The following is a 115,343-nucleotide window of genomic DNA, read 5'->3' as shown; positions in this document are numbered from 1 at the left end:
ATTAGGACCGATTCCGACCCAATATCTTCTAAAGCCATTTCTGGCCTGCACTAAACTCGGCTTCATCATAGAAACTGTACTGCTTACCGTATTATTACCTGCATTAGGATTACTTGTTGCATTTAAAATACATTGTGCCAAATCAGCATTATTCGTTATTCCCTGACACTGTGGATAGGTATTTTGGGTTGTAACTTCTGAGGTAAATGCAGTTGACTGTATAGCAGGACCGTAAGTATAATCACTAAAGCTTCCGGGCTGATACAGGAATTGTCCCCAGTTATTGTAGAACAAAGATTTTGTATTATACATTGCCGTGTTAACCGCTGTTGCAGAAGTACTTGAATAAACATTTGCTGAATCATAGTAAACCACAAACGGTTTACCTTGGAAATGAGCATTATAATTATTAAATAATGCATAATCACCACCCGTTTTTGTATATACCTGAACCGTCACCAGATCATTGCTATTTCCGAATGCTGGATCACCTGTATAAAAAATAATTGGAGATACACCGCTCACCGCCTGTCCGTTAGACATATCCTGTTCTTCAATTAGGCTATTGCCGGCTGCAACCGTTATTTTGCGTTTAGCAAGAATGTTATTTCCTTTTTTTATGATATAATAGAATGATCCCGTTCCAAGACCTGAGAAATTCGAAACATTCTTATTGATTTGAATTCCAAAATTATGACTTCCCGAGATACCAGGATTAGCTAGTTGGCTAATATTTAATTTATTACTAAGCTGTGTAACTGCAAATGACGGATACTCAGGAACTGGTGCATGTCGTACAAAGATATTTGGATTGTAACTTGTAGATGCCTGATAGTCTACTGATATTTGTCCATTCCAGTTGACACCGTAAAAATTAGTATGGGAATCAGATTCTACCATAAATTTTAAATGTACCGGAGCAGATGCACTTGTGGTAAGAGTAAGTGAATGAGCTGTAGTGGTTAGATTCGTAGAATCGTACACCTCAGGATTAATTAAATCCGTAATCGTTCCGGAAGCATCTTCAGTAACAACTCTAAATGTAACCTTATCTGTTAAATACGAAAAATTCAGACTTGGTATTTGGATAGTAGCTGTTCCGTTGGCATCAAGATAGATAGGCGCTGATATGTTGTTCAAGAATAGATTGTCCGCATAGCTCCCATTATTTAGATGGAATTGATCTTGTTCCAGCAACGCATTATTTGGAATCTCAGCACCAGAATTGGGATCAACATAAGTAATAACCGGATTAGAACCTATCTGATAATTTTGGTTAATATTTTTATGCAACCTTACATAAATTTTTTCACCGCTTTTTACAAATAACCTATTACCATTATTAATACCATAATGGCTGTTTACCCCATTTTGAGGTAGGTTCTGAATTTGACTCAAATAATCGTTATACCTTTCAATCGATATATTTTGAGTCATCGCTCCCGCAACGATTTCTGATAAATAAATTCTTCCATTATTGTAAACCAAAGGATTGCCCGTCGGCGTTGGATTTAGTATTTCTACAGAATAATACATTTTCTGTGGAGGAGATTGCAGCTGACCATATGCCGTCATCGTCACATCATCCCTAAATCTAACATAACCATCCTTTGGAGCTATCCAAATTTTAACAACATCAGTAATCGGAACCGGTGGAAGCACAGGATCCTGCGGACACCTTTTAGGATCAGGGCACGCACTTAAAGGGCTCTGAACTGCTTTTGCTTTCACGATCATATTTTCGGTGTGCTCAGAATGTTTAGTCATTTCAGACTTTCCTGTAGTCCGGTCAAATCTATTGAACCATACTTCACCGTTATGCACTATATCTGTAAGGCCGTCTGAATTGGCATCAATGAGATATGTTTTTGTTGTACTAGTCGAAGAAGAGCTTATTTGTGATTTACTATAAATAATAGCTCCCATATCCCATCCCGAATTAGTGGTTTTTGTTTCGGTGAATGAGAAATCACCACTATAGTTTCCTATAGGTTGTGAGGAATTAAAAGCCAAATTACCTAAGCCATCTAAAGTTCCGGTTCTTAAAAAAAGTCCTTCATCAGGTACCCTGTAGATCATATCCTGAATACCATCGCCGTTAAAGTCAGAAAGTTGTTGAGCATTTCTTGCTTCCGCATTTGAGTAACCAAAAGGAAATCCAAACATCAAATGTCCGTACGCATCATTCGAAGGATAGTAGAAGTTTAACCCTGCAGCAATTCTGAAATTCAAGCCTTTCTCAGAACTGATATTCCCGTTGATTTTAGATGGAGTAAGCAGGCTATTTACTATTCCGGGATAAGGCTGTTTGTCATTTTGTAATCCTACATGAGTATCCGGACCGTACATTCTCACATTTCCTTGACCGTCACGAACATCGTTGTAATAGTCGAAAGTATAGCTGTCAGTAATTTCATTACAAGTCGGATCAATCCCGCCACTAGTACCACCACCGCCGCCACTTCCGTCATCAATATCTCTAATTTCAGATTTGCTTGCCAACGTTGTAGAACAAGGATTATGAGGGACAATATAAATACGCTTTAATAATGTTTTATAAAACTCACCATCAATATAATCCATTTTATAGGTTCTGATCAGTTCAGTTTTATACTTTACTTCGACGCTTTTCAACAAATAAGGTTCTGATCTTGCAAAGCCCTGTTTAGCATTGATACTGATATCTTTTCTTGTTATACTCGTCTCTTTAATAAAGTTAACGGTATAATCCTTATTCTTTCCATAGGCAATCTTTTTGATCTGATGGAACTGACCACCGCCACCGCCTTCATTATAATAGGTAAATTCCATAGTATTGCCATGTGCATCCTCTACCATTCTTAGGCTCCAATGTGAAATTCCACCTACTCCGGAAAGCATTGAATCGGGTGACCCACCATAATATCTTTTTGTTCCATCGGTAGAAGTTACCTTCCATGTGTAACCACCAGGAGAATTTCCTATGCGCTCAATCAATGAAAAATCATGATTTTTTCTAAGATAGAATTTCTTTACCAAACTGCTGTTAGGATCTGTAAAAGCTGTTCTCAACTGTTTTTCAGTAGTAATCGCTGTATTATTTTCGCTGACATCATTATGTCTGTGAGGCAAATATTGATTCGGATAAACCAGCATTTCTCCGTCTAGGGAGTAAAGTTCCGTTTCACCTGCTGCATCGAATTCAGGAGTTCCCCATCTTGTATCTACCGTTATGGATGACAAACCACTGATATTCCATCCATCTCCCATCCAACCGTTACCACCTCCACTGCTATATCCGATAGATAGTGATGGTTGAAGACCGCCAAGACCACTTGGAACACGAATTGGATAATTTGCATTGGCATCTCCCTTTTGATTTGCGCTAGGAACACCCATCAATTGTAATCCAGCCGTCGGATCCGCTGCTTTTAAACCGCTAATGCTTGTTGGAGCGAAAGATTCCAGTTGCGAAGATTCCGGAACTGATATTACACCATTAATATAATCTGTATCACCATCTCCTTCTACAGTAACTACTTTCTTCTCTGCATCAACCTTACTTGTCGGATCTACTTTCCATTTCTTGGACGAATAATCAAAATAGAAAGCTTTGATTTCTTTTGACGATCTTGCTCCCAATTTTTTATCGTCATAAGGAATAGATAATTTGACCTTTTTTGACAATACACCACTTTTAATAGATAGACGGTAAGCTGACGAGTTCGCAGTCATGCTCTTAATTTCCCTTGAAACAGCAGGATAGTCTTTTTTTCTCAATTTTAAAATCTGTACCTGAGCTGATGACTCCACAGAGTTTTTATCAATCGCTACTGTTGTATTTTCATAAGTTTCGTTGTACTCGTTATCTTTTGAAATATTAATAATTAAAGGTTCATAGCTGCTTTCATTTAATGTTTTAAATGAGGATTTGCCTACAGGAATTTTGTATTCCTGTATACCATTTAAATTCTTGATCGTAATACTTCCTTTAGCTTTATTTTCTTCAGTCAGCTCTATCAAACTTTCAAATTCTCCATTTGCTGTCAGTAAAGATTTATTATCTACTGAAACTGAATTTGAAAAATTTGTATTTTGAATACCTTTAATATAAAGCTGATTACCTGAAAGTAGTGATGAAATATTCTCCGGAGAACTTACTCCTTTTTCAAAAACAATTTTTACATCTCTAACTTTATACTTTATCCCGTTGATAGATGAAGTAAAGAGAATGCTGTTTTTGCCTTCTTTCAATGAGCTTAGACTGATTTCCTCTCGCTGCACATTCCATTTGCTGCTGGGTAAAATAATATTTCCTCCAAATGCAATATTTCTATTGATTGATCTTGACACTGAGTGATAAGATTCTAACCCAAATAAGTCATACACTAAATATGCTTTTGTATTTGATGTGTTAATTGCGGGAATACTGATGGTGAAAAAATTATCAGAGGGGTTATCCGACTCATCGTCAGAAAACTCACCGATCATCCCCTGCTTTTCTTCAGAATCGAAAACCTGATCAGGATTATTATTGATTAAAACATTCGGGATCACATTAAATTGTCCAGCGTGATTTACGTTTTTATTTTCGCTCGTAGAAAATATGGAAGTAGAAGCTGCAACAGTATTTGGATTATCATTATTTGTTTTTCCCTCTTTAGTTTCCGGTTTATCTTCAAAAATATAATGATCAAAATATTTCTCCATCATCTTCAATTTGAAGGCTCTTACCTTATATCGGTCTTCTTTCGTAAAACTTGCGAAAAGAAACATTGTAGCAAAAAAGCACACCAAAAGAGCTGACTTCTTTGTAAAAGGAAGTTTTAGTGATTTTATTTTCATGATTTGGTTTTTAGTAAACGATTAATTTGAATGTTTTGATTACTTTTCCGTTCTGCGTTAAGGTGATCAGATATGAACTTTGAATTCCCAACGAACTGCTGTAAGATCTTGAATGATGGCCGATTTTTTCCAGTTTAACCAGTCTTCCGCCTCCGTCATAAATTGCAATAGATAAATTTTCCATTTCCGGGAATTTCACTGTAAAGCTTTGTCCTTTTTTAACAGGATTTGGATAGAGAACAATTTGAGTGAGATCTAATGAAAGTTGGTTTTCATTGATAATTGATGAACCTGAGCTTGTCTGATCTTCTGTTTTAGTATCTTGCAGAGGACTTACTGCAAATGTAAAATACTGAAGGTTTTCATCATTTTTATCTCCTGAGAAATTTACTTTACTAAAGTCTACATGATCTTCGTTTTCAACTCCTTGCAACTTCGTAATGTCTCCAGCTGAATTTTTTAAAAACATCCAATATACTATTGGAAGCGAGTCGGGATTGATTGTTTTCTTATTAATCCTCACTTTATACTCTTTTCTAGAAATTGTAGAACCTACAAAATCAATTTCCCAGTTTCTTTCGAGAACATTGAAATTTCCGTCCGGTTTCATAGTCATTCCTTTATTATTATCAGACCAGATCACAAAATTATTATGATCAAAGAGACTTGTATTTTCTACATTCGTTTTTTTAATATCTGTCTTCCCGATTGTCAAGAATTGATCTTCTACATTGGATGACTGCTTTTGATACAATTCATTACCGTCATCTCTGCCAAGACCTGTCGGTCTGTGTACAAATTCTTTATGCTTTTCAGGATCCCAGATCACTTTTCCATCACTGTCGTAATATTTTCCTCTCTGTAAAGAAATTCCATATTTAATCGATAAATAAGAATGAATCTTATTCAAATCCATTGCTTTTGCCTTTCTGGGTATGAAAATCATCTCATATAGATTTTGATCTTCAAACCTGATTTTTATACTGTCTGATTTTCCGTCCGGGTTTTCAGCATTCCCAGTAAAAGTGAAAATACTGGGTTGCTTCTGAATTTTTGTCGTCTTCTTAGACTCCTTACTTTCATATTTGGTGTTGCTTAAGGATATTTTCTGATCATCATTTTCCCATATTTTTTCATCATCCTTTGCTGTATGAACCATACTCAATGTATGACTCTTATTTTTACTGTGTTTGATGTATTTTTTAATAGACCTATCTTTAATTCCATAATGGAAATTTAGCAATTGATCATTTTTGGAATTAGAAGCTTCCCGGATTGTTGGAGTAGATTTTTCCCATATCTGGATATCAGATCCAATCAATTGGGAATAGGTGTTGGCTGAATATAAAAATACCGCTACCATAACCGCTTTACAGTATAGAAATTTTGACATAATAAAATGAATTATGTGAGAGAAAATAAATAAAGAAATAGATTTTTAATTTTCAGGATTCTGAAAATTGAGGAATGAATTAAATCATTAATTAGGGAAATTTAATGTGTTTTTTCATATTGTTTTGGGTTATTGTTTTATTTGGTACGACAAAACTATTAAAAAAGGATTAAAAAACACAAATAAATCTTAAAATTTATTAAAATTTCTTAAAACGCTTTTGATATATCAATTCAAACAAATAAAAACTAATCTAAAAATCACCAAAGTTGTTATAAACAGTCTTAATTATACAAAATCGATTAACATTTACCAAGCTCTCAGAAATTAATATTTATTAAGCTCTATCTCATTTCAAATTCTGGAATGGTTTATTTGTAGAGTTCGATTTGAAGTACTATTTTGTAGCATTGTAATTGTGACTAAAATTCAAATGAGATATAAATTAGAAATAAAGTTTCTTTTTGGTATTTTAAAACAGCAATATGCACTAAATCTTCTCTTCGGTTATTGGTAAAATACAGGTCGAACAATTTAATGACTAAATATTACAATTGTATTTGCTTCGAATTTTAGAGATTAAATTGATAAATATTACAATATTTATATTTAATGGAAATTATCTGTAAAAAATAAGCTTTGTAATTCCTGTTTAATTTGGCTCAATCGAACCAAATCATCGATAAACGTGTTTGAAGATACGCTCGTCTTGGTCCCTTGACAGGATTATTCCTAGACTCTTTGTATTTTAACTATTCAACACAAGCTATTTAAGCAAGCATGAAGACAGTTATTTTTTTTCTTCCTCAAGTTTGCTTCTTAGGCTCAACATATCATCGCTCACTTTTTGATCTAAAATCCTAGCATATTGTTGTGTAGTTTTTATATTGGTATGGCCAAGCATTTTGCTAACGCTTTCGATCGGTACTCCATTAGACAATGTAACAGTAGTGGCAAAAGTATGTCTTGCGATATGAAAGGTTAATTCTTTATTAATTTCACATAAATCTACAATTTCTTTGAGATAGGAATTCATAGTCTGATTGCTAATAACAGGAAATAAAAAACCTGAATTTACACAACTCGGATGATTCTCATATTTTAAAACTAATTCTTTTGCTAATGGTAATAAAGGAACTCTCACTGACGTATCGGTTTTTTGACGACGTGTAAATATCCATTGTTCACCATCGACACCAATATTGACATTATTTTTGGTCAAATTTTTTACGTCACCATATGCAAAACCAGTATAACAGCAGAAAAGAAAAATATCCCGAACCTGGCGCAATCTGTCCGACACAAATTCTTTTTCATAAATCACCTGAATTTCCTCCTTTGTTAGATAAGGACGTTCTACTACTTTAAGCTTTGCTTTGTAGCCCAGAAAAGGATATTTTAAAAGCCAGCCATTCGCAATACATGACCGAATGATCTTTTTAAAATTCTTGATATATTTTACTGCAGTATTGTTAGCACATTTACGTACACTACGAAGCCAGAAATCATAATCCATTATGAAAGCGTGGTCAATTTTTGTAATGTCAATGTCGGAGGTCTTATATTTCCACTTAATAAATTCCTGAGTATGTTTTAATGATGTTTTGTATCTTTCCAACGTTCCTGGTGCGAAATCTTGACCAACCAATGCTTCAATTTTATCATTGTGCTCTTGAAATATGGGAATTAACATTCTCTTTTCAATGTCGGTTCCGAGCAGTTTAGATTTTAAACTAACAGCTGTTACATCGTCTTCCTCTTTTAACATCAGGTAGTGTGAATTGTAAACATCTTGTTCTAAAGTCTTAAGATAAATATTCAATGTTTTAGCCTCTTGCGAATTACCTGTTGCTTTGCGCGCTTTACTATCCCATTTGTGTGGCTCTATATATCTTTTAGCAGCAATATCCGAAACCTTCCCGTCTATTGTGATTCTTAAGTATATCGGAGCGGTTCCATTTGTTCTAATTTTATTCTTTTTTATTATGAATAAAAGATTGAATGTTTTGTTCATTATGTGATAACTTTAATTGTTTAATAATTTAATATTTGTTACCACTTTTTGCAAGATGTATAACCATTGAACTGGCTATTGGTCAGGTTTTTTGAGTTTTTCGTGACCTCTTTTCATGTTTTCACGATAGGTCACAAAAAGGTCATAAAAATCGTGACCTATTTTGATTTTTTTTTTGACTCTAGCGCAAACAAAAAACGCTGTAAACATTGATGTTTACAGCGTTTTAGCTTATTTTAGTTTCTCAACCAGCGGAGAGAGAGGGATTCGAACCCCCGGACCTGTTACAGTCAATAGTTTTCAAGACTATCGCAATCGACCACTCTGCCATCTCTCCTGATTTGCGACATTACTGTCGTTTTCAGTGGTGCAAATATAAAACTCTTTCTAATATCTGCAAAACAATTTTATGTTTAATTTAAACTTAGATTAATAAATCATTAAAAATCAGATGACTTATTTTTAAAACAAATTAAACTAATGCAATAAAACCTGAGATTTCATCCCCGCAATAACTGCAACAAAACCTAAAATAACACTTAAAGCCACATACAAAAGTAAAGTTCCATATTCCTGATTTTGCCACAACGAATAATTCTCAACCGAAAAAGTAGAGAACGTTGTAAAACCCCCACAAAAACCTGTAATCAAAAGGTATTTTAAATAATTATCATTTTTCATAAAGTAAGAAGTCAAAAATCCAATCATCAAGCATCCAACTATATTTACCAAAAAAGTGCCCATCGGAAATGAATTGATATTCCAAAGTTTTTGGGTATAATTTGACATTAAATATCGTAAAATACTTCCGAAGCCGCCTCCGACAAAAATGAATAATATATTTTTCATATGTAGATATGTCTTGTTTTTAAAAGTCATCCCTAATAGTCGGGACAAGTAATGCAGTTGATGAAACTTATTAATTGTTTATGTTTCCAAATCATGGCAACTTCATCATAAAAACAAACGCACCAAAAAAGGTGCGTTTCTATATTTTAAAATTGAATATTAATGCAATTCAGCCAAATATTTTTCAGCATCCATTGCTGCCATACAACCACTTCCTGCCGCTGTAATTGCCTGTCTGTAAATATGATCCTGAACATCTCCTGCAGCAAAAACTCCTGGAAGATTTGTTCTTGTAGATCCTTTTTCGGTTGCGATATATCCGTTTTCATCTAAATCAATCTGACCAACAAAAATATCAGTGTTTGGTTTGTGACCGATCGCAATAAAAATTCCGTGAACATCTACTGTCGATTTTTCCTGAGTCTGGTTATCAATAACAACAGCTCTTTCAACCAGATTATTCTCGCCTTCAATTCCAATTAATTCATGGTGAAATTTCACTTCAATATTCGGTGTATTTTCAACTCTGTGAATCATTGCTTTTGACGCTCTGAACTCATCTTTTCTCACCAACATTGTCACCTTATTCACAAGCTTTGCAAGATAAGTCGCTTCTTCAGCAGCAGTATCACCTGCTCCGACAACCACAACATCCTTTCCTCTGTAGAAAAATCCATCGCAGGTCGCACAGGCAGAAACTCCTCCCCCATTATATTTTTTTTCGTCGTCTAAACCAAGATATTTTGCAGTCGCACCTGTAGAAATAATGACCGTTTTTGCAAATAGCTCCTTATTCCCTGCATATAATTTATGAACTCCGCCAACTTCTGTAGAAAATTCGGCTTTTGTTATCATTTCGTAATGCACTTTCGTATCAAATCTTTCTGCCTGTTTTTGTAGATCCATCATCATTTCAGGACCTGTAATTCCAGCAGGATAGCCTGGGAAATTATCAACTTCGGTAGTTGTCGTTAATTGTCCACCCGGCTCAAGACCTGTGTATAGTTCAGGTTTTAAGTCTGCTCTAGCTGCATAAATTGCTGCTGTGAAACCAGAAGGTCCAGATCCTACGATGATACAATCTAAAATATTTTGCTCCATAATTAGCTATTCAAAAAGATTTAAATTTTAAGTGGACAAAGTTCGGAATTTTTAATATTTAATTAAAGAAAAATTAATGATAGTTTTCAATAATAAATATGTTGATTGTCAATTGAGACTGCCAATAAATAAAAGTTAATTATAATGGTCAAGTTTATCAAAGGATTTACTAGTAAAGCAAACTTACTCATCATTCTCATTTTAAACTTTCATTTTAATTTTATCAACATTGATAATCTTGTAAACCAGTTCTTTAATCAATTCCGCTTCACTCATATTGACTGCTCCCAAACCTTTTCCTTTCATATCGAATTCTCTTAAAATAGAAATTACTCTTGTCGAATGTTTTAAAGGATATAATCTCGCTGCTTCTGCATAATCTTTTAGAAAATAAGGATTTACACCCATTTGCGAAGCAATAACTTGCGGCGACTGACCAATCATTGTACTGTAAACAATTACATTCGAAAAGTAATTATAAAGGCTTGAAAGCAACATGACAAAAGGATTGTTTTTCGGATTTTTACCCATAAAATGAGCAATCTTGAATGCAGCATTCGTATTTTTTGTTCCTAAAGCTTTCTGGAGTTCGAAAACATTGAATTCTTTGCTGATTCCTATGTGATTTTCAACAATTGTTCCGTCTAAAACCTGCCCTTCTTTAAGGATAATTTTCAATTTACCAAGCTCGTTCGAGATTCTGGAAAGGTCATTTCCGAGATATTCTGCGAGAAGATGAGAAATATTCGGGGCAGTTTTTATTTTTAGTCTGAGACATTCATCTGCAATCCATTTCGGGAGATTGTGATCTTTAAAAGACTCGCTCAAAAAAAGTGCATTGATTTTACCTAAAGTTTTTGTAACCTTCTTCCGGCTGTCTAACTTCTTGTGTTTGTGAGCAAAAACCAAAACTGTCGAAGGAACCGGATTTTCAACATACATTTCCAATGCCCGGCTTTCTTCATCATTAAATTTTAAATCCTGCGCTTCCTTTACGATAATTACCTGCTTATCTCCCATCATCGGAAACTGTCTCGCCAAAGACAAAACTTCCTGATAAGTGGTATCTTTTCCGTAAGTTACAGTTTGGTTGAAAGCTTTTTCGTCTTCCTCCAGAAAGTCGTGTTCAAGGGCTTTTACAGCAACGTCAATAAAGTAAGGTTCTTCTCCGTGGAAAAAATAAATCGGTAAAACTTCTTTATTTTTAATATTTTTGAGGATTAAATCTAATTCTTTCATCTCTATAAATGGAACTTCCCAAACTGAATTTTCAGGAAACTTTTGATTTTAAATTCAAGAAAGACAAAGATAAGTTTTTTATCTATGATTTGGTGCGCAAAACTTACCTTTTGCTTACTCCTGAAGAATGGGTGAGACAACATTGGATTCATTATTATCTCACCGTAAAATCCTACTCTGCATCAGCTTTAATCACAGAAAAAAAGATTGTTCTTAATGGTTTGACGAAAAGAATTGACCTTTTAATTACGGAAAAAACACAACCCATTATTCTGATTGAATGTAAAGCTCCGCAAATAAAACTGACTGAAAAAACGTTCGAACAAACTGCACGATATAACTCAATTATCGGAGCAAAAGAAATTGTTTTGACAAATGGATTGCAGCACATTAATGCTTATTATGATAACGGAGAATATCAGTTTTATAAACCTTGAAACCTTTTATAACATTTTATTAATCTCATTGTAAGTTATTTTCGTTAATTTAGATAAGAGTTTATTTCAATTATCATTTAGGCATACTCTTTGTCATTCCGTAGGAATCTAGAAACGAATCTTTAATATTATTTCTAATAATTTTGAATAGATTCATACGAAGTAACAAAAAGACTGTTGATTTCATGATAAAATTTGAAAATCCGACAAATCTTCTAGCCCCGATTGTAGTGAAAATCCTTTTTTGAAAAAAAAGATTGCAACGGAAAGCGGGAAAAAGCTCCTGAAAAATTAAATTACAAAATATGATAAAATCAATTTTCATCACTGCAACTTTGCTGATTTCTGCAACAGTTTTTAGTCAATATTTAAAACCTGTTTCTTATCAGGACGGTTCTCAAAAACTGAACGGTTTGGTAACCTCAAACGCAGGAAAAAAACTTCCCGGAGTTCTCATTCTTCCGGCCTGGAAAGGAATTGACGATGAAGCAAAAACTGCGGCGGCAGATTTAGAAAAACAAGGATATGTTGCCTTTATCGCCGATATTTATGGTGAGGGAAATGTGCCGAAAGACAATGATTCGGCAGGAAAAACGGCAGGATTTTATAAGAAAGATTACGCTGCCTACCAAAAAAGAATTTCGCTGGCTTTGGAACAACTGAAGAAAAACGGTGCCATTCCAGAGAAAATTGCATTGATCGGATATTGTTTTGGCGGAACCGGAGCTCTGGAATCCGCAAGAGGAAAATTACCGGTTGTCGGAGTTGTTTCTATTCACGGAAGCATCGGAAAAGATCAATCTAGACCGAATGAAGCGATTTCAACTAAAATTTTAGTAGAAAATCCTGCAGAAGATAAAGGCGTAATTCCTGAAGATTATAACAATCTGGTAAAAGAAATGAATGAGGGAAAAGCTGACTGGCAAATTATTACTTATGCCAATTCAAAGCATACGTTTACTGATCCGAAATCGCCCGACTACAATCCTGTAATGGCAAAAAGAGCATGGAATCATACGTTGATGTTTCTAAAGGAAATTTTGAAATAATTAAATTTTATAAATGAAAATAACCTCAAAAAATTGAGGTTATTTTCTTATACTTCACTGGTTGTATTACAATTAGAACACCACCAATATTCACTTTCCCGATCTTTCAGCTTTACTTTTGTTTTCTCTTCACAATTTTCACATACAAGCTCATCGCTGACAGTTTGCTTTGCTTCATAATCACAGTTAAAACAACTCCAACTCGTCAGATAAGTCTTTCCGTTTATAAACCAAGTAAAAGAATTTTCTTTACACTTTGGACAAATTTGTAACGCCATATTTAATTTTTTTCTTCTTCTCTATTCACCAGTTCCATCGAAAAAGCAGGAAGACAAATTGCAATATATTCGCATGATTCAGAAAACGGATTACTGTAACGAATTCTTGCTCCTTTTTCAATCAAAATACTTTGCCCTTTTTCTAAAACTACAATTTCGCCGTCAATTTCAAATTGTTTTTTACCTGAAATAATGATGGTAAACTCATCAAATTCTGGAGTTTGGTGAGGTTCGCTCCAGTTTGGCGGAGCAACCATGTGTGCAATTGAAATATTTTGATTTTGGGTTGAATTTCCCCAATGTTCCTCTATTAACTTTCCGTCATTTGTTGGAACAACAAAAGGTGATTTTTGAATTTTATATTTTTTCATATTATTTTTATATTTTTTGAACATAGAGTACACAAAGATTTTTGACTACTAATTGTTATTAATTTACACAAAGCCGTTTGACTTCTTCTAGTCTTCGATTTCACATATAAAAACTCAAAAAGTTCTTTTATTTAAAATAAATTCTCTTCCATATTTAGCAGATTACGCTGATCTTTTCAACATTTAAAATTTGCTCAATCAGAAAAATCTGCGAGAAATTTAAGTTTAATTAAGATCATTTTCCTTTTTGATTTCATACACGAAATTGGTTCTTGTAGGTTCTCCAAAATAGGCCACTTCTTCCTCCTTAATTTTGTTTCCGCCAAATCTTTCTAAAGCGATTTGTGATCGGAAATTTTCTTTTCCAATATGAAAGTAAACTTTATCTACAAATTGGAAAATATAATCTAACATCAGTTTTTTAATCTGTGGATTGATTCCTTTTCCCCAAGAGTTTGTTCCGTAAAATGTGTAACCGATGAAAATACTATTTTTAGATTTATCAAAATCATAAAAGCGTGTGCTTCCCAAAATTTTACCAGAAGATTTTTCAACGATTTTAAAAGCTCCTTTGCTTTCCATTGCTCCTTTAAAAAAGTTCTCGAAAACATCTCTTTTGTAACGGTCTTTATTCGGATGCTGTTCCCAAACTTTCGGATCTGAAGCAACTTCGTATAATAACTCAAAATCCCCTTGTTGTAAGGGGATTATTTGATATTTTTCGTTTTCTAAAACAGGTTGAATAGAAAAATTCATTTTTATAAAAATTATTTCTTAGCTTTTTGCTTTTGCAGCGTCAGATTCTATTTTTTTGATTTCTTTCAATTTCTCGGCAATTTTTGTAACTGCTTCTGGTTTTGCAGGTTTTAAACCAATTTCAGCTTGAGCCATATCCCATTTGATCACTAAGTTTCCTGAATTTTCGTCAGTCGGATTTAAAGTAATCTCAAACCACTCTTGTTTGTCTGCCAATTTATTAACGGGAACCGTGACATCTACAACATCCTGTTTCGGGTCATAAGTGTAGGCGCCCCACTGTTGGAAATCTTTATTTAAAATGACTTTCCATTCTTTTTCTGTTGGTACGATAAATAATCCGTAAGTTCCTGCAGGAACCATTTTTCCGCCAAAATTCACAGACTGTCCGAATGTAATCTTGGTTGATGAGTTTGCACCCGCTCTCCAAACCTGTCCGTAAGGAACCAACTCTCCGAAGATCTTTCTTCCTTTCACACCCGGTCTTCCGTAATCGATGCTGATTTTAGACATAGAAAACTGCTGCTCAACTTTCTGACGCGGACTTGCTGCCGGTACAGAATAATCCTGGGCAAAACTGAAAGCCGAAGCCGAAATGCAAACTGCGAATAATAATTTTTTCACTTTTTTAAATTTTGCTAAAATTACAAAATCGAAGTTATAAATTATTGGCTGAAGTTGCTAAATTTTGTTAAAGTAGCATTTAAATTAAATACAAAACTTTACAAAAAACTTATCATGCTGTATGATTTTTACATTCCCATCATCATCGACATATAGTAGTTGGCACAGTGTAAAGAAATGAGGAGCAAAATATTTTTTTCGTCAAATGTTTCTAAAATTTCGGATGTTGTAATCTGATATCCATAATTCAAACTATTCCACTTAAAATTTGGTTTCATTATCAAAAGTTCAGTTCCTTTTGGGTCTGTCAGGATAAATGATTCTTTGAAAAAACCCGCATGTTTAAAAGTATAGCTTTTCTCATGATCTAAATACGTTTGTAATAAAATATTCCCATCCCAATTCATTGTAAATTTCAAAATCATCTTTTTGCCGTCTTTTACCTCCACCGTCGTTCCCCAAAAACCTTTGGGCTCAACCTGATATTTTGAATTTAAAATATCAATTTCAGCATTGAATTTAAACCAGTTTTTATAGTTCAATTCCCCGATTACTTTATCTCCTTTTGCTAATTTGAAACTTGTGAATTTTTCTGAGGTTGCAAGATATTCCATATTATTTTTTCAGCTGTATTTTGAATCTAAATTACATTTTTTCACTTTAAATTAAATATGAAATCAATTTAAAATTATTATTACAACTTATATCTAGTATTTAAAAGTTACATTTTTCATTCATTTAAAAATTTCGTCAATAATATATCAAATTAATAAAAAAATCACCTGCTAACCGAACTGTCTTGTACCATCCTGTACTGTTAATTTTTTATTGCTAAAATTTGTATACTTTTAAAAGATCAGAATTATTTTAAATCTTTATGAATAATCAACAAATTCCTTAAAGTAAAAATATTGCGCAATCGATTAACCATTATGTTGTAGGCAAAGACAAATAATTTGTAAATAAACAAATACATGAATAATAACCCTTCAGAAAACTTAATTTCTTCTATCCCCAAAAAAAGAAATTACAGCCTTCCACTCATTCTTATCACGAGTTTGTTTTTCTTCTGGGGATTCATCCATAATCTGGATCCAATTTTAATTAAACACCTTCGAAGTGCTTTTCAATTGAATCATTTCCAGGCTTCCTTAGTGGATTCATCTGTTTTTGCCGCATACTTTTTATTGGCAATTCCGGCAGGGATGATCATTCAGAAATATGGTTACAAAACAGGAATTCTGGTCGGATTATTCTTCTTTGCAGCAGGATGTTTTCTGTTTGTTCCGGCGGCCAATACCGTCAGTTACCCATTTTTCCTCGGGGCTTTATTCGTTTTATCCTGTGGTCTGGCCATTTTAGAGACTGCAGCCAATCCCTACATCACCATTTTAGGACCGCCTGAAAAAGCCACACAGAGATTAAACTTCGCACAGTCTTTCAACGGTTTGGCGGCGTCGATAGCTCCAATCGTTGGCGGAATTTTCATCTTGAGTGAAGAACCAAAATCGCAGGAAGAACTTGCGACGCTCAGTCAGGCAGCAAAATTAGCTTACATTCAGGCTGAAACTTCGCTGGTAAAAGGACCTTACATTATTTTAGGACTGATTCTTTTATTGGTCATGTTTCTATTTCTATTCATCAAACTGCCTGATGTAACGGAAAGCGGTGAGAAATCTACAAAAAACTACTTTCAGGTTTTAGGCGTGAAAAATGTAGGATGGGGAGTTTTAGCACAGTTTTTTTACATTGGTGCGCAGATTTACATCTTCAGTTTCCTTTTGGTTTTTGCTGAAGACGCCATTGATATGAAAGGTCAGGAAGCCAAATATTACGCTGGAGTAGCAGGATTTTTATTTATGGTCGGCCGTTTTGCAGGAACCTTTTTGATGAAATATATTTCGCCACAAAAACTCTTAAAAGTTTACAGCGTGATCAGCATTGCTCTTACGGTTTGGGTCATCTTCGGATCAGGAATTTCGACTTTGTACGCATTGGTTGGCTTAACATTCTTTATGTCTATCATGTTCCCAACGATTTTTGCTTTGGGAATTGAAGGTGCAGGATCAGATACAAAACCCGCTTCAAGCTTACTGATTATGTCGATTGTCGGAGGCGCAATAATTCCTCCTGTTGCGAGTAAAATAACAGATATTTCGGGGAATATTCATTTTTCTTATGCAGTTCCTCTTTTATGTTTTGTAATAGTTTTACTGTTTTCTTTAAGATTCAGAAATATAAAGTCTTCATAAAAAATATCGATGATCTTGGTTAAGTGAAACGCCTTTGTAAAACTAAAAAAACAGTAATCAGAAAAAAAACTTAGAGAACTTTGTGTTCGAAAAACCAACACAGCAGACATTCAATTTTAACTAAAAATGAGCAATTTAATTTTAAAAATAAATCCAAAAGACAACGTTTTGGTCGCACTTCAGGATATTCCTGCGGAAACTGAAATTGTCTTTGAAGGAAATACATACACTACTCTGGAAGCCATCCCTGCCAAACATAAATTCTTTATGAATGATATGAAACAGGGCGATGAAATATTCATGTACGGTGTTTTGGTCGGGAAAGTTCAATATGATCTGGCATCAGGAACGAGAATGACGACGGATAATACAAAGCATGCTGCCGATCCGTTTTACTATCGTGATGTAGATTATCAATGGACAAAACCTGATGTTTCCAGATTTCTGCATAAGACTTTTAAAGGATACCACCGTTCAAATGGCGATGTGGGAACAGCCAATTACTGGCTGTTTATTCCAACCGTTTTCTGTGAAAACCGTAATCTTGATATCATTAAAGAATCTCTGTACGACAGTTTAGGGTATGCGGTCGATGCGAAGTACAAGGATTACACGCAACAATTAGTAGAAGCGATTTCTAAAGGAGATAATTTGGATGAGCTTGATTTTTCGCCATCCAATATTCCGGCGAAAGAAAGAATTTTTAAAAATGTAGACGGCATTAAATTTCTGAATCACACCGGCGGTTGCGGCGGAACCAGACAGGATTCGGATTCCCTGAGCAAACTTTTGGCAGCTTACGCAGATCATCCCAATGTGGCAGGAGTAACTTTGTTAAGTCTCGGCTGTCAGCATCTTCAAATCGATAATTTCAAACGGGATTTGTATAACCGCAATCCTGATTTTGATAAACCTTTACTCGTTTTCGAACAGCAGAAAGCGGTCAGTGAAGAAACCATGATTAAAAATGCGATTTTTGAAACACTGAAAGGTCTTCAGGAAATTAATACAATCGAGCGTGAAGATGCACCGATCAGCAAACTCTGTGTTGGTGTGAAATGTGGCGGAAGCGATGGTTTCAGCGGCATATCGGCAAATCCGGCGGTCGGACATCTTGCAGATATTCTTTCCGTTTTAGGAGCAAAAGTTTTGCTGGCAGAATTCCCTGAATTATGTGGAGCCGAACAGGAATTGATTGACAGGGCTGTAGATCAGCCGACCGCAGAAAAATTCATCAGGCTGATGACAGAATATGATGAACTGGCGCACGCTGTCGGCTCAGGATTTTACATGAATCCATCGCCCGGCAATATTAAAGACGGACTGATTACCGATGCCATCAAATCTGCAGGAGCAGCAAAAAAAGGCGGTTCATCGCCTGTTGTAGATGTTTTAGATTATACTGAGCCAGCAACAAAACCAGGATTAAGTTTAGTCTGCACGCCTGGAAATGATGTGGAAGCAACCACGGGAAAAGCCGCTTCGGGAGCGACTTTAATATTGTTTACAACTGGACTTGGAACACCTACTGGTAATCCGGTTTGTCCCGTGATCAAAGTGGCGACCAATACGGTTTTGGCTACGAAAATGTCGGATATTATTGATATTGATACCGGTGCAGTTGTTCGTGGCGAAAAAACCATTCAGGAAATGGGAGAAGATATTTTGGATTTCTGTATTGATGTGGCAAGTGGAAATATTATTCCTAAAGCCGTGGCATTGAATCAGGATGATTTTATTCCGTGGAAACGAGGGGTAAGTTTATAGTGAAGAGCCAAGTAAAAAGTAGGAAGAGCCAAGGTAAAAATATGCAGTCAACAATTCCCCTCCTTTGGAGGGGTGTCAAAAATTCTTTGAATTTTTGACGGGGTGGTTTTGACTGTTAAATTTATCATCACTAAAAATATGCAGAACAATATTAAAAAAATCTTAGCGCCCTTTGCGTTAAAATAAATTATCAATAAAATTTAATATAAAATGTTTTCATTAAAAAATAAAAAAGCCGTTGTGACAGGCGGAGGAAGCGGAATTGGACAGGCGATTTCTGTTCAGCTTGCTACTAATGGTGCGGAAGTTCATATTCTTGAAATAACAGAACAGAATGGACAGGAAACTTTAGAAAAAATCAAATCAGCGGGAGGAAATGCGAAAGTTTATGCCTGTGATGTTTCAAAACAGAAAGATGTTTTGGAGATTTTTGATCAGATTGGAGCGATCAATATTTTAGTCAATAATGCAGGAATTGCCCATATAGGAAAAGCAGACACGACTTCTGAAGAAGATTTTGACAGAATTTATAATGTCAACATTAAAGGAGTTTACAACTGTCTGTTTGCTGCGATTCCACAGATTAGAAAATCTGGTGGCGGTGTGATTATCAATATGGCTTCCATTGCTGCATTGGTGGGAATTCCTGACCGTTTTGCGTACAGCACAGCAAAAGGTGCGGTGAAAGCAATGACGATGAGTGTTGCCAAAGATTTTATCAGTGAAAATATCCGTTGTAATTCTATTTCTCCTGCGCGGGTGCATACGCCTTTTGTGGATGGATTTTTACAGAAAAATTATCCTGATAATATTGAAGAAATGTTTGAGAAATTATCGAAAACACAACCCATCGGAAGGATGGCTCAGCCTGAGGAAGTTGCCTCGTTGGCGCTGTATTTATGCAGTGATGAAGCATCATTTATTACGGGTGTAGATTATCCTATCGACGGTGGTTTTACGACTTTGAACAATTAAAATTTGTAAATTAAGCTAAACCTTTTATTCGGGCTACACTACCCTAGCCCCGATAGAAACGGCATCCTTTTTTGTCATTGCGGTGGCTAAAAAGTACAACAATCAATCACGTTGATCGCAATGACAAAAAAGATATAGTGGATAGCGGGATTAGCTTCAAATAGAATTATACCTTCTAAAAAAAATAATATGAAATTAATAAAATTCGGAAAACCGGGACAGGAAAAACCGGGAGTCATTATTGATGATAAAAGATTTGATGTTTCTCATCTGGTAAAAGATTATGATGAAAACTTCTTTTCCGGTGACGCTATTGAAAATTTAAAATCGGAAATTAACACACAGAATTTACCCGAAATTTCTGCCGATGAAAGGCTGGGATCACCTTTGGCGAGACCATCCAAGATCATCTGTGTAGGATTGAACTATAAAGATCACGCAGCAGAGACTAATGCTCCGATTCCGCAGGAGCCTATTTTGTTTTTTAAGGCAACGACTGCAATTGTGGGTCCGAATGACGACCTGATTATTCCAAAAACCAGTACAAAAACCGATTGGGAAGTTGAGTTGGCCATCGTCATTGGAAAAAAAGCGAGCTATGTTTCTGAGGAAAATGCGCTGGAACATGTTGCAGGCTATGTTCTGCACAACGATTACAGCGAAAGAGCCTTTCAGCTGGAGAGAAACGGACAGTGGGTAAAAGGAAAAAGCTGTGACACTTTTGCGCCGATCGGCCCTTTCATTGCGACGCCCGACGAGATTGAAGATGTTCATAATCTGCGTTTGTGGCTGAAGGTAAATGGAGAAATTTTGCAGGACGGAAATACTTCCAATCTGATTTTTGATGTGCCTTTCATTGTCAGCTACATCAGTCAGTTTATGACTTTGCTTCCCGGGGATATTATCAGTACGGGAACGCCTGCCGGTGTCGGTTTGGGGCAAAAACCTGAGCCCTGGTATCTGAAACCAGGCGATGTGGTGGAATTGGGAATTGACGGTTTGGGAAGCAGTACGCAGAAAGTAAAAGCATACAACGAATGAAAAAATTCTGTCTCGCTCTAGACTTAATTGATGACCCCGAACTGATTGCTGAATACGAAAATTATCATCAGAATATCTGGCCAGAAGTCAGACAAAGTATTTTGGATTCCGGAATTATAAACATGGAGATTTACCGTGTTCAAAATCGGTTATTCATGATTATTGAAGCTGAGGACAGTTTTTCTTTTGAGGCTAAAAATGATGTGGATCAAAACATCCGAAAGTTCAGGAATGGGAAGAATTGATGTGGAAATTCCAGCAGCAGTTGCCTCATTCGAAAGCTGGAGAGAAGTGGCGGTTGATGGACAGAATTTTTACGTTATAAATAAGATTTGAAATAGATGATTATAGATTCTCACGTACATTTTTGGAATTTTGATCCGGTGCGGGATGCCTGGATCACGGAAGAGATGACCGCAATTCGGAAGGATTTTCTGCCTGAAGATTATTCGTTGCTTTTAAAAGAAAATCAGGTTGATGGATGTATTGCTGTTCAGGCTGACCAAAGTGATAAAGAGACTGCTTTTCTGGTAGATTTGGCTAAAGATAATCCGATGATCAAAGGTGTTGTCGGCTGGATTGATTTGGCTTCTGACAAACTTGAAGAGTCACTTGAAAATTATCAGTCTGAAAAAATCATCAAAGGTTTCAGACACGTCGCTGAAGGAGAAGAGATCGGTTTTTTACTAAAAGAAAATGTTCTTAATGGAATTTCGAAACTTCATCAGTTTAATTATACTTTTGATATTTTATTGAGACAGGATCAGCTTTCGGATGCTGTAAAACTTTCGGAAAAATTACCAATTCAACCGTTCATTCTGGATCATTGCGGAAAACCGGATTTGAGAACCAACGGACTGAAAGATTGGAAAGAAAATATTTCAGAACTGGCTCAAAACCCAAATGTTTACTGTAAAATTTCCGGACTATTGACACAGGGAAACTGGAATTTAATTGATGAAAAATCGATTTTTGAAATTTTAGATTTTGTTTTTGCAAAATTTGGAATTCAACGATTGGTTTTTGGAAGCGACTGGCCGGTGATGTTGCTGGGTGGAAATTATAAAGTTTGGCTGGAATTGATTTCAAAATATTTGGAACAATTTTCAAAAGAAGAACAGGAACAATTTTTCTATGGAAATGCTGTGGAATTTTACAGACTATGATTTTTAAACCACAAAAGACACAAAAGATTCTAACACATCAGTCACATTAGATTTAAGTTTAAAGGTTTGAGCATATCTAGAGCACATAAGTTTTAAAAATCAAAGATTTTTATTGGTGTGAAAAAGAATCTTAAAACTTTGGGCTTGGCTAAGTGAAATCGAAAATTCGATGTAATCAAACGCTTTTGCTTCAATTATATAATTAATTTTATTTGAATCGGTGAAACTTCGTTTTGCAAACGAAAAATATAAAGAACAATTATCAAAAATCCTTGCGACCATTGTGCTTAAAAGACTTTTAAAAAATTACGTTTAAATTATGAATTTACATCTTGATCATAAAGTGATTATTGTAAGTGGCGGTGCGAAGGGCATCGGAAATGCAATTGCGAAAATATTAGCCGAAGAAAATGCTTTGCCCATCATCATCGGCAGAAATGAAAATGACAATAAAAAAGCCGTTCAGGAAATCCTGGAAAATGGTGGAAAAGCCGGTTTTGTGACCGCTGAACTTTCTCAACCTGAAGAATGCAAAAAAGCCATAGATGAAGTCGTGAAAAAATATGGCAAAATCGATGGGATTGTAAATAATGCAGGGGTGAACGACGGTGTCGGTCTTGAAAATGGTTCCTACGAAGGTTTCATTTCATCCTATCATAAAAATGTGGTGCATTATTATCTTTTGGTGCATCACGCACTTCCCTATCTGAAAGAAAGCAAAGGTTCCATTTTAAATATCGGGAGCAAGACTGCAGAAACCGGGCAGGGCGGAACATCAGGTTATGCCGCAGCAAATGGTGCCAGAAATGCCCTTACAAGAGAATGGGCGGTGGAACTTTTGCCTTACAGCATCCGAGTGAATGCCATCATCGTTGCAGAAGCATGGACTCCACTTTACGAATCGTGGATTTCAACTTTTGAAAATCGTGATGAAAAACTGAAAAGTATTACTTCAAAAATACCTTTGGAAAACCGCATGACGACCTCAGAAGAAATTGCAAATATGGCAGCGTTTCTTTTATCGGAAAAGTCTTCGCATACGACAGGGCAATTGATTCACGTGGATGGCGGATATGTGCATTTGGACAGGAGTTTGGGGTAATGACAAGTATAATTTTATTAAATTCAAATAAATTTATAAATTTGTTTAAAACAAAAAAATGGAATCTGCTACACTAAAAAAAATCAATAAAATTCTTAAAGAAGCACCAGAAAATGTTTTGGAAAGAATTTTAGGATATATTGAAGGTCTTTTGGAAGAAGAAGACAATAATTTTAAACTTTCTGATGAACAAAAAGAAAGTCTTCAAAAAATAAAAAAAAGGTCGTACGAGCAACATACAGAAATTGATACTTTTCTTAATGAAATGAGTTCAAAATATGAAATTTAAGTTGATCATATCTGACGAAGCAAAAGCAGATGTTGAGCATTCCTATCTTTACTACAGAACTAAAGTCAATAAAAAAGTTGCAGATAATTTTTTCAAAGATTTTAAATCAAGTTTAAAAACAATTTCTAAAAATCCTTATTTTAAAATTTGGTTTGATGATTTTCATGGAAATTTAATGAAGAAATATCCTTTTCTTATATTTTACACAATAGATAAAAATGCTAAAGTCATTGTTATTTCAAGAGTTATTCATACTTCACAAAATCCTGAAAAATATCCATAAAAAAAGCGGAAGAAAAAATCTCCCGCTTTTACTTTATCTCAATCCGAAAACTACATCGTCTCCATCTTAAAGCTCATACTTTCAATCACTTTCAGAATCGCTTCAACTGTATCCATTGAGGTTAAACAAGGAACTCCGTTTTCAACGCTCATTCTTCTGATCTGGAAACCGTCTCTTTCAGACTGTTTTCCTTTCGTCATCGTGTTGACAACGTACTGAACTTTTCCTTTTTGAATCAAATCGATTAGGTTGACACTTTCCTCTCCGATTTTGTATCCAATTTTGCAAGGAATACCTTTTTCTTCGAAGAATTTTGCAGTTCCTTCTGTTGCCCAGATTCTGAAACCAACTTCGTGGAATCTTGAAGCCAGATCAGCAGCTTCCTGCTTGTGTTTGTCAGCTACCGTGAACAAAATTGAACCGTGCATCGGAACTTTTCTTCCGGCTGCAACCAATCCTTTGTACAAAGCTTTTTCCAAGGTCGTGTCTTTCCCCATCACTTCTCCTGTAGACTTCATTTCTGGGCCTAATGAGATATCAACTTTCGTTAATTTTGAGAAAGAGAACACAGGAACTTTTACGAAAACACCTTCTTTGTTTGGAACCAATCCGTTTTTGTAGCCTAAATCTTTCAGTTTCTGACCTAAAATCGCTTTCGTAGCAAGATTTGCCATCGGAACATCCGTAATTTTAGATAAGAAAGGAACGGTTCTCGACGAACGTGGATTAACTTCAATCACATACACATTTCCTTCAAAAAGAACGTATTGGATATTCATTAAACCAATTACATTCAATCCTTTAGCTAATCTTTGAGTATAATCAACCAAAGTATCAATTTCTGCCTGAGAAACATTCTGTGGCGGATACACCGCGATTGAGTCACCGGAGTGAACTCCTGCTCTTTCGATGTGTTCCATAATTCCAGGAATAATTACCGTTTCGCCGTCACAAATTGCATCGACTTCCACTTCTCTTCCCGTAATGTAACGATCTACCAAAACCGGCTGATCCGGACTTGCATCTACCGCAAATTCCATGTAGTGCGCCAATTCTGCTTCTGTGTACACAATTTCCATGGCTCTACCTCCTAAAACGTAACTCGGACGAACCAATACCGGATAACCAATTTCGTTAGCAATGACAATCGCTTCTTCTTTTGAAGTCGAAGTTTTTCCTAAAGGCTGAGGAATTCCCATTTCCTGAAGGGCTTTTTCGAACTTATCTCTGTTTTCAGCTCTATCCAAATCTTCTAGTGAAGTTCCTAAAATTTGAACACCATAAGCAGCTAATTTATCTGCTAAGTTAATCGCTGTTTGTCCACCAAACTGTACAACAACTCCTTTTGGTTTTTCAAGGTCGATAATGCTCATCACATCCTCTTCCGTCAAAGGTTCGAAGTATAATTTGTCTGAAATCGAAAAGTCTGTAGAAACTGTTTCAGGATTATTGTTGATGATAATCGCTTCGTAACCCATTTCTTTGATCGCCCAAACCGAGTGAACCGTTGCGTAATCAAATTCAACTCCCTGCCCGATTCTGATCGGACCTGAACCTAGAACGATGATTTTTTCTTTATCAGTAACTACTGATTCGTTCTCTTCTTCGTAAGTTCCGTAGAAATATGGAGTTTCAGATTCAAACTCAGCAGCACAGGTGTCTACCATTTTGTAAACCGGGACAATTCCGTTTTCTTTTCTGAAATTGTACACCTCTCTCTGTGTAGATTCCCATAAGTGAGCGATATTCTGATCTGAGAAACCTAATTTTTTAGATTCAATTAAAATATTTTTATCGAATCTGTTAGCTGCAATTGTCTTTTCGAAATCAACTAATTTCTTTAATTTCCAGATGAAGAATTTGTCGATTTTACTCCATTCTACAATTTGCTCCCAGTCGTAACCTCTTCTCAAAGCGTCACAAATGATGAACAGTCTTTCGTCATCACAAACTCTGATTCTTCTTTCGATATCTTCGTCAGTTAAAGCTGCAGCCTGTTTTGTTTTTAAACCTAAATGTCTCAAACCTGTTTCCAGAGAACGTACCGCTTTCTGTAGAGACTCTTCGAAGTTTCTTCCGATGGCCATTACTTCACCAGTCGCTTTCATTTGAGTTGACAGTCTTCTGTCCGCAGTTTCAAATTTGTCGAAAGGGAATCTTGGGAATTTAGTTACCACATAATCCAAAGCCGGCTCGAAACATGCGTAAGTTTTTCCTGTAACCGGATTCATAATTTCATCTAAAGTCAATCCCACAGCAATTTTAGCAGCGATCTTAGCAATCGGATAACCAGTTGCTTTTGATGCTAATGCTGATGAACGGGAAACTCTTGGGTTTACTTCGATAATATAGTAATCGAAAGAATGTGGGTCTAAAGCCAACTGCACGTTACATCCACCTTCAATTCCTAAAGCTCTGATGATTTTCAGTGAAGCGTTTCTCAGCAGTTGATACTCTCTGTCTGAAAGAGTCTGGGAAGGCGCCACAACAATTGAATCACCTGTGTGAACTCCCACCGGATCTATGTTTTCCATGTTACAAACCACAATCGCGTTGTCGTTTGCATCACGCATTACTTCGTATTCAATTTCTTTGAAACCTGCGATTGATCTTTCGATCAGACACTGCGTCACCGGACTGTATTTCAATCCTAATTCAGCAATTTCTTTCAATTCAGTTTCGTTGGCAGCGATTCCACCACCAGTTCCACCCATTGTAAAGGCAGGACGAACAATCACCGGATAACCGATTTCGTCAGCAAAACGGAGTGCTCCTTCAACTGTTGTTACAATATCAGATTCCGGAACCGGTTCGTTTAATTCTCTCATCAATTCACGGAACAGATCTCTGTCTTCCGCTCTGTTGATAGCAGAAAGTGTAGTTCCTAAAACTTCCACTTTGCACTCTTCAAGAATTCCTGATTTCTCCAATTCTACGGCCATGTTCAAACCTGTTTGTCCACCAAGAGTCGGTAAAAGTGCATCCGGACGTTCTTTTCTGATGATGTGACTTACAAACTGAAGTGAAATCGGCTCGATGTAAACTTTGTCAGCGATTTCAACATCCGTCATAATCGTCGCAGGGTTTGAATTGATCAAAATTACCTTGTACCCTTCTTCTCTCAGTGAAAGACAAGCCTGCGTTCCTGCGTAATCAAATTCCGCCGCCTGACCGATGATAATTGGGCCGGAACCGATTACTAAAATTGTTTTTATGTCGTTTCTTTTCATTTTTAAATTTATCCTTTTGTTGTTGAACCCTTTCGGGTTCGGATGATGATTGTTTCACCAATACCATAGGTTTCACCTACGGCTATTTATATTAAATCCTTCGGATTCTTCTAATTTCCACCTTTTTAATTTGCAGCGAATTGCCCGCAGCCCGACTTGAGTGGAGCTCTTTTTGTGAGGAGGAGATCCTTCGACAAGCTCAGGACATGCTTACAAAAAAGCGGGAACGGAAGGCGGATAAGCTGCCCAAATAATTAATCTCCTACTTTTTAAAATCCTCCATCATCGTGATGAAATCATCAAACAAATAATTCGCATCTTCAGGACCCGGACTCGCTTCAGGGTGATACTGAACTGAGAAGCAAGGATGAATCTTATGTCTAAGACCTTCATTTGTTCTGTCATTCAATGCGATATGAGTCTCTATTAAATCTGTTTCTTTAAGGCTATCCTGATCAACTGCGTAACCGTGATTCTGAGAAGTGATCGCTACTTTATTTTTTTCCAAATCCAAAACAGGGTGATTTCCACCTCTGTGACCGAATTTTAATTTAAAAGTTTTTGCACCGCAAGCCAAGCCAATCAACTGATGTCCAAGGCAAATCCCGAAAATTGGAACTTTACCAAGCAATCCGCGGATCATTTCTAAAGCTTTTTGGTTGTCTTCAGGATCTCCGGGACCGTTGGATAACATAATTCCATCCGGATCCATCAGCAAAATTTCTTCTGCTGTAGTATCATGAGAAACAACAATGATGTCGCAGTTTCTTTGAGATAACTCTCTGATTATTCCTAATTTAGATCCAAAATCCACAAGTACTACTTTTAGTCCTCTTCCCGGATTGGCGTAAGAAGTTTTTGTCGAAACCTGCTCCACCTGATTGGTTGGGAAAGTAGTTGATTTTAATTCTTCAACGGTAATATTTTCGTCTGCATCTGCATTGACGATTTTTCCTTTTACCACACCTGAGTTACGGAGAATTCTTGTCAGCCTTCTGGTGTCAATTCCTGAAATTCCTGAAAGATTTTTCTTTTTAAACAGCTCCTGTAAAGTAATCTGAGTTCTGAAATTGGAAGGTAAATCGCAAATTTCCTTTACAATAAGCCCTTTAATTGCAGGTTCGATGCTTTCGTAGTCATCACGGTTAATCCCGTAATTTCCGATCAGCGGATACGTCATGCAAACAATCTGACCGCAGTATGACGGGTCAGAAATCAATTCCTGATATCCTGTCATTCCGGTATTGAAAACCACCTCTCCTGCTGTCTCCAAATCTGCTCCGAAACCTTCTCCATGAAATACTTCACCGGACTCCAGTATTAATTTTTTCTTCATTTTAACTTTTATCTTTATTTCTATTTTTTAATCTTTTCCAACCTATCAGATTTTTGATTCCGCCCTTTCAGGGCTCACGGACATCAATTTTTTCTTTAACTCCATGGGCTTCACCCATGGCTATTGACAGGTCGCCGTTTCAGGGCTTTTCTCAATGATAATTCTTTTTTAAAATTCGCCTTAATGAGTTAATTTGTCATTAAATATCAAAAAGTAAATCACTTGGCTCTTTTTACTTTTACCTTTTTACTTAAAAGAGAAACCTTTCTCCTCCAAGGCATTTTTCAGAATCGCCATTCTTGCGAAAACTCCATTCTGCATTTGTTTGAAAATTCTTGAGCGTTCACATTCCACCAGGTCGGTATCGATTTCTACACCTCTGTTGATGGGTGCGGGATGCATTATGATGGCTTCCTTTTTCATCGTTTTTTCTCTGGCTTTCGTCAGACCATATTTTTTATGATATTCGGACGCTGAGAAACTCATTTTTGAATCGTGTCTCTCGTGCTGGATTCTCAGTAACATCAAAACATCCACATCGTGAATCATCTCATCTACAGAAAGATACGTCCCGTTAATTAAAGCTCCTTCGTCAAACCACTGTTCAGGTCCTGAGAAGTACACTTTAGCACCTAATCTTCTTAAAGCTTCTGCATTGGAATTAGCAACCCGGCTGTGTTTAACATCACCAACGATTCCTATTTTCAATCCTTCAAAAGTTCCGAATTCCTGATAGATCGTCAGCAAATCGAGCATGCACTGTGAAGGATGATTTCCTGTTCCGTCACCACCGTTGATTACAGGAATGCTAATATTTTTTAATTCATCAAAATAACGGTCTTTCTTATCTCTGATCACGACAAGATTTACCCCTATGCTTTCAATCGTTTTTACGGTATCATATAAACTTTCACCTTTGTTGACAGAACTGTTGGATGCATCAAAAGGAACGACCTGCAAACCCAATTTTCTTTCGGCAACATCGAAGCTTGTTTTCGTTCTTGTGCTGTCTTCAAAAAACAGATTTGAGCAGAACACTTCGCCCTCAATTTTGGCAGTTTTTCCGTTGGCAAAAGCTAAAGCTTCCGTCAGTATCTTATTGATTTTCTCTGTACTTAGTTCGGTAATCGTAAACATAAAATCTTAATTTTTGAACATAAAAAAAGCGAAGAAAATATCTTCGCTTAAAATAAATAAATATCGTAAAGGGCGTCTACGCCCGGTAATTCTAATGATATAAATACTGTGTTATTCATTAGGTGCAAAGATATAACATTTGTGTAACATGACAAAGTGAAAGCCAAAAAAAATTAAAAAACTTCAATCGCTGGTTATTCTCATTTATTCTTAATATTTTTGTTAGAATTCAAATACAGTTTATGGACGCAAAAGACAGGATGATTCTCAGCATAATTCAGGAAGACTCTACCTTCTCGGTGAAAGAAATTTCAGAGAAAATAGGTTTAACCTTTACCCCAACCTACGAACGCATCAAACAGTTGGAGAAACAGGGGATTATTGAGAAATATGTCGGTCTTCTGAACCGTGAAAAACTCGGTTTAAATATTGTCGTTTACTGCAATGTTCGTCTTAAAGAACAGTCAAAAAAAGTTCTGGAAACTTTCGAGAAAAATATCATGCAACATGATGAAGTGCAGGAAATCATCAGCCTTTCGGGCGAATATGATTATATGCTGAAAATAATTGCAAAAGATATTAATTCTTATAATGATTTTACCGTCAACGTGATTTCAAATATTCCCAGTATTGGGCAATATCACAGTTCTATCGTGCTACATGAGGTGAAGAAGTCGACTAAGTTTAAAATTGATTTGGGGTAATACTTAAAATTGAACCATTTAGATTATTTATAATTATTAATCAATTTCAATAAAGCAACATCACTAATTTTTGGATAACAATGAACCATAATTTTAAAATTAATAATACTGATTTAAATTTGCAAGAACAAAAAACATTGACAAATTTTTTGTTTTCAATTACTCGTAAGACAAATACAAAGCTGTTATTTAGAGGTGAGAGCAGATGTAATATCAGCAAAAAATTAGATATTAAAGGTTATGATGATTTTATTGTAAAATTAAATTACTTCACATTTCAAATTGGAGAAAAAGGTCGAATTTATCAACAGGAATTTTCTGCTAAAATTAGTAATAAAGTACGTTTTCGATAAAAGATATTAGTGATAAGTTTTTCAGTTACATATTTGACAAATTAAATAATATAATAAATAAATCAAAAAACACTGAAATAATTAATTTTAAACGAGCAAACTTTACTTTTACAAATTATTTTAAAGATAAAGAACTAAAAAAAGATTTTCTATCAAAAATACAAACTCTATCTATTGAGGAAAAATTAATGGTTAGAGATTATTACCTGATTTTCTTACATAGAGTTGGTTATATTGGCTTCCATTACAATACATTCTTTATATCTACGACCCTTTCAGAAGATGTAGCAAAAAAATTTACTGACTCAAAAGATATCATTTTTGTTTCATGGAAAACACTCCCCATTAAAAGAAAAATTGATAACATTCTATCAAAAAGAGATTTACCCATAATCATCAAAAATATCTACATTAAGCAAAACGAAATATCAGTAAAAGGAGCATTGTTTCCACAAGATATTTTAGGCTTTATTGATAAAAGCACAAATAACTTTCATGTAAATCCTAATTTATTTAATTATCCTGATTTAATTGATTATATGATTGTTAATGGAATTCCTACTGACCAAAGTAATTTTTTTGAAGTACTAAAGAAAACAAATCATAGTGGCTATACTGTGAAAGATGAAAAAAATTATAACGACAATTTATAATTCTTTTTACAGATAATACCTCTTTTACCCTAACAACTTACCTTTCAACTTATTAAACTGATATTCAATTTTATCCAAACACAAATTTCCGATACTTCCCTGATGAGTATGATTTAATTTTTTTATTTCAAAATCAAACTCGTTATTTTCAATCTCCTGCCCTACTTTAACATAAGCATCACGGAATGAACTTCCGCTTTTTACTTCTTCATTGATTTTCTCTACGCTGAAAAGATATTTGTACTTTTCATCTTCCAGAATTCCATCTTTCACCTGAATATTAGGTAACGTATAGCTTAAAATTTCGAGACATTCTTTCAAAGAATCGATTGCAGGGAAAAGAATTTCCTTTGTCAGTTGCATATCTCTGTGATAACCCGACGAAAGATTATTCGTCAATAATATAAATTCATTCGGCAATGACTGAATTCTGTTGCAACGCGCACGAACCAACTCAAAAATATCCGGATTTTTCTTGTGCGGCATAATGCTGCTTCCTGTCGTAAATTCTTTTGGAAAACTTATAAAATCAAAATTCTGACTTAAGTACAGGCAAACATCATACGCGAATTTCCCCAACGTTCCTGCCAAAGTTGCCATTGCCATCGACAATATTTTCTCTGACTTTCCGCGTGTCATTTGAGCATATACTGAGTTATAATTCATCGATTGAAAACCTAAATTATATGTCGTACTCTCACGGTCAATCGGGAAAGATGAGCCATAACCTGCCGCCGATCCTAATGGATTTTTATTAATGATATTTTTAACCGAGAAAAGCATTTCCAAATCATCCAACAACGCTTCTGCATAAGCTCCAAACCATAATCCAAAAGATGAAGGCATTGCAATCTGTAAATGCGTATATCCGGGAAGCAAAACATTTTTATGCTGGTCTGCCAATTTGATTAATATTTGAAAGAATTCATCCGTCAATGTTGTGATCTCACGGATTTCATCCAGTAAATACAGTTTTATATCCAATAAAACCTGATCATTTCTAGAACGTGCGGTGTGAATTTTCTTTCCTGTGTCTCCTAATTTTTCAATTAAAATAGATTCAATCTGCGAATGTATATCTTCCGCATTTTTATCAATTTCAAAAGTTCCGTTTTCGATTTCTTTTAAAACTTCTTTCAATACAGATAACATCTGCACTGATTCCTCATTGGAAACAATTCCAACTTCTGCCAGCATTTTACAGTGCGCCATCGAACCCTTAACGTCGTATTTTGCTAAACGTTCATCGAAATCAAGATCTTTCCCAACTGTAAATTTATTGACTAATATGTTAGTTGCATTATCGTCTTTTTGCCATATTTTTTTCATAACTTTTTTCTTTAAAACATTAATTTTCTTTTGTCTTGAAATCGAAGATTCGACGTAGTCAAACAAAAGAAACAATCCCGAAGCTTCGGGACAAGACTTGGAAACTCCGGCTAAAATTTTAAATTATTTCCTAAAATTTCCAAAACTCGGGCGGGAAGTATTATTTGAAATAATTAGCTTATTTTTTGCCGCCACTCAGACAGTGGAAATTTTTTAACGGAAATAATATAAAATTTCTTAACGCCTCCGTTTCCTAAGTCGTTATTTGCAGACTTCATTTTCAATCTTCCCTCTTCCAGCTTCCAGTCTATAAAACTTTTTCAAGTATCTTAATATAAATCTCAATTCCCTCCGCAATTTCTTCGATAAAAATAAATTCATCTGCAGTATGAGAGCGCCTGCTGTCACCAGGACCGAGCTTCACCGATGTACACGGAATAATTGCCTGGTCGGATGATGTTGGTGAACCGTAAGTTGTTCTCCCGATTTCCAAACCTGCCTTCACAAATGGATGATCCTTTTCGATTTTTGAAGAATTTAGCCTGAAAGATCTTGCCGTTAAAGTTGATTTCATCTGTGACTGGATGATTGCAAACGCTTCCTGATTAGAATATTCATCAGTAACTCTCACATCTAATGTGAATTTACACGATTCCGGGACTACATTATGTTGAGCTCCCGCATGAATTCCCGACAAAGTCACTTTAACTTCACCCAAATAATCTGAAACTTTTGAAAATCTGAAATTTAAAATCTGCTGTACATCTTCCATACATTTCACAATCGAGTTATCATCGTTCGGATGAGCGGCGTGAGAAGGAGTGCCTTTCATTTCTCCGTCAATAACCAACAATCCTTTTTCCGCAATGGCCAGATTCATCTGCGTTGGTTCTCCCACAATGGCAAGCTCGATATTTGGTAGTTGGGGAAATAAAGCCTCTATTCCGTCAAATCCCGAAATCTCCTCCTCCGCAGTTAAAGCAATCACTAAATTATATTTTAAATATTCTTTATCAAAAAAATGCAGAAAAACCTGAGCCATTGATACCAAAGAAGCTCCTGCATCATTACTTCCCAATCCAAACAGTTTCCCATCTTTTTCAACTGCTAAAAACGGATCCAAAGTGTAAGCTTTATTTGGTTTTACCGTGTCGTGATGGGTATTCAGCAAAATTGACGGCTTGAAAACGTCGAAATTTTTATTTACCGCCCAAATATTGTTTTTAAAACGTTTAGTAGAAATATTGTTCTTTTTAAAAAAGCTTTCAATCTCCACCGACGTATTATATTCATCTTTGCTGAATGACGGAATTTCAATCAGTTTTTTCAACAAATCCACTGCGTTATTCAGTAATTCTTCTTTACTATAAACAGATTTCAGTTCCTGCATGCTTGTTTTCTATATGGTTTTTTAGTTCAGTTTCTTTAATTAAGAACACCTTACTTACATTATTTTGTACGGCTCCAAGAGCATTTTCTAATTTTGGTAAAATTCCTTTGTGTAATTTCCCTTCATTTTTTAAAACAGAAAATTCACCTTCAGAAATATTTTTTATAACAGATTCAGGATTTTCGACATCTTCCAAAACCCCTGATTTATCAAAGCAATACAATAATTCAACATCATATTTGGAAGATAAAGCCTGAGCAATTACCGAAGCAATCGTATCTGCATTGGTATTGAAAAGATTACCTTTTCTATCGTGTGTGATTGCTGAAAACACCGGAACAAGTTTAAGCTTAATTAATTTTGAGATTAATTTTCTGTTCACGCTTTTCTTCTCAATATCACCCACAAACCCGAAATCTATTTCTGCATGTTCTCTTTTTTTGGCTTTAATTAAATTCGCATCAGCGCCTGAAAATCCTATTGCCTTGCATTTTTTCTGCTGAAGTTTTGCCACAATATTTTTATTGATTCCACCCGCATACACCATCGCCACAATATCCAAGGTATCTTTGTCTGTGATTCTCCGGCCGTTGATCATTTTCTGTTCAACACCCAGTTTATCAGCCAATATGGTTGCTAATTTTCCGCCGCCATGAACTAAAATTTTCTTTTCTTTAATTTCAGAGAACTGTTCTAGAAATTCATTCAATAATTCTTCATCATCGATTAATACTCCGCCAATTTTTATGATGTATAGTTTTTCTTTCATTATTTAATTCATTTACATAGGATTGCATCCTATTCTGGATTAAGTCGTCCCTTGGGACTTTGATTGAACTTAATTAATTAACATGATTTAAAACCTAACGGGTTTCGAAAACCCGTTAGGTTTTATTTTACTTAGAATTCAATTCATCCAAAATCTCAGAGAACACAGCCTGTGCAGAGAAAATTCGGTTTTTTGCCTGTTGGTAAATGATAGAATTTTCACCATCCATTACTTCATCGCTCAATTCTACATTACGACGGACCGGAAGACAGTGCATCACCTTTCCCTGATTGGTATTGGCTAATTTTTCGTTCGTCAGCATCCAGTTTTCTTTCACTTCAGGCATTGCCGCGTAATCATCAAAAGACGACCAGTTTTTCACATAAATAAAATCTGCATCTTTTAACGCTTCCTCCTGATCATGAATCACTTTTACATCTTTCGTGAAGTTTTTATCTAAATCATAACCTTCAGGATTGGCGATTACCAATTCAACATCCATTTCCTGCATCCATTCTGCGAAAGAATTTCCTACCGCATGAGCAATCGGCTTGATGTGAGGCGCCCAGGTTAAAACTACTTTTGGCTTGCATTTTACACTGAGCTGTGCCTGTGGTGAGCTTGACGAATCGTCGAAGTGCCAGTTTTCTGTAATCGTAATACAATCTGCCAAACTTTGCAAAGGGTGACGCGTTGCCGACTCCAGAGAAATAACCGGAACTTTTGCATGTTGTTCGAACTGACTTAAAATGCTTTCATTAACATCATCTTCCTTGCTTTTCATTCCCGCAAAACAACGCACTGCAATAATATCGCAATATTGGTTTAATACTTCAATCGCATCTTTGATGTGCTCAACAGTATCACCGTTCATGACAGCTCCGTCTGCGAATTCCAAATTCCAGGCCTCTTGAGCTGCATTTAACGTTAATACATTTAAGCCTAAATTTTGCGCCGCAATCTGACTGCTTAAACGCGTTCTCAAACTTGAATTTAAAAATACCAGTCCGATTGTTTTTCCTTTTCCTTTCTCGGTTTCCGAAAGAGGATTTTTTTTAATCTGTAAAGCTTTTTTTATAATTTCCTGTAAGTTTTCAACGTCGCTTACAGAGGTGAATTTTTTCATAATGAATTGGTTGTTTTTACCACAAAAGGCATAAATTTAAACACATGAGTCACATTAGATTTAAGTTTAAAACTTTGAAAATATTTAGAACACATTAGTTGAAAATCAAAGATTTTCATAGACATTAATACCTTTTAAAAAGCATCAAAGATTCTTAAAATGATAAAGCTTTTGTGACTTTGTGGTTAATTAAAAATTATAGATTTTCTAAAACAGTTTTCAGTGCACCAATGAATAGATCGGTTTCTTCTTTTTTAATGTTAAGCGCCGGAAGTATCCTCAACACAGCCTTATCATTGGAGTTTCCTGTAAAAATATGATGATTGTACAACAGGCTGTTCCTCACTTCTGAGCAATCCCTGTCGAGTTCGATTCCGATCATCAGACCTTTCCTTCTGATGGTTTTAATATGTGGAAAATCTTTAATTTCGTTTTCAATATAAGCGCCCATTTCTTGAGCGTTTTCGATAAGATTCTCATCTTTCATCACGTCCAAAACCGCAATCGCAGCGACACAAGCTAAGTGATTTCCGCCAAAAGTTGTCCCCAGCAAACCGTTGCTTTCCTGAAATTTTGGGTGAATTAAAACACCGCCGATTGGGAAACCATTTCCCATTCCTTTTGCTGTGGTAATAATATCTGCTTCAATTCCGACTTCCTGATGTGCAAAAAAATATCCGCTTCTTCCGTAACCTGACTGGACTTCATCTAAAATTAAAACCGCATTGTATTTTTCACACAGTTCTTTAATTTTAGTTAAAAATTCAGCCGTTGGAATCATAATTCCGCCAACTCCCTGGATTCCTTCAATAATTACAGATGAAATTTCGCTTCCCTGATTTTCAAAAATGGCTTCAAGCAGTTCGACATTATTCCATTCAGATTTTATGAATCTTTCGTCATAATTTACCGGAGCTACTATTTTAGGATTATCAGTCACAGAAACTGCCGCCGAGGTTCTGCCGTGAAATGAACCTGAGAAATACAATACTTTGCTTTTTCCGTTGTGAAATGAAGCCAGTTTTAAAGCATTTTCATTTGCTTCAGCTCCTGAATTACACAGAAATAAATTATAATCTTCCAAACCTGAAAGTTTTCCTAATTTTTCAGCCAATTCAGTCTGCAATTCATTCTGAACCGAATTTGAATAGAAAGATATTTTATCTAACTGGTTTTTTAATTGAGTTTGATAATGTGGATGGTTGTGTCCGATAGAAATTACCGCGTGACCTCCGTAAAAATCAAGATATTTTTGTCCTTTATCATCCCAAAGAAATGATCCTTGAGCTTTTATTAGATTGATGTTAAATAATGGATATACGTTGAATAAATTCATGCCTATTTATAAATGATAATTGATGTTTGATGAATGATTTACAAATTCATCACTAAAATTTTTTTTTTAATTTTTCTTTTGCCTTGAAGCAAAAGAAACAAAAGTTCAAGACTGGAAACCCAGCTAAAATTTTAAATAATTTCCTAAAATTTCTAAACTCGGGCGGAAGGCAAAACTTGTTTCTCAAAGATGTTTTTGGCCGCCACTCAAACAGTAGAAATTTTTTGACGGAAATTCTTTAAAATTTTTTAACGCCTCCGTTTCCTAGGTCGGTTTTAATTCGGGTTTAAAAATTCACAATTGACTTATTGACCATTGACATTAAAAAGCCACAGGCTTCAAGTTCAATCCCAAATTCTCTTTCCAGCCCATCGCAATATTCATGTTTTGAACTGCCTGTCCGGAAGCTCCTTTCAACAAATTGTCAATCGCTGAGTGAATGACTGCAACATTTCCACTCTTTTCTATATGAATCACACAGCGATTGGTATTGACAACCTGTTTTAAATCAATTGCTTTCTCACTTACCTTTACAAAAGACGCATCTGCATAAAAATCCTGATACAACTGATTGATATCTGAAAGTTCTAAATCTGTTTTCAACGTGGAACTCGTAAAAATTCCTCTCGCAAAATCCCCTCTCCACGGAACAAAATTCAGACTGATTTCACTCGTATTAAAAGAAACTAACTGCTTTAAAACCTCATCCACATGTTGGTGTGTCAATGTTTTATAAGCCGAAATATTATCGTTTCTCCACGTAAAATGCGTAGTAGGCTGTAAAGACTGACCGGCACCTGTCGAACCTGTAATTCCCGTTGTGTACACCTCATTCAACAATCCTTTTTGAGCTAAGGGAAGCAAGGCCAGTTGAATCGCTGTTGCAAAACATCCCGGATTTGCAATATTTTTTGCTCCTACAAGTTGTTTTTTGTTGATTTCGGGTAAACCGTAGATAAAATTTCTGTTTCCTAAATTACCTTCCAAACGAAAATCATTTCCTAAATCGATCACTAATGTTTCATCTTTTATATTATTTTGAGTCAGCCATTTCTGACTTTCTTTGTGCGGAAGACATAAAAATAAAATATCTACCTCTTCAGGCTGATCCGTTAAAATCATTTCACACACCGTCGTTAAATCCGGGTACAAATCTGAAATCTTTAGTCCCGAATTCGAACGGCTATATAAAAAATTCAAAGTCACATGGGGATGAAAAGCCAACAGACGAACTAATTCACTTCCTGTGTAGCCATTGGCGCCGATAATTCCTGTCGTCTTTTTGATATTAATCATTTTATTGGTTTTCACGGATTTCGACCGCAAATATTATTGAACCCTATCGGGTTCTGATTGCTTGTTGATTTAATAATCCATAGGTTCCACCTATGGCTATTCGTATTGAACCCTTCGGGTTCGTCCTTATAACGCAGAATTAATCTGATGATAAATATTTAAAGAATTGCTTACAATTTTCGTGTAACCTTTCACATCTTCGCCCGTCCAAGCTCTGTTTGCTTCACCATAACTTCCGAATTTATCGGACATTAGATCATGCTTAGACTCAATTCCATTTAAGATAAATCTGTATGGATGAAGGGTGACAAAAACTTTTCCACTTACTGTTTTTTGAGAATCGACTAAAAAAGACTCGATATTTCTCATCACAGGATCTAAGAAAAGTGCCTCGTGAAGCCAGTTTCCGTACCAATCAGACAATTGAGATTTCATCATCTGCTGATATTTTGAAAGCGTATGTTTTTCCAACAAATGGTGCGCTTTTATAATCACAGACGCCGCCGCCGCTTCAAATCCTACCCTTCCTTTAATTCCTACAATCGTATCTCCAACATGAATATCACGACCGATTCCGTACGCAGAAGCTAATTCTTCAATCTTTTGAATCGCATATATTGAATGTTCAAATTTTTCTCCATTTACCGCTACAACTTCACCATTCTTGAACTCAATTTCCAGTTCTGACGGCTTAGTTTCTTTAATTTGAGATGGAAAAGCTTCCTCAGGAAGATAATTTCGTGAAGTCAGGGTTTCTTTTCCGCCGACTGAAGTCCCCCAAAGTCCTTTATTGACGGAATATTGAGCCTTTTCAAATTCCATTTCGTAGCCATGGCTTTTCAAAAATTCAATTTCCTCCTCACGGGACAGAGACAAATCACGAATCGGAGTAATAATTTCTACGTTCGGACACATCACCTGAAAAATCAAGTCAAAACGAACCTGGTCATTTCCGGCTCCTGTACTTCCGTGAGCAATTGCATCAGCACCGATTTCAATGGCATATTTCGCAATTTCCTGCGCCTGGATCGTACGTTCAGCACTTACAGATAACGGATAGGTATTGTTTTTCAATACATTGCCAAAGATCAGATACTTTACGCAAGAATTGTAATAATCTTCCTGAGCATCAACGCACCTGTAATCTTTCACCCCAAGTTGAAAGGCTTTTTTCTCCAGTTCTTTTTCCTCCTCTTTAGAAAAACCTCCGGTATTTACAGTCACTGCATATACTTCATATCCAAGTGTTTCGCTCAGATATTTGGCACAGTAAGAGGTATCGAGACCTCCGCTAAATGCTAAGATTACTTTCTTGCTCATTTTTATGTTGATTTTCGGGTTGATTATTTTCAACGCCATTTAATTTACTATTTTCAGGAACGAAAAGCATTGCTGTACAAAGGCAGTTTTTCCGTTCTTTTTTCATTAAAATTTCATAATTCACGCAGCTTTTGCATCCGCTCCAAAACTCATCATCCTGCGTCAATTCAGAATAAATCACCGGTTTATATCCCAAGTCACTGTTGATTTTCATCACTGCCAAACCTGTGGTTAAACCAAATATTTTTGCATTTGGAAATTTTTCTCGTGACAAAGCAAACACCCTGTCTTTGATTAAAGTTGCAATGCCTACATGCCTGAATTTTGGAGAAACGATCAGCCCCGAATTGGCTACAAACTGACCGTGAGACCAAGTTTCAATATAACAGAAACCTACCCATTCACCATTTTCAGTAGCGACCACAGCGTTACCTTCCGAAATTTTTTTACTTAAATATTCGATGGAACGTTTAGCGATTCCCGTTCCCCGTCGCTGTGCAGAATCATACATTTCCTGCTGTATTTCACTCACATACATTAAATGTTCGCATGAGGAAATTTGTATTTCCATTTATTTATCTGAATTTTTTGGCAAATTTAAAACATATTATCTTTAAAAAACAAATTAAAAAGATAATTTTATTGTTTAATTAATATTAACAGGTATAATTATCTTATTGTTAAAATTTAATATTGCTAAATTGTTATATATTTGCTAAAATACTATATATGGAAAGTATCTGTCCGAAATGTAAGAGTGAAAAAGTCGTAAAAAGCGGAATCATTAATGAGAAACAAAGATTCCACTGTAAGGACTGCAATTACTACTTTACTGTAAAAAAATTAGGTAAAAAAATTGATGATTATTATGTAACGAAAGCACTTCAGTTATATCTTGAAGGTTTAAGTTTCCGTGAAATAGAAAGGATTATCGGTGTTTCTCATGTAACCATCAGTTCGTGGATTAAGAAATATAATATTACAAGACCACCCCACTCTGATTTCCATCCGGTTTATAAAATTTTAAAGCAAAATGAGTTGATTGAATATATTTCAAAAGAAGAAAACATTAAAGATTCCGGTCTGATTATCACTCAATTTGCTGACAAGTATATGTTGATTAAATGGGAAAGATTTAAAAAATAAATTCAAATATTTTTAGCACATTTCTGCTAAAATTAAATTTCAAGAACATCAATAAAATTTTTAAATAATCTTTAAATCAGATATTTAAAATTAAAATTCTTATTAAGTATTTCAATTTTTCGACCCATCAATCATCATTAATCATTAATCAACTATATCATCACCACTAATATATACTGAATTTTTATAACTAAATTATTAATTCCAATTTGGCTTTCACAAAATAACAGCCAAAAAATTAATAATTTATGAAGAAAATATTAAGTTTTATTGGATTAGCTTTAATAAGCAGTTCTGTATACGGTCAGGGTTCTCCTGATTATGGAAATGGTTTAAAAATAAATTTAAATCCTGAAGGAGATAAATATGTCAGATTTATTCTCTGGGATCAGTTCTGGATCCGGAACACCGAAATGAACCCCGGAAGTATGGTTGGCGGCGAACCCACTGACAATACCTGGAATTTAGGAAACCGACGGGCACGTATTTTAGCCTACGCTCAAATCACGAAGCGCTACATGATTCTCACCCATTTCGGGATTAACAATCAGACTTTCATCAACGGTGGCGCGACAGGAACAACAGGAACCGGTGGCTACGGAAACGGTAAAAAACCTCAGCTTTTCTTTCACGATGCATGGAATGAATATGCAGTCGTAATGCCTGGTGAAGCAGGAAAATTCAGCTTAACATTAGGAGGCGGACTTCATTATTACATGGGACTTTCGCGTATGACAATGGCTTCCACGCTGAACTTTCTGACTTTGGATTCTCCGGTTTTCAGTTGGCCTTTGATTGATAATTCAGATCAGTTTGCGAGACAGATGGGGCTTTTTGCCAAAGGTAAATATGGAAAATTTGAATACCGGATGAGTTTAAACAAACCTTTCGCAACAGATTTAGTTCCGGCCAACACTTTAATTCCAGGAAATGAAGTTGCGGTTGATAACAACGGAAACCCAAACTGGTCTAAAGCAGGTTATTTTGAATATCAGTTTTTAGACACAGAATCCAATCTTCTTCCTTTCAAAGTAGGTTCTTATCTGGGAACCAAAAAAGTTTTCAATGTGGGTGCCGGATTTTACCATCAGGCGGAAGGAACGAGAACTTCAGTCAATTCAAACATCGAAAAACACGATATTACCTTACTTTCTGTAGATGCTTTTGCTGATATTCCTTTGGGAGAAGCGAAAAATAAAATGGCAGTTTCGGCCTACGCAGGATATTTCAACTATAATTTCGGACCGAATTACGTGAGAAATTTAGGTACAATGAACATCGCAGCCAACGACCCGAATTTTGTCGGACAAAGAGCTTTAGCTGGTCCCGGAAATCTTCAACCGATGATTGGAACCGGAAATGTGGTTTACGCTCAGGCAGGTTTGTTACTTCCAAATCAATCAGAAAAACCGAAAATCAGAATCCAGCCTTTTGCTGCATATACGTATAAAGATTTTGAAGCGTTTGATAAACCATCGTCGCAGTTTGATGTTGGAGCCAACTGGTTTTTAGACGGTCATCACGCAAAAATCACTACACAATATTCTACCAGACCCGTTTACACAAGTCCGACAGAAAACCCTAAATCTAAAGGCGAATTTATTGTACAGCTTCAGATTTACTTATAAAACCACTTCCATTTAAATTTAATTGTTAACAAAAAAATCTATTGATATGAGCGAACAACACCACGATGTTTACGAGAATATGACAGATAAGCAGAAAAACCGCACCATCTGGAGCGTGATTACCGCATCGTCCCTCGGAACCTTGATAGAATGGTATGATTTCTATATTTTCGGAAGTCTGGCAGTCGTTTTGGCGACCAAATTCTTTCCCGCAGATAATCCTACTGCAGCATTTTTATCTACGCTGGCCACTTTTGCGGCTGGATTTGTAGTGAGACCTTTCGGAGCCCTGTTTTTCGGAAGACTGGGAGATATCATCGGGAGAAAATATACTTTCTTAGTGACTTTATTGATCATGGGATTCTCAACCTTCCTGATCGGATGTATTCCGGGATATGAAACGATCGGATTTATGGCGCCGGTTTTAGTTTTAATTTTAAGACTTTTACAGGGTTTGGCTTTAGGTGGAGAATACGGTGGCGCAGCAACTTATGTTGCAGAATATTCGCAGCCACACAGAAGAGGTTACTGGACTTCCTGGATTCAGACTACCGCAACAGCAGGACTTTTCATTTCACTGATCGTTATTTTAATTACTAAAAACACACTTTCTGCAGAAGACTTTGACTCGTGGGGATGGAGAGTTCCGTTCTGGATTTCGATTTTAATGGTTGGAGTTTCATATTTCATCAGAAAAAACATGAAGGAATCTCCGCTTTTTGCAAAGGCTAAGAGTGAAGGTAAAACTTCAAAAAATCCTTTAAAAGAAAGTTTCGGGAATAAATTCAATTTCAAATTTGTATTGTTGGCTTTATTCGGAGCTGCGATGGGACAAGGGGTCATCTGGTACACCGGACAGTTTTATGCGATGAGTTTCCTTCAAAAAGTAATGAACATCAATTCGATGCAGGTTGATTATCTGATGGCAACAGCACTTTTGATGGGAACACCGTTCTTCGTATTTTTTGGTTGGCTTTCAGATAAAATTGGTCGAAAAGCGATTATGATGACCGGAATGCTGGTTGCAATCTTAGCCTACAGACCAATTTATGATGCGATGTACAAAAGCGTCAATATTGAAGCGAAAACAGTTGCAAATGAAGGCATTAAAGAAACAAGAGTGGCAGCCATTCACAAAACGATTGCATCAGACAGTTTAGTGACATTCCACAAAGAAACGACTTATACAGACGGAACTTTAATTAAAAAAGACAGCATCGTTCACTGGTCAGCCGCCGGTCCTGTGATGAAAGACGGAAAAGCGGAAGAGCCAAAAGTTTCAACATCGATTACGTTAAACGACGACACGAGATGGTATTTAGTGTTCCTTGTATTTATTCAGGTGATTTTTGTGACGATGGTTTACGGTCCGATAGCAGCATTTTTAGTTGAAATGTTCCCAGTGAGAATCCGTTATACATCGATGTCGTTGCCGTATCATATTGGAAATGGGGTTTTTGGAGGATTGCTTCCAGCAGTAGCTACTTATCTCGTAACTTCCGGAAAAGATGCAGGACATACGACGTGGTATCTTGAAGGACTTTGGTATCCGATCGGAGTTGCCGCAGTCTGTTTAGTCATCGGATTAATTTATCTGAAAAATAAGAATAACAATATCCACGATTAATAGGGATAATCACTCAAAAATTTATTAATTTTAAATCTACTAAAATGAACGGATTAAAAAAAATATTAGGCATTGTATGGATTTTAGCCGCCCTGATCGTCGCCTATTTTGGAATAACGGTGATGGGCATCCCTAAAATCACATCAGGAAAACAGGAAGACCTTGTGTTCGGCATCATTATACTTTTTGTATTGGTTCCGATTGTCACAGGCGGATTGGCCATCTTCGGATATTATTCATTAACTGGAGAATATTCTGACGAGAAATAATTTATAAATGATAGATGATAATTGATGAATGATTTCGGTCTGTTCATCAATTATCGTTTTTAATAGAAGTTTTCCTCCCTTTAGGGCTGGGGAAAAGAAAATTTTTATTTAAATCTCATTCGAAATCAATAATATTAAAAGATTCAAATCATTCACAAATCATCAATAATCACTTATGAAAAAGCGTCACGAGCAAAAACTGATTATTCTGAGCGTAGGCCTTTTAATTGCGTTCAGCATTCCGATTTCATTGCTTTTCAACAGTGAGAGGGAGGTTTTTGGATATCCGATGATTCTTGTTTATTTCTTCGCAGTCTGGATGATTTCCATCATTATTTCTTTTGTAATCATAAAAAAATATGATGAGTAGTTTCGCATTATTTATCGTTGTCCTTATTTACCTCGCACTTCTGTTCTTAGTCGCCCATTTGGCAGAGAAGAAAAAGAGTAAGATCTGGATCAATAATCCCTACATCTATGCACTGTCGCTTGCTGTGTACTGCACCGCGTGGACTTATTATGGAAGTATCGGCGTGGCAGCGACCGGCGGACTCAATTATTTACCGATTTACATCGGTCCCATCATGGTGATTCCGGCCTGGATTTACATTAATACCCGGATTGTCCGTATTTCGAGAGTCAATAAAATCAGCAGTTTGGCCGATTTTATTTCATTAAGATATGGAAACAGCCGTAGTTTCAGTGCAATCATCACTCTGGTTTGTCTGTTTGCAATTATTCCATACATCGGATTGCAGATCAAAGCGATTTCCGAGACTTTTCATTTGGTTACAGAAACTAAATTTTCTCAAAATATTTTAACGGACAGCGGAACTTTTGTTGTTATACTAATCGCAGTTTTCTCATCATATTACGGAACAAAGTATGTTGATGCCTCAGAAAAGCGTTTGGGAATTATTTCCGCCATTGCCCTGGAAAGCTTCCTGAAATTATTCTTTATTATTATTTTGGGATTATTCGTTATCTATTATGCATTCGACGGATTTTCAGACCTCTATCAAAAAGCCAGCAAATTCCCTGATTTTAAAGCAAAAAATACATTTAACGGAATTGAAGGTGCGATGAACTGGATGGTTCTCTGCATGATTTCCGGAACAGCCATCTGTATTTTACCGAGACAGTTTCACACCGCAATCGTTGAAAACAGACAGGAAAAACACATCAAAACTGCAATCTGGTTTTTCCCTCTCTACCTTTTAATATTTACGATTTTCATCTTCCCTATTGCCTGGGGCGGAAGATTGATTTTTAACGGACAAAACGTGAATCCCGAGTTCTACTCTATTCTCATTCCGCAACATTTTAACAATACTTTGATTACTGTTCTGGTGTTTTTGGGAGGTTTGAGTTCATGTATTTCAATGATTATTATTTCGGCGATTACACTGTCGATCATGCTATCAAACAATTTAATTATTCCCTACGGTTTATTGGGTAAATTTAAAGCTGAAAATGAAGTTCAAAATACAAGAAACATTACGAACATCCGTAAATTCTCGATTTTCGGGTTGATTATAGTTGCTTTTGCCTTTTATAAATATTTCATTTTAAAAACTTCTTTAGATTCTGTCGGACTGATTTCCTTTGTAATCATCGCACAATTAGCACCTGCGTTTTTTGGAGCGATATTCTGGAGAAGAGGTAGTTATCAGGGCGCCGTGGCCGGACTTTTAGCTGGATTAATTATCTGTTATTTCGGATTGATTATTCCTCAGTATTATTTTTCTTATAATTCTGAACTGAAAGGAGTTTTAAGAGATTTGTATAATGCTTTTCAGTTTTTTGACATCTCGTTTTTAACCCGAATTCCTGAAATTTTCTTTTGGTCGATTTTGGTAAACACTGCCCTATTTACGATACTTTCCGTAAGTATGAAAGGAAATTACCGTGAAAGAAATTTTGCCGAATTGTATGTTGATATCGATAAATACATTCAGAATCACGAAAATGCATTCATTTGGCGTGGAACTGCTTATGTTTCTGATATTCAAAATATTCTGGAACGTTTTTTAGGCAAAAAGAAAACCGAACAGGCGATGCGGATCTTCAATATTAAATACAATATCGATTCACAAACTGAAACGGCCGATTCAAGATTTATTAAATTTTCTGAAAATCTTCTAGCAGGAAGAATTGGGACAGCATCGGCAAAAATTCTGATTGAAGGCGTAACCAAGGAAGATAAAATTTCATTGAAGGAAGTATTAAATATTCTGGAAGAATCAAAAGAGAATATCACGCTGAATAAAAAACTGACCGAGAAATCTGAAGAGCTGAAACAGCTCTCGAACGACCTCAGTGCCGCCAATGAAAATCTCATCGTGAAAGACCGTCAGAAGGACGATTTTCTGGATTCTGTTGCGCATGAACTGAGAACTCCAATTACAGCAATACGTTCGGCAGGAGAAATTTTAGCGGATGACGACGATATTCCGTTAGATATTAAAAAAGAATTTTTAAATAACATCATCACAGAGTCTGACCGTCTCAGTGAAATTATCAATGATATTTTATATCTTGATAAGCTTCAACACGGAGAAATTGCTTTAAATATTCAGGAAAATAACATTATTGAAACCTATAAAAAAGCTTTAAATCCTATCTTGCATTTGATTCAGCAGAAATTTATTCAGGTCAGCGAAGTTGATTTATTGAAGCATTACCAGTTTGAATATGATGAAGCGAGATTTATCCAGTTATTCCAGAATATTTTGGGAAATGCATTGAAATTTACTGATGAACAGGGAATTATTCAGACGAAACTTTCAGAGAAAGACGATGATTTGATCATTACAATTTTCAATACTGGGAAAAATATTCCCGAAGAAGATCTGGAAATGATTTTCGATAAATTTTATCAGTCTAAAAATCAAAACATTATCAAACCTACCGGAAGCGGCCTTGGACTGGCAATTTCAAAAAGAATTATCGAAGCCCACAATGGAACCATAAAAGCAGAAAACAGCGGATTGGGTGTGACGTTTACCATCATCCTGCCGACGAAAAACATAAAAAAACAATGAAGTCGAATCATAAAGAAAATACACAATGAAAAAGATCTTAATCGCCGACGACGAACACAAGATATTAATGTCTCTGGAATACAGTTTCCGGAAAATCGGTTACGAAGTTTTTATCGCCAGAGACGGAACAGAGGTTTTGGAGTTTTTAAAAACCATCGTTCCAGACGTTATTTTACTCGACATTATGATGCCCAATCTTGACGGCTACAGCACTTTGGAAGAAATTAAAAAGAATGAAAATTTAGACAATACAAAAGTTCTCTTCCTCAGCGCCAAAAACAATCCGAAAGATATTGAGAAAGGCCTGGAAATGGGGGCTGATGCGTATGTAACGAAGCCATATTCTATTAAAAAACTGATTGCTCAGATTGAGGAACTGTTGATTAATTAAACACGAATATCATAAATAAAATTGCGCAAATGATTTAGTGCAATTCGTGAAAAAATTCGTGCAATTCGTGTTTTAAAAACAACAAATTATGAACACAGATAATTTATTTAAACAAAGCATAGAAAACAAAGAACAGTTCTGGAAAGAACAGGCTCAGGAAATTTCGTGGTTTAAATTTCCAAATCAGATTATTTCAAAGGACGCAAATGATTACACCCGATGGTTTGCGGACGGAAAACTCAACATGTCTTATCTCTGCATCGACAAACATATTGAAGATGGTTTTGGAGAAGAAACTGCTATTATTTATGATTCTCCGGTTACAGATCAGAAGAAAAAATACACTTTTAATCAGGCAAAAGAAGAGATTTCAAAATTAGCTGGCGGATTGGTTTCTTTAGGCTTAGAAAAAGGCGATACCGCAGTCATTTATATGCCGATGATTCCTCAGACGCTTTTTGCGATGTTGGCTTGTGCACGAATTGGTGTGATTCACAATGTGGTTTTCGGAGGTTTTGCACCTCATGAACTGGTTGTGAGAATCGATGATTGCAAGCCAAAAGCTTTAATTACCGCCACTGCCGGAATTGAAATTGCCAAAAGAATTCCCTATTTGCCATTGGTTGAAAAAGCAATAGAACTGGCGCAGGATAAAGTCGAAAATATCATTGTTTTTAACAGAAGATTAATCAACAATCAGGATGAAATGTTTGAAGGCATCATTGATTATGAAGAATTGGTTTCAAAATCAGAGCCTGCAGATTGTGTTTCTGTGGAATCGAATCATCCGCTTTATCTTTTATACACTTCGGGAACTACCGGAAAACCAAAAGGCATCACGAGAGATACCGGCGGTTATGCAACTGCTTTGAAATATTCCATGAAATATATCTATGGAATTGAACAGGGTGAAACATTTTGGGCAGCCTCCGATTTTGGTTGGGCAGTGGGTCACAGCTACAGTGTTTATGGACCTTTAATCAACAGAAACACCACCATTATTTTCGAAGGAAAACCAATCATGACTCCCGATGCAGGAACTTTTTGGAGAATTATTTCTGAGTACAAAGTTTTCGCAATGTTCACGGCTCCTACAGCCATCAGAGCGATAAAAAAAGAAGATCCGAATGGTGAATTGGCAAAAAAAAATGATTTAAGCCATTTCAAAAAGCAGTTTTTGGCAGGCGAAAGATGCGATGTTGCAACTTTGGATTGGTTTGAAAAGCACATCGGTGTACCCGCAATCGATCATTGGTGGCAGACAGAATCCGGCTCGCCGATGTTAGGCTTATTAACTTTTGATGATAATTATAAAATTAAAAGAGCTTCCGCAGGGAAACCAATTCCAGGATATGATATTAAAATTTTTGATGAAAATGGATATGAAGTGGATGAGCATAAAGAAGGATATTTAGTCATCAAACTTCCGCTTCCGCCCGGCGCAATGTTGGGAATTTGGAATGATTACGAACGTTTTGAGAAAAGTTATTTATCTCAGTACAAAGGTTATTATTTTTCCGGAGACGGTGCGATAAAAGATGAAGACGGATATATTTTCATCACCGGAAGAGTGGACGATGTCATCAACGTTGCAGGCCACCGACTTTCAACTTCTGAAATGGAAGAAATTGTTTCCTCGCATCCCGATGTTGCAGAATGTGCCGTGGTCGGAATTGATGATGACTTGCGCGGACAGGTTCCTTTTGCAACGGTGGTTTTAAAAAATGGCTCAGGAATTTCTGAAAAAGACGTTGAAAAGGAAATTGTTCTGAAAGTCAGAGAAAAAATTGGCGCAGTGGCTTTTCTGAAATGTGTAATGGTCATAAAAAGACTTCCTAAAACCCGTTCAGGAAAAATTTTAAGAAAACTGATCAGAACGATTATTGACGGTAAAGAATTTCAGATTCCTTCGACGATTGATGATGAAATGATTATTGAGGAATTAAAGGAGAAGATTCTGCAATACAGAAATTCATAAACTTAAGTGTGATGACAGAAATTATCAAAGCAAATTCCGATGACGACAAGATTTTAACCGAGATTACAAAAAGATCAAAAGCTTACTGGGGATATTCCGATGAACAAATGGATGAGTGGTCAGATTTGCTAACCATCACTTCAGAATACATCCAAAACAATGAAGTTTATAAATTAATTGTCAACCAATCTGTTGTTGCTTATTATTGTTATTTCGAAATTGAAAATAACAGCGTGAGACTGGACAATCTTTTTGTTTCACCAGAAAATATCGGAAAAGGTTATGGGAAATTATTAATGAATGATTTCATTTTAAAAATAAAACAGAGTCAAAGATCAAGAATAATTCTTGACGCCGACCCAAATGCACAGAAATTTTATGAAAGTTTCGGGTTTGTAAAATCAGGTCAGATAGAAACATCAATTAAAGACAGATTTTTACCAATCATGGAGCTCAAAATTGATTAAATTGTTGAAAATTCATTTAAAATAGACACCACTTTGCTTATGTAAGTGAAACGGCTTCGTGAGACTAAATGCAGCATGAATAAAAAAAACTCTGTGACCTTCGTGTTCAAATTAAAACGCTACAAAACAATTTAAATAAAAAATTAAATAATAAATAATTCTAAAAATAAAAAGTATGAGAAATTACGTGATAGAAGATTTACCGCATTATTATGAAGAATATAAAAAATCAATAAAAAATCCGAAGAAATTTTGGGATAAGATTGCTGATCAAAACTTTGTGTGGTATCAAAGATGGAGCAAAGTCGTAAAATACGACATGAATGAAGCAAAAATTACATGGTTTAAAAATGCTAAATTAAATATAACTAAAAACTGTCTTGACAGGCATTTGTCGGTACGTGGCGAAAAAACAGCCATCATCTGGGAGCCGAACGATCCGAAAGAAGAAGCTCAGCATATTTCCTACAACGAACTGTATGAAAGAGTTAACAAAACAGCCAATGTTCTAAAAGACATGGGCATCGAAAAAGGCGACAGAGTCTGCATCTATCTTCCGATGATTCCAGAATTGGCGGTTACGATGTTGGCCTGTGCGAAAATTGGAGCAGTACATTCAGTTATTTTCGCCGGATTTTCAGCTTCGGCAGTAGTTTCTAGAGTGAATGACTGCGGCGCAAAAATGCTGATCACTTCAGACGGAAGTTACAGAGGCAACAAAGTTTTAGATTTAAAATCTATTATTGATGAAGCCTTGGAAAAATGCCCAACTGTAGAAAAAACTCTGGTGGTCAAAAGAACCAACAACGAAATAAAAATGAAGGAAAGCCGAGATTTCTGGATGGCTGACCTGTACGAAAAAGCTTCTGCCGATTTCGTCACCATCATTATGGATGCCGAAGATCCACTGTTTATTCTGTACACTTCAGGTTCTACCGGTAAACCAAAAGGAATGCTTCACACATCGGCAGGTTACATGGTTTATTCGGCGTACACTTTTAAAAATGTTTTCAATTATCAGGAAAATGACATCTATTGGTGTACTGCAGATATCGGATGGATCACAGGACACTCTTACATTTTGTACGGACCACTTTTAAATGGCGCAACTACCGTCATTTTCGAAGGTGTTCCAACTTATCCTGAGCCTGACAGATTCTGGGAAGTTATTGAAAAGCATAAAGTCACTCAATTTTACACTGCACCAACCGCCATCCGTTCTTTGGCTAAAGAAAGCGCTGAGTGGGTTGACAAACATGATTTAAGTTCTTTAAGAGTGATCGGATCTGTTGGTGAACCGATTAACGATGAAGCATGGCATTGGTTTAACGATCACGTGGGCAGAAAAAAATGCCCGATCGTCGACACATGGTGGCAAACAGAAACTGGCGGAATTATGATCTCTCCTATTCCATTTGTAACACCGACCAAACCAACGTATGCAACACTTCCATTACCGGGAATTCAGCCGGTTCTAATGGATGACAAACGCAATGAAATCACAGGAAATCAAGTGACAGGAAATCTGTGCATCCGTTTTCCATGGCCGGGAATTGCGAGAACGATTTGGGGCGATCATCAAAGGTATAAAGAAACTTATTTCTCAGCATTTCCGGGGAAATATTTCACTGGTGACGGTGCTTTGAGAGATGAAGTGGGTTATTACAGAATTACAGGTCGTGTAGATGATGTGGTGATTGTTTCCGGGCACAATTTAGGTACCGCTCCTATCGAAGACAGCATCAACGAACATCCAGCGGTGGCAGAATCTGCGATTGTAGGCTTCCCGCACGATATTAAAGGAAGTGCTTTGTATGGTTTTGTGATTTTAAAAGACAGTGGCGCCGGCCGTCAGAAAGAAAATCTGAAAAAAGAAATCAATCAGTTGATTTCAGATCAGATCGGTCCGATTGCTAAGCTTGATAAAATTCAGTTTGTTTCCGGTCTTCCGAAAACCCGATCAGGAAAGATTATGCGTAGAATTCTGAGAAAGATTGCGGAAGGAGACTTCTCGAATTTCGGAGATACTTCTACTCTATTGAATCCTGAAATTGTGGAGGAAATTAAAAATGAGAGATTAGGCTAAAAAATATCTAAATAGAATTAAACTCTGTGCCTTATCGTGCAGAGTTTTTTATTTTAAAACAAAATAAAGAAATCTTATTTAAAATAGACAATCTCTTAATTAGTGCTAAAATTTTATAGATAAAATAATAAATTATAAATTTTATTAAATATTTATTAATTATTATAAAAAATAGTTTTATCTTTAAGTACCAAAACAAGATTACTATGTCAAACATTTTAGCAGGATTATTTGATCGCAACGGTGATTACAAAAGACTTGAAAACGAACTGGAAAATTCTGGATTTGAAAACTCTGATTATATTGTTTATCTCACAGAAGATCACCACCACTCCCAATTTATGGCGAGTGTACAAATAAAAGATAACGACCAGTCACAGAAAGCACGTGATATATTCTATCAGAATTCTGTTCTGAAAACTTATTTATTTGAAAACATGAGCATCACTGAGGCTTCGTACAGCAACGTAAAAAAATATATCGACGCAAGAAGCAAAGCCGAAATCCACAACAGTCCGGATGTAAAGAAAAAATCTCAGCACACCGGAATGGATTCTGAAGTAAAATTTTAAAATTAAAACCGAAACTAATAACCGAAATCCGTAGAATATTTTTCTGCGGATTTTTTGATTGCAGGAATTGACAAATCGCTTTATTTTTCGTATTTTCGTCTAAACAAAGCCTTTTACACAAATGAGTTACGACTTAGAGCAAGAAAATAAGGAAATCTTAGCGAGGTATAAAGACCTGATTTCTAATACATACAGAACTTTGGATGAAGAAAACAATAAACTCATCCGAAAGGCTTTTGATATTGCATTAGACGCTCACAAAGATCAAAGAAGAAAGACTGGCGAACCATATATTTATCATCCGATTGCTGTAGCAAAGATTGTCGCAACTGAGATCGGTTTGGGAGCTACTTCCATTGCGTGTGCATTGTTACATGACGTGATTGAAGATTCAGATTACAGCTATGAAGATCTGAAGAAAATATTTGGTGAAAGAATCGCCGGGATCGTGAATGGACTGACCAAGATTTCGATCATGAATCACCAAAATATTTCTGTACAGTCTGAAAACTACAGAAAACTTCTTTTGACGCTGTCAGAAGATTTCCGGGTGATTTTGATTAAAATAGCTGACCGTCTTCACAACATGAGAACATTGCAAAGCATGGCTCCTGATAAACAGAAAAAAATTGCTTCCGAGACGGTATACATTTACGCTCCATTGGCCCACCGTTTAGGTTTATATAATATCAAATCTGAACTTGAAGATCTTTCTTTAAAATATAACAATCCTGAAGTTTTTAATGAAATTACTCAGAAATTGGAACTCGCCAAAGAAAGCAGAGAACGATATATTGAGGAATTTAAAAAAGAAGTTTCTGAAAGACTGAATGAAGAAGGGCTGAATGTTACCATCAAAGGTCGTGCGAAAGCAATTTCATCCATTTACAGAAAAATGCTAAAGCAAGGTGTTTCTTTTGAAGAAGTTTTTGATAATTACGCAATACGAATCATTTATAAATCTGATGCTAAAAATGAAAAATTTCTGGCTTGGAAAATTTATTCAATCGTAACTGATGTATATCACAGTAACCCGTCAAGAATGCGTGACTGGATCACACAACCACGTTCTACAGGTTACGAAAGTTTACATTTAACCGTTCTTGGTCCTGATAAAAAATGGATTGAAGTTCAGATCCGTTCTGACAGAATGGATGATATCGCCGAAAAAGGAGTTGCAGCACATTACAAATACAAGGAAGGTTACAAACAAACGAATGATGACAGAAATTTTGAAAACTGGGTAACTGAAATTCGTGATGTGCTTGAACAGCAGCAGAATCTTTCGACATCTGAGCTTTTAGATAATATTAAACTCAATTTATATTCAAAGGAAGTTTTTGTGTTTACTCCAAAAGGTGAAATCAAAATTTTACCAACCGGTGCAACTGCTCTGGATTTTGCCTTTTCTGTACACTCAGACTTGGGAATGAAATGTCTGGGAGCAAAAATCAATGGTAAATTGGTTCCGATTTCTTACGTTTTACAAAATGGCGATCAGGTTGATATTTTATCTTCTCAAAACCAGAAACCGAAGTTTGACTGGCTTGATTTTGTAGTTACGTCAAAAGCAAAATCAAAGATCAAAGGTTACTTAAATTCTGAAAAAAATTCTTTAGTAGACGAAGGAAAAGAAATTCTTCAGAGAAAACTGAGACATGCAAAGATTAATTTTAATGATGAAGAAATTAATAAGCTTCAAAAATTCTTCAATCTGAAAACTTCTCAGGAATTATTCTTAAAATTCCAGACAAATGAGTTGGATGCAAGCAGTTTAAGAAAATATATTGAAAGTAAAAATGTCTTTAACAACTTACTTTCAAGATTCAGAAAATCTCCGGCAAAAAATCTACATTATGTAGAACCAAAAGAGATCAATCTTGACATGATTGTTTTCGGGAAAGATGAGGAAAAACTAAATTACAGTTATGCAAAATGCTGCACAGTAATTCCGGGAGACAAAATCTTTGGCTTCATTACGATTTCTGAAGGAATAAAAGTTCACAGCGACAATTGTCCGAATGCGATCAACTTGAGAGCGCAATACGATTATCGAGTAATTCCTGCAAAATGGATGAACGAAGAGAGCTTCAAAAACCGTATCAAAATTGAGATTGAAGGACTCGACAGAATGGGGATGATCAACGATATTACAACCGTAATCAGCGGCGCGATGGGAATGGATATGAAAAGTATGTCGATCGAATCCAATGACGGTGTTTTTGTAGGAAACATCAATTTGGAAGTAAAAAACAGAAGTCAGCTTGACGAAACATTTAAAAAACTGAAAGATATTGACGGTGTTTCCAAAGTCGTCAGAATTTAATCATGAAATCGCATTGCTGAATTAGAAGCTCAACCACAAGACATAAAAAAGTTCACATTTGAAATTAAGCATCTACTTTAAAAAGTTTTTTGAAAGCAGTCAGTCATCAGGAATTTTATTGATTTTTTGTGTCGCATTGGCATTGGGAATTGCCAATTCTTCTTTGGCTGAAAACTTTCAGAATTTTTTAGACAGAGAAATTGGTATCAATATTTTTCATCTGAGATATCCTGTAAGTATTTGGATCAATGATGGTTTGATGGCGATTTTCTTTCTTCTGGTAGGTCTTGAAATCAAACGAGAAGTTGTAGAAGGTGAACTTTCATCTTTTAAAAATGCTTCTCTTCCTATATTTGCGGCGATTGGCGGAATGATTATTCCGGCAATTATTTTTACACTTTTTAATTACGGAACTAAATACAGCAACGGTTGGGGAATTCCGATGGCGACAGATATTGCTTTTTCTTTGGCAATTATTTCGATGTTGGGCAAAAAAGTTCCGAATTCTATCAAAATATTTCTGGCCGCTTTAGCAATTGTAGATGATTTGGGAGCAATTTTAGTGATTGCGATTTTCTACACAGATCAGATTCATTGGATGTATATTTTCCTTTCCTTGGGAGTTTCAGTTTTGTTATTTCTTTTGAATTATTTTAAAATTAAAACTATACTATTTTATCTGATTCCAGGAGTATTTCTTTGGTATTTTCTACATCATTCAGGAATTCATGCGACGATTGCAGGAGTTGTTTTGGCATTTTCTATTCCTACAAATATTTCTACAACTGAGATTTCACCTTTAGAAAAACTGGAACACCAGCTTCATTTTCCGGTAAGCTTTCTTATTATGCCTATTTTCGCATTGACAAATACCAATATAACATTCACCAACGGAATGGTTAACGGATTATTCAGCGGCTTAGGATTAGGAATTGTCTGCGGACTGGTTTTAGGAAAATTAATCGGAATTAACCTTTTTTCATTTATTGCCATTAAATCAAAAATAAGTTCACTCCCTCAAAACTCGTCATGGACGCAAATGTTGGGAGTCGGACTTTTAGCCGGAATAGGGTTTACAATGTCAATTTTTATTGCATTGCTTTCATTCAAAGGAGAAATTCAAATTCAGGATGAAGCAAAATTTGCTATTTTGATTGCTTCGTTTATCGCAGCAATTTCGGGATATATCGTTTTAAATTTATATTCGTCTGAAATTAAAGAAACTGAGGAAGATTAGTTTTTGGTAACACTCCAAGTTCCTTTAAGGTTACCCATTTTCCAAGTTCCATTTTTTGTCTGCATATTTCCGATGAGCATAAAACCTTCCGGCGATTGAGAAACACCATTAAAGGAACTCATGATAAGATTTGTAATATAAGTATCTGGATTTCCTGCGGTACTTCTTATTACTTGTACACTTGCATCTTTTCTTACATTAACCTCCAAAGATCCGCTCAAATCACCTGTATAGCTTCCCTTATAATATCCCATAAACTCTGAGGTGAAACTTTCCTGCGCACGATTTTCTTCGGCTTGATCAAGAATCTGCTCACAAGACTGTAAACTCATCAAGACCAACAAAAACAATATCTTAATTCTTAGATTTTTCACCATCTTCTTTTTTTATATCTTCTATAATGCTACGAATATGCTCTTCGTCGCTATCCAGATTGGGTTCTTCATTTTTTGACTGATAATTTGACGCTTCTTTTTTAAGCTCGTCAGATAATAGTTTTTCAACTCTTAATTTTCGCAATGCCATATTCAGCTCGTTACCGAAAAGAAGAAGATAAACGTTCACATTTACCCAAACCATCAGTAAAATCATACTTCCGATAGAGCCGTATAAAACGTTGTAGCGGGCAATATTTTTTACATAAAGAGTGAAGAGATAGGTCGTTACGATGAATAAAACTGTTGTCAAAATTGCTCCCGGAACTGCCTGTCTGAATCGGATGATCTTCACCGTTCCCAACCAGTAAAACATCGCCAAAAGTAAAAAGAAAAATAAAGGAAATGATACAAAACCAATGATTTTCGAAAGGTTTTTGACGAGCCACGAAATATCATACGTTGGTCTGAAACCTTTTACAACAACTTCAGCATAATATACCCCGAAAATTGCCAGAAATATGATCGTAACGAAGCCTATAGTAATGAAAAATGACAGAATAAATTCTTTAACATCGGGAAGTTTTTCTTTAGCATTTTCATTAAAACCATTAATTAGAGAAAACGTTCCGTTTGTAGCAAAAACCAAGGCTATAAGGATCGTTAAATTACTGATTCCCTCCATGTTAGGAATGATACTATCTTCAATATATCCCCTTACATCACCTTCAATGTTGGAAGGGAAAATATTATGCATCAAAACTTCAAAAATATAAAACTGAAGCTTATCATAATGCGGCATATATGGCAAAACTGAAAGCAGAAATAAAATGAAAGGAAAAAGACTCAAAGTAAAACTCCATGAAATTGCAGCTGCTTTCCGACCTATTTTTTCTTTAAAAATACCTGCAAAATAAATTTGAAACAATTGCCAAAGTGATATTCCCAAAACCGGAATATGTATATCGTCGAAAAAATCTTGAACTTTCAAAAGAAAACCCGGAACTTTAATACCCATTTTTTATTTTAAAATTTGATCAATCCTGTCAAATTGTTGGTTGACAAATTTAGGTGAATTTATTCTAAAACCCAATCCAAAACGGAATAACCAGTTTGTCGTTGAATAAAAATTCTCGTTTTTACTGTTAATCCAGTTAAGTTGTGCACCACCACCAAAAAACCATTTACCGTTGTCAAATCCTATTCTGGAGTAAGAATTAAGTCCAAAATTAAACTCATCATAACGTTCATCAATCAAATAACCGTAATGAATCTGCGGATATAGTTCTACAATCCCATACCAGTTTTTTCCTATAATTCTTTGTACTCCGCCACCGGTTTTTAAGGTTAATCTCACATCCTTCGTCACTGAATTGCCTTCTGACGGATCTGAGATTTCCATACCTTTATACTTTACACGATCCGTATCTTTCATCATATTGTACTGATAAACCAAGCCGGTAAGAAATACAAAATCATTTTTCAAAGGTTTGTGCGTCATGTTGGTATAAGTTCTGTAATTATCTTTTTTTCCAAGCCACAAATAACTCGTTTCACCTGTAAAAGATTGAAATTTCGCATCCGGAAACTGCATAAAATCATTACCCAATGCTTCGGTAAATTCATCACTTATAACCGCCTCAAAAAATCGTTTCGTATCTTCTAAATACAAACCTTTCACTTGATTGTAATTAACTGACTGTCTTAGTTTTTGGCTAAGAAAAAACGCAAATCCAAAGTTGAAATATTTAGTTCGGCCTTTAATATCATCATCATTATTTATCCTCACAAACTTTGGAGCAAATGAAATATTCGCATCCAGCCATCGGTACCTTAGAAAAAATTCCGTGTAGAACGAATCGTTTGGTTTCAGGAGAAAAGTCTGACCTTCATAATACAACCCAAAAGAATTATTAAGGTAACTTACACCACCTACTAATGATATTTTATTACGGTCTTCTTCAAGATATTTTTTCTCATCAGAAACGTTAACTTCCTGGCAGAAAGTCATTCCCGAAAAGCCTAAAAACAACATTGAGAAAAAGGAAAGTTTCATCTTGGTTGTGCTGATTATGTAAAAATACAGATTTTAAAATAATTCTTCAATTTTTTAATTATAAGTATCTTTGAACTTTCTTTTTATAAAGCTAAAAAATGCGCATCAACCTACTTTGCATCGGAAAAACAGACGACAAAGAAATCACTTCTCTGATCAGTTATTATCTTACAAGGCTTCCAAAACACTGGAATTTTGAAATTATTGAAATTCCGGACATTAAAAATGCAAAAAATCTTTCTCCAGATTTATTGAAAAAAGAAGAAGCAAAATTATTTCAGAATCACATTGATAAAAATGATTGGGTAGCTATTTTGGACGAAAAAGGAAAACAATTTACAAGCCGTGAATTTTCTCAGAAAATTGACAACTGGATGAATTCTTCGGTAAAAAAAATTCATATTTTGATCGGTGGTGCTTATGGTTTTTCGGATGAAATTTACAACAGAGCCAACGAAAAAATGTCACTTTCTAAAATGACATTTACGCACCAGATGATCCGGTTATTTATCGTAGAACAGTTATATCGTGCCGATCAGATTTTGCAAGGGAAACCTTATCATAATGATTGAGATATATTTTCTAAAATATTTTTAAGTATTCAAAAATTATAAAGAAAGATCAAATTGCTTTTCAAAAATTTTTATTTGTTCTTTGCTGTAATCGTGATCTCCTTGCATTACTTTAGGTTTTATTTTTTTGAGTGCTTTAACTGCATAGTTAAATAACTCCCTGTAATCAGATTGTTTTAATGTCTTTGCAGCATCTATTAAATAATTAGAATTTTCTTCTTTATCAATCCTCAGCTTTATAGAATCTTCAGCATTTAAAATTGCTTGTCTATCATCAAGAAATGTTATGAAAAAATCCAAATGTTGCAAAAAATCTAATTCCAAAAAATATTTGTTTACAATCTCTTGATACATTGTACTATTTAGGGTTTTCAAAAACTTGATATTCGTTTGAGAAAGATTAGGTAATTCAACTTCTTCATTATCAATATCACGTACAGAAAATTCATTTATTTTAATTTTTTTAAATCCATCATAAAGATACTTAACAAGGTCATCTTTACTGAGAATTTTTTTTGTATAATTTTCAAATACATAATTATCTAGTACTCCATCATTTATCCAGGATTCTTTTATGTAAGGATAATATAGTTCGCAATAATGATCAACAAATACTTCGTTTTTAGAATCATAAGTACTCCTACTCAAAGTTGAAATCAAAAAACTTCTTCTTGGATTACTAGAATTAAATATTTTTTCAACAAGTATCTTTGCTTTTGGGCTACAAAATTCTGCAACAGTTCTCAAATAGTTTTGGTAAACAAAAAAATCTTCATCACCTGCAAATTTTTCAATAAATTGCTCTAAAAATGGAATAAATTTCTCATCAGGAAATTCCTGTATCGCTAAGAAAGATTTATCACCAAAACTTTTAATAAATTCTATATCGTCCTGTTTCTTAAATTTAGCTACATAATTAAGTAAGTAAGGGAAATTTTTCTCTTTGACTAGTTTTTTAATTGCATCATAATATTCTTTTTTCAAAGGAATGGCATATTGAATATTGGATAACAAATTTTCATTTAATGGTTCAGATGCAAAAATAAAATTTAATAGTTCGTCTTTTAAAGCACTTTCTTTACTCTCATACGTTTTGGGATCCATTGTTAAACGTTCAAACAATTCTCCGTTATAAATAATAGATCCAATTTCTGGATCAAAATTTCTAATAGCATGGCTTTCTGCCACTATATCTTTTCTTCCAATGGTTGCTTTAAAAAGTTGAACAACAGTTGCTGTATCATTGTCTGCAAACAATTTTTGAATAATTAATTTTCTGAAAGTCAAAGGAATTTCTTGTCTATAGAAAGTTATTAAATCCAATTTATTCGTTTTTAAAAGAATTGATTTTTCTACTTTATCTCTTAACAATACAAATTCATCAAAATTATCAATTATTCTGGGATCACCTATCGAAGATAAAGAATCGTACTTTTTTATTTCAAATTCGAGATCTTTGCTTATTTGCGTAAAAGCAAAAAAAGGAAATAATAAAAATGTAAGAATAAAAATTTTCATCGTATTATTTTTTAACAAAGCCATTTGAAAAGTTTTGTCTTTTCCTAGTTTCCAAATCTAGCGAATGTACAATGCCATTGCAATAAAAAATCAAAAAGCTATTTTAATTTATTACAACCCTATCTGCCTTTTTGCCTCTCCCACTACAAAAGCAACTGAGTTGGCAATATTGAAACTTCTGATCAATTTCGACATCGGAATTGTTAAATGGTTTTCAAAACGGTCTAAAACATCTTTGCTTAAACCCACACTTTCCTTTCCGAAAACCAACCAGTCACCATCCTGAAAATCAATGTCCAGGTATGATTTTTCGGCGTGGGAACTCATGAGAAAAACGCGTGATAAATCAGGAATTACTTTCATCCATTCGTCAACATTGGCATATTCAGTGACATCAAGATGTACCCAATAATCTAAACCGGAACGTTTGAGATTTTTATCATCAATTAAAAATCCGAAAGGATGAATAAGATGTAATTTGCTTTCAGTTCCAACGCATAATCTTCCGATATTGCCTGTGTTATTGGGGATTTCCGGTTCTACAAGAACGATGTTTAACATGAATATTTTTTAGAAGTTCAAAAATAATTAAAAGAGATTTAATTTTGAGGGCTTAATTAAATTTTTTCAAATTTGAAAATAAATCGCATTTTTGCCATTTCGCAGGAATTCTAAGCAACGAACATAAAAACTCTGTCGAGATTCCTACGGAAATCGCAGATTCGACGGAGTAAATGACAAAGATAATATCTAAAAGTGTGACTTATATCTGAGTTTAATCTTAAAATACAAATAATATTATTTTTTGACACATTTAGTATATTGTTCAGCTAAAGCTACTTTTTCGTATCCGGTAGCAACCGCTTTATCCAAACTTGCACAAGCTTCCTTATCTTTTGCGGTATCAAATAAAATTAGAGCTTTTGTTACATATGACTGTGAAAATTTAGGATCAATAGAAATCGCCTTGTTAACATCTGCCAAAGCTTCTTTATATTTTTTCAGTTTTAAATAAACATCGGCTCTACCATTATAAAGTAAAGATTCAGGTTTTTCTGACAGCAATTTATTGTAATCTTTCAATGAACCTTCAAGATCACCGTTTCTTTTTTTAAGATTGGCTAAACCTGTTCGTGCAAAAATATTGTCGGGTGCGAAAATCAGAATTTGGTTAAGATCTTTTTCCGCTAAATCTTTTTTACCTAAATTTTCGTAAACTTTTGAACGTGTCAAATACATCTCAGCATTTTGATCGTCAATCATTAAACCTTTATTCAGATAATCCAGTGCTTTGGTTTTACTCCCTTTTTGATTGTGTAAAGAGCCCAGATTAGAATAAACTGCTGCTGATTTAGGATTTGATTTCAAAGCAGATTCATAAGATTTGAATGCTGCAGGAATTTTCCCTAATCTTCGTTGTGCTGTACCTAAATTATTGAAATACTCAGATTGATATTGCTGAATCATTTCTTTTTCTGCCAATTTTGCATATTGCTCTTCGGCACACTTATAATCAGCTTTTTGCATGCATTCTTCTGCACTTTTTTTGTCCTGAGCAGAGAAAAACTGTAGCGATGAAAACGCTAAAGTAATAATGAGTAAATGTTTTTTCATTTTATATAGTTTGTTTGTTGATGACTTTTTTTGCGAACATCGAAAATACCGCTCCCAATAAAATTCCAACAAACGCCCCCACCAAAATATCTATCGGGAAATGTACTCCTAAATAAATACGGCTATATGATACAATTACTGCCCATACAAATACAACATATGGGAACCATCTCAGTTTATCTTTTAACAAAAAGCTCAAATAACTTGCTAAAAAAAAGGTATTTGAAGCATGTGCAGAATAGAAACCAAATTGTCCGCCGCATTTTACTGCTCTCATGTAAGATTGTAAACTAGGGTCGTGACAAGGTCTTAATCTGGCAACTCCGTATTTAAAAACTCCGGCTAACTGATCAGAAACAGTCACTCCAATTGCAACAAAAAGGAGAATGTAAAATAAAGATTTGAGCTTAAAATTTTTATAGAGAAAATAACAGAAAATAATATAAATCGGAATCCAGATAAATGTTCCGGAAATTAATATCCAAAACTGATCAAATGGAGTGTCTCCCAGATTATTAAGGTAAAGAAACGCCTTTTTATCTTCAAGAATGATCTCTTCCATTGCTATCTGCTTACAGGACCTTCGTATGTATCGTCATCTGAAGGTTTTAATTTTGGAGTTTCGTCAGCTAAAGGCTCTCCTATAATGTCTTTCTGAATATTTTTGGTAGGATCAAAATCTTTGGCAGCATCTTTCACCTTTTCGATTTCACGTTTGATTTCAGAAACAGGATTGTCTGTTTCTTTCATGATTTCGGTTTTGATATCTTCTACCGCTCCACGCATTTTTCTTACTCCAGATCCTAGATCACGGGCAATTTGAGGCAGCTTATCCGGTCCGAATAAAACTACAATCGCAATGGCGATAAGAGCCATTTCTCCAATGCTTAATTCCATGATGCTAAATTACAAAAGATTATAGATAAATATTGTTTTGTGGCTTAATTTTAAATAAAATTTAAGATTTCTTTTTCTGAAAAGCATAATAAGTGACCACTACACTTAAGGTCATCAAAATAAACGCCAAAAAGAACGGTGCTCCCGAAAATTTAAAAGGTGCATCTTCATGGGTGAAAAAATAAAATAAATTAGTCATCATCGGAGGTCCGATAATCGCAGTGGCACTCATTAAACTTGTTAATGCTCCCTGCAATTCACCTTGTTCGTTTGCAGGAACGCTTTTAGTAATTACAGATTGTAAAGCAGGGCCGCAAATTCCACCTAAACAGTATGGAATCAGGAAAACAAACATCATCCAGCCTTCAGTTGCAAATGCAAAAAGAAGCATTCCGAGAGCATATAGAGCCAGACCGTAATAGATACTTTTTTGTTCTCCTAATTTTGGAGTCGTCCATCGAATCAAAACTCCTTGCACCAAACCTACTAAAAGTCCGACAACGCCAAGAGAAATCCCAACCATTCTTTCTGTCCAGTCAAATTCGTACATGGTGAAAAAACTCCAGTTACTTTGCACAGCATGACCCGCAATATAGATTAAAATTAAAGCAACAATCAACCCTGAGATTTCAGGATGTTTACCTAAAAATTTAAATGAACCGACAGGATTTGCGCGTTTCCAGCTGAATTCTCTTCTTTTATCTTTATCTAAACTTTCAGGAAGAATAAAATATCCATACAAGAAATTTAATAAACATAAAACTGCCGCAGCATAAAATGGAACTCTTGCGCCGTAATGTCCAAGAATACCACCGATGACAGGACCTATGATAAATCCTAAACCGAAAGCAGCACCAATCAAACCGAAGTTTTTTGCCCGATCTTCATCGGTTGAGATATCTGCAATGTATGCACTTGCCGTGGTTACACTTGCTCCGGTAATTCCTGCAATAATTCGACCCGCAAAAAGCCAGATTATTGTTGGTGATAATGCTAAAAGAATATAATCAATAGCAAAACCAAACAATGAAATCAAAATAATAGGTCTTCGTCCGAATTTATCACTCAGATTTCCGACAATCGGTGAAAATAAGAACTGAGTAAAAGCATAGGCAAAACCAAGCCAACCTCCATATTTTGCAGCTTCACTGATATCTGCGTGAATCAGTTCTTTAATCAACGCCGGAACCACCGGAATGATAATTCCCCATCCTGTAATATCGATCAGTAAAGTGATGAAAATAAAGCTCATCGCAGCTTTTTTCTTTGATTTTTCCATAGCTCTGCAAAAGTAATCAAATCTCTAAAAATAATGATTCTAAATTTTCTCTATTAAAAAAGTATAATATTCGGAACAAAAAAAGCCTTTCAAATGAAAGGCTTTTTCTTATTTATTGTAGTGTAAATTATTTTGAAGCAAGAACTTCTTTATCGGAAGATGTTTTTCCGTGTACCCCTTCTTCTTTTCCTGTTTTAAGGAAGTCATAAGCTATCGCCGAAGCAATGAATATGGATGAGTACGTACCGAATCCGATACCAATCAACATCGCAAACATAAATCCTCTAAGGTTATCACCACCAAAGATGAAAATAGCCAAGATTACAAGAATCGTTGTGAATGAAGTGTTGAAGGTTCTACCTAATGTACTTGAGATAGAATCATCAAATAATCCTGCCAATGTAAGAGATTTTTTCTCTCTCAAATATTCTCTGATTCTGTCGAAGATAATTACGGTATCATTGATTGAATATCCTAAAACAGTTAAGATTGCTGCAATGAAATCCTGATTGATCTCCATATTGAAAGGCATGATTTTATGAAGCAATGAATAAGCTCCCAAAATAATAACCGCATCATGGAATAATGCCGCAACAGCACCCAATGAGAATTGCCATTTTCTAAATCTAACCAAAATATAAATAAAGATACCTGCTAAAGCAGCTACAACTGCAAGAATACCATGAGTCTGAATATCATCAGCAACTGTAGGGCCTACTTTTTCAGAAGAAATAATTCCTGTAGTACCTTTATCAGCAGCTTTGAAATCTTCTAATGTAGTATTAGCCGGTAAACTTGTTTTTAATCCTTCGTATAATTTTTGCTCAACAGTCTGGTCAGCTTTTAAAGATTCATCATCGATTAAATAATCTGTAGAGATTTTCAACTGATTTTCGCTACCGAAAGTTTTAGCTTCAACAGAAGAGTTTTTACCGTCTTCAGTTGTAAACATTTTAACTAAATTCTGCTCGATATTTTCAGCATTCACATCCTTATCAAATCTCACAACGTAGTTTCTACCACCTGTAAAGTCAATTCCGTATTTGAATCCGTGGATTGCGATTGATGCAACACAAACAACAGTTAAAATAGCAGAAACAATGTAAGCGTACTTTCTTTTCCCAATAAAATCAATCCAGGTATTTCTGAATAAGTTTTTAGTTGGTGCCGTCCACACAGAAAGGTGTTTTCCTTTATTCAGTCTGCTGAAAATCATTACTCTTGAAAGCAATACAGAAGTAAAGAATGTCATCAAAATACCGATTCCTAAAGTCAAAGCAAATCCTTTAATAGGACCTGTTCCGAATAAGAATAGTACACCTGCAGTTAATAATGTCGTTAAGTGACCATCAACGATCGCACTTAATGCATGTTTGAAACCATCTTTGTATGCTTCAAGAATACTTTTTCCTGCGAACAGCTCTTCTTTTGTTCTTTCATAAATAATTACGTTCGTATCTACTGCCATTGCCATCGTAAGAACGATACCCGCAATACCAGGAAGTGTAAGTGTAGCATCTGCGGAATCCATAATTCCGAAAATGTAGAATAAGTTGATAATCATTGCGATTACCGCATAAACTCCTGCTCCACCGTAATAGAAAATGATATATGCGATAATGATCAAGAATGCAATACCAAATGAAAGCATCCCTGCATCAATAGATTCCTGTCCTAATGAAGGTCCTACCTGAGTCGCCTGAACTACTTTTGCACCTGCAGGTAATTTACCCGCTCCCAAAACGTCAACCAATTCTTTAGCTTCCTCCTGAGAGAAGTTACCAGAGATCTGAGTTCTACCGTTTGGAATAGCACCTACAACATTCGGAGCTGTGTAAACTCTATTATCTAAAGTTACTGCAACCGGTTTTCCAACGTTTTTCTCCGTTAAAGTTTTCCAGTCTTTTGCACCTTTAGAATCCATTTGCATATCAACAACTACCCTGCTCAATTCATCGTAACCGATGCTTGCAGTTTCAACCGCACCGTCTACCGGAGCTTTTTGGTTGATATTACCTCTTACTGCATATAATACTAAGCTGTTTGTATCGGTTGATTCCGGCTTGTAACCCCACATAAACTGGGTATATTTAATATTTGCAGGACGTAATGACTTAGCAATTTTGCTGTTTAATATTTTATTTACCTTCGCTGTATCAGATAATTTTACGCTGGCAACACCATTCGTTTTCAATTTATCCAATTGAAGAAGACTCATGAAATTTGTATTCTTTGCAACTCCTATAGAATCTCCTTTTGTAGAAACCGTAGTTGTAAGAGTCTGAAAATATGAAGCTACTTCAGGAATTTGCTGTACTTCCCAAAACTGAAGTTTTGCAGAAGTCTGAAGCATTTTCTTCACCTTGTCAATGTCTTTCATTCCCGGCATTTCAACAGAAATTCTTGCTGTACCCGGAACTCTCTGAACATTCGGCTGAACAGCTCCCATTTTATCAATTCTGGTTCTGATTACTTCAAAAGCAGTACCTACAGAAAGGTCAATTCTTCTTTTGATAATACTCTGAACCTGCTCATCTGTAGTGTTGAATTTGATCTCAGAAAGATTCGTATTACCGAAAATTTCAGGATCTGCAAGTTTTAGATTAGCACCTTTAGCTTTATTTACAGCATCAAACTCAACAAAGAAATTGTCGATGTAAGATTTTGTTGAATTTTTCTGAACCTCGTCAGTTTTGTTTAAAGCTTCGATCAGAATAGGGTTTGTAGAATAATTGGTTAAATCATTCACAAGATCTCTCTGATTGATCTCCAAAAGAACATTGATCCCACCTTTAAGGTCAAGACCAAGTTTCATTTCCTTGTCTTTCGCTTTGGTGTAATAAAGTTCTGTAAAACCTAGATTCAGTGTATCCTTAGAAAGTCTTGCGATCTCTTTCTGATACTTTTCCGGATTGTCTCCTGCAATAGCAGTTGCCTGCTTTTCAATCTTGCTGGCGTACCATGTTGGTAATAGCTCATTTAAGCAAATTAACCCTAGTACAATAGCAACAATTGTAATAAGTCCTTTTCCTTGCATTTTGTTATAACTACGTTAAATTAAGTCGGCAAATATAATGATTTTCTTGATATTTTATGAATTTTTAAGAACAGAAATCGTTTATTTTCAGATATATCGGTATTCTGCATTCAATTAAAGATTTACTAATTTTTAATCAAGATTTTAACGAATTTTTCAATTGCTATTTGGTATGAAATTTTCATTAACATAATACACTAAATATCAAAATATTATGAGAAAATTACTACTTTCAGCTACCCTATTTTCTTCTTTACTCTTTTACTCCCAAAGTTTTGTATTGCAAGAATTTGCGACAGGTCTTACCGCACCTGTCGAAATCACGAATGCCAACGACAGCCGATTATTTGTCGTACAACAGAACGGAATTATTAAAATCATTCAACCTAACGGAACGATCAACGCAGCCGATTTTCTGAATATCAGTTCAAAAATAACCTATGGCGGAGAAAGAGGACTGCTCGGATTGGCTTTTCATCCTCAATATGCTACTAACGGTTATTTCTTTGTTTATTATAACAATACTGCCGGAAATATTATTGTTGCGAGATATTCTGTAAGCACGACCAATCAGAATGTTGCCGATATCAATAGTGAAAAGATTATCCTTAATATTCCTAAACCATTTGACAATCATAATGGCGGCAGTATTAAATTTGCACCCGACGGAAATCTCTGGATCGTAACAGGTGATGGTGGAAGTGGCGGTGATCCAAATAATAACGGGCAAAACAAAAATTCATTATTGGGAAAAATGTTGCGAATTGACATCAATTCAACCGGACCTTACAATATCCCAACCGGAAATCCTTTTATTGGAGCAGGAGTTGATGGCGCAGATGAAGTGTGGTCTTACGGATTAAGAAACGCATGGAAGTTTTCATTTGATTTAACGACCGGAAATGCAATGATTGCGGATGTGGGACAAGGCGCAATTGAAGAAATCAACAAAATGCCGATTGCAACTTCAGCACTCAATTACGGATGGAGATGTTATGAAGGAAACAGCGCTTATAATACATCTGGATGTGCGGCTTCAACTACAATGACTTTTCCTATAGCAGTATATGATCATTCCGGTGGAAAATGTTCAATTACGGGAGGTTATGTTTACAGAGGAACGGCATCACCAAGTCTTCAGGGAAGATATTTCTTTGCAGATTACTGTTCTACACAAATCGGGACTTTGGACGCAAGTAATGTTATTACGTGGACAACTCCATTTTCGGGAAATAATTTTTCAACATTTGGCGAAGATTTTCAGAAAGAATTATATGTTGCTGCAGTCAATAACGGAAAAATATTTAAAATCACGACAGCCACTTTAGGAACTCAGGAAAGTGCTTTAAGCCAAATAAGAATTTATCCTAATCCTGCTCACGGTAGAGTTTTTATTGAGGGTTTACAATCAAATTATTCTAAAATTGAACTAATCAGTACAGAAGGTAAAATTGTTCTGAAAGATGTTAAACTGGATAGCGAATATAGTTTTGATGTAACTGGAATAGAACCCGGAGTTTATTATATCAACATCAAATCCGAAGATTTAAAAGAATATAGTCAGAAATTGATTATTAAGTAGCTTTAGGCTTTAGGCTTTAGGCTTTAGGCTTTAGGCTTTAGGCTTTAGGCAAAGAAAAGCGATTCAGTTTTGAATCGCTTTTCTTTTATATTGTCATTGAAAAAATTCTGGTTTCCGGTTTATTTCTCATCATTCGTAGATCAAAAACCATCGCAACGTTTCTTGTGAACGCTCTACCCTTTTCGGTAATTTTTATTTGGTTATCATGAATTTCAACCAATTCATCTTTTTCCATTTCTTTCAACATTTCGAAAGCATTTTCAAGCTCCGGAAAAGAATTTTGAATATCAAAAGTAGTTTCAAGCTGACACATCAAATTTAAAATATGTCTTCTCACAAGCAGATCCTCCTCATTTAAAATATGTCCTTTTACCACAGGAATTACGCCTTCTTCAACAGTTTTCTGGTACTCTTCCACAGTTTTTACATTCTGAGCAAAAGCATACCAGGAATCTGAAATTGCAGACATTCCCAAACCAACCATCAACTGGGTTTTACTAGAGGTATATCCCATGAAATTCCGGTGCAGTTTTTTCTGAATTAAAGATTGGTATAAATCATCATGTTCCAAAGAAAAATGATCCATTCCAACTTCGATATATCCTAAATTTTCCAAAAGTCTTTTCCCGTCTTCATACAAACGACGCTTTTCTTCACCGCTCGGAAGATCATTTTCATCAAAACCTCTCTGTCCCACTCCTTTCACCCACGGAACGTGAGCGTAAGAATAAAATGCCAAACGATCAGGTTTCAATTCCATTGTTTTGCGGATCGTGTGCTCCATTGCTTCCCAAGTTTGATGCGGAAGTCCGAACACCAAATCATGACTGATTCCTGTATAACCAATTTCACGGGCGATTTCGGTTACTTCTTTTACTTTTTCGAAAGGCTGAATTCTGTTGATTGCTTTCTGAACTTTCGGATCATAATCCTGAACTCCAAAACTCGCTCTTCTGAAACCCAAATCATATAAAGTCTGAAGATGTTGTCTTGTTGTATTATTCGGGTGACCTTCGAAGGAAAACTCGGGATGTTCGGCAATTTCAACTGTTGAAAAAATGCCTTCCAATAATGTTTTTAAGTTTTGTGGGGAAAAAAAAGTCGGCGTTCCACCACCTAAGTGAAGTTCCTTTAGCTTAGGTTTGTTGGAGGGTTCGAGGGTTTGAGAGTTTGAGAGTTTGAGAGATTCAACTTTTGAATTTCCTTTTTCAATATTATTATTTGCAAAAAGTTCTAAATATAATTTCCATTCTTTTAAAACACTTTCTAGATAAGGAATCTCTACACTATGTTGCTTCGTAATACGTTTATGACAAGCGCAAAACGTACATAGAGCTTCACAAAAAGGAAGGTGAATATAAATTGAAATTCCCTCTTCCGGATTACTTTCATTAAAAGATCTTATCACACTTTCCTTCCATTTCTCCGGCGAAAAAGTGCTTTCGTCCCAATAAGGAACTGTGGGATAAGATGTATAACGAGGTCCTGGAATATTATATTTGTCGATTAACGAATTCATCTGGAATTTCATACTGCAAAATTAACTATAAGTTATGAATTGTGAGCAATGAGTTTTGTTAGTCTTATTGCGAAAATTGGTAATTTTTATTCATTCTAAAAAATATTTATCAAATTTGCATTTCAAACACAACCTTGAAATAAAATTAAATTGACATTTGACCAAATATATCATTCCAATAAAAATTTAGTGTACAATCTTGCGTTGCATTACGTTCAGAATGTGAAAGATGCCGAAGAAATCACTCAGGATGTATTTCTCAGCGTTCATGAAAAGCTGGATACTTTTCAGAATAAATCTAAAATATCTACATGGATCTATAAAATAACGATACATAAATCCCTTGATTTCATTAAAGCCAAAAAAGCGAAAAAACGTTTTGGATTCATCAGTTCATTGTGGGACGAAAAACCAGATCTGTCGAAACGCGAACTTGTCAATTTTGATCATCCCGGAGTCATGTTGGAAAATAAAGAGGCCATGAAAAAACTTTTTGATATCATTAATACTTTGAATGAAAAACAAAAAACGGTTATTATTCTCAATAAAATAGAACAAAAAACCATTTCAGAAACCGCAGAAATAATGAATCTTTCAGTAAAAGCCATAGAATCTTTATTGCAAAGAGCAAAAAATAATATCAAAACCAAAGGAAACTATTAATAATGTCGTCTAATAAGAATATGAAAAATACAAACGATCATCTTGAAGTATTTTCAAACATCCAGGAAGCTAAAATTTCTGATGTTGTTTATGAGAAAATTTTAAACAAAATAGAAAATCAGAAAACAACCGGTTTTTCTGTCAACCAGATATGGACATACGGAATTGCGGCAAGTGTAGTATTTATTTTAAGCATTTTCACTGTTCTGCATAATGATACAAACGAAAACAGCACAAAGCAATTGGCCGAAAACATGAATATCATTCCTCATAATTCTTTATATAATTAAAAATGAAGCAATCACGATACCCGCAAATAATCATTATTTCGTTGATTATATCCAATATTTTGTTGATCGCTTTTGTTTTTTTAAGAAGACCTCCTCATCCTGAAGGCCCGAAAAATTTAATTATAGAAAAACTGCATTTTGATAAAAAACAAATTGGAACATATGATTTGCTGATCGAAAAACACAGAAAAGATATTTCTGAAAATGAAGATCAGATGATGAATCTTAAATCTCAACTGTACAAAACTATTGAAACTGAAGATACCTCACAAAAAGATTTTCTGATAAGAATGATTGGGAAAAAGCAGGAAGAAGCAGAAATTATTAATTATCAGCATTTTATGGATATAAAAAAACTTTGCAAGCCCGATCAGCAAAAAGATTTTGCAGAGCTGGTAAATGATTTAGGAAACTTATTTTCTCATAAAAGACCATAATAATGCGTACAGGAATTTATTTTTTATTATCATTTTATTTGGGTTTAATGATTTCTCATGCGCAAAATTTAGCTCCATTAAATCTGGAAGTTCGAGCTGTTTACAATAAAAATCCAATTGTCATCAAAGAAGATCGGTCAATGATTCTTGATGACAAAACCGGGCTTGAAATATCAAAGCTTAAATTCTATCTGTCGCATTTTGAATTGTATAATGACAACGAAATGGTTTTTTCAGAAGAAAACAGTTATCATTTAATGGATGCATCTGATGAAAATTCCATGAAAATTCAATTATCAATTCCTGAAAATATTCAATACAATAAAATGAAATTTTATCTCGGGATTGACCGGAAAACCAACGAGGAAGGCATAAAAGGTGGCAGTCTGGATCCTACAAAAGGAATGTACTGGTCGTGGCAAAGCGGTTATATTAATTTTAAAATGGAAGGAAAAAGTAATCTCTGCAAAACAAGATACAACGAATTTACTTTTCACTTAGGCGGATTTTCAGATCCTTTTTATGCAATGCAGGAAGTAGAAGTAAATATCAATTCACATACGAAAGCATTGTACATGGATATTGATCAATTTTTTTCTAAAATAAATTTGTCTGAGCAGAACAACATCATGATTCCTGGGAAAAAGTCTGTAGAAATGTCTAAAATAATTTCAAAAATATTCCGGGCAGAATAGTATGAAAAAACATTGTCCTTTACTGGTAATTGTACTTTGTGTGCTTTATGGATTTAAAGATCAGATAGATCCACTTTTCACAGTGCCTCAAAATTTCCCAAAACCGGTTTATGATTTCAAAAAAAATCCTTTATCTGAAGAAAAAATAACTTTGGGAAGAAGTCTATTTTATGATCCACTTTTATCCCGCGACGAAACGATTTCCTGTGCAAGCTGTCATCTTCAAAACACTGCTTTTACGCATATTGATCACGCAACAAGCCACGGAATTGATGGACGAATCAGCAACAGAAATTCGCCCGTTCTTATTAATCTCGCATGGAATAAAAGCTTTATGTGGGACGGCTCGGTTCATCATATTGACGCTCAAGCTTTAGCACCGATTGAAAATCCGCTTGAAATGGATGAAAAACTATCGAATGTGGTAAACAAACTGAATAAGTCTAAATTCTACAAAAAACTATTTTACAAAGCTTATGGTGATAGTTTGGCAACCGGCGAAAGAACTTTGAAATCTATTTCACAATTTCTGCTGACTTTGGTAAGTTCAAATTCAAAATACGACAAGGTACTGCGCAAGGAAAAGGGATTTGAATTTAATGAATATGAACAAAAAGGATATAAATTATTTAAAGCCAATTGTGCCGTTTGTCATACGGAACCTCTTTTCACCAACAGAAATTTTGAAAATAATGGTTTGCAGCCAGATCAATATTTTAAAGATGGCGGGAGGATTAAAATAACAAAAAATAAAAAAGATTCATTGAAATTTAAAGTTCCTACACTTCGAAATATCGAACTTTCTTATCCATACATGCACGACGGAAGATTCAAAAATCTGCAGATGGTTTTATTTCATTACACGGAAAACATTCATAAAAGTTCTACTTTATCTCCACATTTAAAAAAGAAAATCAATTTGAGTGAGCAGGATAAAAACAATATTATTGCCTTTTTAAAGACGTTAACTGATGAGGAATTTACCAACAATCTCAATTTTTCTTACCCAAAATAAAAAAAATTATAAGAAAGCGAAGGATTATAAAAATAGTGTCGTCTAAAACAGTAATAAACTAAACGATAATGAACAGATATCTATTTTTAATGATCTTTTTACTGGCTCAGAACTCAGTATTTTCACAATCAATCTTATCAAGCTGGATAATGAATGCCGGAGAATATGCAAGTTACTGGCAAAATACAAACGGAAGTCCTACCAATCCTACTTTTGTTTTTTACACATCAACTTCTCTGGCGAATGTTACTCAGGTATGTTATAATTCTTCATACGTATGGACAAAATCTGAAGGAATGACGACAAATATGGGACAGTTTCTCAATCCGGGTGCGCCTTCTGCACAAGGATATACGTATCGCTTTCCAAGAAATCCAACCGTTCCCACTACCAAAACAATCTCTCCGAAAGTAGGTTCTAGCGGACTTTTAACCAATGGAGTTCCTGTATACGGACTTTCAAATGCCCGTTACTACAATGGAAGCGGAAACAACGGAATGGGTGTAGGAACATGGAATGCCGAAGTTTATTTAGCTGAAGGATTTGTTTTGGATGCAACTTTGGGAGCGCATCCGCAACAGCAAGGAGCTTATCATAGTCATGCAAAACCATACAGATTGTATTCTACTACATCATCTTCTGTACACTCTCCTATTATTGGATGGGCTTTTGACGGATATCCCATTTACGGACCTTACGGTTACAGCACTCCTTTGAATGCTTCAAGCGCAATTACAAGAATGAAAACCGGTTACAGTTTAAGAAATATTACCACAAGAACTTCTTTACCATACGGAGTTTCATTAACATCGGCAAATTACGGACCTGCTGTAAGTACAACCTATCCTTTGGGAACGTATATCGAAGATTATGAATGGCTGGCTGCAAATGGAGGAGATCTTGATAAATACAACGGCAGATATTGTGTTACTCCTGAATTTCCCGGCGGAACTTATGCTTATTTTGTAACTATTAATGCAAGCGGAACACCTCAGTTTCCTTATTATATCGGAATAAAATATTATGGTGCTCCTGAAACTGATGATATTACGATGGGAGCAACAATTACAGTTCCAACAGGTACAAGTTGTTTTACTTCAGCTTTAAATACCAATGAATCGGAGCCTTTAAAAACTGAAAATGTTTACACTTATCCGAATCCTTCCAACGGAATTTTTAATTTAAAATTACCAGAAATTACCGGAAAATCTGAAATTGAAGTTTACAGCGTGACCGGACAGAAAATATTCAGCAAATCTGTTACCGGAAATGAAACTCAGATTGATATTTCGGATAAAGGAAAAAATGGTATCTTTATTTTAAAAGTTCTAAATAACGGGAAACAATATACCGCAAAATTGATGTTAAAATAATTGAATTAGAAAGGCTTCGAGAATATTCGAAGCCTTTTTTATGTTGTTTATTTAAAATTCAATAATTAAGGTTTGCTTTCAAAATTTTTTATAAGTTTAAATATTTCCTCCGCAAAGTTTTTTCCTAAATCAATATAACCTGCGCTGTCGTAATGCCACGGATCATTTCCGTAATTGTATTTTTTGGTTGAACGAACAATTGCTGCATTTTTATCAGTTTTTATAAATTTTTCCTGAGCATATTGCACCAATTCACCAGTTGGCCAAACTCTTCCTTTTTCATTTTTCCCGGAATCTGAAATTTTCCCGATCACTACAGGAAGATCATCGGTAAGTAAAGTTGCACGCATTTGATTCATTAAAATTTTTAAATGACCATAATATCTGCCGGCAATTTCTTCATCGTAACTCGCATCACCTTCACCCTGCATCCACAAAATTCCTGACGGGATAATTTCATCTTTTTTCCCATTTCCGTCAATATCTGTTTCGGACAAAGCATTTTTCACGATTTTCAAAAAATTATCATATTGATTCAATCCGTTTTTACCATTGAAATCAGCATCCCAACAACCGAAATTTGCTGCTGCAACACTGTCAATGGAAGTTCCTTCTCTTGCGTATTTTATCAAAGCGACTTTATCATTCGGGAAAAGTTCTTTCATTCGTTTGGCAAAAGAAAGTTCCAAACCAAATCTGTCTGAAAGAGTGTTTGCTTTTCCGTCTGTTTTAAAACCTTTTCCGTTTCCCGGTTTCAAGACATCCCATTTTCCGATTCCGCCATTCAGATCTCCGTCAGGAACCGAATTTCCCTGAAAAATATAAACATCTTTAAATGTTTTTAAATCATTTGGAAGATCTTTATTATATCCAAAACCATTCATGTTTGATTGTCCTGCAAGAATAAAAATTCTGATTTTCTGAGTGTAAAATAAGGTTGGAATCAGTATTAAAAAAAATATATTCAGATTTTTCATTGATGAAATTTTATTCAAAGGTAATTTGAAAATATTGATTGTAAAAATGAAAGATTTTCAATAGAAATTTAATTCTAAAAATTGAATGATGATAGTAGTATTGGAATGCAAAATTTTAAATTTAACATTGCAGAACACGAGAATTATCAATAAATTATTTTATTTTGCACCAACCATTTGATAACCATGCAAAATTTCAGACTGAAAGAATTTGTAGAGCAAAACGTTCAGAATTTTAATCCTAAAAATCCCCAGGATTTGATAAAGGCTGAAAAATTGTTAAAAGCTGAAAGCAAATTAAATCAAACCTTTACCATCAACGAAATTGAATCGTTTTTAGATTTCATAAAAAATCAGACGCAGAATTTTGATGAAATATTGAAATTACCGGTTATCAAAAGCATTTACAACAATATTTACCCTGAAAAGCTTTCCTTCAAACCAGATCTGAGAAATATTTCGCAGTTGGAAATAGAAGATTTCAGAGAACTATTTTCATCCAATCTCCAAGCTTTCATTGCTGAGTCTATCCGAAAAAACCAGTGGCAAAGTCTGATTTATTTTCAGCAATATTATGCATCATTTTTTAGTTCAGAATCTTTAGATGTCTATAAAAATTTATTACACGAACGAAATGATCTGATTATTGAAGGCATCATAAGGAATAATGATTTATTCACATTTAAAGAAAATTATCCGTTTGCTACCGAAAGAAAATTCTATTATCTGCAAAGCCTGATTGATGATTTCGAATTTGATGACGACATACTCTCGATCAATAACGTGGTCGCTGAAAAGCAGAAAACAAATATTAAGAATAAAGTGATTCTTGGAGAAATCCTGACTGCTATTTACAGTTTCAATTCTGCAAATGAAATTACAAAAAATGTTATCCGCAATAATCAAAAAGTTGCTCAGGATTGGCAGGATGAAAAAAGCGGATTTCTAAACAGAATCGCTTACAGCATTGCAGGTTTTTTTCTCAAAAATCAAAATCCCAGTCTGATTATTTTTTTATCGGCAGTCATTATTATGGCGTATCTATCGAGCTTTTTCTATGTTTATAGTTTCGGAGTAAAAGCTTTGATGTTCTACCTACTGACCAATATTGTGGCAGCATATTTTGCTTTTAGAAATTTTAAATATTATTTCAGTCAAATCAATTATAGAGATAAAGTCGATTCCTTAGGCAAAATATCGGCAACGATTCTTATTACCATGATTATTTCTTTTCCTTTAATGATCATCATCGGAATGGGCTCACTTTACGTTTTCGATTCGGTTACCAACCATAAGTTTCCGACGCAGATGATCTTGCCAGTTATTATCATCGGAGTAAAAATCTACATGTACAGAAATAGAAAGTAATCAATGTCACAACTGCAATTTTTAGATATTATTAAAGAAACCCTGCCCCATTTTGACGCAGGTAATCCTTCTGATTTGATAAAAGCCGAAAAGATTTTAAAGATTCATCAGAAAACAAATCCCGATTTGCAACTTAATGATATTGAGAATTTTATTGCATTTTATAAAGATAACGGTAACAAATACGGGATCATTCTTAAGGATGAAAACTTGCAGAAAATCCTTAAAAACGAAGATTTTAAAATTGATTCTTCACAAAATAATATTTTTTCACAACCCTCTTCTCTTCGTGATGATTTTGGTAACGATTATGCAGAAAACATACATAACTACATTCAGCTGAATATTAAAAATAACGATTGGGGAAATCTCCGAATTTTTTACAAAAACTATTTCCCAATTATCAATTTTGAAAATAAAGATGGACTAATTAATACGATCACAACACGAAATAATTTAATCAGGGGAATTCTTCCTCATCCAGAGCAGTATAATTTATTGCTTAATCAGTACAGACATTCTGTGGATCCTGATTTTTATGCGTTGCAATCGGATATTGATTCTGCTTATTTTAATGAAGAAATAATGGACATCAATAATGATTTGGCAGAATATCAACATACAGACCAATTCAATAAAGTTTATTTGGGGAAAATTTTCGTAGCTCTTTCTAGATTTGATGCCTATACAGAAGAGTTAAGAGGTTTGTTGATCAAAAATTCAAAGATAGGTGCCAAATGGGCAAATCTTGACATGACAGTTACCCTGAAAAAAAAGGACAACACTCCAAAATATGCGGAAAAAGATTATGGTAAAACTGCAGAATGGATCTTGCTTACTATCTTTTTTTCTTTAGTTGGTTTGGGTATTATCTTTTTACACTTCAGATTGGAAAATAATAATTTCTGGTATGTTACAATATCTGAACTGCTTTTATTTTTACTTTTAAATAAAAGACTAAATGGTCATTACGAAGAAAACTCAGAGTCCAAAGGAGATACATCGACTCGTCGAAAGCTCAAAAAATGGGCTTTTAAATTTTTGTTTCTTCAGATTTACATTATCATTCTCGCAATTTGTTTAGCTATTTTTTTAGGTATAATTGCATTAGCATTTGCTTCCAGCGGTATTGGTCTTGGCGGAATAATTTTTATCATTTGGGTTATCCGAGCAATTGTGAAGAGGAAATAAGAAAAAGTTTAATCAATAAAAAAGTTATTATAAAAGCCATCCGAATATTTCAGATGGCTTTTAAATTATTTCAGTCCCAAATTTCCGTCGGTATCTTCAAAAGGATTTTTCGGCTTTACTTTCAGCAAATCATATAATCCCTGAATCACATATTTTACTTCCTTAAAATTATTGTTTTCCATGGCTTTATCGCCGGCTTCAAAAAGTTTTGACGCTTTTTTTGAGTCTTTGTATTCATCAATATCACGATATTTGTAAAAATAATACAGACTAGCGTACGACTCATCTTTCTGATAATAAATATCGGTATGAAGTTTATCCAATTCCCTCGTTTTCCTTTTTATCAGAGACTTTTCGTTGGATTCTAAAAATATTTTTTCGTCTTTAATGATCTTCTGAAATTGCTCTCTTTGTCTTTGTGTCGCATTTTCAAGCAAATCTTCCATCTCAGATCTTGATCTTTTATACTCTTCGATTTCGTAGATAACATCACGGAAACGAACAATCTTATCATATTCCTGCAATGCACGTCTTTTTCTTTCGTCAAGCTGAAAAATTCTTTCAGTCTGTTCGTCTTCCTCTATTTCTATCAGATCAAATTTGATTTTGAAAAGCTCATCTTTGATATTTTTAAAATTAACCAAAACAGAAATGTCTTCAGGATCAGCCTCGTCTACATTATCAACGTAGCTCAACTCTGTTTCAATTTCGTCGATCACTTTATCAATATCTTCCTGAAATTTATCTTTATTAATATGCTTCGTGTGAGGATTAAAAACATCTTTCTTTTCAAAATCCACCGAAGAAATATAAACAGAAACCGACAAATCTCTCGATTCACTCATGCTGAATTTGAGTTCGATATCCATTCCTTTTAAAAGATTGATAGGCAAATCTCTGGAATTGATCTCAATATAGCCGATTCCCATATTACTCGCCGGAAGTGTTGCGGTTTTACCTTCCAGAATATTAATAATCAGCTTATCGTCGGCATCTTTATTGAAATTTTTTGATGTCGTCTTATAAATTGTTTTCGTTAAAGGAAGAATATCATTTTTTTTAAAAATCCTTTCGAGATAAGTACTTCCGAAGTTATCATCAACCTCCAGACAAATGTCGTTTGGTAAAGGTTGTCCGGAAATATTGTAAATTCCGTGGTTGATAGAAATGTCATTTTGCTCAAAAACAACCGTTTGACTTTGATCCAAAACCGTCAGATTAAACTGATTGATTTGTTTTGGAAGAATTTTTACAAACTCAGAAAATTTATTTTTAAAACTCATCAAACCGGTATCAAAACCACCATCTTTTCTGGTAATTCTGTAATATCCTTCGAAATCACCTTCAATATTTCCTACAAAAAGTTCCTCGTCATCTTGAGTATTAACTTCGTAAATCAGTTTTAGATTGATGGTATTTGAATTTTGAGTTTCTTTATTTTCTGATTTGACATCATTTTCAGTTTTAACCAAATCAGAGTTTTCTTCTTTCGTACCGGCAAAATAAGCAGCACCCACCATTACCGCAGTCGTAGGATCAATAGAATTATCAACAGTAATCCCGAAAATCTCTCTCAAATGCTCTCTGATGTATGGAATATAGGTAGTTCCTCCTACCAAAATAATTCGCTCAATATCATCTGAAGATTTGCTGTTTTCTTCTAAAAGTTTCCTGATCAATGTTACTGTTTCATCAACTTTTGGCGAGATAACTTTATTGAAATCACTTCTTGAAATTTCAAAATCAATATAATGATCGCCGTCATTTAATTCCAGTTCTGTATTTACAATATCTTTTACAGACAATTCTTTTTTGATTTCTTCAGCTTTATAGAGAAGTTCGTAATATAATTTTGCATAAAAACTATTCTCTTTAGACATTAGCTTTTTGAAAAGTGAATCTTCATTTAAAATCTTCTCGATTTTCGGTACAAATAAATGCTCAATAACCAGATGATCGAGATCTACTCCACCAAGAAAGTTATTTCCTTCATGGTCGATGATCTTCAATTCACGCTCATTAATTTTCACTAAAGCAACATCAAAAGTTCCCCCGCCAAAATCATAAACCAGCCAGTTTTTTTCCTGTGCCTGATCCTGCGTCTGAATATTAGCATACGCTAAACAGGCGGCAATCGGTTCCTGCAAAAGAACGACCTGCTGAAAACCTGCCAATAACCCTGCTTTTTTGGTTGCATTAGACTGTACCGTATCAAAAGATGCCGGAATCGTGATAACGATCGACTGTGGTTTTTCGTCCGGAATAAAGCTTTGTAATTCCTTTAGGATCATTGCAGAAAGCTCAACAGGAGTTTTCTTCTGATCGATATCGGCAACATCATAAAGATGTTCTGTTCCCATTTTTCTTTTGAAAGATGAAAAAACATCTAAATGTGCTGATTTTAAAAGTTCTCTCGCTTTATCACCAATTAAAATTCTCCCTTTTTTATACGCAACAATCGAAGGTAACGTATCGCTGAAGCCTACCGGATTTTTATAAATATTTACCTTTCCGTCTGCAAACTTTGAAATCCCCGAATTGGTGGTTCCTAAGTCTATCCCAAAATTTATGTTTCCCATTTTATTCAGCAATTACAATTCCTTTCTGTAATAGTATTGTTCCTGAACCGTCATTCTGAAAAATTGCCGGTTTCAGGACTTTGGTAATGATTGGTTTTGAAGAATTTCCAACAAGATTAGCTTCCAGAGAAGTGTCTCGAGAATCATACATTTTCCCTATGGGATTATTAATTGTATAGCCCAATTCTTCGAGCTCGTGATGTATTCTTTCGAAGTTTCTTTCAAAAATTGAAATATCCTGATCTTTTGATTTTTTTTCGATCTCAAAAATTTGATTGATGATATTCAGCATGAATTTTCTATGTTTTTAAAAGTACAATTTAATTATTTTTTGTGGAAAATAATCAATCCATTTTCATTTTTACGATGCGGTCTTTTCCTGCAAGAACAATGGTTTTATTATCAATCCATTCACAAACGAAAAGTCCTTTTTCATCAGAAATTTTCTTCCAGGTTTTACCGAAATCTGATGAATAACTGATATGTTGATCTCCAACAGAAATCAATTCTTTTCCTTTAGAATTTGGTTTTATTTTGACACAGGTTGTATATCCTGCATTTTTTCCTGATGCCTGAATCTGCCATGTTTTCCCACCATCAATTGTAGTTGCGATGTTATTGATGTTTGCTTCTTGCTTCGTATAATCCCCTCCTACTGCGATTCCGAATTTATCATCCGAAAAATCTATAGAATAAATTCCTTGTGATGAAATTCCTTGAACGAAAGGAGTATTGAAAGCTTCCAACTTGTCATTTTTAAGATTTAATCTTAGAATTCTTGACGAATTTCCGCCTGTTCCAATCCACAGATAATTTTGTCCAGCCGAAATATTGGTATTGCTTGCTGCAAAAGCTGCCTCACCAACATTCAATTTTAAATGTGACATGTTTTTGATTTGGACTTTTCCTTTATTTAAATCAAATTGTATGAGTTTTAAATTTAAATCTGCTGAAGGATCTGAAAAGGCATAAAATTTATTTTTAGTAAAATAAAGTGCATCATAAAAAGCAGTTTTTGCTGTATCCTGATAAACGATATTGAATTTCAAACTTTTCTTGTCAATTTTAAAAAACTGCGCCGGACTTTCAATATTAATCGCATAAAATGAATTTTTGTCCTGAGCCAAAGTTCTGAACTGCAGTTTCTTTTCAGACAATATGATTTGCTTTTGATTTTTTGAATCCTTCAGATCAACAAACCCAAACTTTGAATCTGTTCCGCTGTACCAAACCTTATTGTTGTAAATTTCTAATGCACGAATGCTTATTTTATCATTTAATAAAGTTTCAAAACTTACTTTTTGTGAAAATATTAAAATTCCAAAAAGCGAAAATAGAAGTGGCAGTAGTTTTTTCATAGTTAACAAAAAAAAAAAAGCCACAGAAAATTCTGTGGTTTTTGTGAGTTTATATTTTTTATAAATCTAAGTCTGGTTTTTGCAGAGGTTCCTGTTCAGCTTTAAACGTTTCACCATAACCAACTTTATGCAGTTTACTGTTTCTGAGACTGTACGTAAAATAGATTAATACACCCAAAGCCAACCATGCAATAGAAAGGTATTTTGCTTCGTGGCTAAGGTTCCAGATCAGATAAAGATTGATACAGATTCCTAAAGTTGCAATCACCGGCAAAGCAGGAACTTTGAAATTTCTCTGTAATTGCGGTTCTTTTTTTCTTAAAATCCAAACCGCAACACAAACCATTGTAAAGGCAAACAAAGTTCCGAAACTTGTCATATCTGCCAATTTACTGATCGGTGTAAATGCCGCAACTGTCGCAATTAAAATTCCTAAAAGCATCAAACTTTTTGCAGGAGTTTTTTTCACAGGGTGCAAATCACTGAACATTTTAGGAATAAGACCGTCTTTTGACATTCCCAAGAAGATTCTTGACTGTCCCATGATCATAACCATTAATACTGAAACCAAACCTACCGTTGCAGCAATTGTAATGATATAACCAGCCCAACCTTGATCTGCAATTTCAAAAGCATACGCTACAGGAGCTTTGATTGCATCAGGATATTTCCCTTGAGGATTAAAATCAGAGTAATGCATCATTCCTGTAAGAACTAATGAAACCAATATGTAAAGAACTGTACAAACCAAAAGTGATACGATGATCGCAAACGGAACGTCTTTTTTAGGATTGATCGCTTCTCCTGCCTGAGTAGAAACTGCATCAAAACCTACATAAGCAAAGAAAATTGCTGCGGCTCCGGAAACAATTCCCTGAATACCATAAGCTTCTTTCATATTTTCACCTTCCTGAACCATTCTTGCAGCAGGAATAAAAGGATTCCAGTTTTCAGCATTAATGAAGAAAGCTCCTGCGATAATAACGAATAAAACTGCAGACACCTTCATGATTACAATAAGGTTATTTGCTTTTGCTGCCTCTTTCGTACCTTTGATAAGAATGGAAATTACAAATAAAACAATACAGAAAGCCGGTAAATTCATTGAAAAGCCATCTCCCGTGTAACTTGCAGGATCTGAGGTAAGATAATCCGGTAGGTGAATACCAAACATTTTCAGAAGTTTATTAAAATATCCTGACCAGGACACGGCAACCGTCATTGAACCCATCGCATATTCGAGGATAAGACCCCAACCGATGATCCATGCAAAAATTTCTCCTACAGTTCCGTATGCATAAGCATAAGCAGAACCTTCTACAGGTAAAATAGATGCAAATTCCGAATAACATAATGCTGCGAAAACGCAAGCGATCCCAGCAATTACAAAAGAAAGTGCCAATGCAGGTCCTGCATGATAATATGCACCAGTTCCTGTTAACACAAAAATTCCACCTCCGATGATCGCTCCGATCCCGATGGCTGTAAGACTCCATTTACCAAGTACCCTTTTTAACTGGCTACTTTTCATATCGTCCTCAAAAGCGCTCATGGGCTTTTTGGTCCAAATTTTAGACATATTTTTTATTTATTAAAGATTTACGAAAATATAAAAAATTTAGAGATCTTAACATTTATTAATAGACTTTCGTGATTAAATTTAAATTTTAAAATATAAAAAACTGATTTACACCTGTTTTATAACATTTTAAAGTGTCTTAAATTTTCATTATTTTTGATCTTATGAATTTATATGACCTTTTTGTAAAACCGTATGAATCTTATACTTATTTACAAATTCTCCTTGAAGCTTCGGGAACTATTTTTGGAATTTTAAGCGTCTACTTTTCCATCAAAAAAAACATCTGGGTTTATCCTACCGGAATCATTTCTACCATCATTTATGTTTATCTACTTTTTATTGCCGGTTTATTGGGAGATTGTATGATCAATGTATATTATACAATGATGAGTATTTACGGCTGGATTTTGTGGAACAAAAGTTCTGATGACAATATTCACGTTGAAGTTTCCTGGGCTACAAAGAAAGAATGGATAATTTCTGCTCTGCTTTTTGTATTCAGCGTTATTTTGGTCTTAGCAATCTATTATTACAAACCTTTGCTGGATAATCAATTTATCTCCGAAAATGTGCAGTATGGTTTTGATCATCTGGATTGGGCAAATTGGATGGATGTTTTTACGACTTCCGTATTTTTAGTCGGAATGTGGCTCATGGCAAAAAGACGCATAGAGAACTGGATTTTCTGGATTTTAGGTGACCTTATTTCAATCCCTATGTATATTTATAAAGGGTACGGAATTACTTCGGTACAGTATTTGGTTTTTACAGTGATGGCTACCATTGGCTACATTCAATGGAAGAAAAATTTTAAACAAAACAATATTTAATAAAGATGAAAAATTTAATAAAAATAGCATTCACATTATTGGTGACATTGAGTTTAACCTCTTGTATGTCTTACAATAACGGTTACGCAGATTCATATGGAGATCCTTACTATGATAATGGATATTATTATGCGCCTCAAGGATATTATAATACTGGAGGATATTATGGTAATGACGGTTATTACTACAGAAATGATATGAGATACTATTACGATAACGGAGTACCTTATTATTACGGGAACAATAGAAACAAGGTTTATGTAGAAAAAAGAAGTTCAACGCAACGACCTAACAACGGATTCACAGACACGCCAAATAACAACAATGGTTCGTACACCAATCCGAGAAATAACAATAATACCAACAGTACAAGAAATAACAGCGGATTCAGAAATCAAGGACCCAATAATAACGGGCAAAGAACTCAGCAAAGTGCACCGAGATCAAACAGTAATAATGGTGGTTTCAGAAACAACAGCGGCAGCAGCACGAGAACACAAGCTCCTGCTCCTTCCGCTCCTCAAAGTACCGAGCAAAACAATTCTACACGATCCAATTCGGGTGGAGGATTCAGAAGATAATCATTCTAAATAAGTAAACGGACAGCCTTGGCTGTTCGTTTTTCGTTTTTATTATAGTAATTTTGCACGTTGGTTTTTAAGACAAATAAAGAATGGAATTTTATAAATATCAGGGAACAGGAAACGACTTTGTAATGATTGACAATCGCTCTGGAGAGTGGAATGATTTATCAATTAAAAATATTCAGAAACTTTGTGACCGTCGTTTCGGAATCGGAGCTGATGGACTCATTAAAATCAATGCAAAAGAAGGTGTAGATTTCGAAGTAGATTATTACAATTCTGATGGTTCTAAAAGTTTTTGCGGAAACGGAGCCCGTTGTTCAGTTGCTTTTGCACATTTTCTTTCGATTTTTAAAGATAACAAAACAGTTTTCACAGCGATTGACGGACTTCACGAAGCTGAAATCAATCAAGATATTGTAAAACTAAAAATGGGTGACGTTAATGACATCAACATTGACGGAACCGATTCGGTTTTAGATACCGGTTCACCACATTATGTAAAATATGTTGAGGACATTTCAAATTTCAATGTTTTTGCAGAAGGAAACAGCATTAGAAATTCTGAGAATTATAAAGAAAAAGGCATTAATGTCAACTTTGTTGAAAATATTTCTGATGATGAAATTTTCGTAAGAACTTATGAACGAGGCGTTGAGGACGAAACTTTTAGTTGTGGAACCGGAGTTACGGCTTCTGCTTTAACTTTTCTGCAAAAAAGTAATCTAACTTCCATAAAAGTTAAAACGTTGGGCGGCGATCTTAAAGTTTATGCTGAAAAAAACGGGAATTCTTTTCGTGAAATTTGGCTTGAAGGTCCGGCAAAACAAGTATTTAAAGGAAATGTAGAACTTCTTTAATTTTAAAAAAACTTTTAATCCATTTTAATCATAATGAAAAAAGGCATTCTCATTATCGTACTCCTTATTCTTGCTGTGGCAGGATTTTTTGGTTTTAAATTTTATAAAAAATATTACGGTAACAACGTAGAAAAAGATGGCTATGTTTTGATTCCGCATGGTGCAGAGTTTAAACAGATTTTAGATTCCATTACACCTTATGTTGACAACAAAGAATCTTTCACAGAAGTCGCTACAGATAAACAAATGAATCAGTTTTTCAAGCCGGGACGTTACCATTTCAAAAAAGGAGCAAGCAATACAAGTTTGGTGAATATGATCAAAGCCGGAAATCAGACAGAAAATTCTTTCAGAATCGGGGATTTCGGAGATATTTATCAAATGGTGGGGAAAGTTTCAAAGAAAACAGAACTTGATTCATTAAAATTTGTAAATGATTTAAATAAAATTGCTTCTGAGAAGGGCTACAATAATGCAGAAGACCTTAAAAAATATTTTTTCATCGATACTTATAATTTCTTCTGGACAGTAACTCCAAAAGAGTTTTTCAAAAAATTTGAAGATCAGTATAACGGATTTTGGACTGCTGACCGAAAAGCAAAAGAACAGAAATCTGGTTTGACGAGAGATCAGATTTACGCTTTAGCATCTATCGTTTATAAAGAATCGGGAGGAAAACCGGACGAAATGAAAACCATTGCAGGTTTGTATTTAAACAGATACAGAAAAGGAATGAAATTACAATCTGATCCTACTGTAATTTATGCAATGAATAAGCAGACCAATTTTAAAGAATCAATCAAAAGAGTTCTGTTTAAGCATTTGACGACTCCATCACCCTATAACACTTATGCCAATGCAGGAATTCCTCCGGGACCGATCTGTGTGGTTGATAAAAATTCTGTGGACGCAGTTTTAGATGCGGAAAAGAACGAATATATTTTTATGTGTGCCGATCCTGCGAGAATGGGTTATCATAAATTTACAGCCAGTGCAGAACAGCACGTCATCAATGCTAAAGCGTATCAAGACTGGCTCAACTCTAAAAATATCAAATAGTAAATATATTTAACTTTAATTTAACAATTAAATAATTAACATTTCGCTTTCAAAGGCGACCAATCTATTAAAAATAATAAACGAATCTTGGAAACCTGAAAAATTCAGCGTTTAATAATTTCATAATTATAAATGTATTTTTCATGATTTCATTTAAAGAATATCTTATGAATCAGACGGAAATAATCAGCATTTTTACAAAGAAAACTTTAGGGCTTACTTTTGTATTATCTGCAGCAGCTTTTGCTTTCGGACAGGAAAAAGTGGGCGTTACGGGAACTATTGTAGACAAAAGCAACCAGCCTGTACCTTATGCTTCTGTTACCTTTAGCAATAAAGCAAATAAACTATTCAGCGATGCTACTTTAACCGACGAAAAAGGTCAATACAATCTTGAGCTGACTCCGGGAAACTATGACATCTCGGTTGAAGCAATAGATTACAAGAAAAGTGTAATCAATAAGCAGATTTCGGCGGCCGGAAATATCGGTGCATTATCTATTGAAGCTGAAGCTTCTGCAACAAATTTAAAAACTCAGGATATCCAAGGTGTGACGATTACTGTTGCAACAAAACCTTATAAAGTTGAGCTTGACAAAAGAACCTACGATCCGTCTCAGGATATTGTAAGTAAGGGAGGAAATCTTCAGGATGTACTTTCAAATGTACCATCAGTTTCAGTAGACACAGACGGAACGGTATCGATGAGAGGAAGCTCAAACGTGAGATTCCTGATCAACGGAAAACCTTCTGCCCTTTTAGGAATTGACGATGGCGCAAATGCTTTACAGAGTATTCCTGCTGATCAGATCGAAAGAATAGAGGTGATTACCAACCCTTCTTCAAAATTTGAAGCAAGCGGAACTGCAGGTATTTTAAATATTATTTTAAAGAAATCTAAAAAAACAGGTTTCAACGGTAGCGTTATCGGAACTTTGGGATATTTGCCTCAAACCAATTTAAATACCAATTTGAGCTGGAGAAAAGGAAACTTAACATGGTTTTTAAATGGCGGTGGCGGTTATCGTGAATCAAAAAACACGAATAGAAACAACGCAACATTTTTTAATGCTGCTATGGATAATGATAGAACTTTCACTGGTCAGGAATCCATTACAAACAGTAACAACAATAACTACAATGCATCTTCAGGTATCGTTTATGATATTTCTGATAAAACATCTGTGAATGCATCTGCTACTGTAAGAACTTTCGAAAGTGACAATATTGGTAACGTTACTTATGACTACCGTTTTCTCAAAAATCCAAATTCGTTTGTCAACAGAATGAATACCGGTTCTAATGACAACCTTGCTTTTCAGGCAGATTTAGGTTTAGATCACAAGTTTGATGATAAAGGACAAAATCTTTCGGTGTCTGCAAGTTTGCAAAGTAATCGCTCGTATAACGATACTGATGTAAACCAGACTCAAAACAATATTTTTCAATTGCAGAATGTAATCAATCAAACCACGAAAAATAAAACGTTGGTAGGTAAAGCTGATTACGAACTTCCTATTGGTGAAAATTCAAAAATAGAAGCAGGTTACAGATTAGACATTAATCAAAATGTTTATGACAATGATGTTTTAGAGAGAACTGTTGCAAACCCTGAATTTCATTTTCTGAATAACTTCACTTACAATGCTTATTACAGAGAGATTTTCAATGCAGGATATTTACAGTTTAAAAGTAAAGTTGGTAAATTAGGGTATCAGTTAGGACTTAGAAATGAATATTCTCAAGTTGATATCAAATATTCAAATTTAGATTATTACACAGAGAACATCAATAGTAAAAAGACTTATAATAATATATTCCCATCTGTTTTCTTAAGCTACGAAATTGCAAAAGACAATCAGTTTTTAGTAAATTATTCAAGAAGAATCGACAGACCAAGATCTTTCTTTTTGATTCCGAATCCTAGCTATACTGATAATCAGAATATCTTTGACGGAAATATAGATTTAAATCCTTCTTACGTAGATTCTTACGAATTCGGATACAGCATTTCAAAAGGAAAATTTACAATCAATCCAACTCTTTATTACAGACATTCAACGGATGATGTGAAGATGTTGGTATATTCTGATCTAGCAGGAGCTTTCCATACAAAACCTATCAATTTAGGAAATGATGATCGTTATGGTTTAGATTTAAACTTTAATTGGGATGCTACAAAATGGTTGAAATTCTTAGGAAACGTCGACTTATTCGGTTACACAACAACAGGAATATCTAATGCTCCTGAATTATTAGGAAAACCATTATCTTTTGAAGGATCAGGTTTCTCAACAAGAGCAAGATTGACTTCAACTTTCAAAGTTGATAAAACTTTCAGCTTCCAGTTACAAGGATTCTACAGAGGAGCTCAGAAAACAGAAAACCAGACCAGAAATGATATGTATGCATTAAATTTCGGTGCATCGAAAACAATTTGGGACGGTAACGGAACAGTAAGTTTCAATATTCAGGATATTTTCAATACCCGTGCAATGAGAAGTACTACAAATACTGCAGAATTTAGCAGAGATTCTTATATGCAATGGCAGCCAAGACAGTTTGCAGTTTCTTTAACCTACAGATTCAAGCAGGGTGAAAAGATCGAGCAACCGAAAAGAAAGAAAGACGTAAATTCTAATGCTACAGGAGACGATCAACAAGGTCCGATGTAATCAAGTATTTAATGATATAAACAAAAATTCCCGAAAATTAATTTTCGGGAATTTTTTTATTTCAGTTTTGCAACTTCAGCTTCGTAGATTCTTTTTCTTAAATCGCTCGAAGAAAAGCGGTGATCTCTTTTATTATAAAAAATCTCAATACCTTTTTCTTCACAGTATTTTTTTCCGGTGAAATCTCTGTCCATGTAATCGTCTCCGATAATTCTTACGTCGATCACAAAAGATTTTAAAATATCTTCTAAATCTTCTTCTGTATAGTATGGAATGATTTCATCAACCGCATTCACAGCTTTCAACTGAATATATCTTTCCACAATAGTTTGCGTGGGTCTGTTTTTTGTGGGACGGTCATGAGAAGGATCAATTTGTAATCCAACAATCAAATAATCACAAACTGTTTTTGCCTCTTCAAGCATTTTGATGTGACCTGCATGAAGCAAATCAAATGAGGAAAACGTAATTCCTATTCTATCGGTTTTCATTATATTTTATGAGTGTAATTTAAGTTAAAAAATTAATTTTTTTTTGATTCTAAATACTTCTGCCATTCCCATACCGTTTTTAATGCTTCTTCCAAAGAAGTTTCAGATTTCCAACTAAGTTCTCTTTCTGCTTTGTCCGCATTAGCATAAGCTACGGTAATATCACCTTCTCTCCTGTCACAAATTTTGTACGGAACCGCAACGTCGTTTGCATTTTCAAAAGCCTGAACAACCTCTAAAACGGATGAACCTTTTCCTGTTCCCAAATTATAAATATCAATAACAGTTTCTTCTGAATTTTTATGGAGTAAACTTTTCAAAGCAGCAACGTGAGCTTTTGCTAAATCTACAACATAAATATAATCCCGAACCGCTGTTCCGTCTTCTGTAGGATAATCATTTCCCCAAACGCTCAGTTTCTCACGAATTCCTGCAGCAGTCTGCATTACATAAGGAACTAAATTATTTGGAACTCCGATTGGCAATTCTCCTAATAATGATGAAGGATGTGCTCCAATTGGATTAAAATATCTCAACAGACAGATTTTGCTTTTGTAAGACTGGGCAAAGTCTTTCAGAATCTCCTCTCCCATCTGTTTTGTTTTACCATAAACACTTTCAGGCATTTTTAGAGGTGTATTTTCGTCGATCGGCATTTCTTCTGCTTGTCCGTAAACAGTGCAAGACGAACTGAAAATAAAGTTTGAAATTTTTCTTGCTTTAAATTCCTGAAGAATATTGATTAACGAAAATAAATTATTCTCATAGTAATCAATCGGTTTTTCCTGACTTTCGCCAACTGCTTTAAACGCTGCAAAATTGATACAACCCTCAATATTATGGGCATCAAAAACCTGATTGAGAAGTTCTTTTCTTTTTAAATCGAAAGGATAAAAAATAGGTCGCTTACCTGTAATTTCCTCGATATTATTTAAAATAAATTTTTCTGAATTGGATAAATCATCTACAATAACAACCTCAAAGTTATTATTGATTAGTTCTACAACCGTGTGAGAACCGATGTATCCAAGTCCGCCTGTTACAAGTATTGCCATTGTTTTTATAAGTGATGTTATTTTAGTAATAAATAATTTTTATTCTTCCTGTCCAATTTGATCAATTTCTAATTGAAAATGATCATTGTTAGATTTATATTTTATAATTAAAAATAGTAGACCAAACAATATTGAGTAGATAATTGGTGGCATAATATAATCTAATGAGTCATTTCCATAATACCCTTCAAAAATTGCCTTAATAATACTGAATGCAATCATTGAAGAAATCAAAACTAAGGATATTGAAAAAGTTAAAATTGATAAATTGTTTTTTTTAATTAATAATAAAGATGATAGAACAGAAAGTATTGCAACTATGAAAATTATTACTGAATATAAATCAAAAATAGAATTAAGGACTATTCTATTATAAATCCCAAATCCGAAAGCAATAAAAAAAAACAGATTTACTAAAAGAGCAATCCAATAAATAAATTTATATTTGAAAACCTTTTTTTTCATTTATTTAGCCATAAACTCCAACACAGCATCCGTAATATACTTCAACTGCTCTTCGTCTAATTCTGTATGCATCGGAAGAGAAATCACCTGATCCAAAAGCTTGTCTGTATTCACAAAATCTGCATCATTACTTTCCTGATAATAAGCTTTTTGTTTTCTTAAAGCTACAGGATAATAAATCATTGCCGGAATTTCTTTTTCAGTTAAGAATTTTTGTAATTCGTTACGCTTTCCGTTTAGAATTCTTAAAGTATATTGGTGAAAAACGTGCGTTGAATATTCAGCTCTTTTCGGCGTTAAAATATTTTCGTTTGCTGAAAAAGCTTCATCATAATAATCAGCCGCTTTTCTTCTCGCGTCATTATAAGAATCTAAGTTTGGAAGTTTTTTTCTTAAAACTGCCGCCTGAATGCTGTCTAATCTTGAATTTACCCCAACTTCATCATGATAATATCTTTCATACATTCCATGATTGACGATTCCTCTTATTTTATATGCTAAGTCGTCATTATTGGTAAAAATTGCACCACCATCACCATAACAACCTAAATTTTTAGATGGAAAAAAAGAAGTTGTACCAACCGTTGACATTGTTCCCGCATGTCTTACACTTCCGTCTGAAAATGTAAACTGAGAACCAATTGCCTGTGCATCATCTTCGATCACAAATAAATTATGTTCTTCAGCAATTTTTAAAATCTCTTCCATATTCGCACACTGTCCGAAAATATGTACAGGAATAATTGCTTTAGTTTTTGGAGTAATTGCCTTTCTGATCTGCTCAGTCGAGATCGTAAATGTATCATAATCAACATCTACCAAGACAGATTTCAATTTAAGTAAATGAATCACCTCAACAGTTGCAGCAAAAGTAAAATCAGCAGTAATGATCTCATCGCCTTCCTGTAAATCTAAAGCCATTAAAGCAATCTGCAAAGCATCTGTACCGTTTGCACATGGAATTACATGTTTTACATCCAAATAATTTTCAAGCTCATTCTGAAAAGATTTTACTTCAGGACCGTTGATAAACGCTGCAGAATCCAACACATTAAGAACCGCATTATCTACATCATTTTTTATTTTGTAATACTGACTTTGCAAGTCAACCATCTGTATTTTTTTCATACGTCAATTTTATTTTTCTAAGTCAAATGTAACCGCTTTACTTTTTGATGCTATTTTACGTAAAGTTTTGGATAGCGGTTTCACCAACAAATATTTTCGTAAAAATAAGGATTTTAAAATCCTTTCAAAAATTTTATTGAAATTGTTTTATCTTTATACAAAATAAATAAATGAAAAAAGCTTTATTATTTTGTTTTATAGCTAGTTATGGTCTTGTTCAGGCACAAAGCGAACTGGTTTTTGTATATTTTAATAACAAACCCAACAAAGCTGCATTTTATGCAAATCCTTTATCAGAATTGAGTCAAAAAGCATTGACAAGAAGAACGACTTTAGGAATTCCTCTGAATGATCAGGATGCTCCTATCGAACAGTCGTATATTCAGAATTTACAAAATTTAGGATTTACCATCACCGATTCTTCGAAATGGTTGAACGGAGTTGCTGTAAATGCCAATCAGGCTCAGGTAAATTTAATTAAAGCTCAACCTTTTGTGCAGTCAGTAGAAAGTTTTGCGAAAAATTCTTCTCTTGTTCTAAAAACTCAAGCTGTCAATAAATGGGAAAGCCTTGAACTGGCTCAAAAGAATTTAACTGTTTTCAATTACGGTTCGGGATCTGAACAGATTGATCAGATCAATCTTCGACCGCTTCACCTTGCCGGATTTACAGGAACAGGTGTTACCATCGCCGTAATTGACACTGGTTTTCCTACTGTCAATACGGGTTCTGCATTTTCAAGATTATGGACAAACAACAAAATTAAAGGCGGTTACGATTTTGTTACCAAAACTGCCAATATTTATGACGGAAGTTTAAACGGACATGGAACGGTTGTTTTAGGAGCAATCGGAGGATATATTCAAAACACCTTTGTAGGTTCTGCTCCGGATGCAGATTTTTATTTGTATCGAAGTGAAAATGCAACTGTTGAAGTTCCTGAGGAAGAATTATACTGGATCGAAGCTGCCGAAGAAGCAGATCGAAAAGGAGTGGATGTCATTACTACATCTCTGGGTTATAATGTTTTTGATGATCCAAAATACAGTTACACTTATGCCAACATGAACGGAACGACTTCTTTTATCGGAAGAGCAAGTCAGATTGCAGTAAGTAAAGGTATTTTTGTTTTGATTGCCGCAGGAAATTCGGGAGAACAAACGTGGCATTATATTACAACTCCGGCAGACAATGCGCAGGTTTTCACAATTGGATCCGTAGATTCTGTAGGATCTGCGTCAGGATTTTCCTCATTCGGACCCAATTCATTAGGTGTTATCAAACCAGATGCAAGTGCAAGAGGAACTGCATCTACAACGGTAAGTAACAATTCCACAACAGTAGTTTCAGGAACTTCGATTGCTACACCAATTGCTGCTGGCGGCGTTGCCTGTTTGATACAGGCATTTCCTACGATGAGCAGAGATTTGATGAAAACTAAATTGAGACAAACTGCATCTCTATATCCAAATACAAATAATCAAACGGGTTACGGAATATTAAATTTCGGAAGCTTATATAATTCGGTTTTAAATACTTCTGAATTGGTAAAAAGAGAGAAAATTTCAATATTTCCTAATCCTGTTAAAACAATTTTAAATGTTGCCACCGAAGGCGAAGTTTCGTCTCTTGAAGTTTTTGACAATTTGGGAAGATCAGTTTTAAAATCAAAAAATCAAAAATCAATCAATGTTCAGGATTTTTCTAATGGAACTTATTATCTGAAAATTCAGGTTAAGGATAAGGTTTATTATGAGAAATTTCTGAAAGAATAAATGAAAAACAAAAGCCTTCCGATTTGGAAGGCTTATTTATTTATTTTAAATTTTAAACATTGAAATTTTTGTTTCTAACAGATACAAAATAAAAGATTTAGAGAAATAAGTTTAATTAATAGTTTGTGTATTCTCTTTTTCATAAAACTTTAAAACATTCTTAAAATAACTATCTAAATTTTCAAATTCATTTTCTCCAGCCTGCCATGATGCAAATTTCCAATAACGCCATTTACCATTTTCATCATTAGGTGGAATTAAAAGAAAATACTGTTCTTGATCTTTTCCCGCAATTAAAATACTTCGTTCAAGAATATTTGCAGTTTCAAAATCTCCAGCATCTTTCCAAGCATTTATGATAATTGTATCAAAATTCTTTAAAAAATCCACACTTTCAATCTCCATAAATGTAGGCTTTAATGTACTAGAAGCAGAAAACCCATTAGTTATTTTAAGAAAGGTTTTATAATCTTCTGGTAATTTTATATTCAACCTTTTTTCTGTCTCACTTATTTCCTTAGATTTCGCCGCTCGAAAGCCTAACCATTTTTTCTGAATTTGAAACGTTGAAGCATTTTCATAAGCATCTCCAAGTTGAATTGATAATAATGAAATTGCCAGTAAGATTTCTTTCATAGATCTAATTTTGAATAAATTTTAATGAAAACATTACGCAGAATTTCTACTCGCATTAATATTACCAAACAGCGATCTCGTCACCAGTTTTTCATATGCAGCTTTATTGCCCTCTCCTTTTTGAATTTTCATTAAAGCATATTGCTGAATACTCAATAAGGGAAGTACAATTTTCTCACGGATCTTTACCGATTTTCTTGACAACGGATCTTCTTCCTGCAGCATTTTAAAACCTGTCAGTTCAAGCATAATGTCTTTTGAAAGATTGTATTCGCTGAAAAGAACATTCCAGAATTCACCGAATTTAGGATTGTCTTTAATATAATAAGTTAAAGGAAAGTATGACTTGTTCATACTCATCATTGAATTCAAAACTAAAGTTTTAAAGAAATCAGAACCTTTGTACAATTCTCTTACTTCGTCAAATCTACCCTCTTCTTTCAGTTGCTGCATTGCAAAACCGAAACCGAAAAATCCGGGAACGTTCTGTTTCAATTGTGACCAGGATCCAACAAACGGAATGGCTCTTAAATCTTCAAATTTCAACTCATTTCCGCCTCCTCGTTTTGAAGGACGGCTTCCGATATTGGTTTTCCCATAATACTCGAGAGTACTCATCTCCTGAAGATAAGGTACAAACATCGGATGAGCTTTTAGATCTGAATATTTTTTATAACTGATATTTGCCAGTTCAATAATTAAAGCTCTTTCTTTCTCAGTTAAATCTTTTTTGGAATTTTTAAACACATCATTTTCAACTCCTGCAGTCAACAATTGTTCAAAATTAAATTTCGCCTGTTCCTTATTCCCGAAAATACTTGTAATGGTTTGTCCCTGAATCGTTAATTCGATTTTATTATTGGCAATTGTTTTCCCTTGCGAAGCATAGAAATCGTGTGTTTTACCGCCTCCTCTTGCTGGTGGACCTCCGCGTCCGTCAAAAAAGACCACCTTAATTCCGTTTTCTTCTGACAATTTGGTCAAAACTTCTTTCGCTTTGTATATTTCCCAGTTAGCTTTCAGATAACCTCCGTCTTTTGTCCCGTCTGAAAAACCAAGCATAATCGTCTGCTGATTTCCTCTTCTCTCTAAATGTTTTTGATAGATTGGGTTTTGATACAATTCGGTCATTACGCTTTCTGCATTATCAAGTCCTTCCATCGTTTCAAAAAGCGGAACAATATCCATATTGATTTCTTCATCCTTATAACCGGAAATTTTGAAAAACGCATATACATTCATTACATCTTTCACCGCATCAGAATTTGAAATAATATACCTGTTCATCCCACGGTTTCCATTTTCAAACTGAATATCTTTCACCTGAGCAACATTGATCAAAGTATCTTTTATAATATCCTCAAACTGTTCAGCATCTATTTTTTCTGATAGCTGTATCAGTTGATTAAATTTCTCGTCATTAGAAACTTCAGCATTTTTTCCAAATTTCGCTTGGTAAACATCATCAATTACCTGCTGATGAATTCTGCTGTCTTGTCTGATATCCAAAGTCGCAAAGTGAGTTCCGAAGATTTTCACACGATCCTTGAAATTTTGAAGAAGATCAAGAAAAAGCGAATTGTGCTGCTCCACCAATATTTTCTCAGCTTCGTCAAGCCTACTGAGAATATGTTCTGCTGTGATTCTTTCATTTCTGAAAATTGCTGAATACAATTCAGTGCTCAATTGTGCAAAAACTTCAGAAACTCCTCTGAAACTCAGTCTTCTTCTTACATCCTTCAAGTTTCCGTAATATGATTTTAAAATGGCAGAACGAAGTTCTTCTGAAACTCTTTTCGTAACATCTGCCGTCACAAAGGGATTTCCGTCTCTGTCACCTCCCGGCCAAAAACCAAGCTGAATCAGATCTTCATGCAAATGAAAATGTCCGTTGCCGAAAGTTTTTTTGATTTTAGTAAACAGTTCACCGATAGTATCATAATAAACGTATCTCAGATAATGAATGATGCTTAAAGCTTCATCAATCGGAGTCGGTTTTTCTTTGTTTACAAAAGGCGTTTTTCCCAGTTGCTGCAAAAGCATATCGATATTGGTAATCGAGTCATCTGTAATGGATCTTCTCAGATCATGCAAAATTCTCTGTACCGAACTCGGATAAAACTGTGTTGGATGCGCCGTAAAAACAACCTTCACAGTAAAATCTCTCAATTTTTCGCGAACTTTTTCGAGCTTATGATCTTGCTGAGAACGTTCAAAAAGATTGGTAACTGTTCCGCTGTCACTTTCAGAATGTAAATTCGGGAAAGCCGCATCTTCAATACTGTCAAACAAAACAACCTGTCTTTCAATATATTGAATGATCTTAAACAGCAATTCAAGTTTCTGTTCTTCAGTCTGCAAATCGGTATGATTGGTGAAGAATTCTTCAACAATCTCTTCCGGAGTTTTCCCTGCCTGATAACCGTCTTTGCTTTCTTCATATAAAAATGGGAGAAGCATCCCGATATTGGTCATTTTATCATAAGGCAGGCTCATAAATAATGAATTGTAGATTTGAAATTTATTTTCTACAATCTGCCTGAATTTTTCTGCGCGCTCGTCGTGTCTCATACAACAAATGTAATAGATTTTAAATTTAATTGCGAGTGATTGAGTTTAAAAAACTGTGAAATTTTGATTTATTTAACAAAACATTTTGACGCTAAATGCGTTGTTTAAAATAATTAAGCTTATTTTTATATAATTAATGGCATACAATCACCTATTATGAACGAGAAACCTTTAAAAGAACAAAGCATTGATGAGTTGTATCGTAATGAAGAAAAAACCAATAAAGATTTTATAAGAAATTCAATAGTGATGATTTTCATCGTTGGGATTTCCATTTTTGTAACAGCTGAAAAAGGCTTTGGATTAATAACCTTCTTACCCATATTATCAAGCTACTCTATTTTGTCTTCTTATTTTAAATTAAAAAATATTCGTGATGAGATTAAATCAAGACTCATCAATTTAAAGCAATAATTGTTGTTTTCATGGAAAATAATATTCCCAGAAAATTTCTGTAAAATGTGCAAAATAGATATATTTATGGATTAAGGGGCTATTCAGAAATCTATATTTGTAGATTTTATTATTAAAAACAGCACCAAAACTCCTTCACAAAGGACTTATTTTTTTAAAATAAAATATTTCATTAAAAATATAAGACTTATAATCAAATAATTAACGATTAGCGTTGCGTTTTATATTATCCAGAAAGCAAAATCATCATAAAATTGCACAGTATTTGCATGCTTAAGATCATTAAATTGATAATAAGACACAATAATGCAAAAAAAAATACTTTCAGACCAAAGTCTCGAAGAATTAAAAATTACTAAGAAAAAACAAAAATCAATCCTGTTTTTTTATACTTTAGTTTTGATCATTACTACTGGAATTTCTACATATTTAACGATTGAAGATGGAATCACTTTTTATACATTAATCCCGTTAATCTTAATTCCTTTTATCATTTATTCCCTTATGAATCTTATAAAGACCAACAATGAAATAAAATCTCGAGAGAGTCATATATTTCATCAGAAAAAAATGGAGGAAACTCATAAAAAAATTTAGATTTTACAGATGATTAGATGAAAAATAGTTTCGGTGTATTTTTTGATATTTTGTTTGGAGTGATCACATTTTCTCTTGGACTATATTTCCTGAAAAATATTTTTTTTATATCTCTTATTTTTTTTGTTGCCACAATTGTGAACATACTACTATATAGGGAATATTACATTCAAAAGCACATAATTGTAAACTTGAGTTCAGAAATAATTGAAAAAGAGGAGGTTCAGATTAAAAATTCCAAGTCGATCTCTTTGACTAATTGTGCTAGTAATTTGGTATTCATCATTATAAGTATTTTTTCTTTAACTCTTCCTTCACAAATTGACACAGAAAGTTTAATTGTTTTTGCCATAATACCAATTGCAGCAATCGTTTTTTCTCTGATTATGATTTTTCTAGAAATAAAAAAGATGAACTCAATAGCTATTAACATAAGTGGAAAAGGAGTCCAGATGTCAAAAAAATCATTAATGAATTGGAATGATATAGAAAATGAAAAAATTATTTCAAGAACATTTTCTTCAAAGGAATCAAGGCATGACTTCAAGAGTATAGTTAATTATTTACAGTTTTACTATAAAAGTGAAAAAATCGAGATCCAAATTGATAATTTAGACGTAACAGAATCCGAATTAAGGTCTTATCTTACAATATATCGTGAAAGGTTTGCTAAGGAAAATAAACAAATTTAATTTCTGAATATTTCCATAGTTTAAACAAAACTCAATCATACAAATTTTAAACTTTCATTAACTGAGTTTTCATTATTCAATGCGTAAATTTGGTCTCAATTAAATTTAGATCAATGCTTAATTTTGAATTAAAAAATCCAACAAAAATACTTTTCGGAAAAGGTGAAATTGAAAAAATTTCAAAAGAAATTCCAAAGGATGCTAAAATACTGATGATTTACGGTGGTGGAAGCATCAAAAGCAATGGTGTTTACGAACAGGTAAAAGAAGCTTTAAAAGATCATGATCTTCAGGAATTTGGCGGAGTTCCGGCAAATCCGGAATACGAGATTTTATTGGAAGCTTTAAAAGTTATTAAAGATAATAATGTTACTTATCTTCTAGCTGTTGGTGGTGGTTCTGTGATTGACGGTGTGAAATTTCTTTCTGCTGCAGCTAATTACGAGGGCGAATCTTGGGAAATCCTTAAAAAACCTGTAAGAACTTTAGAAGGTGGAGGAATGCCTTTCGGGACAATTCTTACTTTGCCTGCAACGGGTTCTGAAATGAATTCCGGATATGTAATTTCAAGGAGAGAAACCAATGAAAAATTATCATCTGGTGGTCCAGGATTATTTCCTCAATTTTCTGTTTTAGATCCGGAAGTAGTAAAATCAATTCCTAAAAAACAAATTGCCAACGGAATTGCAGACGCCTACACTCACGTTTTAGAACAATATATGACTGCTCCGTCTTCTGCCGATCTTCAGGAAAGAATTGCAGAAAGTATTTTAATTAGTTTACAGGAAACTGCACCGAAAGTAATGTCTGAAAATTTTGATTATGATGCTGCCGGAAACTTCATGTGGTGTTGCACAATGGCTCTTAACGGGCTGATTCAAAAAGGGGTGATCACAGATTGGGCAGTTCACGCAATGGGACACGAATTGACGGCTTATTACGGAATTGATCACGCAAGAACACTTGCTGTTATCGCACCTTCTCATTACCGTTACAATTTTGAAACTAAAAAAGAGAAACTGGCGCAATATGCAGAAAGAGTATGGAAAATCACAGAAGGAAACATAGAAGAAAAAGCGGAAGCCGCTATCAAAAAATTGGAAGAGTTTTTTCATAGTCTGGAAATTCAGACCAAACTTTCAGATTACACAGACCATTATCAAAATACTGCTGAAAGAATCGAAAAAGCTTTTACAGAAAGAAATTGGGTTGGTTTGGGTGAACTTAAAAAGTTAACTCCAAAAGATGCCTACAAGATTGTCGAAATGAGTTACTAAAACATATAAATGTATTCTAAAAATGCTAAAAGATCTGAATTTTTATTTCGAACACTTAAATTTTCAGAGCTTCTAACTTTTATTTTCTGTCTTGAATCTTAAAAATTATAGTTTTTACAAACATTAGTTTAAAAAACCTTAATTTCATTATAAATATTTGAAATTTATTTATATTTTAGCATCTTAAATATGTGAAAATGAAAAAATACCTACTTTTATTTGCCTTTTCAGCCTTAGCGCTTAGTTCATGCGAAGATGATGATGTCGAAGGTTTTGAACTGGACATGCTGAAAGGTGAATGGAAAGATACAAAAGAAGAAATAATTTCCGGAAAAGATAATAAAACTGTACTCTCTACCATTACTCCTACAGGCTGCAGCGCAAAAAGCACAACAGAATTCAGGATCGATTATTATGCAGCATACACTGCAGTTACAGGTATTGGTGCTACATGTACAAGTGAAAAGACAGAAGGTACTTATACTTATGATGCCGAAAAGAAAATTCTGGTCATCAAATACAAAAATGATAACGAAAGACCTTATAGAGTCGACATTTTGAGCAACAGCGAATTAAGACTGATGGAAATGTTCGACAGTATTGATTACAACGGAGATATGGTCATCGATTACGTTTACAGAAGTTATAAAAGATAAAAACTGCTTAACTCCCGAAATTTTCGGGAGTTTTTTATTATATTTAATTTCCAATAAAATTTAGATAAAAATGAAGAAGATTTTTGCAGGATTTCTGTTGCTGATGTTTGCCCTTATGTATTCGCAGGAAAAAAAGCCTATGTTTTGGCAGGACATCCAGAATTTCAAAACATTAAATCAGCAATCTGCTCCACCCAATAACACAATTCTTTTGATAGGAAGCTCATCTTTCACAAAATGGAAGGATGTTTCAGAATACTTTCCCGGTAAAACAATTATCAACAGAGGTTTTGGAGGTTCAAGACTGACCGATTTAAATTATTATTCTGAAGATTTGCTAAAACCTTATCAGCCAAAACAAATTATCATTTATTGTGGTGAAAACGATTTTGCAGATGATGCCAAATTAAAAGCTGATATTATTGTTGATAGATTCAAAACTTTCTACAAAAAAGTACGTGAAAAATTTCCGAATATAGAAGTGGATTTCATTTCAATAAAATATTCTCCGAGCCGCGAAAAGCTTTGGCCACAAATGAAAGAAGCCAATAAGAAAATTGCGAAATTCATGAGGAAGGAAAAAAATGCTGAGTTCATAGATATTACAGAGATAATGAATGATGTCAACGGAAATGTAAGAAAAGATCTTTTTGTAGAAGATATGCTTCATATGACTCCGGAAGGTTATAGACTTTGGACAAAGGTCATGAATCCCTATATGAAATAAAATATGCGATCACATCTAGAAACTCCCATTTTGAAAAAAGCGGAAGAGATTTTTCAAGCTTTGAAGACTATCACAGATCTTTTTCCTGAAGATAATGAGCATCTGAAGTATATCAAATTGAATCTTTTAGAAGACAGTTTGATGATGCAGGCAAAAATTTCCGGTGCAGAAGCTGTAAAATTATATGATATTAAAATGGAAAATGCTGCCATCATTAGAAAAGCGGCAAAAGATATTTTAGTAACTGGAAATACTTTAAAAATGTTTGATTTCGAAGATGCCAAATATTATAAAATCATCAGAAGTTTGATTGAAGAATTCAAAATTATCTTTATTGAGTGGGTGGAAGGTTTTAATCCAAAACATTTTATTGTTGACGATTGGGGACTTTTCAATCCACCAGGAATTTCAAGAGATTATGTTCAGCGCGATGATGAACTAAATTTTCTGCATGAAGATGACTGCGAATGATTCAAAAATAAAACGCTGAAAATAACAAAAAACGATTCCAAAATTGGAATCGTTTTTTTATTTCTTTCTCTTTGATTTCGAGATTGTTTTCTGTTGTGCTCTATTGGCTCCGAATTTTTTGGGAGCTTTTCTTTTTGAAGGGCCACCCCAGTTTTCTTTTTTGTTTTTGTCTTTCTTTACGTGAAAAGCACCACCTCCATCAAATAATTTTGCCTGAGCAGGATTTTTCATTAAGATCACATCTTCTTCAGAAATAATCTTTTTAGGATTGATTTTCACTTCGGCTGGGAAATCAATATATCTTAATTCTTTATCCATCAATAATTCGATGTCAAGAACCAGAGTTTCTTCTTTTTTAGCTACAAAAGTGATGGCTTTACCATCTTTATCAGCTCTACCTGTTCTACCAATTCTGTGAATATACTGTTCCGGAACTTCAGGGGTTTCAAAGTTAATAACGTGAGTAATATTTGAAATATCTAATCCTCTCGCCATAACGTCGGTCGTGATCAAGCCTCTGATTTCTTCCTTTTCAAAGCTTTTCATCGCTTTCAGTCTGTAGTTCTGAGATTTGTTGGAGTGAATTACATCAAATTCGTCAGGGAAAAGCTCATTGATCTTTGTAAATAATAAATCTGAATGCTTTTTGTTATTAGCAAAAATCAAGACTTTAGTCATATTTTCATTGTTCTTCAACAAATATTCAAGCAAGTTGATTTTTGTATTGAAGTTTTCAACTTTGTAAGCAGTTTGTTCGATTTTCTCAAGAGGAGTTCCAGATTTTGCCAATGAAATTTCAATAGGACCTGCGAAATACTGATCCAGCATTTCGTCAACTGCTTCCGTCATGGTTGCAGAGAAAAGAATATTCTGTCTTTTTTCACGCATCATTTCGAAAATGTGTGTCAACTGAGGCCTGAAACCCAAATTCAGCATTTCGTCAAACTCATCAATGATCAGTTTCTGAACTTCTCTTAATGAAATGGCATTATCAATCGCTAAATCCATGATACGCCCAGGAGTTCCCACCAAAATATCGCAACCGTCGTTGAATAAAAGCTTTTGCGTATTGATATTTTTCCCTCCGTAAATTCCGATTACTCTTGCAGTGATATTCTCTGTCAGTTTTTCAACGATTTCTGATACCTGAACCACCAATTCTCTTGTAGGAACCAAGATAACAATTGTAGGATTTCCTGTTTTGTTATATTTCCAAGTCTTTAAAACCGGTAAAAGATAAGCTAACGTTTTCCCTGTTCCCGTCTGTGCAATTCCCATCACATCTCTTCCTGAAAGGATAGGACCTATACTCTTCTCCTGAATTGGAGTAGGCTCAAATAAATTTAAATCTGCTAAAACATCAAGAACTTTAACCGGAAGGTCAAAATCTGCAAAAGTGAGTTTTTCCATTTTGCAAAGATAGGCAAATATTTCGATTGTTAATTTGATTCAAAAACAACAATATTTTTATCAAAAATTTAATTTAGCTATTCGTTTGAATGAATAAAATCTGCCGAAGATTTTGTTTCTTTTTCTTAATAAAATTATTGAATCCTTATGCTTCTACTGACTACTTTAATATCATCGTCCACAAACTCACTTGTCGTAACTATGACAAATCCTTTCTTCTTCGGATCTTTTTTAATTGGAAACTGATCACTCTCCCATTGAGAACAGTGAGTTGAAATTGGTTTCACTAATGCTTCCCAACCTGTTTTACGAAAAGAATAAACATAAAAAGGATGCCAACAACTTGTACACCAATTAGGATAAAACCCGATATCGTCTTTACCGTCGTTATTTAGATCTTTTAAATTATAGAGTGTTCCGCTTTTTGCAGGAGAAATAGTAAATGATTTTAATTTTTTGTCACTAAAATAAATTACAGATTCACATTTCCCATCGCATTCCTCACCGCAATCATTAATTTTGATATATGCAAATTCTTTGGTTCCATTACCATCAAAATCTCCTAAAAGACCTTCATCGGCTTCTTTCTGTGCATTTAAAAATAAACTAAAACACATTAAAGCACTAGCAAAAAATGATTTCATCATAACCAAATATATAATTATTTCCTGTTAATTCTCAATAAAAGAACAATCATCAACAAAAAAGAAAATACAAATCCCAATACGGCTATTAAGGACATTTCCCCGATTCTTGGTCCCGATTCTGAAACAAAGACAATTGCAGTTGCAATAATATTCGCTCCGAGAATCATCGCTAAAATTAAATTAACAATACTCGATTTAATAAGATTGTTAGTTTTTTCAATATTCTTGATTTCACTTGAGATGGTGAATTTATTGTCATCCAATTTCTGCAAAACGGAGCGAAGTTCTTTTGGAATTTCATCCACATTATCGGTGAAATTCACCATCTTGTCCATTCCAGATTTGAAGAGTTTTTTCGGGCTGATTTTTCTGGAAAGAATTTTCTTGGTGTAAGGATGAAGACTTTTGACAATATCTAAATCAGGATTGATTGTTCTTCCGACTCCCTCAATCAAACCGATTCCTTTAAATAAAAGATAAAAATAATCCGGCATATACAACTGATTATCTTTTAATACATCTTTCATCTTATTAATGATGATATGCGGATCGATATCTTTCAGCGAAGTGCTGTGAACGAAATTCAGAACTTCTTCTACATCATTTTCAAATCTTCTTTCATCAGGAATTTCATAACTGACTGCCATTTTTTTGAGATAACGGACAATTTTGTTGGAATTTTTAGCCACAAAAGCGACAATCAAACTTTCAAGAATTTCTTTGTCATTTGGCTGAATTTTTCCTACTGCACCAAAGTCAATAAAAACCACTTTTCCATCTTTTTTTACTAAAATATTTCCGGCGTGCGGATCTGCATGAAAGAAACCGTAATCTAAAATCTGAGAAACAAAAAGTCTCAAGCCTACTTCAGAAACGACAACGGGATCAATTTGATGTTTTAAAAGTTCAGTTTTATCTGTAACTTTAATTCCGTCAATAAATTCCATGCAAAGGACATTATTGTTAGAAAATTCGTCATAGATAATCGGAATGTAGGTTTCTTTGCTATTTTTAAAATTTAAAGCAAACTGTTTGATATTATTTCTTTCATTAACGAGCGAAATTTCTTCCAGCAAAGACTTTTCGAAAGTTGCAATGGCCTGTTTTAAATTAAGCTTCGACCCAATTTCAGAATAAGTTGAAATCAACTTCACCAAATCTTTGATCAGCAGCAAATCATCTTCAATGATGCTCAAAACATCAGGTTTTTTGATTTTTAAAATGACCTCTTCTTCCGAAATTAAAGTCGCTCTGTACACCTGAGCAATAGAAGCTGTTGCCAAAGGTTTCGCAATAATTTCTGAGAAATGTTCTTTAACAACAATATTGAATTCATTTTCGAGAATTTCCTCAACGTTCATTTCGACCACTTCTACCCGATCCTGGAGTTTCTGCAACTCCTGAATCAATTCCGGTGGAAGCAGATCTTCACGGTTGCTGAATGTTTGTCCGAGCTTTACAAACGTTGGTCCCAATTCTTCAAGAACCAGTCGTATTCTTTCGTAAACGGTTCCTTTAGAGATAATTTCATCAGACGGCGCAGAACTTTCTTCCGGTTTTTTGCCCATTCTGGCAATCATATCTTTGAAGCCGTATTTGCTTAAAACGGAGATTAAACGGGCAGATCTTTTCAGCTTTCGCTGCTGTTTGTCAAACATAATTTTGAGGATGATTTGAATTGCAAAGTAAGTTCAAAAATTATTCCTATTGAAAGTTTTAAATTAAAATCTAAGAAAAGATTTATATTTTTGAATGATGATGAAAAAACTAACAATACTCTTAATTTTAAGTCTTTTTACAAACTGTATTTCAAGAAAAAATACAGAATATATTTTGCAAGGTAATTATGTATTAACGAAGGCAAAATTCTTTAAAATAGAAACCAAAAATGGAATTCATATTTTTCATTTTAAAATTGATTCGATTGAAGGAATTTTCACGAAACCTGTTGATACCAATTTTGCGAATAAAAATTATCGCAAAATCAAGCTTCATAAAAAATACACTTTGTTTTTACACAAACAAATGTATGCCAATCTAAGAACAGAAATCGGCGAGGAAACAATAACTGACAATGATATTTTGATATGGAAAACAGGAATGAAATCTCAACATTTTGTCGACTGTGAAAATATTACAGGAAATCAAATAAATCCGAGATTTACATTAATAAAATATATAGATCCAAACCCCACAAAATATTGATTATGGCGAAATATATTTCTCTCATTATAATTGTAATGCTTGTTTCGTGTAAATCATACAAGATAAAAAATATTTATTTTAAATCTGAAACTAAAACAGTAAATGCAAAAATTACAAGAATTGATTCAACTGAAAATGATTATATATATTTTTTAAAAAATGATACGATGAATTCTTTTTTCACAAAATCAATTCTATGTAAACAAATATTTAAATCAAAAATTGATACCACCAAAAATTATCAGTTAACTATTAAAACCGATGCGAATTATACCTATCTATCAAAAACCTACAGTGAAATTTATTATCATGAAGGTATAGATACAACTTTTAACTACAAAGATTACAGATTAATTCTTTTAGATAGTCCGGATATCTGCGGAAAAACCGTTAATTGTAAAGAAAATCCTGAATTTAAAGAAAAATTCTTCTCATCGATAAAATTCATTGACACTATTTATTCAATTCAAAATAGAAAATTTCATGAAACTTTAAATTTCATCTCAAAATACACCCAAGTTTCAACTGAAAGTATGCTTAATTATGCTAGAATATATCCGAGTGGAGCTTACGAAAAAGACAGAAAAACCTGGCTTGATTGGTATGAAAATAATAAGTGTACCAATATTCAGTTTAAAGAATAATTATATTGCTTTAAAAACTGTCAATACCAAAATCAAAACATTTATCCCCAAAATCACCCAAAAGAAAAGCCGGCTCGGTTCGGAAATACTTTTCAGCTGATCGATGATTTTAACTTTAATAATTTCTGAGAAACTTACATTCTCGTCTTTGAAATCAATTTCGTTTAGGTCTACTTTTTTAAACCCGAACGCAATGATTTTCTTCAGCCATTTATTTTGTTTTGAATCTCTAATTTCTTGTAAAATTCTCAGTTGCAGCTTAGTTTTGTCGACTCCTTGTCTGAATAATTCCGGCTGGTGTTCTTTCACCTTTAAAAGAAGTTTATCTAAAATCGGGAACAGTAAATTTTCACCCTTGTCAGCAATCAGTCGATTAATCGTCTTGAACATGACGTATTTATTCCCCATTGAAAATAATAAAAACGGACTGGCCAAAATGCTTATCACCGCCAAACCAAACGCAATTGGCCGCTGCATAAAAAGTACCGCAACTGCCGCTTCACCACTTGTATAAACTGGTCCGCCACCGCTTGAATAGGTTTGCGTGATGATCAACATTATTGTCGTAATGCAGAGAATTGCAATGGCGAATTGACCAATTAAATTTATTTTTAAAAAGCTGAAGGTTGCCCTCCCGAAAAGCTTAGCAAAATATTTTACATCTTCGTTGATGAAACTTTTCTGTTTGTCTTTAATCATCATGTGTGTGTTCTATTATTTAAAAATACAAAGAATTACACACATGAAAACAATGTTTAGCAGAATTTATTCATTAAAAACATATTCATCATAATGTCCTAAAAATTTTACATTTGAACCTAATGAAATAATCTCGTCAATGGCATTTTGAGACAGAACATTATGCCATTCACTGGCAACATTGATGAAGAAAAAGTAATTTCCTAAACCGGTTTTCAATGTTCGGCTTTCTATTTTAGAGAGATTCATTTTTCGCCAAGCGAAGACAGATAAAACCTGATGAAGACCTCCTGCGTGATCTTCGGGAAGGGTAATGATTAGAGATGTTTTCTCAGATGTCTTCGGGAGATTAAGTCTTAAGCTTTCTTTCTTTTTTGAAATCACAATAAACTTCGTATGATTCTGTTCAAAGTCCTGAATATTCTCATGAATAATTTTTAAACCATACAGTTTTGCAGAATACCGGTTAGCGACCGCAGCCCATTTTTCGTTTGGATTGTCTGAAACTAGTTTTGCCGCAGCAGCAGTTGAACTGTAATCCTGCGATGGAATATCTTTAAAATGATCATATCTAAAATGAAAAGTCTGTGCTAAAGCCTGAGGATGCGAAATGACTCTTTCAAAAGTTTCTTGATCTGGGTGAATCATCAGATGATGTGCAATCGGCATTACAAGTTCAGTTTCTATAAGCACATCAAAATCGTAGAGGTAATCAAGCGTCATAGAAACCGTACCTTCGATAGAATTTTCTAAAGGAACAACAGCTTTATCAACTTCATTATTTTTTACGGCATTGAAACAGTCTAAAATGCTCGACTGCGGAACTAATTCTTCATCTGCAAAAATCTGTGTGGCTGCCAACTGAGTAAAACTGGCGTGCGGACCAAGGAATGCTATCTTCATTGAACAAATGTAGAAAATTAATCACAAAAGTTCTTCCATTGAAACTGTATGAAGGTAATGAATGTGTTTTTAAAATTTAAAATTACTTAATTGATCAAAATCTGAGCGGTCAAAGATGTTACTGATGATTCCATCTTCCAAAATTGCAATTTTGTCGCAGGTATGAAACAGAGTCTCGATGATATGCGAACTAATCACGACGATTTTATTTTTATCTTTCAGCTCACGGATGATTTCGTATAAAATATGAACGCCTTCAAAGTCTACTCCGTTAAACGGTTCGTCAAGAATATTGATCGGTTTATCCAGCATCAGCATTCCCATCAGTGCAATTTTCTTTTTCATTCCGCTGGAATAATCCTGAACAAATTTATTGAGCGGCAACCTAAACTTTTCGGTAAGCTCATTCAAAGAATTTTCTTTGTGTTGCGAAAAATATTCTAAATACTCTTTTCCTGTGATATAGGGATAAAAATAATTTTCAGTTTCTAGATAGGAAATGCTCTTCCTTTGGAGTTTTTCTTTATTCCAAAGAATTTCACCAGCATATTTTTGATTCTGATACAGAGATTCAAATAGTGTAGTTTTCCCAGCTCCATTTTTTCCAAGTAAACCAATGATAGAACCTTCTTCTACATTTAGATTCAAGCCTTTTAAGACATTTTTATCTTTAAAACTTACCGATAAATCTTTAATTTCCAACATAAATTCTGATATTTTGTTTTGCCTCTCTGATATTTTGTTTGATCACAAAAATTGCAGGAATAATCAGTATGCTACAGAAAAAATATTCTAAAAACACGATCATTCCGTAGTAGTTTCCTCTTTCTTTAAAGTTGTAAATCTTATACTTTCTGGTGAGAATCAAAATGAAATACAGATTCATAAATATCGCGTAATAGAGAAGATAAAAGCTTTCAGTATAGTTAAAGATCAGGAAACCAGTATAAGTGGGCAACAAAAGCAGGTTGAAGAACGCTACATTCTTTTTGAGCTTAAATATAAAATCATACTTTTTAAAATACATTTCCAGCATATCTTTGCTTTCGTTGGGCTCAAAAATAGCACCTATGAAATCAAATGTAAAAATTCCACATAAAATTAAACTTGCAGGATTATAAGATGAAATTACAAGAATGAAGTATCCTAAGATCGCTAAAATGGTATTTTTTCTCAGATAGCTTTTCCATTCAAAAAGATACGTCGGAACGAAATTCCATTGAAGCACGAAGTGTATTTGTTTTTTTGGATAGAAAAAAGCAAAGGAAATTAGCGCAGCAAAAAACAGAGCTGCAAACTGATCAATTTTGTAATTGATATTTGCCATCACAAATATGCTGTAGATTATTGCAGATTCAAGGAATATAATCAACCTCCAATTTCTGACAAAAATTTTCTGAAGAAATGAAATATCTTTTCTGTTAATGTGAAAAATAAATGTTAAAAGAAAAAATACCGCAGGATATAAAATGGGTTTAGGAAATTTCACCACCATCAAGCACCCAAAAATTAAAAATGCGGGAAGGCTGAATTTTGGATTTAAATTAAACAACCTTAAACTTTGATTGATTCTAAATTTAAAATGGGTATAAAACTTTTTCAAAGCCTGATTTTATTAGGTTTTTTTGCTATTGATTTGTGTGAGTTTTCAAATATATGAAATTTTTAGGTGAGCTAACTATCTGAGTCACGGAATAGTGATATTAATTAGGGTTCACAAAAAAAACCAGCCTCAAAAAGCTGGTTTATATTTAATTTAAATCAAGATTACTCCCACTCAATCGTTGCAGGTGGTTTGCTTGAAATATCATACGCAACTCTGTTGATTCCTCTTACTTCGTTGATGATTCTGCTTGAGACAGTATCTAAAAACTCGTAAGGAAGTCTGCTCCATGTTGCGGTCATAAAGTCGATGGTATTAGCAGAACGAACTACTGCAGTATATTCGTAAGTTCTTTCGTCGCCCATTACTCCGACAGATTTTACAGGAAGAAGAACTACGAATGCCTGAGAGACTTTCTCATATAAATCGTTTTTATACAATTCTTCGATAAAAACATCATCGGCTTCCTGCAGGATCTTTACTTTTTCAGCATCTACAGCACCCAAAATTCTGATTCCCAAACCTGGACCTGGGAAAGGATGTCTATGTACCAAATGATGAGGAATACCCAATTCTTCACCTACTTTTCTTACTTCGTCTTTGAAGAGTTCTCTTAAAGGCTCAAGCAATTCAAATTCCATTTCTTCGGGAAGTCCGCCAACATTGTGGTGAGATTTGATTACCGCTGAAGGTCCGTTTACTGACTGACTTTCAATCACGTCAGGATAAATTGTTCCTTGAGCTAAGAATTTTGCGCCTTCAATTTTATGCGATTCTTCGTCAAAAACATGAATAAATTCGTTCCCTATGATTTTTCTTTTTTGTTCGGGATCATCAACTCCGGCTAATTTTGATAAGAATCTTTCTGAAGCGTCAACCAATTTGATGTTCATATGAAAACTCTCACCATAATTTTGCATCACTTTTTTGTCTTCGTCTTTACGCAGAAGTCCGGTATCTACGAAGATGCAATGAAGCTGATCACCAATCGCTTTGTGAATTAAAACGGCAGCAACAGAAGAATCTACACCTCCTGAAAGACCAAGTATTACTTTGTTGTCTCCTACTCTTTCTTTGATTTCTTCAACTGTTTTGTCGATATAGTTGGTAAGTTTCCAGTTTTTCTCTGAATTACAGATGTCGAACACGAAGTTCTCTAACATTTTTCCGCCTTCCTCTGTATGAGAAACTTCCGGATGAAACTGTACGCAAAAGATTTTCTTTTCTTCGTTAGCAATCGAAGCGATTACGCCAGATTTTGCATTTAAATCAAAACCTGGAGGCAACATTCCAACCTCGTCGAAGTGACTCATCCAGACTACTGAATTCTGAGTAACTCCTTTTAGTAAAGAAGATTCTTTCACAATATCTAAATGTGCTTTTCCGTACTCGCCTTTTACACCTTTATGTACTTTTCCGCCTAAAAGATGTGCAGTAAGCTGCATTCCGTAGCAAATTCCTAAAACGGGAATTCCCTGTTCATATAATTTTTTTTCAACCAAATGAGCGTTTTCTGCGTTCACAGAACTCGGTCCACCTGAAAGGATGATTCCTTTTGGCTGTTTTTCTAAAATTGTCTTTAAAGGTGTATTGAATGGTAAAATTTCGGAATACACTCCCATCTCACGGATTCTTCTTCCGATAAGCTGGTTGTATTGTGATCCGAAATCTAATATGATAATACCGTTGTTCATTGTATAATTGATGATTGATAATTTATAAATGATAAAACAAATGATGTTGATTTACCTAATTTTTTAAAAGGACGAAAACCCTAGCCCTGATGGAAGCGGCATCCTTTTTTGTTATTGCGATTGAGAAATAGTTCAACAAATCACTTCACGTTGTTCGCAATGATAAAAAAGATACAGCGGACAGCAGGTTCCCGGCTTCTAATAAAAAAGCCCCGAAAAAATCAGGGCATTATATTAAAATTTACCGATGTCTTCTCTGTAGAAACTGTAATCGAAATGTACGTGAGCAGCGTCTTCATAAACTTTCTTTCTGGCTTCATCGTAAGTAGCTCCTGTAGCCACTACATTCATCACTCTACCTCCGTTAGAAACTGTTTTATCACCTTTCTTAATTGCTCCTGCACACAACACCTGGCTGTATTTCGCTTTTTCTATTCCTGTAATTTCAAAGCCTGTTTCGATGTTTCCCGGATAACCACCTGAACACATTACCAAGCAAACTGCTTTTTCGTTTTTAAATTTAAGATCTAACTCTTTTCCGTTCATACAGTCATTGATCACATCCAACAGATTGTTTTCCATTAACGCCATCAAAACCTGAGTTTCAGGATCTCCAAATCTCATGTTGTATTCTAAAAGATACGTTCCGTTTTTAGTCACCATCAATCCGAAGAAAATAATTCCTTTGAAACTGAAACCTTCAGCTTTAAGACCTTTCAACGTTGGTTCTAAAATATTTTTTTCAAAATCTGCAGTATGCTCTGCCGTAAATTCCGGACTTGGTGCTACAGAACCCATCCCACCTGTGTTTGGACCTTTATCACCATTTCCTACTTTCTTATAATCTTTAGCAGCGATACAAGGGAATATTTTTTCACCGTTTGAGAATGCAATAATCGATGCCTCAAAACCTTGTAAAAATTCTTCGATAACCAAACGAATACCCGCATCACCATGAATTCTTCTGATCATGAAATCGTGGATTGTAGCTTCTGCTTCTTCAAGAGTATCACAAATGACAACACCTTTTCCACCAGCTAAACCGCTTGCTTTGATTACCAAAGGATATTCCTGAGTCTGTACGTATTCTTTAGCTTCGTTATATGAATCAAATACCACAGCTTTTGCCGTTTTGATATCATAGGTCTGCATAAATTTCTTAGAGAAAGCCTTACTTCCTTCAAGACTTGCCACTTTCTGGTTCGGACCAAAAACTTTAAGATCATGTTTCTTAAATTCATCCTTCAAACCAGCAACCAAGGGAGCTTCAGGACCTACAATCGTCAAATCTACTTTTTCTTTAATCGCAAAATCTCTCAATTCTTTGATTTCTGACATATGAACATTTTGCCCGATTGCATCTGTTGATGCGTTACCGTTAGCAAAAAACATTTTAGTAACTCTGTTGTCCTTTTGAAGTTTCGCTGCTAATGCAGACTCTCTTCCACCTTCACCTATGATTAATATTCTCATACTTTATTATTTCTAGTCTAGTTTACAAATATATAATTTTGAATGCTATAAATACAATCTCAAATTACTATTTTAATTCAATTTTAATGAAAGAAATGTCTTACACCCGTGAACATCATTGGGATTTTGTGTTCGTTGGCAGCATCAATACTTTCCTGATCTTTTACGCTTCCTCCCGGTTGAATAATTGCTGTAATACCTTCCTGAGCGCAGAAATCTACTACATCACGGAAAGGGAAAAATGCATCAGAAGCTAAAACTAATTCTCCTGTAAATTTCTCTTTTGCTCTTTCGATTGCCTGTTGAGTCGCCCAGATTCTGTTCACCTGTCCACCGCCGATTCCGAAAGCCTGAAATCCGTTTGAAACAACGATTGCGTTTGATTTTACGTATTTTACCACTCTCTGAGAGAATAATAAAGCTTTTTTCTGCTCCTCTGTCGGTTGACTTTCCGTAACCACTTTAATATCATCTGAAAAAATACTGTCGTTATCCTGCACTAAAATTCCTCCATCCACTTTTACCCAAGTCTGCTTGTCTGAAACCGGGTTCACGATTTTTATTAT

103 protein-coding genes, 1 tRNA gene and 1 pseudogene (2 of these 105 cut by a window edge) are annotated in these 115,343 nt (G+C 34.6%); 50 read left to right on the top strand and 55 right to left on the bottom strand.

Features of this window, described 5'->3' with window-relative positions; all coding sequences use genetic code 11:
* From NZ698_RS03230 to holA, 7 genes are all read right to left on the bottom strand, one after another.
* Positions 1–4,824 carry the 5' portion of an RHS repeat-associated core domain-containing protein gene (locus NZ698_RS03230; RefSeq protein ID WP_263001655.1) on the bottom strand. Its footprint begins 5,466 nt before the window's first position, so 4,824 of the gene's 10,290 nt are visible here — the first part of the coding sequence; it begins with the start codon at positions 4,822–4,824; its stop codon lies off the left edge, out of view.
* Positions 4,825–4,834: 10 nt separating this feature from the next.
* Positions 4,835–6,217: a T9SS type A sorting domain-containing protein gene (locus tag NZ698_RS03225; protein ID WP_263001654.1), complete on the bottom strand. Its 1,383-nt coding sequence runs from the start codon at positions 6,215–6,217 to the stop codon at positions 4,835–4,837.
* 790 nt (positions 6,218–7,007) lie between these two features.
* Positions 7,008–8,231, bottom strand: a complete 1,224-nt coding sequence (locus tag NZ698_RS03220) for a site-specific integrase (protein WP_263001653.1) — start codon at positions 8,229–8,231, stop codon at positions 7,008–7,010.
* A gap of 252 nt (positions 8,232–8,483) precedes the next feature.
* Positions 8,484–8,568, bottom strand: a tRNA-Ser gene (locus NZ698_RS03215).
* Positions 8,569–8,708: 140 nt separating this feature from the next.
* Positions 8,709–9,080, bottom strand: a complete 372-nt coding sequence (gene crcB / locus NZ698_RS03210; RefSeq protein ID WP_263001652.1) for a fluoride efflux transporter CrcB — start codon at positions 9,078–9,080, stop codon at positions 8,709–8,711.
* 159 nt (positions 9,081–9,239) lie between these two features.
* Positions 9,240–10,181 (bottom strand): thioredoxin-disulfide reductase, encoded by a 942-nt coding sequence (gene trxB, locus NZ698_RS03205; protein WP_263001651.1) that lies wholly within the window; start codon positions 10,179–10,181, stop codon positions 9,240–9,242.
* 201 nt (positions 10,182–10,382) lie between these two features.
* Positions 10,383–11,420: a DNA polymerase III subunit delta gene (gene holA, locus NZ698_RS03200; protein ID WP_263001650.1), complete on the bottom strand. Its 1,038-nt coding sequence runs from the start codon at positions 11,418–11,420 to the stop codon at positions 10,383–10,385.
* An 8-nt stretch (positions 11,421–11,428) separates the two neighbouring features.
* Here holA and NZ698_RS03195 point away from each other — a divergent pair, with 8 nt between their 5' ends.
* Positions 11,429–11,857, top strand: a complete 429-nt coding sequence (locus tag NZ698_RS03195) for a type I restriction enzyme HsdR N-terminal domain-containing protein (protein ID WP_263001649.1) — start codon at positions 11,429–11,431, stop codon at positions 11,855–11,857.
* Positions 11,858–12,162: 305 nt separating this feature from the next.
* On the top strand, positions 12,163–12,906 hold the full coding sequence (locus NZ698_RS03190; RefSeq protein ID WP_263001648.1) for a dienelactone hydrolase family protein: 744 nt from the start codon (positions 12,163–12,165) through the stop codon (positions 12,904–12,906).
* Positions 12,907–12,953: 47 nt separating this feature from the next.
* On the opposite strand, the gene NZ698_RS03185 is transcribed toward NZ698_RS03190, so the two are convergent.
* The 5 genes from NZ698_RS03185 to NZ698_RS03165 form a co-directional block, all read right to left on the bottom strand.
* Complete coding sequence (locus NZ698_RS03185) at positions 12,954–13,184, bottom strand: hypothetical protein (RefSeq protein WP_263001647.1); 231 nt, start codon at positions 13,182–13,184, stop codon at positions 12,954–12,956.
* Between the two features lie 2 nt (positions 13,185–13,186).
* Positions 13,187–13,555 carry a cupin domain-containing protein gene (locus NZ698_RS03180; protein WP_263001646.1) on the bottom strand — a complete coding sequence of 123 codons (369 nt, stop codon included), beginning with the start codon at positions 13,553–13,555 and terminating at the stop codon, positions 13,187–13,189.
* Positions 13,556–13,780: 225 nt separating this feature from the next.
* Complete coding sequence (locus NZ698_RS03175) at positions 13,781–14,311, bottom strand: GNAT family N-acetyltransferase (RefSeq protein WP_263001645.1); 531 nt, start codon at positions 14,309–14,311, stop codon at positions 13,781–13,783.
* 18 nt (positions 14,312–14,329) lie between these two features.
* Entirely contained in the window at positions 14,330–14,935 is a 606-nt protein-coding gene (locus NZ698_RS03170) for a DUF2911 domain-containing protein (protein ID WP_263001644.1), read from the bottom strand.
* A gap of 128 nt (positions 14,936–15,063) precedes the next feature.
* Positions 15,064–15,549 (bottom strand): hypothetical protein, encoded by a 486-nt coding sequence (locus NZ698_RS03165; protein WP_263001643.1) that lies wholly within the window; start codon positions 15,547–15,549, stop codon positions 15,064–15,066.
* Between the two features lie 360 nt (positions 15,550–15,909).
* On the opposite strand from NZ698_RS03165, the gene fucP reads away from it, so the two are divergent.
* From fucP to NZ698_RS03120, 9 genes and pseudogenes are all read left to right on the top strand, one after another.
* Positions 15,910–17,187, top strand: coding sequence for an L-fucose:H+ symporter permease (gene fucP / locus NZ698_RS03160; RefSeq protein WP_263001642.1), 1,278 nt, complete (start codon positions 15,910–15,912; stop codon positions 17,185–17,187).
* Positions 17,188–17,313: 126 nt separating this feature from the next.
* Entirely contained in the window at positions 17,314–18,954 is a 1,641-nt protein-coding gene (locus NZ698_RS03155) for a UxaA family hydrolase (protein ID WP_263001641.1), read from the top strand.
* Positions 18,955–19,164: 210 nt separating this feature from the next.
* Entirely contained in the window at positions 19,165–19,929 is a 765-nt protein-coding gene (locus NZ698_RS03150; RefSeq protein ID WP_263001640.1) for an SDR family NAD(P)-dependent oxidoreductase, read from the top strand.
* A gap of 189 nt (positions 19,930–20,118) precedes the next feature.
* The gene (locus tag NZ698_RS03145) at positions 20,119–20,970 is read left to right on the top strand and encodes a fumarylacetoacetate hydrolase family protein (protein ID WP_263001639.1); all 852 of its coding nucleotides are present in this window, start codon (positions 20,119–20,121) and stop codon (positions 20,968–20,970) included.
* A pseudogene (locus NZ698_RS03140) lies at positions 20,967–21,295 on the top strand (L-rhamnose mutarotase). The gene NZ698_RS03145 and the pseudogene NZ698_RS03140 overlap by 4 nt, the downstream one beginning before the upstream one ends.
* Before the next feature lie 16 nt (positions 21,296–21,311).
* Positions 21,312–22,136, top strand: coding sequence for an amidohydrolase family protein (locus NZ698_RS03135; RefSeq protein ID WP_263001638.1), 825 nt, complete (start codon positions 21,312–21,314; stop codon positions 22,134–22,136).
* A 319-nt stretch (positions 22,137–22,455) separates the two neighbouring features.
* Entirely contained in the window at positions 22,456–23,238 is a 783-nt protein-coding gene (locus NZ698_RS03130; RefSeq protein ID WP_263001637.1) for an L-fucose dehydrogenase, read from the top strand.
* A 58-nt stretch (positions 23,239–23,296) separates the two neighbouring features.
* Positions 23,297–23,527: a hypothetical protein gene (locus NZ698_RS03125; RefSeq protein ID WP_263001636.1), complete on the top strand. Its 231-nt coding sequence runs from the start codon at positions 23,297–23,299 to the stop codon at positions 23,525–23,527.
* Positions 23,517–23,810, top strand: a complete 294-nt coding sequence (locus NZ698_RS03120) for a type II toxin-antitoxin system RelE/ParE family toxin (RefSeq protein WP_263001635.1) — start codon at positions 23,517–23,519, stop codon at positions 23,808–23,810. The genes NZ698_RS03125 and NZ698_RS03120 overlap by 11 nt, the downstream gene beginning before the upstream one ends.
* A 50-nt stretch (positions 23,811–23,860) precedes the next feature.
* On the opposite strand, the gene carB is transcribed toward NZ698_RS03120, so the two are convergent.
* The 3 genes from carB to NZ698_RS03105 form a co-directional block, all read right to left on the bottom strand.
* The gene (gene carB / locus NZ698_RS03115; RefSeq protein ID WP_263001634.1) at positions 23,861–27,040 is read right to left on the bottom strand and encodes a carbamoyl-phosphate synthase large subunit; all 3,180 of its coding nucleotides are present in this window, start codon (positions 27,038–27,040) and stop codon (positions 23,861–23,863) included.
* A gap of 262 nt (positions 27,041–27,302) precedes the next feature.
* Positions 27,303–28,376 carry a carbamoyl phosphate synthase small subunit gene (locus NZ698_RS03110; protein WP_263001633.1) on the bottom strand — a complete coding sequence of 358 codons (1,074 nt, stop codon included), beginning with the start codon at positions 28,374–28,376 and terminating at the stop codon, positions 27,303–27,305.
* 246 nt (positions 28,377–28,622) lie between these two features.
* On the bottom strand, positions 28,623–29,513 hold the full coding sequence (locus NZ698_RS03105; protein ID WP_055859643.1) for an aspartate carbamoyltransferase catalytic subunit: 891 nt from the start codon (positions 29,511–29,513) through the stop codon (positions 28,623–28,625).
* A 242-nt stretch (positions 29,514–29,755) separates the two neighbouring features.
* Here NZ698_RS03105 and NZ698_RS03100 point away from each other — a divergent pair, with 242 nt between their 5' ends.
* Positions 29,756–30,217 (top strand): Lrp/AsnC family transcriptional regulator, encoded by a 462-nt coding sequence (locus NZ698_RS03100; RefSeq protein WP_047442942.1) that lies wholly within the window; start codon positions 29,756–29,758, stop codon positions 30,215–30,217.
* A gap of 541 nt (positions 30,218–30,758) precedes the next feature.
* Positions 30,759–31,223, top strand: a complete 465-nt coding sequence (locus NZ698_RS03095) for a hypothetical protein (protein WP_263001632.1) — start codon at positions 30,759–30,761, stop codon at positions 31,221–31,223.
* Between the two features lie 24 nt (positions 31,224–31,247).
* Here NZ698_RS03095 and argH read toward each other — a convergent pair whose 3' ends face one another.
* The 8 genes from argH to NZ698_RS03055 form a co-directional block, all read right to left on the bottom strand.
* Positions 31,248–32,552, bottom strand: a complete 1,305-nt coding sequence (gene argH, locus NZ698_RS03090; protein WP_263001631.1) for an argininosuccinate lyase — start codon at positions 32,550–32,552, stop codon at positions 31,248–31,250.
* Positions 32,553–32,859: 307 nt separating this feature from the next.
* Entirely contained in the window at positions 32,860–33,942 is a 1,083-nt protein-coding gene (locus tag NZ698_RS03085) for a M20 family metallo-hydrolase (RefSeq protein WP_263001630.1), read from the bottom strand.
* Positions 33,917–34,711: an acetylglutamate kinase gene (gene argB, locus NZ698_RS03080; protein WP_263001629.1), complete on the bottom strand. Its 795-nt coding sequence runs from the start codon at positions 34,709–34,711 to the stop codon at positions 33,917–33,919. Before argB ends, NZ698_RS03085 begins: the two co-directional genes overlap by 26 nt.
* Before the next feature lie 127 nt (positions 34,712–34,838).
* Positions 34,839–35,837 (bottom strand): Rossmann-fold NAD(P)-binding domain-containing protein, encoded by a 999-nt coding sequence (locus tag NZ698_RS03075; protein ID WP_263001628.1) that lies wholly within the window; start codon positions 35,835–35,837, stop codon positions 34,839–34,841.
* Positions 35,838–36,033: 196 nt separating this feature from the next.
* Positions 36,034–37,173, bottom strand: a complete 1,140-nt coding sequence (locus tag NZ698_RS03070; protein WP_263001627.1) for an aspartate aminotransferase family protein — start codon at positions 37,171–37,173, stop codon at positions 36,034–36,036.
* Positions 37,174–37,494: 321 nt separating this feature from the next.
* Positions 37,495–38,469 (bottom strand): N-acetyl-gamma-glutamyl-phosphate reductase, encoded by a 975-nt coding sequence (gene argC, locus NZ698_RS03065; RefSeq protein WP_263001626.1) that lies wholly within the window; start codon positions 38,467–38,469, stop codon positions 37,495–37,497.
* A 126-nt stretch (positions 38,470–38,595) separates the two neighbouring features.
* Complete coding sequence (gene argG, locus NZ698_RS03060; protein ID WP_263001625.1) at positions 38,596–39,789, bottom strand: argininosuccinate synthase; 1,194 nt, start codon at positions 39,787–39,789, stop codon at positions 38,596–38,598.
* Positions 39,761–40,360, bottom strand: a complete 600-nt coding sequence (locus NZ698_RS03055; protein WP_263001624.1) for a GNAT family N-acetyltransferase — start codon at positions 40,358–40,360, stop codon at positions 39,761–39,763. The genes argG and NZ698_RS03055 overlap by 29 nt, the downstream gene beginning before the upstream one ends.
* A gap of 158 nt (positions 40,361–40,518) precedes the next feature.
* Here NZ698_RS03055 and NZ698_RS03050 point away from each other — a divergent pair, with 158 nt between their 5' ends.
* The 13 genes from NZ698_RS03050 to nhaA all read left to right on the top strand — a co-directional run bounded on the left by NZ698_RS03050 (position 40,519) and on the right by nhaA (position 56,560).
* A complete protein-coding gene (locus NZ698_RS03050; RefSeq protein ID WP_047442937.1) occupies positions 40,519–40,935 on the top strand; it encodes an IS1/IS1595 family N-terminal zinc-binding domain-containing protein in 417 nt (138 codons plus the stop codon).
* A gap of 248 nt (positions 40,936–41,183) precedes the next feature.
* A complete protein-coding gene (locus NZ698_RS03045) occupies positions 41,184–42,563 on the top strand; it encodes a porin (RefSeq protein ID WP_263001623.1) in 1,380 nt (459 codons plus the stop codon).
* 46 nt (positions 42,564–42,609) lie between these two features.
* Complete coding sequence (locus NZ698_RS03040; RefSeq protein ID WP_263001622.1) at positions 42,610–44,190, top strand: MFS transporter; 1,581 nt, start codon at positions 42,610–42,612, stop codon at positions 44,188–44,190.
* A gap of 44 nt (positions 44,191–44,234) precedes the next feature.
* On the top strand, positions 44,235–44,459 hold the full coding sequence (locus NZ698_RS03035) for a DUF6814 family protein (protein ID WP_056080148.1): 225 nt from the start codon (positions 44,235–44,237) through the stop codon (positions 44,457–44,459).
* A gap of 175 nt (positions 44,460–44,634) precedes the next feature.
* On the top strand, positions 44,635–44,829 hold the full coding sequence (locus tag NZ698_RS03030) for a hypothetical protein (protein WP_263001621.1): 195 nt from the start codon (positions 44,635–44,637) through the stop codon (positions 44,827–44,829).
* Positions 44,822–47,503 (top strand): ATP-binding protein, encoded by a 2,682-nt coding sequence (locus NZ698_RS03025; RefSeq protein WP_263001620.1) that lies wholly within the window; start codon positions 44,822–44,824, stop codon positions 47,501–47,503. The genes NZ698_RS03030 and NZ698_RS03025 overlap by 8 nt, the downstream gene beginning before the upstream one ends.
* 25 nt (positions 47,504–47,528) lie before the next feature.
* Positions 47,529–47,894, top strand: a complete 366-nt coding sequence (locus NZ698_RS03020; RefSeq protein ID WP_263001619.1) for a response regulator transcription factor — start codon at positions 47,529–47,531, stop codon at positions 47,892–47,894.
* Between the two features lie 88 nt (positions 47,895–47,982).
* A complete protein-coding gene (locus tag NZ698_RS03015) occupies positions 47,983–49,872 on the top strand; it encodes an AMP-binding protein (protein ID WP_263001618.1) in 1,890 nt (629 codons plus the stop codon).
* Between the two features lie 11 nt (positions 49,873–49,883).
* Positions 49,884–50,339, top strand: a complete 456-nt coding sequence (locus tag NZ698_RS03010; protein WP_263001617.1) for a GNAT family N-acetyltransferase — start codon at positions 49,884–49,886, stop codon at positions 50,337–50,339.
* Positions 50,340–50,514: 175 nt separating this feature from the next.
* A complete protein-coding gene (gene acs / locus NZ698_RS03005) occupies positions 50,515–52,425 on the top strand; it encodes an acetate--CoA ligase (protein ID WP_263001616.1) in 1,911 nt (636 codons plus the stop codon).
* A 206-nt stretch (positions 52,426–52,631) separates the two neighbouring features.
* A complete protein-coding gene (locus NZ698_RS03000) occupies positions 52,632–52,997 on the top strand; it encodes a hypothetical protein (protein WP_263001615.1) in 366 nt (121 codons plus the stop codon).
* Positions 52,998–53,118: 121 nt separating this feature from the next.
* Complete coding sequence (locus NZ698_RS02995; RefSeq protein ID WP_263001614.1) at positions 53,119–55,323, top strand: RelA/SpoT family protein; 2,205 nt, start codon at positions 53,119–53,121, stop codon at positions 55,321–55,323.
* Between the two features lie 58 nt (positions 55,324–55,381).
* Positions 55,382–56,560 carry a Na+/H+ antiporter NhaA gene (nhaA, locus tag NZ698_RS02990; protein ID WP_263001613.1) on the top strand — a complete coding sequence of 393 codons (1,179 nt, stop codon included), beginning with the start codon at positions 55,382–55,384 and terminating at the stop codon, positions 56,558–56,560.
* Here the strand turns inward: nhaA and NZ698_RS02985 are convergent.
* The 3 genes from NZ698_RS02985 to NZ698_RS02975 are packed head-to-tail and all read right to left on the bottom strand — an operon-like array spanning position 56,557 to position 58,990.
* Positions 56,557–56,937 carry a hypothetical protein gene (locus NZ698_RS02985; protein ID WP_263001612.1) on the bottom strand — a complete coding sequence of 127 codons (381 nt, stop codon included), beginning with the start codon at positions 56,935–56,937 and terminating at the stop codon, positions 56,557–56,559. The genes nhaA and NZ698_RS02985 overlap by 4 nt on opposite strands.
* Positions 56,915–57,952 (bottom strand): YihY/virulence factor BrkB family protein, encoded by a 1,038-nt coding sequence (locus NZ698_RS02980; protein ID WP_263001611.1) that lies wholly within the window; start codon positions 57,950–57,952, stop codon positions 56,915–56,917. The genes NZ698_RS02985 and NZ698_RS02980 overlap by 23 nt, the downstream gene beginning before the upstream one ends.
* Before the next feature lie 3 nt (positions 57,953–57,955).
* Positions 57,956–58,990, bottom strand: a complete 1,035-nt coding sequence (locus tag NZ698_RS02975) for a DUF4421 family protein (RefSeq protein WP_263001610.1) — start codon at positions 58,988–58,990, stop codon at positions 57,956–57,958.
* Positions 58,991–59,088: 98 nt separating this feature from the next.
* Here NZ698_RS02975 and NZ698_RS02970 point away from each other — a divergent pair, with 98 nt between their 5' ends.
* Complete coding sequence (locus NZ698_RS02970) at positions 59,089–59,562, top strand: 23S rRNA (pseudouridine(1915)-N(3))-methyltransferase RlmH (protein ID WP_263001609.1); 474 nt, start codon at positions 59,089–59,091, stop codon at positions 59,560–59,562.
* A gap of 36 nt (positions 59,563–59,598) precedes the next feature.
* On the opposite strand, the gene NZ698_RS02965 is transcribed toward NZ698_RS02970, so the two are convergent.
* The 7 genes from NZ698_RS02965 to secD form a co-directional block, all read right to left on the bottom strand.
* Positions 59,599–61,080: a hypothetical protein gene (locus NZ698_RS02965; RefSeq protein ID WP_263001608.1), complete on the bottom strand. Its 1,482-nt coding sequence runs from the start codon at positions 61,078–61,080 to the stop codon at positions 59,599–59,601.
* 111 nt (positions 61,081–61,191) lie between these two features.
* Positions 61,192–61,641 (bottom strand): tRNA (cytidine(34)-2'-O)-methyltransferase, encoded by a 450-nt coding sequence (locus tag NZ698_RS02960; RefSeq protein ID WP_263001607.1) that lies wholly within the window; start codon positions 61,639–61,641, stop codon positions 61,192–61,194.
* 237 nt (positions 61,642–61,878) lie between these two features.
* Positions 61,879–62,694 (bottom strand): tetratricopeptide repeat protein, encoded by an 816-nt coding sequence (locus tag NZ698_RS02955; protein WP_263001606.1) that lies wholly within the window; start codon positions 62,692–62,694, stop codon positions 61,879–61,881.
* A gap of 1 nt (position 62,695) precedes the next feature.
* Positions 62,696–63,256, bottom strand: coding sequence for a phosphatase PAP2 family protein (locus tag NZ698_RS02950; protein WP_263001605.1), 561 nt, complete (start codon positions 63,254–63,256; stop codon positions 62,696–62,698).
* 2 nt (positions 63,257–63,258) lie between these two features.
* Positions 63,259–63,591, bottom strand: coding sequence for a Sec-independent protein translocase subunit TatA/TatB (locus NZ698_RS02945; protein WP_263001604.1), 333 nt, complete (start codon positions 63,589–63,591; stop codon positions 63,259–63,261).
* A gap of 61 nt (positions 63,592–63,652) precedes the next feature.
* Positions 63,653–64,870 carry a TCR/Tet family MFS transporter gene (locus tag NZ698_RS02940; RefSeq protein ID WP_263001603.1) on the bottom strand — a complete coding sequence of 406 codons (1,218 nt, stop codon included), beginning with the start codon at positions 64,868–64,870 and terminating at the stop codon, positions 63,653–63,655.
* Positions 64,871–64,997: 127 nt separating this feature from the next.
* On the bottom strand, positions 64,998–67,907 hold the full coding sequence (gene secD / locus NZ698_RS02935; RefSeq protein WP_263001602.1) for a protein translocase subunit SecD: 2,910 nt from the start codon (positions 67,905–67,907) through the stop codon (positions 64,998–65,000).
* Between the two features lie 214 nt (positions 67,908–68,121).
* On the opposite strand from secD, the gene NZ698_RS02930 reads away from it, so the two are divergent.
* Positions 68,122–69,489: a PQQ-dependent sugar dehydrogenase gene (locus tag NZ698_RS02930; protein WP_263001601.1), complete on the top strand. Its 1,368-nt coding sequence runs from the start codon at positions 68,122–68,124 to the stop codon at positions 69,487–69,489.
* An 85-nt stretch (positions 69,490–69,574) separates the two neighbouring features.
* Here NZ698_RS02930 and hemN read toward each other — a convergent pair whose 3' ends face one another.
* Positions 69,575–71,008, bottom strand: a complete 1,434-nt coding sequence (hemN, locus tag NZ698_RS02925) for an oxygen-independent coproporphyrinogen III oxidase (protein WP_263002591.1) — start codon at positions 71,006–71,008, stop codon at positions 69,575–69,577.
* 150 nt (positions 71,009–71,158) lie between these two features.
* On the opposite strand from hemN, the gene NZ698_RS02920 reads away from it, so the two are divergent.
* The 6 genes from NZ698_RS02920 (at position 71,159) to NZ698_RS02895 (ending at position 75,481) form a co-directional block, all read left to right on the top strand.
* Positions 71,159–71,671, top strand: a complete 513-nt coding sequence (locus tag NZ698_RS02920) for an RNA polymerase sigma factor (RefSeq protein ID WP_263001600.1) — start codon at positions 71,159–71,161, stop codon at positions 71,669–71,671.
* 20 nt (positions 71,672–71,691) lie between these two features.
* Positions 71,692–71,961: a hypothetical protein gene (locus NZ698_RS02915; RefSeq protein ID WP_263001599.1), complete on the top strand. Its 270-nt coding sequence runs from the start codon at positions 71,692–71,694 to the stop codon at positions 71,959–71,961.
* 2 nt (positions 71,962–71,963) lie between these two features.
* Positions 71,964–72,398: a hypothetical protein gene (locus NZ698_RS02910; RefSeq protein WP_263001598.1), complete on the top strand. Its 435-nt coding sequence runs from the start codon at positions 71,964–71,966 to the stop codon at positions 72,396–72,398.
* A 2-nt stretch (positions 72,399–72,400) separates the two neighbouring features.
* Positions 72,401–73,093, top strand: a complete 693-nt coding sequence (locus tag NZ698_RS02905; RefSeq protein WP_263001597.1) for an MbnP family protein — start codon at positions 72,401–72,403, stop codon at positions 73,091–73,093.
* 1 nt (position 73,094) lies between these two features.
* Positions 73,095–74,108, top strand: coding sequence for a cytochrome-c peroxidase (locus NZ698_RS02900; protein WP_263001596.1), 1,014 nt, complete (start codon positions 73,095–73,097; stop codon positions 74,106–74,108).
* Between the two features lie 68 nt (positions 74,109–74,176).
* Positions 74,177–75,481 carry a T9SS type A sorting domain-containing protein gene (locus NZ698_RS02895; RefSeq protein WP_263001595.1) on the top strand — a complete coding sequence of 435 codons (1,305 nt, stop codon included), beginning with the start codon at positions 74,177–74,179 and terminating at the stop codon, positions 75,479–75,481.
* 65 nt (positions 75,482–75,546) lie between these two features.
* On the opposite strand, the gene NZ698_RS02890 is transcribed toward NZ698_RS02895, so the two are convergent.
* A complete protein-coding gene (locus tag NZ698_RS02890; protein WP_263001594.1) occupies positions 75,547–76,458 on the bottom strand; it encodes a sialate O-acetylesterase in 912 nt (303 codons plus the stop codon).
* Between the two features lie 186 nt (positions 76,459–76,644).
* Here NZ698_RS02890 and NZ698_RS02885 point away from each other — a divergent pair, with 186 nt between their 5' ends.
* Both NZ698_RS02885 and NZ698_RS02880 read left to right on the top strand, forming a co-directional pair.
* Entirely contained in the window at positions 76,645–77,826 is a 1,182-nt protein-coding gene (locus NZ698_RS02885; protein WP_263001593.1) for a hypothetical protein, read from the top strand.
* A gap of 3 nt (positions 77,827–77,829) precedes the next feature.
* Positions 77,830–79,017 (top strand): hypothetical protein, encoded by a 1,188-nt coding sequence (locus tag NZ698_RS02880; RefSeq protein ID WP_263001592.1) that lies wholly within the window; start codon positions 77,830–77,832, stop codon positions 79,015–79,017.
* A 65-nt stretch (positions 79,018–79,082) separates the two neighbouring features.
* On the opposite strand, the gene NZ698_RS02875 is transcribed toward NZ698_RS02880, so the two are convergent.
* Genes NZ698_RS02875 through NZ698_RS02860 form a run of 4 tightly spaced genes read right to left on the bottom strand, consistent with a single transcriptional unit; the run spans position 79,083 to position 84,533 of the window.
* On the bottom strand, positions 79,083–81,596 hold the full coding sequence (locus NZ698_RS02875; RefSeq protein WP_263001591.1) for an Hsp70 family protein: 2,514 nt from the start codon (positions 81,594–81,596) through the stop codon (positions 79,083–79,085).
* 1 nt (position 81,597) lies between these two features.
* Positions 81,598–81,888 (bottom strand): hypothetical protein, encoded by a 291-nt coding sequence (locus NZ698_RS02870; protein WP_263001590.1) that lies wholly within the window; start codon positions 81,886–81,888, stop codon positions 81,598–81,600.
* Positions 81,889–81,940: 52 nt separating this feature from the next.
* Positions 81,941–82,954 carry a WD40/YVTN/BNR-like repeat-containing protein gene (locus tag NZ698_RS02865; protein ID WP_263001589.1) on the bottom strand — a complete coding sequence of 338 codons (1,014 nt, stop codon included), beginning with the start codon at positions 82,952–82,954 and terminating at the stop codon, positions 81,941–81,943.
* A gap of 58 nt (positions 82,955–83,012) precedes the next feature.
* Positions 83,013–84,533 carry an APC family permease gene (locus NZ698_RS02860; RefSeq protein WP_263001588.1) on the bottom strand — a complete coding sequence of 507 codons (1,521 nt, stop codon included), beginning with the start codon at positions 84,531–84,533 and terminating at the stop codon, positions 83,013–83,015.
* A gap of 164 nt (positions 84,534–84,697) precedes the next feature.
* Between NZ698_RS02860 and pnuC the strand changes: the two genes are divergently transcribed.
* The 5 genes from pnuC to NZ698_RS02835 all read left to right on the top strand — a co-directional run bounded on the left by pnuC (position 84,698) and on the right by NZ698_RS02835 (position 90,544).
* The gene (gene pnuC, locus NZ698_RS02855; protein ID WP_263001587.1) at positions 84,698–85,366 is read left to right on the top strand and encodes a nicotinamide riboside transporter PnuC; all 669 of its coding nucleotides are present in this window, start codon (positions 84,698–84,700) and stop codon (positions 85,364–85,366) included.
* Between the two features lie 5 nt (positions 85,367–85,371).
* Positions 85,372–85,947 (top strand): hypothetical protein, encoded by a 576-nt coding sequence (locus NZ698_RS02850; protein WP_263001586.1) that lies wholly within the window; start codon positions 85,372–85,374, stop codon positions 85,945–85,947.
* A 92-nt stretch (positions 85,948–86,039) separates the two neighbouring features.
* Positions 86,040–86,810 carry a diaminopimelate epimerase gene (dapF, locus tag NZ698_RS02845; protein WP_263001585.1) on the top strand — a complete coding sequence of 257 codons (771 nt, stop codon included), beginning with the start codon at positions 86,040–86,042 and terminating at the stop codon, positions 86,808–86,810.
* Positions 86,811–86,843: 33 nt separating this feature from the next.
* Positions 86,844–87,869 (top strand): endolytic transglycosylase MltG, encoded by a 1,026-nt coding sequence (gene mltG / locus NZ698_RS02840; protein WP_263001584.1) that lies wholly within the window; start codon positions 86,844–86,846, stop codon positions 87,867–87,869.
* Positions 87,870–88,036: 167 nt separating this feature from the next.
* Complete coding sequence (locus NZ698_RS02835) at positions 88,037–90,544, top strand: TonB-dependent receptor domain-containing protein (RefSeq protein WP_263001583.1); 2,508 nt, start codon at positions 88,037–88,039, stop codon at positions 90,542–90,544.
* A 56-nt stretch (positions 90,545–90,600) separates the two neighbouring features.
* Here the strand turns inward: NZ698_RS02835 and NZ698_RS02830 are convergent, their stop codons facing one another.
* Genes NZ698_RS02830 through NZ698_RS02815 form a run of 4 tightly spaced genes read right to left on the bottom strand, consistent with a single transcriptional unit; the run spans position 90,601 to position 93,683 of the window.
* Positions 90,601–91,035 (bottom strand): adenylyltransferase/cytidyltransferase family protein, encoded by a 435-nt coding sequence (locus NZ698_RS02830; protein WP_263001582.1) that lies wholly within the window; start codon positions 91,033–91,035, stop codon positions 90,601–90,603.
* A gap of 32 nt (positions 91,036–91,067) precedes the next feature.
* Positions 91,068–92,090: a UDP-glucose 4-epimerase GalE gene (gene galE, locus NZ698_RS02825; RefSeq protein WP_263001581.1), complete on the bottom strand. Its 1,023-nt coding sequence runs from the start codon at positions 92,088–92,090 to the stop codon at positions 91,068–91,070.
* A gap of 39 nt (positions 92,091–92,129) precedes the next feature.
* Positions 92,130–92,555, bottom strand: coding sequence for a hypothetical protein (locus tag NZ698_RS02820; protein ID WP_263001580.1), 426 nt, complete (start codon positions 92,553–92,555; stop codon positions 92,130–92,132).
* Entirely contained in the window at positions 92,556–93,683 is a 1,128-nt protein-coding gene (locus NZ698_RS02815) for a DegT/DnrJ/EryC1/StrS family aminotransferase (RefSeq protein ID WP_263001579.1), read from the bottom strand.
* A 170-nt stretch (positions 93,684–93,853) separates the two neighbouring features.
* On the opposite strand from NZ698_RS02815, the gene NZ698_RS02810 reads away from it, so the two are divergent.
* Positions 93,854–95,458, top strand: a complete 1,605-nt coding sequence (locus NZ698_RS02810) for a S8/S53 family peptidase (protein WP_263001578.1) — start codon at positions 93,854–93,856, stop codon at positions 95,456–95,458.
* A 111-nt stretch (positions 95,459–95,569) separates the two neighbouring features.
* On the opposite strand, the gene NZ698_RS02805 is transcribed toward NZ698_RS02810, so the two are convergent.
* Positions 95,570–96,094 (bottom strand): SMI1/KNR4 family protein, encoded by a 525-nt coding sequence (locus NZ698_RS02805; protein ID WP_263001577.1) that lies wholly within the window; start codon positions 96,092–96,094, stop codon positions 95,570–95,572.
* Positions 96,095–96,127: 33 nt separating this feature from the next.
* A complete protein-coding gene (locus NZ698_RS02800) occupies positions 96,128–98,665 on the bottom strand; it encodes a phosphoenolpyruvate carboxylase (protein WP_263001576.1) in 2,538 nt (845 codons plus the stop codon).
* Between the two features lie 156 nt (positions 98,666–98,821).
* On the opposite strand from NZ698_RS02800, the gene NZ698_RS02795 reads away from it, so the two are divergent.
* The 6 genes from NZ698_RS02795 to NZ698_RS02770 all read left to right on the top strand — a co-directional run bounded on the left by NZ698_RS02795 (position 98,822) and on the right by NZ698_RS02770 (position 103,499).
* Entirely contained in the window at positions 98,822–99,079 is a 258-nt protein-coding gene (locus tag NZ698_RS02795) for a hypothetical protein (RefSeq protein ID WP_263001575.1), read from the top strand.
* 614 nt (positions 99,080–99,693) lie between these two features.
* The gene (locus NZ698_RS02790) at positions 99,694–100,368 is read left to right on the top strand and encodes a hypothetical protein (RefSeq protein ID WP_263001574.1); all 675 of its coding nucleotides are present in this window, start codon (positions 99,694–99,696) and stop codon (positions 100,366–100,368) included.
* Between the two features lie 113 nt (positions 100,369–100,481).
* Positions 100,482–101,645, top strand: coding sequence for an iron-containing alcohol dehydrogenase (locus NZ698_RS02785; RefSeq protein ID WP_263001573.1), 1,164 nt, complete (start codon positions 100,482–100,484; stop codon positions 101,643–101,645).
* 197 nt (positions 101,646–101,842) lie between these two features.
* Complete coding sequence (locus NZ698_RS02780) at positions 101,843–102,301, top strand: lipocalin-like domain-containing protein (protein ID WP_263001572.1); 459 nt, start codon at positions 101,843–101,845, stop codon at positions 102,299–102,301.
* Positions 102,302–102,371: 70 nt separating this feature from the next.
* Positions 102,372–103,028 carry a GDSL-type esterase/lipase family protein gene (locus NZ698_RS02775; protein WP_263001571.1) on the top strand — a complete coding sequence of 219 codons (657 nt, stop codon included), beginning with the start codon at positions 102,372–102,374 and terminating at the stop codon, positions 103,026–103,028.
* A 3-nt stretch (positions 103,029–103,031) separates the two neighbouring features.
* The gene (locus tag NZ698_RS02770; RefSeq protein WP_263001570.1) at positions 103,032–103,499 is read left to right on the top strand and encodes a hypothetical protein; all 468 of its coding nucleotides are present in this window, start codon (positions 103,032–103,034) and stop codon (positions 103,497–103,499) included.
* Between the two features lie 57 nt (positions 103,500–103,556).
* Here the strand turns inward: NZ698_RS02770 and NZ698_RS02765 are convergent, their stop codons facing one another.
* From NZ698_RS02765 to NZ698_RS02755, 3 genes are all read right to left on the bottom strand, one after another.
* Positions 103,557–104,909, bottom strand: a complete 1,353-nt coding sequence (locus tag NZ698_RS02765; RefSeq protein WP_263001569.1) for a DEAD/DEAH box helicase — start codon at positions 104,907–104,909, stop codon at positions 103,557–103,559.
* Between the two features lie 134 nt (positions 104,910–105,043).
* Positions 105,044–105,556, bottom strand: coding sequence for a hypothetical protein (locus NZ698_RS02760; RefSeq protein WP_263001568.1), 513 nt, complete (start codon positions 105,554–105,556; stop codon positions 105,044–105,046).
* A gap of 14 nt (positions 105,557–105,570) precedes the next feature.
* On the bottom strand, positions 105,571–107,214 hold the full coding sequence (locus tag NZ698_RS02755) for an ABC1 kinase family protein (RefSeq protein WP_263001567.1): 1,644 nt from the start codon (positions 107,212–107,214) through the stop codon (positions 105,571–105,573).
* 97 nt (positions 107,215–107,311) lie between these two features.
* Here NZ698_RS02755 and NZ698_RS02750 point away from each other — a divergent pair, with 97 nt between their 5' ends.
* Positions 107,312–107,761 carry a hypothetical protein gene (locus NZ698_RS02750; protein WP_263001566.1) on the top strand — a complete coding sequence of 150 codons (450 nt, stop codon included), beginning with the start codon at positions 107,312–107,314 and terminating at the stop codon, positions 107,759–107,761.
* 167 nt (positions 107,762–107,928) lie between these two features.
* A complete protein-coding gene (locus NZ698_RS02745) occupies positions 107,929–108,405 on the top strand; it encodes a hypothetical protein (RefSeq protein ID WP_263001565.1) in 477 nt (158 codons plus the stop codon).
* On the opposite strand, the gene NZ698_RS02740 is transcribed toward NZ698_RS02745, so the two are convergent.
* The 7 genes from NZ698_RS02740 to purH form a co-directional block, all read right to left on the bottom strand.
* A complete protein-coding gene (locus NZ698_RS02740; RefSeq protein ID WP_263001564.1) occupies positions 108,406–109,107 on the bottom strand; it encodes a hypothetical protein in 702 nt (233 codons plus the stop codon).
* 63 nt (positions 109,108–109,170) lie between these two features.
* The gene (pheA, locus tag NZ698_RS02735; RefSeq protein WP_263001563.1) at positions 109,171–110,007 is read right to left on the bottom strand and encodes a prephenate dehydratase; all 837 of its coding nucleotides are present in this window, start codon (positions 110,005–110,007) and stop codon (positions 109,171–109,173) included.
* A 69-nt stretch (positions 110,008–110,076) separates the two neighbouring features.
* Positions 110,077–110,712, bottom strand: a complete 636-nt coding sequence (locus NZ698_RS02730; protein ID WP_263001562.1) for an ATP-binding cassette domain-containing protein — start codon at positions 110,710–110,712, stop codon at positions 110,077–110,079.
* On the bottom strand, positions 110,699–111,334 hold the full coding sequence (locus tag NZ698_RS02725) for a hypothetical protein (RefSeq protein WP_263001561.1): 636 nt from the start codon (positions 111,332–111,334) through the stop codon (positions 110,699–110,701). Before NZ698_RS02725 ends, NZ698_RS02730 begins: the two co-directional genes overlap by 14 nt.
* 440 nt (positions 111,335–111,774) lie before the next feature.
* Positions 111,775–113,304 (bottom strand): glutamine-hydrolyzing GMP synthase, encoded by a 1,530-nt coding sequence (gene guaA, locus NZ698_RS02720; protein ID WP_263001560.1) that lies wholly within the window; start codon positions 113,302–113,304, stop codon positions 111,775–111,777.
* Between the two features lie 234 nt (positions 113,305–113,538).
* The gene (purD, locus tag NZ698_RS02715) at positions 113,539–114,777 is read right to left on the bottom strand and encodes a phosphoribosylamine--glycine ligase (protein WP_263001559.1); all 1,239 of its coding nucleotides are present in this window, start codon (positions 114,775–114,777) and stop codon (positions 113,539–113,541) included.
* A gap of 83 nt (positions 114,778–114,860) precedes the next feature.
* On the bottom strand, positions 114,861–115,343 hold the end of the coding sequence (gene purH / locus NZ698_RS02710; RefSeq protein WP_263001558.1) for a bifunctional phosphoribosylaminoimidazolecarboxamide formyltransferase/IMP cyclohydrolase. The gene runs 1,032 nt beyond the window's last position; only the last 483 of its 1,515 coding nucleotides appear in the window; the start codon falls outside the window, past its right edge; it ends in the stop codon at positions 114,861–114,863.

The sequence above is a fragment of the Chryseobacterium edaphi genome, assembly GCF_025628985.1.
Taxonomy (GTDB): domain Bacteria; phylum Bacteroidota; class Bacteroidia; order Flavobacteriales; family Weeksellaceae; genus Chryseobacterium; species Chryseobacterium edaphi.
Note: the sequence above shows the minus strand (reverse complement) of the source record. Positions and strands in the feature narration are given on the sequence as shown.

Excerpts from the sequence above, each read along its gene's own strand:
- NZ698_RS02880 (WP_263001592.1), top strand. The coding sequence starts at position 77,830 with ATGTCACAACTGCAATTTTTAGATATTATTAAAGAAACCCTGCCCCAT.
- NZ698_RS03075 (WP_263001628.1), bottom strand. The coding sequence starts at position 35,837 with ATGAAAAAATTCACCTCTGTAAGCGACGTTGAAAACTTACAGGAAATT.
- NZ698_RS03035 (WP_056080148.1), top strand. The coding sequence starts at position 44,235 with ATGAACGGATTAAAAAAAATATTAGGCATTGTATGGATTTTAGCCGCC.
- NZ698_RS03125 (WP_263001636.1), top strand. The coding sequence starts at position 23,297 with ATGGAATCTGCTACACTAAAAAAAATCAATAAAATTCTTAAAGAAGCA.
- pheA (WP_263001563.1), bottom strand. The coding sequence starts at position 110,007 with ATGAAGATAGCATTCCTTGGTCCGCACGCCAGTTTTACTCAGTTGGCA.
- NZ698_RS02805 (WP_263001577.1), bottom strand. The coding sequence starts at position 96,094 with ATGAAAGAAATCTTACTGGCAATTTCATTATTATCAATTCAACTTGGA.
- NZ698_RS02725 (WP_263001561.1), bottom strand. The coding sequence starts at position 111,334 with ATGGCAAATATCAATTACAAAATTGATCAGTTTGCAGCTCTGTTTTTT.
- NZ698_RS02775 (WP_263001571.1), top strand. The coding sequence starts at position 102,372 with ATGAAGAAGATTTTTGCAGGATTTCTGTTGCTGATGTTTGCCCTTATG.
- NZ698_RS02770 (WP_263001570.1), top strand. The coding sequence starts at position 103,032 with ATGCGATCACATCTAGAAACTCCCATTTTGAAAAAAGCGGAAGAGATT.
- holA (WP_263001650.1), bottom strand. The coding sequence starts at position 11,420 with ATGAAAGAATTAGATTTAATCCTCAAAAATATTAAAAATAAAGAAGTT.
- NZ698_RS02965 (WP_263001608.1), bottom strand. The coding sequence starts at position 61,080 with ATGAAAATTTTTATTCTTACATTTTTATTATTTCCTTTTTTTGCTTTT.
- NZ698_RS02985 (WP_263001612.1), bottom strand. The coding sequence starts at position 56,937 with ATGGTGAAAAATCTAAGAATTAAGATATTGTTTTTGTTGGTCTTGATG.
- NZ698_RS03225 (WP_263001654.1), bottom strand. The coding sequence starts at position 6,217 with ATGTCAAAATTTCTATACTGTAAAGCGGTTATGGTAGCGGTATTTTTA.
- argB (WP_263001629.1), bottom strand. The coding sequence starts at position 34,711 with ATGAAAGAAAAACTATACATCATAAAAATTGGCGGAGTATTAATCGAT.
- NZ698_RS02815 (WP_263001579.1), bottom strand. The coding sequence starts at position 93,683 with ATGAAAAAAATACAGATGGTTGACTTGCAAAGTCAGTATTACAAAATA.
- NZ698_RS02960 (WP_263001607.1), bottom strand. The coding sequence starts at position 61,641 with ATGTTAAACATCGTTCTTGTAGAACCGGAAATCCCCAATAACACAGGC.
- NZ698_RS03025 (WP_263001620.1), top strand. The coding sequence starts at position 44,822 with ATGAGTAGTTTCGCATTATTTATCGTTGTCCTTATTTACCTCGCACTT.
- NZ698_RS02975 (WP_263001610.1), bottom strand. The coding sequence starts at position 58,990 with ATGAAACTTTCCTTTTTCTCAATGTTGTTTTTAGGCTTTTCGGGAATG.
- acs (WP_263001616.1), top strand. The coding sequence starts at position 50,515 with ATGAGAAATTACGTGATAGAAGATTTACCGCATTATTATGAAGAATAT.
- pnuC (WP_263001587.1), top strand. The coding sequence starts at position 84,698 with ATGAATTTATATGACCTTTTTGTAAAACCGTATGAATCTTATACTTAT.
- NZ698_RS02730 (WP_263001562.1), bottom strand. The coding sequence starts at position 110,712 with ATGTTGGAAATTAAAGATTTATCGGTAAGTTTTAAAGATAAAAATGTC.
- NZ698_RS02970 (WP_263001609.1), top strand. The coding sequence starts at position 59,089 with ATGCGCATCAACCTACTTTGCATCGGAAAAACAGACGACAAAGAAATC.
- NZ698_RS03020 (WP_263001619.1), top strand. The coding sequence starts at position 47,529 with ATGAAAAAGATCTTAATCGCCGACGACGAACACAAGATATTAATGTCT.
- NZ698_RS02885 (WP_263001593.1), top strand. The coding sequence starts at position 76,645 with ATGCAAAATTTCAGACTGAAAGAATTTGTAGAGCAAAACGTTCAGAAT.
- NZ698_RS02940 (WP_263001603.1), bottom strand. The coding sequence starts at position 64,870 with ATGGAAAAATCAAAGAAAAAAGCTGCGATGAGCTTTATTTTCATCACT.
- NZ698_RS02900 (WP_263001596.1), top strand. The coding sequence starts at position 73,095 with ATGAAAAAACATTGTCCTTTACTGGTAATTGTACTTTGTGTGCTTTAT.
- NZ698_RS02995 (WP_263001614.1), top strand. The coding sequence starts at position 53,119 with ATGAGTTACGACTTAGAGCAAGAAAATAAGGAAATCTTAGCGAGGTAT.
- NZ698_RS03030 (WP_263001621.1), top strand. The coding sequence starts at position 44,635 with ATGAAAAAGCGTCACGAGCAAAAACTGATTATTCTGAGCGTAGGCCTT.
- purD (WP_263001559.1), bottom strand. The coding sequence starts at position 114,777 with ATGAGAATATTAATCATAGGTGAAGGTGGAAGAGAGTCTGCATTAGCA.
- mltG (WP_263001584.1), top strand. The coding sequence starts at position 86,844 with ATGAAAAAAGGCATTCTCATTATCGTACTCCTTATTCTTGCTGTGGCA.
- NZ698_RS03100 (WP_047442942.1), top strand. The coding sequence starts at position 29,756 with ATGGACGCAAAAGACAGGATGATTCTCAGCATAATTCAGGAAGACTCT.
- NZ698_RS02980 (WP_263001611.1), bottom strand. The coding sequence starts at position 57,952 with ATGGGTATTAAAGTTCCGGGTTTTCTTTTGAAAGTTCAAGATTTTTTC.
- argG (WP_263001625.1), bottom strand. The coding sequence starts at position 39,789 with ATGAGCAAGAAAGTAATCTTAGCATTTAGCGGAGGTCTCGATACCTCT.
- NZ698_RS03145 (WP_263001639.1), top strand. The coding sequence starts at position 20,119 with ATGAAATTAATAAAATTCGGAAAACCGGGACAGGAAAAACCGGGAGTC.
- argC (WP_263001626.1), bottom strand. The coding sequence starts at position 38,469 with ATGATTAATATCAAAAAGACGACAGGAATTATCGGCGCCAATGGCTAC.
- NZ698_RS02810 (WP_263001578.1), top strand. The coding sequence starts at position 93,854 with ATGAAAAAAGCTTTATTATTTTGTTTTATAGCTAGTTATGGTCTTGTT.
- NZ698_RS02860 (WP_263001588.1), bottom strand. The coding sequence starts at position 84,533 with ATGTCTAAAATTTGGACCAAAAAGCCCATGAGCGCTTTTGAGGACGAT.
- NZ698_RS02790 (WP_263001574.1), top strand. The coding sequence starts at position 99,694 with ATGAAAAATAGTTTCGGTGTATTTTTTGATATTTTGTTTGGAGTGATC.
- NZ698_RS02780 (WP_263001572.1), top strand. The coding sequence starts at position 101,843 with ATGAAAAAATACCTACTTTTATTTGCCTTTTCAGCCTTAGCGCTTAGT.
- NZ698_RS03165 (WP_263001643.1), bottom strand. The coding sequence starts at position 15,549 with ATGGAATATCTTGCAACCTCAGAAAAATTCACAAGTTTCAAATTAGCA.
- NZ698_RS02895 (WP_263001595.1), top strand. The coding sequence starts at position 74,177 with ATGAACAGATATCTATTTTTAATGATCTTTTTACTGGCTCAGAACTCA.
- NZ698_RS02740 (WP_263001564.1), bottom strand. The coding sequence starts at position 109,107 with ATGATGATTAAAGACAAACAGAAAAGTTTCATCAACGAAGATGTAAAA.
- NZ698_RS03110 (WP_263001633.1), bottom strand. The coding sequence starts at position 28,376 with ATGAAGAAAAAATTAATACTGGAGTCCGGTGAAGTATTTCATGGAGAA.
- NZ698_RS03130 (WP_263001637.1), top strand. The coding sequence starts at position 22,456 with ATGAATTTACATCTTGATCATAAAGTGATTATTGTAAGTGGCGGTGCG.
- NZ698_RS02830 (WP_263001582.1), bottom strand. The coding sequence starts at position 91,035 with ATGAAAACCGATAGAATAGGAATTACGTTTTCCTCATTTGATTTGCTT.
- trxB (WP_263001651.1), bottom strand. The coding sequence starts at position 10,181 with ATGGAGCAAAATATTTTAGATTGTATCATCGTAGGATCTGGACCTTCT.
- NZ698_RS03155 (WP_263001641.1), top strand. The coding sequence starts at position 17,314 with ATGAGCAATTTAATTTTAAAAATAAATCCAAAAGACAACGTTTTGGTC.
- carB (WP_263001634.1), bottom strand. The coding sequence starts at position 27,040 with ATGAAAAGAAACGACATAAAAACAATTTTAGTAATCGGTTCCGGCCCA.
- NZ698_RS02750 (WP_263001566.1), top strand. The coding sequence starts at position 107,312 with ATGATGAAAAAACTAACAATACTCTTAATTTTAAGTCTTTTTACAAAC.
- NZ698_RS03010 (WP_263001617.1), top strand. The coding sequence starts at position 49,884 with ATGACAGAAATTATCAAAGCAAATTCCGATGACGACAAGATTTTAACC.
- NZ698_RS02955 (WP_263001606.1), bottom strand. The coding sequence starts at position 62,694 with ATGAAAAAACATTTACTCATTATTACTTTAGCGTTTTCATCGCTACAG.
- NZ698_RS02765 (WP_263001569.1), bottom strand. The coding sequence starts at position 104,909 with ATGGAAAAACTCACTTTTGCAGATTTTGACCTTCCGGTTAAAGTTCTT.
- crcB (WP_263001652.1), bottom strand. The coding sequence starts at position 9,080 with ATGAAAAATATATTATTCATTTTTGTCGGAGGCGGCTTCGGAAGTATT.
- NZ698_RS02905 (WP_263001597.1), top strand. The coding sequence starts at position 72,401 with ATGCGTACAGGAATTTATTTTTTATTATCATTTTATTTGGGTTTAATG.
- NZ698_RS02820 (WP_263001580.1), bottom strand. The coding sequence starts at position 92,555 with ATGAAAAAAAAGGTTTTCAAATATAAATTTATTTATTGGATTGCTCTT.
- NZ698_RS03120 (WP_263001635.1), top strand. The coding sequence starts at position 23,517 with ATGAAATTTAAGTTGATCATATCTGACGAAGCAAAAGCAGATGTTGAG.
- NZ698_RS03015 (WP_263001618.1), top strand. The coding sequence starts at position 47,983 with ATGAACACAGATAATTTATTTAAACAAAGCATAGAAAACAAAGAACAG.
- NZ698_RS03055 (WP_263001624.1), bottom strand. The coding sequence starts at position 40,360 with ATGGAAATACAAATTTCCTCATGCGAACATTTAATGTATGTGAGTGAA.
- NZ698_RS02910 (WP_263001598.1), top strand. The coding sequence starts at position 71,964 with ATGAAGCAATCACGATACCCGCAAATAATCATTATTTCGTTGATTATA.
- NZ698_RS03045 (WP_263001623.1), top strand. The coding sequence starts at position 41,184 with ATGAAGAAAATATTAAGTTTTATTGGATTAGCTTTAATAAGCAGTTCT.
- NZ698_RS03070 (WP_263001627.1), bottom strand. The coding sequence starts at position 37,173 with ATGAATTTATTCAACGTATATCCATTATTTAACATCAATCTAATAAAA.
- secD (WP_263001602.1), bottom strand. The coding sequence starts at position 67,907 with ATGCAAGGAAAAGGACTTATTACAATTGTTGCTATTGTACTAGGGTTA.
- NZ698_RS03175 (WP_263001645.1), bottom strand. The coding sequence starts at position 14,311 with ATGAATTTTTCTATTCAACCTGTTTTAGAAAACGAAAAATATCAAATA.
- NZ698_RS03190 (WP_263001648.1), top strand. The coding sequence starts at position 12,163 with ATGATAAAATCAATTTTCATCACTGCAACTTTGCTGATTTCTGCAACA.
- guaA (WP_263001560.1), bottom strand. The coding sequence starts at position 113,304 with ATGAACAACGGTATTATCATATTAGATTTCGGATCACAATACAACCAG.
- galE (WP_263001581.1), bottom strand. The coding sequence starts at position 92,090 with ATGGCAATACTTGTAACAGGCGGACTTGGATACATCGGTTCTCACACG.
- NZ698_RS03000 (WP_263001615.1), top strand. The coding sequence starts at position 52,632 with ATGTCAAACATTTTAGCAGGATTATTTGATCGCAACGGTGATTACAAA.
- NZ698_RS03085 (WP_263001630.1), bottom strand. The coding sequence starts at position 33,942 with ATGCAGGAACTGAAATCTGTTTATAGTAAAGAAGAATTACTGAATAAC.
- NZ698_RS03105 (WP_055859643.1), bottom strand. The coding sequence starts at position 29,513 with ATGTTTACGATTACCGAACTAAGTACAGAGAAAATCAATAAGATACTG.
- NZ698_RS03150 (WP_263001640.1), top strand. The coding sequence starts at position 19,165 with ATGTTTTCATTAAAAAATAAAAAAGCCGTTGTGACAGGCGGAGGAAGC.
- NZ698_RS02795 (WP_263001575.1), top strand. The coding sequence starts at position 98,822 with ATGAACGAGAAACCTTTAAAAGAACAAAGCATTGATGAGTTGTATCGT.
- NZ698_RS02875 (WP_263001591.1), bottom strand. The coding sequence starts at position 81,596 with ATGGGAAACATAAATTTTGGGATAGACTTAGGAACCACCAATTCGGGG.
- NZ698_RS02950 (WP_263001605.1), bottom strand. The coding sequence starts at position 63,256 with ATGGAAGAGATCATTCTTGAAGATAAAAAGGCGTTTCTTTACCTTAAT.
- NZ698_RS03195 (WP_263001649.1), top strand. The coding sequence starts at position 11,429 with ATGGAACTTCCCAAACTGAATTTTCAGGAAACTTTTGATTTTAAATTC.
- fucP (WP_263001642.1), top strand. The coding sequence starts at position 15,910 with ATGAATAATAACCCTTCAGAAAACTTAATTTCTTCTATCCCCAAAAAA.
- NZ698_RS03135 (WP_263001638.1), top strand. The coding sequence starts at position 21,312 with ATGATTATAGATTCTCACGTACATTTTTGGAATTTTGATCCGGTGCGG.
- hemN (WP_263002591.1), bottom strand. The coding sequence starts at position 71,008 with ATGAATTCGTTAATCGACAAATATAATATTCCAGGACCTCGTTATACA.
- NZ698_RS02835 (WP_263001583.1), top strand. The coding sequence starts at position 88,037 with ATGAATCAGACGGAAATAATCAGCATTTTTACAAAGAAAACTTTAGGG.
- NZ698_RS03040 (WP_263001622.1), top strand. The coding sequence starts at position 42,610 with ATGAGCGAACAACACCACGATGTTTACGAGAATATGACAGATAAGCAG.
- NZ698_RS02800 (WP_263001576.1), bottom strand. The coding sequence starts at position 98,665 with ATGAGACACGACGAGCGCGCAGAAAAATTCAGGCAGATTGTAGAAAAT.
- NZ698_RS02785 (WP_263001573.1), top strand. The coding sequence starts at position 100,482 with ATGCTTAATTTTGAATTAAAAAATCCAACAAAAATACTTTTCGGAAAA.
- NZ698_RS03180 (WP_263001646.1), bottom strand. The coding sequence starts at position 13,555 with ATGAAAAAATATAAAATTCAAAAATCACCTTTTGTTGTTCCAACAAAT.
- NZ698_RS02870 (WP_263001590.1), bottom strand. The coding sequence starts at position 81,888 with ATGCTGAATATCATCAATCAAATTTTTGAGATCGAAAAAAAATCAAAA.
- NZ698_RS03185 (WP_263001647.1), bottom strand. The coding sequence starts at position 13,184 with ATGGCGTTACAAATTTGTCCAAAGTGTAAAGAAAATTCTTTTACTTGG.
- NZ698_RS02865 (WP_263001589.1), bottom strand. The coding sequence starts at position 82,954 with ATGAAAAAACTACTGCCACTTCTATTTTCGCTTTTTGGAATTTTAATA.
- NZ698_RS03220 (WP_263001653.1), bottom strand. The coding sequence starts at position 8,231 with ATGAACAAAACATTCAATCTTTTATTCATAATAAAAAAGAATAAAATT.
- NZ698_RS02760 (WP_263001568.1), bottom strand. The coding sequence starts at position 105,556 with ATGATGAAATCATTTTTTGCTAGTGCTTTAATGTGTTTTAGTTTATTT.
- dapF (WP_263001585.1), top strand. The coding sequence starts at position 86,040 with ATGGAATTTTATAAATATCAGGGAACAGGAAACGACTTTGTAATGATT.
- argH (WP_263001631.1), bottom strand. The coding sequence starts at position 32,552 with ATGAAAAAAATATGGCAAAAAGACGATAATGCAACTAACATATTAGTC.
- NZ698_RS02890 (WP_263001594.1), bottom strand. The coding sequence starts at position 76,458 with ATGAAAAATCTGAATATATTTTTTTTAATACTGATTCCAACCTTATTT.
- NZ698_RS03050 (WP_047442937.1), top strand. The coding sequence starts at position 40,519 with ATGGAAAGTATCTGTCCGAAATGTAAGAGTGAAAAAGTCGTAAAAAGC.
- NZ698_RS02945 (WP_263001604.1), bottom strand. The coding sequence starts at position 63,591 with ATGGAATTAAGCATTGGAGAAATGGCTCTTATCGCCATTGCGATTGTA.
- NZ698_RS03095 (WP_263001632.1), top strand. The coding sequence starts at position 30,759 with ATGGTTAGAGATTATTACCTGATTTTCTTACATAGAGTTGGTTATATT.
- NZ698_RS02745 (WP_263001565.1), top strand. The coding sequence starts at position 107,929 with ATGAATTCTTTTTTCACAAAATCAATTCTATGTAAACAAATATTTAAA.
- NZ698_RS02930 (WP_263001601.1), top strand. The coding sequence starts at position 68,122 with ATGAGAAAATTACTACTTTCAGCTACCCTATTTTCTTCTTTACTCTTT.
- NZ698_RS02850 (WP_263001586.1), top strand. The coding sequence starts at position 85,372 with ATGAAAAATTTAATAAAAATAGCATTCACATTATTGGTGACATTGAGT.
- NZ698_RS02915 (WP_263001599.1), top strand. The coding sequence starts at position 71,692 with ATGAAAAATACAAACGATCATCTTGAAGTATTTTCAAACATCCAGGAA.
- NZ698_RS02755 (WP_263001567.1), bottom strand. The coding sequence starts at position 107,214 with ATGTTTGACAAACAGCAGCGAAAGCTGAAAAGATCTGCCCGTTTAATC.